The following is a 108,747-nucleotide window of genomic DNA, read 5'->3' on the forward strand; positions in this document are numbered from 1 at the left end:
CCATTTGTAGCAACTTTGGTTGACGTAACCGGACTAATCATTTATTTTACCATCGCAGCGATGTTCTTAACCGGAAAACTTTTGTAATTTTAGGCAAAGTCTAAAATTTTATGCGAGTTGTATCATTAGTACCTTCTATTACGGAAGTTTTATTTGATTTAGGTTTAACGGAAAATGAAATTGTAGGAAGAACAAAATTCTGCATCCATCCTTCAGAAAAAGTAAAAAAAATTGAGATTATCGGTGGGACAAAAAATCTTAACCTTGAAAAAATTAAGAGTTTAAAACCTGACTTAATTCTCGCTAATAAAGAAGAAAATGTAAAAGAGCAGGTCGAGGATTTAATGAATGATTTTAAAGTTGTTGTAAGCAACACTGAAACCATTGAAGACAATTATTATCTGCTTAAAAACTTAGGATTACTTTTTAATAAAGAAGAAAAAGCTCAGGCTTTCAATCTGAAAATCTACGAAATTTTCAATCAAACCCAAATAAATTCTACCGTAAAAGTCGCTTACCTGATCTGGAACAAACCTTATATGACCGTTGGCTCAGATACTTTTATTCATCATGTTTTAAGCGAAATTGGTTTTGAAAATATATTTAAAAATCAAACCCGTTATCCTGAAATTACAGCTGAAGATTTAGCCGAAGCTGATGCCATCATGCTTTCTTCGGAACCTTTTCCGTTTAAAGAAAAACATATTGCAGAACTTAAAGCAATTTATCCTGATAAAAAAATAATAATCGTTGACGGAGAAGCATTTTCCTGGTACGGAACGCATATCGCGAAGTGTGAAAATTATTTTAAAGAATTGATTTCAGAGTTCAGTAATTAAGTTTTGGCTAAAGCCAGATGATTTTTTAAATTATTAAACGGGCTAAAGCCCGTTCCTATTGATAGTTTAAACAAAAAAACTCCGACTAAAAAATCGGAGTTTATATTTTATTTTAATTTAAATAAGACTACAAAATCTTTGAAACTTCATTACAAAGCCACTCCAGCAACTCTCTGTCTTCATCCGTAAAAGGATTGATGGTATGAGAATCAATATCGATCTGACCAATGTTTTGTCCGTCTTTGAAAATAGGAACCACTATTTCTGCTTTCGTATCGATTGAACAGCTTAAATAATTGCTTTCTTCTTTTACATCCGGAACAACAAATGTTTCATTGGAAACTGCAACTTGTCCACAAATCCCTTTTCCGTAAGGAATAATGGTATGATCGGTTTCTGCACCTACGTAAGGCCCCAGTTTCAGCTCATCTTTATCTCCGTTTTTAAAGTAAAAACCCGTCCAGTTGAAATACGAGATCTCCTGATCAAGCAGAGCGCAGACTTTTTGAAGTTTCTCTTCGGTATTATGTTTGGGACTTTCGAGAATAGATGAAAGTCTTTTTTTTAATTCAGACATTGTAATAATTTTTATGAAAACTGTTTTAGAGAAAGTTCGTTTTTGAAGCCGAACATTGCTCTTTCTTTTATCATTTCGCCAACACCATCAGGAAGCTGGCTTTCCCAACCGCTCATGTTGCATGCAATTTTTCTTAGAATTTCTCTTGAATAAATTTCCAAAAATTCAGGATTGTAGTTGGTAATATCTACAATACGGTTGTTCAGCTTGAAATATTTATACAATTCTTTCAGGTTTTCTTCTACTTTTAAGTTTGATGAATCTAAAAGCTCGTGAGTTTCAGGATCTTTGTAAGGATAAAGATAAACCCTCATTCCGTTTCTGAAAAATTTACCGAATGCTTCCAGAATTCCGCCTGAAAGATCCTGATAATATTTCTCATCGAATACCATCAACATATTGTTTACCCCCATCGCAACACCGATATCGCCGTTTGTATAATGAGAGAAATAATCGATCAGTCTGTAATATTCTGAGAAATTTGAAATAATAACGGTGTAGCCCAATTTACCAAGAACGTCTACTCTATCCAGGAAATCTCTTTCATCAATATCACCGTCTGCACGAAGATTTGAAATGGTAATTTCGATCAAAACTTCGGTTTCTTCCTGAGTACAGATCGCATCTTTCAGGAACAAATCCATCCCGTTTTTAAGCATATCGATATTGACCTTGGTTACCGGTCTGAAACTTCCTCTTACCGCAAAAATATTCTTTTTGTAAAGAACATCAGCGGGAAGCATATTATTACCTTCAGAGTTAAAGATTACCGCTTCAGTCATTCCGTTTTTCACCAACTGTAAAGACATCAGTCTGTTATCAACATAAGCAAAAGCGGGCCCATTGAAATCAATCATGTCGATCTCAAGATTATCTTTTGCAATATCATCATACAGAGATTCAATCAGTCTTCTCGGGTTGTCATAATAATGATAAGCTCCGAAAATTAGGTTTACCCCTAGATTCCCAAGAGTTTCCTGCTGTAGGGTCGCATCATTTTCCTTAAATTTAACGTGGATAACGATTTCGTTGTAATCTTCATTTTCATTCACCTGAAAACGAATTCCTACCCAGCCGTGCCCCTTTATCGTTTTATCAAAATTGATTGTTGTAACCGTATTGGCATAAGAGAAATATTTTCTGCCCGGACTGTTGTCTCTGGAAATTCTTTCTTCAATCAAGGCAACTTCATAGCGAAGCATTTTTCGAAGTCGGTTTTGGGTAACATACCTGTTTTTTACTTCTTTTCCGTAGATGGCATCACTAAAATCTTTGTCGTAAGCCGACATTGCCTTAGCAATTGTACCGGAAGCTCCTCCTGCTCTAAAAAAGTGTCGAACAGTTTCCTGCCCTGCTCCAATTTCTGCGAAAGTACCATAAATAGTAGGATCTAGATTAATTGTTAATGCTTTTTGTTTAGGAGTTAATTTCTGATACATTAGGACATTAAATTTTTCGTAAATTTACCAAAATTAAAACAACCTCAAAAGAAAATGAAGTTGAAATTTTTAGGAACCGGAACTTCACAGGGTGTTCCCGTGATTGGTTGCACTTGTGAGGTCTGCACTTCACCCAATCCCAAAGATCAGCGTTTCAGATCTTCGGTGATGGTTACTACCGACGAACACAAAAAAATTCTGATCGACTGCGGACCGGATTTCAGACAGCAAATGCTGATCAATAAAGAAAATCGCGTTGACATTACTCTTCTTACGCATGAGCATAATGATCATGTCATTGGTTTAGATGACATGCGACCTTTAATTTTCAAAAGCGGAAAAAATATTCCTTTATACAGTCTTCCCAGAGTTGCCGACGAAGTAAAAAAACGTTTTCCTTATGCATTTGCAGATGAAAAATATCCGGGAGCTCCAGCCTTTGATCTCCATGAAATCGGAAATGAAAAATTTGAAGTATTAAATACCGAAATTTCACCTATCGAGGTTATTCATTATAAAATAACGGCTTTAGGATACAGGTTTAAAAATCTTGCCTACATCACCGATGCCGGCTTTATTTCTGAAACAGAGAAAGAAAAACTTCAAAATTTAGATGTATTAATCCTTAACTGCATCCGTAAATTCGATCCTCATCCTGCCCATTTTATTTTGGCAGATGTGATAAAGCTACACCAAGAGCTAAAACCTAAAAAATTATTTCTGACTCACATCAGTCATCATTTCGGACTGCATGATATTGAAGATAAACAACTTCCAGCCGGAATTCACCTTGCCTACGATGGTTTGGAAATAAATTTTTAAAGAAAAGTTGATAAAAAGTTTTTGAAGATTAAAAAAAGTTTCTATATTTGCACACCGATTCAAACATGGTAACACACTTGCCCAGGTGGCGGAATTGGTAGACGCGCTGGTCTCAAACACCAGTTCTTAGGAGTACCGGTTCGATCCCGGTCCTGGGTACAACTGCCAAAAAGCGCCAACTAAAGACAGTTGGCGCCTTTTATTTATAATTGAAAGCCATTCAGGAACTTGAGCGATACCAAAGTTCACATATTTGCAACCATTGATGCTTTTATAAAACCTTCTAAACTTAAAAATATTGCTGCACTTTAGTTCTGTTTCCTAATACAACCAGAACATCATATAACACAAAATCCACTGCAATTGCAGTGGATTTTTCATTTATCTGCCACACGATAAAATCGTGCGGGAGCGGGGGGTATTAAAATTGAGTAATGGCATTATATATAATTATATCCTTCACTATATAATGCAGGAAAGCTAATAAAATACATTTGGTTAATTTAACTTGTTCTGTAAGCTTCTGGTATTATATATACATTTTTAAGTTGTATATTTTTACATTTGTTTTCTTCATACCATTTAAACCAATTCTTTAAATCTTCTTTAAATACTCCATTTGGATATGTTCTTGCATAATTCATAATTTTCCCTACAGATACTGGGGCATAATTTGAAATAAAAATGACTGATTTTCTAAATCTTGCATCTTGTGAAAGATTAATATTATTTTCGACATATTTGACATGACAAAAAAATATTTCCTTAAATTTTAAATTTTCCTGACAATCACTTTGTTGACCGAAACTTCTAAAAAAAATAAAAACTGATATAATTAATAATTTATTCATTTATAGGGGATCTTTGTTTTGTTAATAATAACGCCGCCCGTCGAGTTTGGAGTTACGGTTTGAAAAGTAAGAGTAAAATCTCTTCCAACAAATATATCTGTACCCGCTGCCGGATTTTCGACTCTCAAATTGCCATTTACTTTATTCTCAGCTGCTACTCCACCGTTATGCATTGTCAAAGCATTAGTTGGATAAACGCCTTTTACGCCTCCAGATTCCGCTTTTAGTTGCTGCTCTTTAGTCTCATGAGCTAAAGCTCCTGCGCTAGATGCTCCTCCAGAGCCAGCTTTGTCGAATTCAGCTATGTCTGCTATATCAATTTTATCATTTACAATATCTCCAACAGTGGTATTAGTATCGTTACTAACTATTTCTGTTTGGATCACGGCTGAGCTGTTAATTGCTTCAGAATATACATCAATAAATGCTTGCTGCTCGGGTGTTACGGAGTCAGTACTAATTTTTGTAAATTCAACATCTCCACTAGTAGCATTTAATGTAGCCTTATATGTATTTCCCGTAGCTTTTGAAACAGAATCTAAATAAGCTTCTTTTGTAGCATTATCTTGGAAAGTAGGTCGAACTGTGTCTAAGTTTTCCATCCCATCAGGATCAATAAATCTAATTGGATTATTATAAGCATATGTATACGTTGCCCATCTTCTTGAAGTTTCAGCTAAAGGATCCACAACACCCCACCTTCCTAAATCCGGCATATAAAATCTTGCTCCGTAATCATACATCCCGGTCTCAGTCTGAAGCTCTTTCCCATTGTACTTGTACTGGTAACCCGGGTTTCCTGACAATTGGTTATATCCTTCATGCTTCAACCCGAAAGGATAATAATTGTTCTCCTCAAGAACTTCTACCCCGCTGCCATTGTGGAAATAACTCAATCTTGTATTTCCCAAATGGTCTGCATAGTTGTAAATATACTTATTTTTCATAAAATCAAAGTACCCTTCCGCTGTAGGTACAAATTGTAATTCGGGACCTATAGCAGGAGCCGGACAATCTATACATATGATAAAATCATTGTTAAAAAAATATTGAAATCCGTCGAGATAATCTGTCGTTGAATTCGAAAGAAAAGCTCCACCACCAGTAGTTTTCATCAGCTTAGTTCCATCAGCTCTATACACATAGTTTACCTGAGATTTTTTAATTCCAGAGCCAACAGTTAAAGTATTAGGAAGACTCAGGTGGTTATACCCTATTGATCCGAGTCCTTTATCTCCATGGGATTTCATATTCCCATTGGAGTCATATGCAAAAGCGCCACCTAAAGCATTATAACCCGAATAGTTGTTCGAAACCCCCGGTGGAAGTGTGATCTGATCCAATCTGTTGCCTGTATAGTTATAAACCAAATCGTCAATCTGCTCTGCTGTAATCCCTGTTGTAGGCTTGGAATACCTTTGAAGCGTCTTAATGTTTCCATTAAGGTCGTACGTCAGGTACTCGTTATAGTTGTTATTGTTGAGTATCGAAGAGCCCGGCTCTGTATAAATGCCCTGCGACAATCGGTTCAACCCGTCATAAACGTATGAATATCTTCTTTTGCTGTCATTAACCACCGTTGATGTCTTCCAGTCAATCTCTGCAATATTGCCGTTAAATCTTCCTGTGGTAAGACCCGTATTCTCAGGATTGTTGTATTTGATCTCATACCCAAACAAATCACCTCCGCTTAAATCATTCGGATTGTTGATTCCTGTCATCCATCCCCTGATGTTGTATTTGTAATCCATCTGCTGTAACGGAGAGTTTGCACTGACCCCTCCCACTTTCTTGCTTTCAAGCTGAGACAGCTCATTGTATTTGTTCTGAGCCAAATATTCCACAGCATTGCCGTCAACCTGATGCGTATGGGTCAATAACCTGTTCTGGTGGTCATACGTAAAGTTCTCCGTAATTACTCTTTCCGTATCGGTATTCAACCTCTTATGCCGGGTGACTACCGTTTGTGGAGTACCCGAAAAATCAAGCTCAGATTCTGTCTTCGTATAACCTCCCAAATGGTTGACCGAATGCGTGGCTAAAGCCCTCCCCCTGGAATCGTACCACGTGTAGTTCTTCGTCCAGTTGTCATCCTCAATGTTTTTGATCAGCGTCATGACAGGCAGGCTTTTGGTGCTTACACTATTGCCCGTACTGTTGTCACTGATCACAGCCACACCGAAAACCGTGGAAGGGAAAGCCGGATTGAAGCTGTAGGATGCATACGTATCATAATAGTTGATGCTCAAAATCTTCACGTACTTGGAATCCGATGGGTAAGCCCTGCCCGAGTAAAAAACCTCCATCCCCTCATGCATAAAACCTGAGCTTTCAATACGGTTCATATTGTTGCTACCCTTCAAATCAGCATCAGCCTGTTCCGTCAAACGGTCTCCACCCGTGCTGATCCCCGTGAAGGCAACACGCCCGAAACGGTCGTACTTCGTGAAGAGCCACTGTCCTTTTTCTGCCAGATTGGAATCCTGCGATCCAACCAAACGGTCCTGCTTATCGTAAACCATAAACTCCCAGCCCTTGCCCGGAAGCTTCTTCTCAACCAAGCGGTTACGGCTGTCGTATTTGTACTGGTAGCACAGGTTGTTCAAAGTCGTTGTATCGACAGCGTTCGCTGCCACTGCCAATGGCGGGATAACATATGCCAATTGATTGTAATCGTTATAAACATAATACGTATCTGCTTCCGTTGTCGCATCAAGCATTTTCCTTACCAGTACAACCTGTCCCTGGCCGTTCTTGAACTCTATCGTCTTATTGCCGTCTTCGTCAGTTACCGTATTCTTATACAGCTGACCCGCTCCATAAGGAGTCGGAGACAATGTTATTACAGAACTGAAACTGGCGTAATCAAATGTTGCCACATATTTTTTGACTTCCCCGTTTTCATTGGCTTCATAACCGAACTTTACAGGTTTGCTGCTCCAGGCCGTACCAACCTGTCTTTGCTCCAAGACCCTGTCCAAAGGAGAAGCTTCAAATTCTTTCTTGGAAAATATTATTTCTGATCCGTAAATATCTGCCTGGGTGGCATTGGTCAAAGGGCTCGTTACTATCGCTCCATTAGCTGTCCCGCTTTGAGGTACAGGAAGGTAATCCATAGCCTGCCTCCCATACTGGTCATATACAAAGTGCATAACTACATCCCTCCCTAACGGGGAAGCCTTGATGTTCACTGCCTGCTTGGGTCTGCCCAAGCCGTCAAGGTACTGTACGCTTTCCACGCTTTTTGGCGTAGGCCCTGTAGGGTCGGTCAAATATGTTTTCGTATAAACGTAGTTTTCATTCGTGCTTAAGTTCAAGGTCTGTGCATGGGAAAACCCCGCTACAAACAAAGCACTGATTGGTATGATTATTTTTTTCATGGTTTGGTTTTATTGCTTGTAGTTGTACTTGAACTCTTTTAAGATCTTACCCGATGCACTATTCTCCCTGATCTCCTTTAAGCGGTTCGCCGCATCATAAAGGTAAACCTCTCGGATACCGGAGGGCGGAGTGATACTTGTTACCCCGATCAAAGGATCATACGTATATGTCGTGATCTGAGCTTCAGATAAATCCGAAAGCTGTCTGAAAGCGTTAAGCTGAGCAATCAGGTTTGCTTCATTTGAAGGGTTAACAGCATCCTGATCCGAAGCACTCACTATCGATGATGCCAAAGCAATCACCGCAGAATAAGGATAATTAGCCACCTTCGCAATGGGCTGGGTACCGTTATAGCCCCAGATAATCGATGTCACTATCCCATCCTTCGTCGTATACTGCAATAGATTGCCCTTACTGTCATACTGGTTGTAAGTCACCTCGGTCGCAGAAATACCTGCGAAATCAGTGGAAACCAATGATGTCGGAAGAAAATGGTTAACATCATTGAACATTGTTTCAACCTTGCTAATGGTCTTATTATTCTTTTTATTTTCGGTCTCTAAAGCAACACCAATCATATTGGCATTAATTAATCTTGTATTGCCTTTTTCATGTGCATATTTATAAGATGTTAGATTGGAATTTCCATCTGAAAAATTCTGTGTAACGGATGTCGGATAATCAAGACTATTGTACAGTGTATTTGTTGTAGCTGTTACAGAACTTTGCACGCCATTTTTATAAAAATAGGATGTTTCTACTTTCTGTGAAGGCAGGCTAATACCAAATCTCTCAATGTTTTTATAAGGAGTGGTCAATGCTAAATTCCCATACCAATTAAAAAAGTCTGAATATCCTGCATATTGATAATATTTTGTGATCATATTATTATAGAAATTATCCTTAATTTTAATCCCGTCATTAACCTCATATTCGGTGATATTATAGTCAAAATCAGTCTGTGAAACAATACGATCGTTGGAGTCATATTTTTTTTCCCATATAGTTTGTCCTCTTAAATAATCCTGATTTGGAATAGGTACAATTGGCATTTGAGTGTAAATTATTAACTGATTAGGAAAATCTAAGGGTGATCTGAATTTATAAACCGTTTTTCCTTTGCTTATGTTGTTATTATCAACCTGTTTTACAGTGACATATTTATACCCAACATCTCCGCCCTGTGTTTTCTGTACCGGAATAATATTATAATCGGTTTCAGTATTAAACATTGCGTTATAAATTATAACACCATTCATAGTATCACTGTTGTATGAATAATATTCATCGTAATTAAATACTGGCACAGGGAATACTAATGCGCCACTACTTCTTCCTGCTTCATCCAGATTATCATAATTATAAATATATCTTTTTGTAGGATCGGCTGATAAGGGGTTTTCATAATATGAAATATCACCGATCCTAAATCCACCACCTTTATATTTTTTCATGTCAACATACATCGGCTCAGAGGTATGTGCAACAAAAGTATCCAGTGTATTTGACGGATTTGAAAAAGCAAAATTTCCACTTAATGAAGCATAGTATGTACCGGGCTCAAGGTATACTGCAGGATGAAACTCTGATTTAATTTCTCCATTTTGATTTATATTTGAGTTGGGGCATGCTGGAGGCTGTGGTTTATTGCATGTTTGGTTCCCATATTGAAATGTAAATACTGCAGGAGAGAAAGTATTGTCTGCATTCTTTTTAAATATTTGAAATTTCCAATCGTAATAAATCAAATTACCAAGCCATAAATCCAGCTGAACATATTGTGCAGATTGAATTGAGAAAAAATTTTGTTTATATAAATCGTTAAATTGACCAAAATGAACACTGAATTCGTAAGGTGTTGAAGTATTATAACCTGTAACAGCAGCCATTACATTATCATTTGCGACAGGATTGTAACTGTATTCATTTTCTTCGAAATTAAAGATAACTTTGCCTTTTGTAGGATATGTAATTGATTTAATCACATCTGTAGTAATCCCTGAGCCTGCATAGAAACCCCATTTGTCTTTTTGAAGACCAAAAAAATTACCTTCGTTATATTCTATACTGTTTTCTTGATTCTGATTATTGGCAGAAACTTTAGTCACTTTCTTAAGCAGTAGTTTTTGCAAATTTTGAGGCCCATTGTACGCTTGGTATTGTACATTGGAATAACCATAATCCATAATAAATTTCTCGGTGTATTGTGTAGCTGGTTGCCCTACAAAGTTAGTCTGTACCGATTTCAGCTTATATAAATTTTGAGGCTCAGCATAATTGCTGTCACTTCTGCCTTGTTCATAATTAAAATAAATTGTTCCCCTACCAACAATATCAATATCAGTAAGCAGATAGGTCTGAGACGTATTGTAGACAAGCTGTCTTTCAAAAGCTCCAGGCAAACCACTAGGAGGCTCCTGATTAAAGGTTGTATTAGTATAACCTATATTACTCGCCATTCTGGATATTGTTGTAGGTGTATCCTGATACTTTACTTCAGAATGACGCAGATATTTGAATGTGACAAGATTGACATTTCTTTGATCATTGATTCTGACTAAATGATATGATGTATAATAGTCTCCAATCTCGACACTTGGGTAAAGATCTCCACTCCCCGTAATAATATGAGTTTTTACCGTGGTAATTGATTTTCCGGATTTTTCCATTCCTTCAAAATCATATCTTATCCCCTTATCATCGATGATTGTAAAAGATTTCAGAGCATGCTCAACTCCATCGTATGAACACGTTATTTTAAGATTATTCTTATCCAATTTGACAGCTACATAAGAATTATTGGAATCCTTCATTACATAAAATCTTCCCGTAAACCCTAAAAAGTTATATTGATACAAATCGTATTCTGTATCGTATTTTCCCATTGCTGCATAAAATGAATACTCATTAATATTTACTGAAGGGTCATTATTGATAAGTTTTGACGTAAGATTAGTTGTTGTGTCGTAAATACCAAATTTCGACTTAGGTGGAGACGATAATAGGACAGATCTATTTTTTTCATCCGGATTTCCTCCTCTAACTGTTCTTACGATGCTTCCTCCGGCTATTAAGCTCCATCCCAATCCTGTTTCTCCTGACCTATCATCAGGCTTTGCATTCATCGGATGGTATTTAAGCTGGACGTTAACCGCAACATTTTTGTTATTGGTTGGAATATTAAACAGTGGAATATTAATATCTGGAACACCTGTATAATAACTTACAGGAACTTCTTCGAATTTCATTAGATTATTAGCGGTTGGAGCTGCAGCGAACATTTGGTTAATGTCTTCAATGTAGCTTTTTCCTTCGCCATTTAAAGTGTGCTGTGCATTTATTACATTTACTATTAATGCAAGTAAAAGTAGCAAAATGTTTTTCTTCATGTGTCTTATTTTTTAATCAGTTTAGCATTAGCAGTTTTCTCATTATCCGTTTTTACAACAATCAGATACGCTCCCTGTATCAGGTTCTGAGTATTGATCTTCGTTACCTTGTTCTTTGTCTTCAAACTCTGGAGCTGTCTTCCACCCATGTCATATAAAGTAATATCAGCTTCCTTAAACTCAAACCCTATCTCCACATAACAATAATCGCTCACAGGATTCGGATAGATTTTCATATCCTGCTTTTCGATCAACTGATCGATCTGACTGTCGCCTAATTTCACAATCTTCCAGTTTTCTTTTCCCAATTCTTCGGCACTTGTTCCTGCCAGAACTATAGAACCGTCTTTATTCATCTTCAGGTCAGATAATCTTTCTTCCTTCTTTCTCGATTCTCCTTTTACATGCTTTCTCCACTGCTCATTGCCATCATTGTCAATATAGAGCATCCAGAAAGTTTCGTCATCAGCCTCAATTCTTCCTTCAGCCTGAGTGTATCCGCCCAGTAAAATGCCTTTGGTTGATGGTTGTCGGTTGTCTGTCGATGGTTTTCCTGTGATCACATTCATGCCCATCAGAATATCGCGGTTTTTAAAATTGTAGGATTTCTGCCATTGTTCATCACCTTTTGTGTTTAAAGAAATTAACCACAGATCTGTTCCTTCTTCTATTCCTACTGTTTTATTTCCTGATCTTTCAGATCTTGATTCTCCACCAATAATATATCCCGATGAAGTAAATGCCATTGTTCTTACATGATCATCTCCTTTACCTCCAAAGTTCTTTTCCCATTCTACTTTTCCGTCTTTGTTGAGTTTTACAATCCAGTAGTCGCCTTCACCGAAGTTTTCCGTGGTTTTTCCTACAAACTGCGTTTTAGCCGTATTGGTTTTATCATCACCGGAGATAATTTTATGTCCGGCCGTTGAACCGCTTCTTGAATAAACTCCCAACAAAGCTCCGCCATCGGGAGTTGGGATCATCTTTTCTACTTCATCAAGGCCTTTCCCGCCCAATACAAGTTCTGAAACAACCTCCCCGTTTTTATCCAAACGTATTACCGTAATATCCTTTGAACCAAAGCCAAGGGAAGGGTTCTGAATGTTTCCTGCCACAAAAAAACCGAAATCCGAAGATTGAATGACAGCCCTTGCCTCTTCATCCTGTGCTGTGCCTATTGTCTTCTGCCAAAGCTCGTCCCCGAATTCGTTGATCCTGATCAGCCAGATATCGGATCCGCCTTTGGAGCCTTCCTTTTTATCCAGCCCTTTTCCCGAATACGAAGTCCCTGCCATAAGGAAACCACCATCCTGGGTAGACATGGTTGCTGAAAGAAAATCGTGGTTCTCTCCTGAGAAATACTTTTCCCAGACTTCTTCGCCCTGTTGATTGAGTTTGACCAAATGGAAATCGTAGCCGTTGTTTTGTTTGTTTCCGGTAGTAATCTTCGATTGAATCGAGCTTCCCGTAATAAGGTATTGCTGATCTACAGTAGTGGTTACCTGAGAAAGAAAATCCTGCGTAGAAGATTTGATATCTTTCTGCCATACCACTTCCTGTGCAGTAAAGCCTGCGGCAGTATAAAGGAATACTGCACTCATGTAGAGTTGTTTCATGACTTGGTTAATAATTTATTGTTGCTAATTTAACTTTTTTTAACGAATATCCTAATCTCTTTGTTGAGATTTAATATGAATATAATCATATCATCGTGACAAATGTAAATCAGTAAAGCGCCAAATCTTGACGTGTTAATTTATATTCTAAATAAAAATCTGGTAAGCAATAATTTCTGCAATTGATTGTAAAATAAGCATTTTCTTTTTTTAAGCTCACCTTTTTTGTGAAACTATCTCATTAAGTAAACTTCCTAAACATCTAAAAATTATAAAGCTCCTAAGGAGATATTTTCTCGCAACAGATTTAAAAATAATGTTTTATCTTTAATTCTAAATTGCAAATTTTTCTTATCATTTTCATATAAAAAGTATAAGAATTGTTCTAAGAATTTAGCAACTCCAGTCCAAGAGAATGCACAGTATGAGACAGTCTTTTTTGTTATTAAACTTTAATAATTAGGTTTTGGTTCTGGCACGTATGTATTTCCATATTGGAATAATTTATTCTCTTCTTCTTCATTTAATACTTTCCTTAAATCTCCATTTTTATTCAATTCAAAAATTATATATCTTGGATGAAAGATTGATATTGTTCCTTCTTTATACATATAATCGTTATATTTATCCTTAATATATTTTTTTTCTTGTTTTATTTTAAAGAAATTGGAGTAATACACAATTAAATATTTATTATTAGATATATAACATTTAGCAGAATCTTTGTCGAAAAATTCTGCCGTAGAGATTTTAATGTAATCTTTGTTCCATTTGGTTTGATGTTGGACTATAAAAATTTTAGGTGAATATTTTTTATCTGCGGAAAGAGAATCTACAATTTTTGATACTTGTTTTTCTATAGAGCTTTCTTTCTTGCTACAGCCAAGAATTGAAATCAGTCCGATAGAAGCGCAAAAAAACAATTTATTTAACTTTATCATAATAAATTTATTAATACTATTTAAAGGCGCCGGTGTTAATTGCATATTTGTTTTAGTATGTCCATTTCTATTGAGCTCAATTAAGGTATTTCATAATCCTTCATGAACTGTCATAAATCTAGGAAGCATATTGCTATTTTTCAAAGTTCCGTGTAAACATTTCTCCTTGAGTTTTGATCTGATCCCCATTGATTTCCCACTATATCAGGATGATTTACGTTATAACCACCGTGATTATTAACAAAGCCACTTAGTGAGTGGCTTTATTAATTAATCCTCTTCTTAATAATTGCGTAATAAAAAATGTAGCTACAGCTACTATATACAAAGCTCTTTGTTCAGGATATTTTATTGCCCAATAAATAAAAGGAGAACTTATAATAATCCATTCTAAAAATAGTTTAATCTTTAAATACTTCTGATTGAAAACGATTAAAAATAAATCCAAAATAATCAATGCAGTGATAAAACAAATCCAAAATAACATCCCGTAAAGAAGAATTCCTATTAAAGAAGCAATGATTGTTTGAAAAAAATCTCTTGAAACATTTGGGTCTAAAGAGTCAAATATTGTGGTAAACAAAAATGACACTATAAAGACTCCAACAATATTTATCCAGTTTGTATTTAATATTTTCATATCTAATTAATATTTAACGAGGAACCGGAGCTCCAGATGCATCAGGTAAATATTGCTGTTCTGGTATTTTAACAGTATTTGATGACTCATACATTTTATTCCAATCTCCAACAGAATATGTTTTATCTCCTTGTTGTACTCCTGTAAACACACCATTTTCATCCATTGTAACCGTAAAGTTATTTGACATCATTGGACGGTTATTATCTCCAAATAAATTTACGATAGGATTTCCTACTGCAGGACTAACACCGACCATTAATTGGTTTCCCGCAGTATCTCCAATCATAGTTTCAGCAGAAGGAAAAGCATCGCCAGTCTGCTTTACACTTATTCCTAATATCCCTGCGGCTTTATTTTCGGTTAAACTAAAATTTGTAGTAACATCAATATCTGGAGTTAATCCACCTGGAGTTAAAGGATTAGACCCAGCCATTTTCGCTGTCCACGAAGTTGTGGTACTTCCATCTTTATTAGTGGTGTATACAGCATTACTTATAGTTCCCACGTCATTGTTTGCAGTAGCAGCTCCTAGATATGGATGAGAGGAAGGACTTGAACTTGCACCATAATTAGTGTAAGTATGATTGTCTGTATTCATTACATAACTATGAGAAAGTCTTGATGTTACATTTTGAGAAGTAGAATACCCTCGCCTGTCTCCCGAAAATCCTCCACCAAATGTTGGAAATGGAGCAAAAGAACGTGTAATTACCGGATATGGCCACATCCCATCCGGATCAATAAACCTTATCGGATTGTCCCAAGCGTAATTATAAGGACTAAATTTTCTCATTTTTTCAGTAAGAGGATCTACCACGCCCCATCTTCCAATATCCGGCATATAAAATCTTGCTCCGTAGTCATACATGCCTGTTTCATTCTGAAGCTCCTTTCCATTGTACTTGTACTGGTAACCCGGGTTTCCTGACAATTGGTTATATCCTTCATGCTTCAACCCGAAAGGATAATAATTGTTCTCCTCAAGAACTTCTACCCCGCTGCCATTGTGGAAATAACTCAATCTTGTATTTCCCAAATGGTCTGCATAGTTGTAAATATACTTATTTTTCATAAAATCAAAGTACCCTTCCGCTGTAGGTACAAATTGTAATTCGGGACCTATAGCAGGAGCCGGACAATCTATACATATGATAAAATCATTGTTAAAAAAATATTGAAATCCGTCGAGATAATCTGTCGTTGAATTCGAAAGAAAAGCTCCACCACCAGTAGTTTTCATCAGCTTAGTTCCATCAGCTCTATACACATAGTTTACCTGAGATTTTTTAATTCCAGAGCCAACAGTTAAAGTATTAGGAAGACTCAGGTGGTTATACCCTATTGATCCGAGTCCTTTATCTCCATGGGATTTCATATTCCCATTGGAGTCATATGCAAAAGCGCCACCTAAAGCATTATAACCCGAATAGTTGTTCGAAACCCCCGGTGGAAGTGTGATCTGATCCAATCTGTTGCCTGTATAGTTATAAACCAAATCGTCAATCTGCTCTGCTGTAATCCCTGTTGTAGGCTTGGAATACCTTTGAAGCGTCTTAATGTTTCCATTAAGGTCGTACGTCAGGTACTCGTTATAGTTGTTATTGTTGAGTATCGAAGAGCCCGGCTCTGTATAAATGCCCTGCGACAATCGGTTCAACCCGTCATAAACGTATGAATATCTTCTTTTGCTGTCATTAACCACCGTTGATGTCTTCCAGTCAATCTCTGCAATATTGCCGTTAAATCTTCCTGTGGTAAGACCCGTATTCTCAGGATTGTTGTATTTGATCTCATACCCAAACAAATCACCTCCGCTTAAATCATTCGGATTGTTGATTCCTGTCATCCATCCCCTGATGTTGTATTTGTAATCCATCTGCTGTAACGGAGAGTTTGCACTGACCCCTCCCACTTTCTTGCTTTCAAGCTGAGACAGCTCATTGTATTTGTTCTGAGCCAAATATTCCACAGCATTGCCGTCAACCTGATGCGTATGGGTCAATAACCTGTTCTGGTGGTCATACGTAAAGTTCTCCGTAATTACTCTTTCCGTATCGGTATTCAACCTCTTATGCCGGGTGACTACCGTTTGTGGAGTACCCGAAAAATCAAGCTCAGATTCTGTCTTCGTATAACCTCCCAAATGGTTGACCGAATGCGTGGCTAAAGCCCTCCCCCTGGAATCGTACCACGTGTAGTTCTTCGTCCAGTTGTCATCCTCAATGTTTTTGATCAGCGTCATGACAGGCAGGCTTTTGGTGCTTACACTATTGCCCGTACTGTTGTCACTGATCACAGCCACACCGAAAACCGTGGAAGGGAAAGCCGGATTGAAGCTGTAGGATGCATACGTATCATAATAGTTGATGCTCAAAATCTTCACGTACTTGGAATCCGATGGGTAAGCCCTGCCCGAGTAAAAAACCTCCATCCCCTCATGCATAAAACCTGAGCTTTCAATACGGTTCATATTGTTGCTACCCTTCAAATCAGCATCAGCCTGTTCCGTCAAACGGTCTCCACCCGTGCTGATCCCCGTGAAGGCAACACGCCCGAAACGGTCGTACTTCGTGAAGAGCCACTGTCCTTTTTCTGCCAGATTGGAATCCTGCGATCCAACCAAACGGTCCTGCTTATCGTAAACCATAAACTCCCAGCCCTTGCCCGGAAGCTTCTTCTCAACCAAGCGGTTACGGCTGTCGTATTTGTACTGGTAGCACAGGTTGTTCAAAGTCGTTGTATCGACAGCGTTCGCTGCCACTGCCAATGGCGGGATAACATATGCCAATTGATTGTAATCGTTATAAACATAATACGTATCTGCTTCCGTTGTCGCATCAAGCATTTTCCTTACCAGTACAACCTGTCCCTGGCCGTTCTTGAACTCTATCGTCTTATTGCCGTCTTCGTCAGTTACCGTATTCTTATACAGCTGACCCGCTCCATAAGGAGTCGGAGACAATGTTATTACAGAACTGAAACTGGCGTAATCAAATGTTGCCACATATTTTTTGACTTCCCCGTTTTCATTGGCTTCATAACCGAACTTTACAGGTTTGCTGCTCCAGGCCGTACCAACCTGTCTTTGCTCCAAGACCCTGTCCAAAGGAGAAGCTTCAAATTCTTTCTTGGAAAATATTATTTCTGATCCGTAAATATCTGCCTGGGTGGCATTGGTCAAAGGGCTCGTTACTATCGCTCCATTAGCTGTCCCGCTTTGAGGTACAGGAAGGTAATCCATAGCCTGCCTCCCATACTGGTCATATACAAAGTGCAGAACAACATCCCGCCCCAGCGGGGAAGCCTTGATGTTTACTGCCTGCTTGGGTCTGCCCAGGCCGTCAAGGTACTGTACGCTTTCCACGCTTTTGGGCGTAGGCCCCGTAGGGTCGGTCAAATATGTTTTCGTATAAACGTAGTTTTCATTCGTGCTTAAGTTCAAGGTCTGTGCATGGGAAAACCCCGCTACAAACAAAGCACTGATAGGTATGATTATTTTTTTCATGGTTTGGTTTTATTGCTTGTAGTTGTACTTAAACTCTTTTAAGATCTTACCCGATGCACTATTCTCCCTGATCTCCTTTAAGCGGTTCGCCGCATCATAAAGGTAAACCTCTCGGATACCGGAGGGCGGAGTGATGCTTGTTACCCCGATCAAAGGATCATACGTATATGTCGTGATCTGATAGCCTGAAAGACTGTTGTTCTTACGAAAGTTCTCTAATGCAGTGATCAATGCTAATTCGGCAGAAGGATTTGCAGCATCCTGATCTGAAGGAGTAACGATTGACGAAATTAGTGCATTATCAATAGAATCAAGATCGGAACCTACAACTTTTGCTATAGGCTGGGTTTTATTGTACCCCCATATAATGGTCGTCGGAATACCGTCTTTTGTCGTATACTGCTGTACATTCCCCTTGCTGTCATACAAGTCGTAAGTGACTTCGGTTGAGACAGTATTTTTAAAATCTGTAGCATCAACTTTATAAGGTAATGGAAAGCCTGAAGTCTTGCCATCTGCATCAGATTGGGATACAGGGTAAAATGTTTCTGTTTTAGAAATGGTTTTACCATTTTTTTTAGTCTCTATCTCTAAAGGTATACTGACTATATTTTTATCATTAAGAAACGGATTTATATCTGATCCGTATCGGTAAAGTGTTTCGTTCAAAATGTTATCTGACGAAAGGATACTGCTCTTTTTAAGATAGTCCAGCGTGTTATACTCATAACTTTCATTAGTAACCAATGTTTTACCATTTGGAAAATATTCAGTTTTTACAGAGGAGATTAAATTAGTTTTTCCTACAATCTCTTTTGAAAAATAATAATAAATGAATGATAACGGGTTAACATTAATTCCCATTGCGGAAGTGTACCTACATAAATGATAAAGACTATTCACGTTACAGTTATCCATTGTAGTTTTAAAAGCCGCATAAGTATCAACATCACTGGTATTAAATCTATTAAAGATAAAATTGTTTCTTGCAAGAAAATTTATACCGGATATTTCTGTAGTAAAATTGTCATCATAAACATTATTTTCCTGATAAACCATATTGTTACCCGCATCAAAAACTTTTTTGTTAAGAAGATTACCTCTTCTATAATCAAAATTATAGGCATATGCTCCCGGCGGTGACATGGATAAATAAGAGAACAGAGAATTAGGTTTGTCAATAGGACTGGAAAATTCATGCAAAGTTCTGCCCTTGGAAACTACTGCGTTAGTGTTTGTATAATCAATGTCTTTGACAGTAATATATTTATATCCTACATCCGCACCTTTTGTCTTTTCTGGAGAAAGTAGATTTTTTGTTGAAATAGTGTTATAAGTCATTTCCAGATTATTCGCTAGCACAGCTCCAAATGTCGAGATACACATATAATAATTATTATAGTATTCTTCATATTGTAAAACCGGCACAGGAAATACAAGTGCACCGCTGCTTTTGGAATTATTGGCTATGTCATTATATTCGTATAATTTCTTCTTCTGTACACTGCTTGCGTTATTAAGAAATGCAACCTCTTTGATCCTGATTCCTCCTCCATATAAAAAATTTTCAGTTGGATTCTGTTTTGCATAATATGCCATAAATCCAGCAGTAAAATTCGTTGGTATAGGATTATTTGGCATATTGCCTGAAACAGTTGATAATACAGCATAATATTTCCCGGCTGGAAAATTCCTTTTTTGCCATGTAATATAATTCGGGTCAACATCTACGATGGGGCCTAACGGATGGATATTAGCGTATTCCATCTGACCTGTAGATTCATTAAGTTTATAAAAATTGAGTGCCCAGGGTTCGCTGGTATATGCACCTCCACCGGAATTAAACGTAACTTCCTGGGGTTCGGTAATTGTAAAAAAATGCATTGCACTTTGACCGAAGTTATTGATGATAATGGATGATGAAAATATTTCCCAATTTTTTAAATTAGATGAATAGTCAGTAACTTCTTCGATAGGGTTAGCTGTAGGTTCTTGACTGACTGTTGTTAAATGTGGTTTATAATTGTAGGTATTTAATTCATAATTATAACGAATTTCCCCGCTGGTTGGCAATGTCATTTTAGTTAAAACATCTTTCTCCACACAATTAGGAGATGGCTCATACATCAATTTTGGTGAGAGCATATCTAAAACCCTAGTGTTCTGAACACATCGGTAATGTCCCCATAAATCAGCTCTCACGTCATCAGACCCAAAAATTAATTTTTTACCATTGCCTCCATAGGATAGCCCATAAGAATATTCATTTTGAAGATTTTTATCCAAGACGTTAACGGCACTTAAAACCATTTTACTCTCAATATTCATACTATAACTATAAACAAGATTAAACTGTTTCAGTATGATATTTCCATAATAGTCTTTTGTGGTGATTTTAGTTAGCTTCTGATGATTGTTTGGCAATGCTAAATTAGAGTCTAGTCTATTGCCGGCATACTCAAAATATATTTTTGCACGATCAGTTACCTGTATACTATCAATAAATCTGGTACCTGTAGTATTAAGAAAAATGGATGTTTCGTCATTAGCCGGAAAAGTTGCTACGATATCATCGTAACAAGGAGAGCCTACTAAATTTGTATCGTAAGGGTATTGTTGTCCCCTTTTTTTAGAAATAGCAGTTGATTGTGCGGTCTCAATGGATCCATAACTAAATTTCAACAATTGTTTAGTGTCCTCATATACTTCTCCAAGGTAAAATCCTGTGTTTAGATTATGGTAGTCCAAACTCTCATTCGTATTGACATTACCTGAATTGATTGAGTTAATAAGATATGAGCGTGAAGACTTTTCAATCACATCAAAGACAAATCTGAGTCCTTTATCATCAATGATTTCAAATTTTACAGGGCTTTTTTCTGAATTGAAGAAAAAATTAATTTTTAAGTTGTTCTTGTCGAGTTTTACAAGTTGCAACTGTCCGGTTGTTTCATCTTTTTTAATGAAAAATCTTCCGGTGTATCCCATGAAATTGTATTGATACATGTCATAACTATTATCAAATCTATTGAATAATACTGACTCGAATATTTGTCTTTTTGCCTTTTCGCTATTAAGTCCTGAACCTGTGCCATTCAATAAATAATTCTTTACTATATTAAAATTATTTTCTTTATCAGCAATTGTATTATAGTACATCCCATATTTTTGGTCACTATGAGTAGATTCGTCAGGCAAATCCCGAATTGTACGCGAAATCATGCCACCGGCAAAAAGGCTCCAACCCAAACCGTATTCAGAGGCAACATCATCTACCTTCGCACTTAAAGGATGATAATTGAGGGATACTTTAAGATTAAGTTTTGAACTATTGGTATTAAAATCTCCTATTGGAATATTTACATCGGGTATGCCGGTATAGAGACTTACCGGAACTTCTTCAAACTTCATCAAAGAACTGACTCCCGGACTTTGAGGCATATTCCTGTTTAATTCTTCTATGTAATTCTTTCCCTGACCTTTAATGGATAGTAGAAAACTACACGTCAATAGAAGGAAATTGAATTTTATTATTAAATTTTTCATTTATGTTTATCTCTTAATCAATTTAGCATTCGCAGTTTTCTCAGTATCCGTTTTCACAACAATCAGATACGCACCCTGAATCAAATTCTGCGTATTGATCTTAGTTACCTTATTCTTAGTTTTCAAACTCTGAAGCTGTCTTCCTCCCATGTCATACAAAGTAATATCAGCTTCCTTAAACTCAAAACCGATCTCCACATAACAATAATCACTCACCGGGTTCGGGTAAATCTTCATATCCTGCTTCTCTATTAACTGGTCAATCTGACTGTCTCCCAATTTCACAATCTTCCAGTTTTCTTTTCCTAATTCCTCAGCACTCGTTCCTGCCAATACAATCGAGCCGTCTTTATTCATCTTCAGATCAGATAATCTTTCCTCCTTCTTCCTCGATTCTCCTTTTATATGTTTTCTCCACTGCTCATTGCCGTCATTGTCAATATAAAGCATCCAGAAAGTTTCGTCATCCGCCTCAATCCTTCCTTCAGCCTGAGTGTATCCGCCCAGTAAAATGCCTTTCGTTGATGGTTGTCGGTTATCTGTTGATGGTTTTCCTGTGATCACATTCATGCCCATCAGAATATCACGGTTTTTGAAATTATAGGATTTCTGCCATTGCTCATCACCTTTTGTGTTTAAAGAAATTAACCAAAGATCTGTTCCTTCTTCGATCCCTACTGTTTTATTTCCTGATCTTTCAGATCTCGATTCTCCGCCAATAATATATCCTGATGATGTAAATGCCATTGTTCTTACATGATCATCTCCTTTACCGCCAAAATTCTTTTCCCATTCCACCTTTCCGTCTTTGTTCAACTTAACAATCCAGTAATCACCTTCGCCATAATTCTCGGTAGCTTTGGGGTAACGGGATACGGGATTCGGTGTATTGTTGTTTGCGCTACTTCCTGTTGAACCCGGATCACTGCGCAACCCGGATCTCGAATCACGGATCTCGGAACTCCTTGAATAAATTCCTAACAATGCTCCGCCATCAGGTGTAGGAATCATCTTTTCAACTTCATCAAGACCTTTTCCTCCCAAAATTGATTCCGATAACAATTTTCCGTTTTTGTCTAATCTTGAAACGATCACATCTTTCGAACCGAAACCATTTGAAGCATTCTGAATATTTCCAGCGACCATAAATCCTAAATCTGCCGTCTGAATCACCGATCTTGCTTCCTCATCCTGCAAAGTACCTATCGTTTTCTGCCAGAGTTCGTCTCCAAACTCATTAATTCTGATCAGCCAGATATCAGATCCGCCTTTCGAATCGTCTTTTTTGTCTAAACCTTTTGAGGAATAAGAAGTTCCGGCCAGCAAAAATCCGCCTTCCTGTGTGGAGATTGTTGCCGACAGAAAATCATGGTTTTGTCCCGAGAAGTATTTTTCCCAGACTTCCTCACCTTGCTGATTAAGCTTAACCAAATGGAAATCGTAGCCGCTGTTTTGTTTGTTTTCGGTAGTGATCTTTTTCGACTGAATCGAACTTCCCGTAATTAAGTATTGCTGATCGATGGTTGTGGTGACCTGCGAAAGAAAATCCTGCGTGGAGGACTTAATGTCTTTCTGCCATACCACTTCCTGTGCAGTAAAGCCTGCAGCAGTATAAAGGAATACTGCACTCATGTAGAGTTGTTTCATGACTTGGTTAATAATTTTGTTGTTGCTAATTTAACTTTTTTTAACGAATATCCTAATCTCTTTACTGAGATTTAACATGCATATAATCATATCATCGTGACAAATGTAAATCAGTAAAGCGCCAAATCTTGACGCTTTACATTTAAATTATAGCAAATTAAATTTGATGAGATTTTAAAGTAAACTCATCATAAACCATAATGATATTTAAATTCTTTTAACAGCTTACCGCTGGCATCCTTGATATTTTCCAATTTGTTTGCAGAGTCATATTTGTAAATTTCTCTCAGCCCCGATGGTGGAATGATGCTTGTTACTCCGATCAACGGATCATACGTGTAAGTGGTGATCTGAGAAACACTCAGTGCCGAGTGTTTTCTGAAAATATCTAATTTGTCGATTAAGGTCTGCTCTGTCGTGGCATTAATATCCGCATCAGATGCCAAAATAATATCAGATGCAAATGATGAAACCTGTGCATATGTTGCTCCAACAATCTTCGCTATAGGCTGAGTCATATTGTAACCCCAGATGATAGCCGTCGGAATACCATCCTTTGTCGTATATTGTTGTAAATTGCCTTTGGAATCGTACTGATCGTAAGTGACTTCCGTCGAGGCCGTGTTTTGAAGATCATAAGACAAAACAGAAGTAGGTAATAAATTCGCAGCATTGTCATACTTCGTTTCTGTCTTGGACATTGTCTTCCCCGGATCAGATGCATTCTGCTTTTTAACAACTGATGTTTCCAATGGAATCCCAATCATATTGGCATTGATGAGCTTCTGATTACCTTTCTCGTGGGCATATTGGTAGCTGGTTTCCTGAATGGTTCCGTCAGAAAATTCTGTTTTCTTTTTGATAGGAACAAAGATATTATTTCCATAGGAAAAATTCTCTTCAGTGTTTATATTATCTGTATTAAAAATGTCTTTTTCTTTCTTGGTAAGTAGTCTTACATTATTCGTATAATTATAATAAAATCCGGAAATAACACCATTGGCTGAAGATCCTGTAATCGGAAATTGAAGTGAATAAAAACCTGCAGGAAACGACTCTCTTGTTTGGTTTACATGAGAATAGTCATAAATATAATTAGTTTTTTTAATCTCTTCATCGAGCCCAGTAAAATTTGATTTATAAATTATTTCAGCATTTTTTTTCTTTCTCTCCCAACTGTTGTCTGCGTTATCCATATTATGAATCCACATACAATTAGAACATCCATAGTTAACCGAAGGCGATACGCCGGTATTTCCGTTTACCTCATATGAATGCAATGTTTTTAGTACGGAATGGTCAATAATATTTTCAGAATATTCTGTAATCTTTGAATATGTAGTACTGCCTACAGGTAAAAATGAATATACATTATCGGAGTATATTACATCTCCGATAGCTGCCGTGATATGATTATACATTCCATAGGTAGGCAAAAATGTATAACCGGAGCTTAATTCTTTACCGTCAGAATCAAAATAGTTGTAGTCAAAATACTTTTTATATTTTAATTCATTATTATTTGAATATGATTTGATTTCTTTAATCCTTAATCCTCCAACTCTTTTTATTAAGGGTTGCGGATCTTCTTTAATGGTTAAACTTAAATTAAAATCAGATTGGCTCTCATAGTTTGGCTCTGGAAGACCCATATATTGAATTTTAATCTTGTACGTTCCAACAGGCAGAGTAAGCCACTTACCATTTGAGAGGTCAACTAGCTGATTGGCTGCATCCAGCAATGAATAAATGTAGTTGCATTCTCCTATATAGTTTCCTCCGGGATCTACTGTATTTATAGGGCATCCAGTGATTTGAAAATTTTCAAGCTGTAAATCGCTATGTAGTTTGCTGTCTATAGTAAAAGTATATTCCCAACGTTTGATTCCATTACTGTAAAATGTAGAATTCGATTTGTTGACGTTGTACGTTCTTTTTTTATAGCTGGATCTGATATTGATAATGCTTAACTGGGCAGTATCATTCTGTGGCAAATAATTAAATGATGAAGCTGTGTTTGGTTCGAATGTGTACTCTGTAGATCCTCCTGTAGGATAAATTATTTTTTTTAATATTCCTGCGGTAGCAAATTCAGCATTTACACTTCTTTCTGCATGTCCGTCTTCTAACAGATTAATACCATACTGGAAAAATATTCTGGGAAACAAACTACTGTTTGGCTCGCCATTATAAAATCCCCAATAGTCCATAGAATTAGAGCTCTTGTTTGGAAGTATAGCATCATCATATTCAAATCTGTATTCTTTTTTCTGTTGACCAGGGTCGCTGTAAGATTCTTCCACACTATCAAGCTTTAATCGATGGGTATTATTACTTGCAGGTAATGAGATGTAAGCAAAAGAATCTCCGGAGCTGCCTGCATCTCCAATGAAATAAGAATGGTTAAATTTTACTTTCTTAATCAGGTTTCCTAAGCTTGAAAAAACTTCCATATCAGCTATTCTTTTAGAATTGTGAAGATCAAGACGAATGCTGGTATCCGGATTAAAAGTTACATATCCTGTTTGAAAGCTTATTTTTTTTAAATATTTCTCATTGTAGTTTCTCGAAGTGTATAGAGTAGGTGATATTTTTTGCCTACTTTTGGTAACCATTCCTTTAGAGACCTGCTTTACCTGTGAAACGATGTCATATTCAAAATTCACAATATTACCTTTAGTATCTATAATTTGGGATAAATGCCAGTTTGTATAATGATTGGGGATAGAGCTATTCGGAAGCAATGTTAAAGGACCCGATCCTCCGGATATGGTAATTCCATTATTGACAGAGAGTTCTCTGGAACTTTCATTAGTCCCGAAAATATATTTCATTCCATTGGTGTCAAGTATTTCCCAGCCAATAATAAGCTTAGTCACCGCATCGTAGAAAGGGGTAATTTTATTATTAGACAAGGGCATTTCCACAAACTTTTGGGTAATCTGGTTATAAGATATTTTGCCGGAAGAGCCGGGCAGACTATAATAAAAGATGTCCGCTTGCGCATCATAACGGTTTTCACTAATATTCTGTTGTATCAAAAGCTCATCAGAAGAACTTGCTGTTGCAATATAGCTTACAGGCGTCTGGGTGTATATAAAACCTCCCATGAATTGGTTGGGATTGTAATAATCATCAGGCAGTCCCAACATTGATCGGGAAACAGAACCTCCAGATGCAAGGCTCCAGCCCAATCCTACATTGGAAGCATTTTCTGAAATTTTTATCCCGGCACTATTATATTTTAAACTTACAGGAACATTTATGTCACCAGTACTAATGTGGTATAACGGCACTGAAATATCTGGGACTCCTGTAGAATAGTCAACATTGTGACTTACAAATTTTTCAATGGAGGCAGCATTAGGTGTTGGAGGCAGCGATTGTATCCCAAATGACTGCGATTGATATACGTTAATAGAAATCATAAATGTGATTCCAAAAAATATTTTCTTCATTTGTTTTTTATTTATTAATCAATTTAGCATTATAAGTTTTCTCAGTATCATCAGTTTTTACAATAAACAAATATACTCCCTGATTCAGCTATTTCGTATTGATCTTCTTCAACCTACTGAGTAAGTTTAACCAAATGGAAATCGTAGCTGCTGTTCTGTTTGTTTTCAGTGGTAAGTTTCTTAGATTGAATAGAACTTCCCATAATAAGGTATTGGTGGTTCACTGTCGTTGTTACCTGAGAAAGAAAATCCTGCGTCGAGGACATGATATTTTTCTGCCATACCACTTCCTGTGCAGTAAAGCCTGCGGCAGTAAAGGAATACTGCGCTCATGTAGAGTTGTTTCATGACTTGGTTAATAATTTATTGTTGCTAATTTAACTTTTTTTAACGAATTTCCTAATCTCTTTTATGAGATTTAATGTGAATATAATCATATCATCGTGATAAATGTAAATCAGTAAAGCGCCAAATCTTGACGCTTTACATTTATATTTAATAAAAGTCCGCTATGAAATATATTTTTTAATTAATACTAGAAATAAGTTGTTATAAAAATTAGCTAATAAATCAAATATGGTGTTGGTAGTGGTTACACTTCATTTCTATAGCTGTGAAATCCTTTCTAAATCTTCCACCAAATGTTTCGAAAAGAAAGTTGGTGCCATTTTATTTGATACACTCTCATAATCAGAAACTTATAATTAATCATGTTATTATTGGGATTTTGGCTTTCCAAGTAACAAATATTTTAAAAATCGAAACCTTGCACAATAATTAATAAATGGTTCGATTTTAATAGTTTTGTTGTATGACCAGAATCGAAACACTCACTGATGTCAGTTCTATGGAGCGAAAATGTTACTGCATTGTTTCTCTTGTTCGCTAAAAAAGAATTTAAGAATTTTAAAAACTGAAGAAATTTGCCTGTTATTGTGGTATTGTTCCTTTTGAATAGTCATCAGGGCTTCTATCAGAGAATAAGTTTAGTAAATTATTTTGCAGATAAAAAATGAAATCCATCCTTCACGCTTCCATAAGGCACAATGCCGAAATCAGAGCTTATTATAAAAGGGAAAAACAGGAAGAAAAATACTCCTTATTGGTAATTAATAGTGGGAAAAGTAAAATTATAAGCCACACATTTTCATTATACAAATTTGCGACTTAATTTTTATCATTTTATTTGCTTTTTATCATAGAATGCAACTCCATTACGACTGTTATTAAAACTGTCAAATCAATCGTTAGTTCGTATTTAATTCACAAAATATATTAGTAATATAGTCGTTTCCATTTTGAAATAGTATTTCTGCTGATTTTGAAATGATGTGCCAGTTGATTATTGTTAAGATTATTCTTTCTCATGTAATCTAAAATTTCAAATATTGCTTGTTTATTATAAAAACGATGTTTCTGATTAAAGCTCAAATTTTCTTTATTACTATCTCCAAAAATAATATTATTGAGTTTTAATATATCTAAAACCGTTAACTCTTTTTTATCCAAAAGTGGCCTACATATTTCTTCCTTTTCTGGATATTTTTTCAATACAATATCGCAGTAGATTTTTTTATAGTAAGGTTGCATATCTAATTTCTGTATTTTTTTATCCATATGTACAATGTAGTTTTTGGAATATTATATTCATTGATAATCTGCTGAGTTGTTTTTTCTTTGGATTCTATCAGCTCTAGAATAAAGTTTATAATATCTTTAGTATAAATGTTTTTACGAAATTTTGGAAGTTTTGAGCTGGTACTCTTATTTATATTATCCGACTTTGACAATGGAGAATATAAAATCAAATGCTGGCTATAAATCCTAAAAAAATCATATTCTAACAATTTACTCCACCTTAGAAGGATTTCGCAATCTAAACTTTTTGCTTCATACATCTGTGTGATTTCTTGTTCAGTAGATTTTATAAAATTACAGATTCGGGATATTTCTATCCCGCTTTCTGTAACTTTTTGACTGATTAGCGAGCCAATATGAATGTCTTTGAAATTCATTTTTCTACTTCCAATAATTCCATACGTTACCGTCAAACATAGCTAAGGTTTTACTTATTGTATCGTAACACATCATTCCCGGATAAGGGCTTTTTACATTTATATGAGGTTCGGATATTCTTGGCAAAATCATTGCTTTATCTGATGATTCTAAAATCAAAACACCTTTTGCTGAGGAAGCTTCGGCTCCGATAATTGCACCGCCTGTTTTTTCTACTGATGAATTGATTAACAACGAAGTGGAATTTCCATTATCTGATAAATCCACCCACATATTGTTCTCATACATTTGAATTTTCTGATTGGCTTTATTAAATAAAAATGTACCATTATTAGCAGTGGTTGTTGCTGATAATGCATTTGTAAGATTATCAACAGCTGGAAGGATAATACCTTTTGTATTACCTGTTTGGCTGTTAAAATCTAAAATGGTGGCGGCTCCTTCTACTGTTTGTTTTCCGCCTATGGAAACTTGTCCGCTGGCAAAATTTGCCAGCAAAACAAGTATTAGACTATTGATTATTACTTTATATTTCATTTTTGATATTTTTTTTAATTTGTGTCATTACAAGATCTACGGATACAATTCCAAGTAAGTCCATTAAATAATTTCACACAACTGTCTTGGATGTCATAAACCAGCATTCCTTCTTTCGGATCCTTTATAGAATCTGTTGTTAAATTTGGAGTTGTGCTTACGTGAGCTACTCTGGTAATTACCAATCCTTTTTCTCTTGATTCTAAAGCGATATGTCCGTTTGGTATTGCTTCTGGCCATGTAGAAGCTTTATCCTGAACTGTGATTCCTACTTTTGTTGGAGCACCGCTGGATGTGAAATCTCCGGGTTTTGTACAAGTCGTAGGACATGAATTAACACTAGCATTTTGAGAACTTCCAACACCTTGTCCCTGATCACTTCCAATATCTGCAGCGCCGCCAGCGTTTACAATGGTTGGCACTCCGTTAAGATCTACAGTGTTTCCTAAATTTTTGTTTGCTGCAGTAGAGCCAATTCCTACAGTTAAGGTTCCTACGGCTGTGACTAATTGTGAAGTAGTTACATTCTCATTACCTTCAATAGCATCTAAACATCCATCATTATCTGAATCCAGATCAAGATAATCAAGGATTCCATCACCGTCGGTATCGAAGTAAAGAGGAATTGTACAAGGACTATTAAATCCTATGCTGTTTGCTCCTCCAAAGTTTCCGGTAGATGCAGTATAACCAAAGTATGCTTTGTTCGTTCCTCCTAAAATAGTTTCCAGTGAATTGGCTCCTGATGCAGGAAAAGTATAGCTGGTAACCTCTACTCCGTCAAAAGTATAAGAAAGATTTCTTGTCATAGCATTCCAATTGACCACTACATTATGCCATAGTCCGTCATTTACTGTCCCATCACCAAGTTGTCCGTCTCCAGCAAGTTTACCCGCTCCTATCCAGCCAGCTGTGGTTCTTATGCTTCCATGGTCATAGCCAGGGTCACAATTCTGTCCGTTATTAGCATCATTAGTACAATCGTTTTGAAATGTATCCAGTTCTAAGGCAATACCATTGGCAATACCTCTTGCTCCTAGTCCCTGACCATTTGTTCCCGAAGCAGATGTACCCAAAGGGCTGTTCTGAAACACCATTGCAATTCCATCAGCATCTGATAACATTGCCTGCATAGAAATTGTAAAACTTTTAGAAAAGTCTGCTTTACCATAAGACCAAGCCTGTCCCTGTTGTCCGGTTACATTGGTTAATCGGAATTGGTACAGAGGACCGGTTGAAGGATTGGTAACTACTGTCGTATTTCCATTGGATTTGAAAACTGTATTTGGATCTCCATTGAATCCGTTTTCTGTACAATCCAAAATACCATCATTATCATTATCCAGATCTTCCAGATCAGGAACTCCATCTCCATCGGTATCAATACAAGCATTAAGTGTAGAATCCTGTGATGTCCCGACGCTTTGTCCCTGTGCACTATTGATATCTGCGGCTCCTCCTACATTAACCAGTACCGGAACTCCCTGAGAATCAATAACGCCATTGATTGAACCATTAGCCTTAAGTTGTGCAAGCTTCACGCTGTCGCTTCCTTCAATAGCATCAAAGCAGCCATCACCGTCTGAGTCAAGATCCAGATAATTCGGGATGCCATCACCATCGGTATCGCAATTCGGAATTGTTAGAGAGATATTATCTAATCCTATATCGTCTCCATTACCGCTTCCTGTTCTGTAAGCATCAAATTTTAATACTTTAGTAAAATCTGAAGTGGTATTAGGGAAAGTCATCTGGATATTCTGCCAGCCGGTACTCCAGGAAGAACTTTCCGGGAATGAAGCAATGTTCACAGTAGCTCCGTTTTCCGTTGTTACTGTCACGTTTCCGTTTCCGGCAGCGCTTACGAACGATGCATAACGTGTACTTCCAAGATAGACATCCAGTCTTTCCTGATTTCCTCCATTGAAGAAAAGAGCAGAGAAATTAAGATTAACAGTTCCTTGAGAAAGTCCGTTAACGATTTGTGTAATAGTGTTGGTATTCGCAACATTTCCGTCATTTGTTATAGAAGCATATCCACTTCCGATTCCCCAATTTGCTAAGTTCCAATTATTAGAATTTGCAAAAGTCCCATTCACAACCTTATTAGAACCAGAACATTCGTCAGTGTCTAAAATTCCATCGTTGTCATCGTCTAAATCACACATGTCAGCTACGCCATCTGAATCTGAATCTGTTCCTGTACATGCAGGTATACAAACGGATAAACTGAGCTGAGCTGGAGCTGAATAATTTCCATTAACATCTGCAACAACATAATTGATAGATGTTCCACTATATCCAGCTGCTGGAGTAAACTCAATTGCCCCAGTTGTTGAGTTTATGGCAAACGTCCCCTGTCCGACTATATTTACCGAACTAACTTGAGCTAAAGTTGTAGGATCTATCAGTTTTGTTGATAAAGGATCTATTGGATAAGTACCAACATTATCATTTGAAGATACATTGAAGCTCGAAACCCCAGTTGCTGTAGCACAGCCAGAATCTGCAACTGCTACAGGAGTGATAATAGACGGGCAACGGGCTCCATCACCTGGAGTTACACTTAGATTTGTTAGAATTGTTGCTGTAACTGCACCAGTTGCCAAATGAGGAGTATTAATTTTATAGGTGATGCCTGATGTATTATTCGCAAAATATAAATTTCCTTCATTGTCCATTAATGCTGTACCATAAGTAACACCATCGGTGCTAGATAAACCAGATATGGCACCAATGTTAGTAAAAGCATTTGTTGTTGGATTAAAACGGAATAATCTTTGGGTTGATCTGGTTATACCGTAGATCATTCCATCAATAGGGCTAAAAGCGAAATCATCAAAGAACAATGTTCCTGTTGCTCTTTCTACAGGTGTTAAATAATCTGACGCAGAAGCATTTAAATTGATTGAATACATTTTAGCTACATCTGAACTGTAAACGTAAAGTTTACCGTCTGGAGAAACATCTCCAGATTCATACCGTTTTGTAGGATCTAATACCGATCCAATTGTTGGTAAAATTTGTACATTACCATCAGAACCAATTCTTACCACATCGCTTGTAAATTGACGTATCCCATAAATGTAATTATCCAAGACGTTATAACCTATGCCATTTATAAATCTATTTGATGCGGCATTAATCAATTGATCATCTATTAGTGTTGTAACCGCTGTAGATAAATTAAATGACTGAAGACCTGAAATATAATTAGCTTGGGGTCCACCAGTATTGGTATTTGAAATTATGTATGCTAAGCCATTACATTGGAAAGGAGGAAGTTCATCTTCTAAAACAGATACACTTATTTCCGTATAATCACCAGAAGTAATATCATCAGGAGAACCAGCCCATTCTACGATTCCATCATCGGGAATGTCAAAGCCTCGAATAAAACTTTTGAATTTCAAAGTGGTAATGCCACTGCCATTAAACCGTACGGATCCCAATCCTAGTGGATAAGGATCACTAGCGTCTTCTCTGTTATTGATCTCATATCCCGAGACTTCTAAAGAAGAGGTGCCTGACAATTTGGACAATGAGATGGCTGGCATGCTTCCATTCACCCCTATCAGCTCAAATTCATTCGTATAGTAAGCAAAATCACCAGCGCCCATACCTGAAAAATGAAGAATCGGGTTATCTACTGGTCTATTGAATGTTATGGTAATATCTGCCATGTGATATCTCCCAAATGGTTGCCCATATAAAACACTCACCGCAGTGAAAAATGAAATACCAGTGTTACCTCCCGATTCGGTATTGAACCCTTCACCTGCTACGATTCCCGACGTAAAATAGCTGTTGGGGTATGGAATAAGAGAAGTATTTATTAGTCCTGGCAAGCCTGGTACTATATTTGCGCCATCCCAACCAAAAACAATATTACTTCTTGGAGTTGTTGGGAAAGTAGCGGTAGGAGATGCACTCGAATACTGAATATTGGAGATCTCAACTCTAGCCGTTAAAGCAGGAGTATATGCTGAGTAAGCCGTTCCTGTAGGATTATTGGTGTTTTGCAAAAACGTAAATAATCCTGTATCTAATGCAAAGCCGTTGCCCGAAGCCGAAGCTGCCGTAAACTCCAGCGTTTTATTTTGCGCATTTACTACTAACCCAAGAAAAAGGGCAAGCAGAAATAAATACTTTGTAAGTTGTTTCATCATTTGTTATTTGTTATTTGATATCATCAATTTTTATTTTGTTTTAATATTCTGTACCCGCAATCTTGTATTGGGGTAAAGAAATATTTTCTCAATTATTAGTTAGATTGAAATGTTATGGTCAATGAACTGTTATTATTCACATTATTGATTTCACCACCAGAATTATTTAGAATATTACCGTTAAAAATTGCAATATCACCAATTCTACCAGAAGATGCCGTATAAGTAATCTTTATGGTATCATTATCCCCTGGGTTCATAATTTTATTGGTTGTAAAAACAAAAGTAGTTCCCGATTGAGACTGAAGAGCCCAACCTGCAGGTAATGCATAGTTGAAAGTACCCAAACCTGCATTTACAACTACCGTTAAAGTAATTGTACTGCCATCTGTAGCTAAATTACCCATATTGGTAATTTTATGGAAAGTATTTAAAGGTATAAAACGTCTATAAGAATCTGTGCTTGCAGAACTTTCCAGGCTGAGATCCGGCACTCCTGATTGTATAGTAATGGTAACAGTATTAGTAACCGCACTACAGCCTCCTGCGCTTGTCACTACCGCTCGGTAATACGTCGTTGCTGTTAATGCTCCCGGTGCATACACTGTTGCTGTAGCACCAGAGATATTGGCAAATGCAATATTATCGGTAGAAATCTGCCACTGCACTGCTCCTGTAGATCCGATAAAAACCAATGCCACAGGTGCACTTCCTGAGAGAATTGTTTGGCTGGCAGATATTGTACCAGCAACTGCAGGATTTACAGTTACCGAAGTACCTGCTGATGCCAAACTTGTACAGCCTCCTGTTGTTACAACCACTGTGTAAGTTCCGGAAGCATTGGCAGAATAAGTCTGTCCTGTGGCTCCGGAAATAATGGCTCCGTCTTTGTACCACTGGTTTCCTGTTGCCGACGAAGATGTCAAATTTACACTTCCGCCGGTACAGAAAGTTGTAGCACCTCCTGCTGAAACAGTTGGAGCGGTTGAGTTTGAATTAACCGTTACCGCCACTCCAGCCGATGCCGGACTTGTACAACCGTTCAATTCTCTTGTAACCTTATAGGTTCCAGGCGTAGTTGCCGTATATTCATAATAGATGGCGCCGGAAATTGCAGTCCCGTTACGATACCATTGGTAAGCACCCGTAGTGTTGTAAGTTGACGTTAAAAGAACGTTTCCTCCTGTACAGAAAGTCGTAGGGCCTCCTGCCGAAACAACCAAAGCTGGTGGTGCAGAATTTACCGTTACCGAAGTACCTGCTGATGCCAAACTTGTACAGCCCCCTGTTGTTACAACCACTGTGTAAGTTCCGGAAGCATTGGCAGAATAAGTCTGTCCTGTGGCTCCGGAAATAATGGCTCCGTCTTTGTACCACTGGTTCCCCGTTGCCGACGAAGATGTCAAATTTACATTTCCACCGGCACAGAAAGTTGTAGGACCTCCTGCTGAAACAGTTGGAGCGGTTGAGTTTGAATTAACCGTTACCGCCATTCCAGCTGATGCCGGACTTGTACAACCGTTCAATACTCTTGTAACAGTATAGGTTCCAGGCGTAGTTGCCGTATATTGATAATAGATGGCGCCGGAAATTGCAGTCCCGTTACGATACCATTGGTAGGCACCCGTAGTGTTGTAAGTTGACGTTAAAAGAACGTTTCCTCCTGTACAGAAAGTCGTAGGACCTCCTGCCGAAACAACCAAAGCTGGTGGTGCAGAATTTACCGTTACAACTGTTCCTGTCGACAAATTACTTTGACAAGTTCCATTTGTTACCCTTACCGTGTAAGTTCCGGAAGCATTGGCAGAATAAGTCTGTCCTGTGGCTCCGGAAATAATGGCTCCGTCTTTGTACCACTGGTTACCCGTTGCCGACGAAGATGTCAAATTTACATTTCCGCCGGTACAGAAAGTTGTAGGACCTCCTGCTGAAACAGTTGGAGCAGTTGAGTTTGAATTAACCGTTACCGCCACTCCAGCCGATGCCGGACTTGTACAACCGTTCAATTCTCTTGTAACCGTATAGGTTCCAGGTGTAGTTGCCGTATATTCATAATAGATGGCGCCGGAAATTGCAGTCCCGTTACGATACCATTGGTAGGCACCCGTAGTGTTGTAAGTTGACGTTAAAAGAACGTTTCCTCCTGTACAGAAAGTCGTAGGACCTCCTGCCGAAACAACCAAAGCTGGTGGTGCAGAATTTACCGTTACAACTGTTCCTGTCGACAAATTACTTTGACAAGTTCCATTTGTTACCCTTACCGTGTAAGTTCCGGAAGCATTGGCAGAATAAGTCTGTCCTGTGGCTCCGGAAATAATGGCTCCGTCTTTGTACCACTGGTTACCCGTTGCCGACGAAGATGTCAAATTTACATTTCCGCCGGTACAGAAAGTTGTAGGACCTCCTGCTGAAATTGTAGGCGTAGATGGAGCAACACAAACTCTTGTATCCGTATCTGTTGCTAAATTATTTGAAGTATTATTATCAACAGAATTAGTCGGTGACGTAATCGTAACAGTATTTACCAAATCACCTGTAAAAGTTGTTGGAATATTAACCGTAACCGTATAAGTGACCGTCCCGCCAACCGGTAAAGAAACATAATCACTAATTGCACCAGTCTGCGTCCCTACAACTTGGGTAGAGCTTCCTGGGGAAGCGACTGCCGTGTAGGTAACATTTGCAGAAGGAATACCCGCCGGAACAAGGTCTGACAATAGTGCATTCTGTACTCCAAACAGTCCATTATTTCCTGCAACAATAGTATAAGTCGTAGTACTTCCCGAAGTATAGGTTGTCTTGCCGTCTGTTTTAGTTACATATAAATCTGCATTGAAGCTTATGGGCTCAGTTACACAATGGGCTCCATCATTTTGGCCTGATGCTGGCGACGCAGAAATTAATGTCCGTGCTCCAGTAGCGGTATTAAATTGATAAAAACCACCACTATTTATTACACCATAAATCTCTCCATTACTTGCCCCAAACATTGCCCCAAAAGCATCCAGCATACTATATGCTGCACCAATTGGCGTTGCAGTTCCTGTGCTTGGGTTTACTTTATATAATCTTCCGTCCGATAGATTTACACCATACAATTGTCCATCTGTGATATTAAATGCCCAATCAGAAAGTTCTAAGCTTGCACTTAAAGTTACTGTAGTTACTGCATTTGTATTCAAGTTAATTTTATAGAACTTGTTATTAAGTCCCGTGGCTTTTAGATAGTAATTACCTGCCGGGTCTATTTCTCCTGTATTATAATTTAAAGCTGGTAAACCTGGAAAAGTTCCTATATCTGTAAAATTACCATTGATATCAATTCTTACAAAATTAGCAGTATTATAACGAATTCCATACATATTTCCGTTAACTGGATTTATGGCAATTGCATTAATCATTACACCAGGATGTTGTTTTATTAATGGATATGTGAAAGGATTCGGAGAATTATTAATACGGTATATACCAATTTTAGGACTAGGCAGAAGGTAGCCCTGAGCGAGGTACATTGTATTGGTACATCCAACTGCTTGTGCATTAATATTTTTAGACAATAGTAAACAAAGCAATAATACAAAGAGAGATATCTTATTTTTTGTTTGTTTATAAAAATTTGTTTTTATCATTTGTTTGTTATTATAATGTAATGTTTTTAAGGAGTCATTCCTCACGGGCGGATGAATGATCTCCTCTCGTCCGTATGAGGTGGTTCCTCTTGTCCGTAAGGAGAGTCTCCTCACGGGCGGTCGTATCACTTGCGGCTGTTATGCTACAGTAAGCGGTTTATCAAAAAGAGCTGTGCGGGGATCTTTCAGCAGTACGTCACTACTTGCATATTGCGTTACCACTTCCAACAGATAAGCTTTTATTTTATGTAGTATTTGCATTTTTGTTGTTTTTATTTTTTTAAAGAATATGAGGTCTTCATTCTCAAAGGTTTATCTTTGAAATGCTGCTATCCCTATAATATCCGGCTACATTTTGATTAACATCTTGGCGGTGCCCGAGAGGGCAGGTCTTTTTTTCCAATGATAATATTTAAAAATGCAGCCTTGAATCTCCTAAACTTTTTTTCATCATTTTAAAGAAGGAAAAGAAGGCATGCATTAAGTGTTTATAAGTATTTTTCTATATCAAATTTTTATTCTAGCTTTAATATAGACACTTGGGTTGATAATGCTTTTAAACTAGTACCTGCAGTACTACAGTTTCCGGACACACCTCTACCTAATTGTATCTGCCAGTTAGTATTCCCTGTAATTCTTGAGGTGTAAGTAATTGCACCTCCGTGGTTTTGTGAACCGCCCGTATTATGCGCTGCTGTTGAGTGGATTCTGTTTGTACCACTACTACCATTTGGGAAATCCACAAAATATGAAGACAGCGAGCAAGTACCATCATTCGTCCCTGTAGACTCGTACACAAAAGTAATCTGATAAAGACCCGGTCTTAATAAAACAGTATTAGTACCTGAAGTGAAGGTAACTCCAGTAGCTCCAGTTTTATTTGTGACTTCTGACATTGGAATTGACTGCAAGCCTCCGGCTCCAACTCCCGACAGATATGTTCCGCTAGTTGTCAACTGAAAAACTGCGGGTCTTGGGATTCCCAAATTATCAAATTGGGAAGAGATGTCAACTGTTTTCACCCTGTTCGAAGCATCAAGCGCCAATAGTTTATCTGTCGCAGCTACAGTTCCTAATCCCGAAATAGCCAAAGCATTGGTGTTATTGTTGGTTGCAATAGTTGTAGTTGTATCAGATAATGTACCTCCTAGTTTTATATTATTACCGGCAGAAGCTGTTAATCCATTGGATGCTGTAATTGCCCCTGGAGCCCAGGAAGTGCCATTCCAAATCATTGTCTGCCCAATAGTTCCTCCATCTGTTAAACCTAATGTATATGGACTGCCCGAGGTTCCTGCTCCGACACGTACTAATCCTTTATTGGTTGTTGCATTTAATACCTCGTTACCAATAACCCCATCTACTTCAGATGTAAGAGGGACACCTGTAATAGACCCTAATACACCATTAGCATCTGCAACCACAGTTCTGGTAGCGGTAAAGGTTTGGTTTTGAGCAGAAGAAGCCAAACCATTGCTTTGTGTATAGATGGCGTTTAAAGCTCCGTTAGCAGGAAGGCTATTAATCCTTACTGCTCCTGCAACTTCCAGTTTCTCGGTAGGTGCAGTTTTCCCGATGCCGATATTACCTGCAGGAGAACCTGTAGAACCGGACATTCCTGTTCCAAAGATGGCATTACCAATGTTGAGCTGATTGCTGGCAGTTGCTGAAGGAACATAGGTAGAATTCCCGATTATTATATTATTACTTCCGGATAATGCTTCATCTACACCTGAGTATCCCGAACGATATCCCAAAAAAGTATTATTACTTCCTGTTAAAAACCTCCCTGAGTAACCTCCCAAAACTGTGTTATTGCTCCCCAATCCATAATCTGTAGCACCTCCGTCACCTTCATAAGCATATGCACCAAGAGCTACATTGTTGCTGCCGGGCTCTCCAGAACTCGTCCTCATTGTTCTGAAACCAATAGCAGTATTAAAATTAGCTGTAATATTAGCAGATAATGCATTTATACCTAATGCAGTGTTAAAACTACCGCTGGTATTTGCGTGCAGTGCACTGAAACCAACACCAATGTTCGAATCTCCGTTTGTGTTATTTAGGAGTGAATAGGTACCTACAGCAGTATTACTTTCACCTGTCGTATTTGATGAAAGCGCAGAAGATCCAAAACCAGAATTGAGCACTCCAGTGGTATTTAAACGTAAAGCATTAAATCCAAATCCACTATTCTCATATCCTGAAGAATTGGCCAAGAGCGAGCCAGCACCAAAAGATGAGTTATTAACTCCTGTTGTGTTCGCAGCAAGCGAATAATTTCCAAAGGCAGCATTGCTATAGCCTGTTGTATTAGCAGAAAGGGCAGAAATTCCAAATGCAGAATTGTTAAGTCCTGTCGAAGTAGTTGGAAGCGCAGAAACACCAAAGGCAGTAGCCCCTAGGTTCTCATTAATCCAACCCGAATGTATATTTTTTCTTTTAAAGATAAGATCTACATCATCCGTAGTTCCGAGGAAATTAGTTCCGGCTGCTGTTCCGGTATTCCCTGTGATATGCCAATCATCTGTTTGTGCACCTACACTTCCTCCGCTGATCGCCACCCATTTTGCACCGTCAAAATAAAAGTAACCTACTGTAGTTACATTTACTGTTTTAGTGGTTGTATTTGCTGGTAGCAATGCTTCTGTAATGTACACTATCGCACCTGTCTGGTTTGATGCATACAATGCATCCTTGAGCTTTAGCTCGGATCCTTTTAAACGTGGGGCAATAAAGCCATCTGTTTTTGTAATATCCGCTGCTGAAGCTACGACATCCAGTGTAGCATTAGGAGCATCTGTATTAATACCAACCTGTGAGTAGGCTGTTGCATAAGATGCCAAAGCTACAACTAAAATAAATTTTATTTTCATAACTAAATTTTTATTTAAAATTATCTATTAGGGAAAAGGGATCAAAAAGATGCACGTGTAATTAAGCATAGGGTTAAAATTCATTCGGAATAATGACATACACTTACCACTAATACTCTAACATATTATAGATAGCTTTCACCATAAAAATCAAAACTATCATCATCTTTGAATCACCAGAGGAAATTATACGATAAAGCTTTAAACCTACTATTATTTAAAAACAGTAACTATCAGAAATATTTTTTACAGCTTCCTACTAAGGATATAAAAATCTTATCAGCAGTAAGATATTAATGAAATTAACTTTAAACATTTTAAGAGCCACACATTTCATGAAAATTCTCTACAGCATTTATTAATCAAAAACTGAAAGAAAATAAAACGTAAATTTTATTAGCACAATGGCGGAGAACGAGAAGATTTATAATAGTTGTTTAGGTTATTATAAAAAGGGTTATTTTCATTGATTTTTACATTTTCATACAAAATGTTTAGAATCCTATACTTTGCTTCATCTATAATCCCTAATATTTTCCATTGAGAATTTGATTTAAAAGCAACAAATTGATTTTTATCAGTTAAAGAAAAAGAAGAAGAAGAAGAAGAAGAAGAATCATTGTTAGATCGATATACTAATTCAAGTTTTTTAGATAAAAGCTCCTCTTTCTTAGGTTTAGGCTTTTTGTCTAACTGAGAATCAATTGCCAATTTTTCACGATTATTATCAGCCAAATCTTTCGGATTTTTTTCTTCATTTAAAACTATTTCTTCAGAACTGGGCTGTGATCTTGTACTATCAATATAAATCACTGTTCCTTCTGTAATAGTAATTTTTTCTACATCTGAAATGATTATTTGAGCACTACCAAAATTGAAAAGAAAAATAATTACTACAAATTGCAATATCAAAAACTTTCTTAATAAAAAATTAAGAAAAGGATACGGGTAAAATGTAGAATTTATAGACATAATTTAATTGAACAATTAGATAAGACTTTGGTGTTTTTAAAAAAATTCATCATTTATATATAAACTAAATTTCGATAGCAAAGGAATTGCACAGAATATTGAAATCAAAAAAAACACCTACCATTTTCATACCACATAATTTTAATTAATTGAATATCAATATTTTACAATTCATTTATCCAAATATTGATATCTACATCAGACGGAATATTCAGCTTTTTTCTAATTCTATTTTTACGATTCTGTATAGCTTTTGATGTTACAAACGTAAACGAAGCAATTTCCTTTGTAGAAAACTGTAATTTTAAATAAGCACAAAAAATCAGTTCCGAATTTTTCAGTCTTGGATTTAATACTAATAGTTTATCACAAAATACAGGATAAGCTTCTTTAAAATAAAATAAGAATTCAGCAGAGTTAGATTTTGCTAAGGAAATAATTTCTTCGTATGATGCACTCTGTAATTTTATATCTACCGTGGTCGGTTGTTGATTTTCTTTTGTTATTATGGCTTTTTTATATTTCTTATAAAAAATTATGGAAATAATAATTGCCAGAAATAAAACAATAAATAAAATAAAAAATAAAACCAATCTATTATATGATTTGTCATCTTTAACCATATCTGCAAAAATTATATCTGCAGAAGCCTGTACTCCATTCTGCCTTGCATTGAAAATACTATCTTTCATTTTAGAATATTTATCAAGAAATTTAGACTGAAGTTCATAATCTCCCAACTCTTTATAATTATTTGAAAGAAGCTTATATGAAGCTAATATCTGTTCGCTTCTATTTCTGTCTTTAGAAAGTTTTAGCGCCCAAAAAGTATATTTTATTGATTCTTTGTAATTTCTCTGATGAAAAAGAATGTCAGCTCTTTGAATAATTCCAACATATTGGAACTTAGATTTTGTTGAAATACCAAGCCTTAGTGCCTCATTATTATAAAATGTAGCCGAATCATCAAGGTATATATTCTTTTCAATAAAATAATCAGATAAATTAATATACGTGAAATAGAAATCTTCCTGACTACTTACTTTATTTCTTAGTAATAATATCTTCTTTAAATAAATATACGAGCTATCAAGATCACAGCTTGCAGACAGCTGAGTATACGCATGAATCTTACCACGGTAAATCTCTTCTGATTTTTTATAATTATTAGATAGAAAAAACTCCTTTCTGAACTCATCTTTTGCTTGATTTTTAAATCCTTGAGCTAAAAAATTCCTACCTTTAAGATCTGACAATCGAATATGAAATTGAAAATTTCCCTGAATATATGCTGGGAAATCTCTCTCAATGATTTTAATATAATCAAAACTTTTATCATAATTCCCCAAATTGCAAAAGTCATAAGCGATCTGATAATTACTTTTGATAATTCCAATTTTATAAGAATTTAGTAAAGACAAACGCAATGCTTTCTTGCTGTACAGTATACCCGTATTAAAGTTGAAATTATTTGATTCCCTACATGCACTTTTTAATAAAGTATCTATCTCTTCTTCTTTGCTTATTTGTAGATCATTGGATGAGAAATTTAGTAGTATGACTATTATTAAAAGGCATAAAGCATTTTTAGCTACTACTCTTTGGTTAAACGAAAAAAACATTAGTATTCATTTGTATTAAACAAAGAAATGAAATCAGGAATATTTTCAGAAAAACAATAGTGCCACTTTGATACCACGTTTTTACAAAAGTCTGAAAATCAAAAGTATAAAATTCAAACATCGAATTTTCATCACTGACACGTAATCTTTAAGACAATCTTCCCCTACGCATGTATAACTAAATCATTATAATGTTTTTAATCTTACTCATTTGTACATAATCCGTCTTAAAACGAATATTAACAAATATCAAAATTTTCAATTCAAAAAATATAAATAACTGAAAAACAACACATTAAATAACACGTGGTACATTTGATGTATCTGTTTTTTTTGAAAATATTTTTTTATTTAATAATATTTGCTCGGAAGAATTTAATCAATTTCATTATTAAAATATTCAATTCTTCATTTTGACTCAAATTTTTGCTAGAGTTAAGTAGATAAAATTCCCATAAACAATAAAAATTGCAATGCTTCTTAAAAAACACAAATCTTACTTTAATAAAAATAGTATAAAAAAAATACTGATATTTAGTTATGCAATATCTGTCTTATTCTTTATGTTTTCATGCAGTGGTTCAGAAAGTGATGAAGGCAATAATGTGCATACCTATCTCATCATAACATCAGATGGAGGAAACGAAAAATTGTTGGGAAAAGCATTTACATTCAGAGTAAAGGATAATCTCAGTAATGATGTTACACCAAACTGCAAACTATATGTAAACGGTAATTTAATTTCCGGAAATGCATATACCCCAACAGAAAAAGGTATATACACTGTAAAAGCAGAATTCAAAGACTTACCTATAAACCCTATTTCCATAAACGTAGTGGTAAATGAGGGAGTAAGCTTTAAACACAGAATTTTGTACGAAGATTTTACAGGAACATGGTGCGGATACTGTACCATTGCATTGGCAAGACGCGATAATCTGGAAGCTCAGACACAAGATTTTGTTTTTATAGGGATTCATGGGCCCAGTGGAACTACAGATCCCTGGTCTAATACAACAAGTACGGAAATGGAAATTTTCAAAAACGTTTCTGAATGGCCCGCCATGTTTATAAACCGAACTACAGTCTGGGCCTATAATTCAAATTATTCGGATCTCAATGTTCCTTTAAATCAATTGAGTGCATTGAGTAAAATAGGAATTAAAATAAGCTCTTCCGTATCCGGTAATATCCTTAACGCAGAAACTAAAATTTTCTTTTCTCAAAATTTCAGTGATCTCAAAATAGTCGCTTTTATAGTTGAAGATGATCTTGTTCATGATCAAAAAAACTATATAAGTACATTGTACGGAGGAGGAAGCTATATCTACAATTATGTGCATCATAATGTTTTACGAAGCAGATTGACATCTTCCGTAGTGGGCGATATAATTCCCGGATCACAAACAGTCATCTCGAACGAATATTCAAAGAATTTTCAATATACAATTCCTTCAGGCTATCATACTAATAATCTTAAGGTGATTGTAATGATTTTAAATGCTAATGGAAATGTACTCAACGTAAGAGAAGAAAAAGCCGGAATAAATAGCAATTATGAGTTTTTATAACATAGAAACACAACAAAATTTAATAACTAAACTTATGAAAAAAACACTATTATTTCTTTGTATTCTCTTTTTTGGAATACATCATTCGCAGACTTATTATTTCCAAAATTTTAATACCGGAGGTTTGAATGGATGGACAAGTACTGATCTTGACGGTGATTCCTATAGCTGGTATATTATAAACGGAAGCTACCCTACAGACCCGAATTTTGGAAGTGGATTTCTGGCTTCTTCTTCATTTTTCGATGTTCCTAATAATCTTATCACGTCACCACTCATTAATCTGACCGGAATTATAGCTTCAAATCTTAGACTTACGTACGATTTAAAAACTTCAACGTCTTATCCCAATGAAAAATACTCAGTATATATTACAACTTCCAGTAATCCCTCAGTTATAATTGCTTCTACACCAGTTTATACAGAAATAGTTGCTACAGGAGGATTTCAATCACGAATTATTGATCTCACCTCTTATATAGGACAACAGGTTTATATTTCTTTTAGACACTATGACTGTAACATGAATTCTATTGATTTAGATAATATTGTGGTAGAGAGCTTACTTAATTATAACGGAATGCTTTCAGGTAATTTTACCCTTGACCGTTACAGCCTAATAAATACAGATAACTTTATTGTGACAAAAGTAAAGAATCTGGGAACACAGCCCGTAAATAATATTACAGTCAATTGGAGTGACGGAATAACAAATCATCCTGCAACAATATCAATTCCTACAATTACAACCGGGCAAGAAGTTTCATTTACTCATCCTATTCTTGTAAATTATTCTTCAGGATTAGAAAAAAATATAACAGTAAGTCTTACTCATATGAACGGGGTTGTTGAAACTGATCTTACAAACAACAGTAAAAATACCAAAACTAATTTTATAAGTCAGAATTCTCCTAAAAAGGTATTAATAGAAGAAGGAACAGGAACCTGGTGCGGATGGTGTCCCGAGGGTGCTGTTGCAATGGCTTATATGGATAATAATTATGCTAATAATTACATTGGAATTGCCGTACATAATAACGATCCTATGACAGTGACTGAATATAATGCTGGTGCACAGATTTCAGCATTTCCAGGTATGAATATTGACCGTGTGGTTTTAGATTATTATGTAAATCAAACATTTATGGAATCTGCTGTAAATGCCAGAAAGAATATGTTGGTTCCTGTAATGCTCAATGCATCTTCTGCTTTATCAGGAAATTCTCTTTCATTCAATGCTTCTGCAACATTCAGAACTAATTTCAGTAATGCTAATTTCAGATTTGCAGCAATTTTAGTGGAAGACGGGGTTCAGGGTACCACATCCGGTTATAATCAGAAAAATTATTATGCAGGAGGTTACAACGGACCAATGGGTGGTTATGAGAATCTACCAGGCTCAGTTCCCGCATCACAAATGGTGTATAATCATGTGGGAAGAATGTTGATAGGAGGTTATTATGGTCAAGCCGGATCAATTCCTTCTGTGATTACAGATGGACAGGTTGTAAATTATCTTTTTAATGTTACGATTCCTTCAACCTACAATACTAATAATCTGAAAGTTGTTTTGCTTTTGTTGGATGCTTCCACCGGAGAAGTAGTCAATTCCCGCTCTTTCCTACTGAATACGTTAGGAACAAGCTCTGTTGAAACCAATAAAAATTATCTTACTGTATATCCAAACCCAGCTTCGGAGTATATTAAAATTCAGGCAGAAAAAAATGTTGATCTTAAATTTTATGACGCTTCAGGGAAATTAGTTTTAGAAAAAACGAATGTTTCACCAGATACCACTGTTTCTGTTTCGGGATTGACGAAAGGAATTTACATTGTTTCTATTAAAGAAAAAGATTCTGCACCAAAAACTAAAAAATTAATTATTAAATAACTAATCAAAAATCAATCAGTAAAATCTAATTTTTTTAGGTTTCCTATGATTTCTTTAAACACTTTCAACTATGAAAAAATTAACATTTATATTACTTTGTTTATTATCATCTACTTTGAGCAATGCACAGCTTTCTTTAACAAAAGATGATAATACCCCTATTACAAATGGACAGATTTTTACATTTAACACAACTGATGAATCTGTTGCTACTTTAAAATATAAGATAAAAAATATTTCAACGAGTGCTATTAATGTACGTATAAAAATTATGAGTATTCAGAACGGCACAGGAAGCGGATTTCAGTTCTGCTATTTAACAACTTGTATTCCTTCTGTGTCGGTGAATGCCGTTTATCCTTCTAATTCAAACGCAGCTATTCCTATTGCAGCAAATTCAGAAACTCCCGCTTTGGGATATAATATGTGGAATACAAATATAGGAAACGGAACAACACCTATTAGTTATGTAATAAAATTTTATCAGGTTGATGGCAGTAATCAAGAAACGGGAATTCCTATTACGATTACTTACAAATATGATCCAACTGCTTTAGCTGTAAAGGAAACTAGTGATAAATTTTCCTTTGCAAATGTTACTTCAACGTTAATCATTGATAATATCAACATTGTTACTTCAGAAAATATAGCTTACAAATTATATTCTATGGATGGAAGTGTTTTATTGAATGGTACGATGAACAAAGGAAAAAAATCTATTGATATTTCTTCACAGAATTCTGGAGTATACATTTTAACTATGAAAAATTCTCAGGGGGAAATGAAGTCTGAAAAATTGATTAAGAAATAATTGATATTAAAAATGAAATTGATCTTAAAAATATCACTATTGACTTTTTGGGTTTTTACCTTAAATTTTTTTTCATGCCAGCAAGTTCCAAACATTTCTATCAATGATTTAAGCGGAAATAAGTTAAATATTTCTAAAATAGATTCTTCTCAACCTGTTGTTTTGAGCTTTTGGGCAACTTGGTGTTTACCATGTTTGGAAGAGCTCAATGCAATCAGTGAAAAATATGATGATTGGAAAAAAGAAGCAAACTTTTCTATGTATGCTATTTCAACTGATGACGCAAGAACTAGCTCAAAAGTAAAAACTATAGTAAAAAGTAAGGGTTGGGCTTATGAAATTTTATTTGATCCAAATCAAAATTTGAAAAGAGCGTTGAATATTAATACGATTCCTCATACAGTTTTGATTCATAAAGGAAAAATTGTGTATTCTCATGTAGGATATTCTCCCGGTGATGAAGATGAACTGATTGCCAAAATTAAAGAATGTTATAGGTATTAATTTTTTTAGAATGCAAAATAAATTAATAACCTTATTGTTACTTGTTTTCAGTGTCAATTATTTTTGCCAGCTAACCGCAAATTTAGAATCTAATGCACAGTATTATATTGATGATAAGAAAATCAAGCTTTCTGAAGTAGAATCTTCCCAACGTTTTAGGTCTAACAATTATTTGAATTTAAACTATAAATTAAATGATTTTACTTTTGGAGCACAGCTAGAGTCATATGCGCCCAAAGCTTTACTCAATTACTCCCCTGCTTTCAAGGAGACAAACGTTGGAACATACTTTATTAATTACAATAATGAAAAAGCTGGAATTGACGTTACATTAGGGCATTTCTATGAAGAGTTTGGAAGTGGTCTTGCGTTGCGTTTGTGGGAAGATAAACAGTTGGGAATAGCAAATTCCCTGCTTGGAGGAAGAATAAAATATACAGACCCGGATCAGATAATTACTATTAAAGCTCTTATGGGAAAACAAAGAACAGGTTTTGAGTTAACCAAAGGACTCATTAGTGGTCTGGATGCGGAAATAAAACTTGATTCTTTAGCAAGAGCAAACAAAGTACATACAACCATAGGTTTTAGCTATGTTAATAAATATGAAGATAATAAAGACAATACTTTTTATCCTAAAAGTGTTGAAGTTTATTCCTCCAGAGTAAAAATGGAATATTCAAAATTTAATCTGGAATTTGAATATCTCTACAAAACGAAGGATAATATAAAACAAATATCTGTTTTAGATTCTAACAATTTGTTTTCAGGAAATGCTTTTTATATTAATCTTTCTTATGCCACAGAAAGATTTGGAATAATTGCTAACATAAGAAGGCTGGAAAATTTCAATTTCTACTCTCAACGGGATCAGATTGGGAATATCTATAACAATGCTGTTCTCAACTATGTTCCTGCCCTTACGAAGCAATTTGATTATAGCCTGGCAAATATCTACGTATATCAGGCACAACCACAGCTTACCTTTTCTCCTCAAAAAAAAGCCGGAGAAATAGGATCACAGTTTGACATTTTTTATAAAATAAAAAAAGGAACCGTGCTTGGAGGAAAGTACGGTACAGACATAGCTTTTAATATATCTAATTGGTATAGCTTAAGAGGTACATATCGCTCATATATAAATGATTATAATGATTACAAAACAGATTTTTTTACATTAGGTGAAAAATACTATTCAGATCAAAGTTTTGATATCAGAACGAGACTAAAAGAAAACTGGAAGATTGCTTTGGTGTTGATCAATCAATATTACAATACCTATCGTACAGAAGAAACATTAGGTAATGTAAAAGCGCAAACAATAGTTGTCGACAATATCTACAGATTTTCAAAAAGTTCTTTAAAAGTTGAGTTACAGCATCAATGGGCAAATAGTTATCATGGTAATTGGGTTGCAGGTCTTGCTGAATATAATTTTAGAAAGAATTGGTCTTTTTTTATAAATGATCTTTACAATTATGGTAATTCTGATGGAAAAAATAAGTTGCACTATTATACGTCTGGAATAGTCTTCAGAAAAAATAGTTCAAGAGTGCAGGCGTCATATGGAAGACAGCGTGGGGGGTTGTTATGTGTAGGCGGAGTTTGTAGGTTTGTTCCCGAAAGTGCAGGTTTATCTTTAGGAATCAGCACTAATTTTTAAGAAAATATTTTAGGAAGCAATAACATTTCTTTGCTGTTTTATATTTAATTTTTTATAAGGCATTTATACTTTACAGGTTGAATAAGGTTCCGTAAAAATTACTAAATCTAATGTTGGGCATAATATTCACCCAATCTTATTTAACCAAATATTAATATCTTCATCAGAAGGAATATTCAATTTCTTTCTTATTCTGTTCTTGCGATTTTGTACGGCTTTGGAACCTACATGAGTATAGGTTGCGATTTCTTTTGTGGAAAAATTAAGTTTGAGATATGCACAAAAAATGAGCTCAGAATTAATTATCTTAGGATTTATTTTTAAAACACTATCACAGAAGTCGGGATATACCATCTTAAACCTCACTAAAAGAGACGGATCATTTTTTTTTGCCAATTCAATTACCTCATCAAGTGTTGTATTCAGTCTATTTTTAAGCATATCTGCTTCCTCTTCCTTCTGACTGAATAATAAATCTTTGTGTCTTTGTTTTCGTTTATACTTATAAAGAATAAATATAACTATTCCCAAACTGGCCAGAATAATAATGATAATACTATAATAAAGAGTTCCTTTTTCCTCTTTTTCTTTCTCCATTTCATCATTAAGAAATTTTTCTACCGGAATATTTATTGTTCTTTCTTCTTCTAAAGCGATATTGTCTCTTAGTAGAGAATATTTTGCGAGATATTCATTTTCCTTCTGAATATTATTCATTTTTTTATATACCTTAGCAATGAGTTTACAGGCTTCTAAGCACCTCTCTTTGGAACCCATTTTTTGTGAAAGTTCTAATGATTCAAAAAGATACTTTAATGCTTTTTCATACTCCTTCTTCTCACAATATAATGCTCCATATGCTCTAAGTACATTAATCTTTCCTTCTAAAGGTATTTTTTTAGCTAGTACTAATTCATTTGCTTTATTAATATAATATTCTGCTGAATCTGTATTCATAGCCTTTAAATGCCTGTCTGATATTGAAATATATAGCATAGGCTTTGGAGCCGACATACATTTGCGCTCATTACTATATACAGAGTCCATCATACCTAAATAGCTGAAGCTCGATCTTTTCCAGTCATAAACAAATTGCTTTCTTCTTTCTCTTTCTTGTCTGTCCGGAATCTTATAGGCAAATTTCAGAGATGTATCAAAATATTTTATTGCCAGCTTATGTAAACTCAATGAATAGTAATGTACTCCATACAAATAGTACATCCTTGACTTTAATAGGTCATCATTAAAATTCTTAAGTTTCTTTTCTGCAATTTCAAGAAAGTGTAAACTTTCCTTATTTCTATTTAAAATAAAGAAAGCATTAGCCAGATTGATGTGTCCTCTTATTTCACCTTTGGTATAATGTATTGCTTCAGCATTTTTAATCAACTTTAATTCCTGTAACACAGCTTTATTAATATCCCCGTTCTTGATTAATCTGTCATATTCTATTTGCTGCTGGCTATCGATCTGCTCAACTGTTAATGTTTGCGCGGTGAATATGTTCATTAGAAAAAACAAAAAAAAGATTCCTAATTTCTTTAAATAACACCCTATATTTTTAATTTTTTTTATCATTCCTACATTTCCTGAATTTTAGGAAGAGCTAGTTTCTATTTTTCTTCGATCATTTTAAAAAAGGACTATAATTCCGTTTGTTCTCATTACTATCATTGAGTTTAATTGCCCAATAAAGTTCATTTTAACCCGAAATTCATAATATTAAACCAAGTAATAAGCAGTGAATAATCCTCAACATATATGCAAATTTTTACAAAAATAAATAAACTTTTTAACGACACATTGAATTTATATTAAATTTATAACATTATTTTATTTCTTACGGTTTCTACAAAAAATAATAATATAGTTGTTATCTTTGTCCAGGATACGATTCTTATGAAGGTTCTGCACTAGTATTGCTTCTTTGAAAATGGCACGACTTCACCGTCATTTACAGAAATTTTCACATAATTACATTACTCGCATAAACATTTTTCACCGTTTTAAGCCATACTTACTAAATTATAGAATGGGTTTGATTAGTGACTTTTTATGTTTATAAGACAGAAATGGTTATAGTTCAAATTTTCCAAAATTCTTTCTAAAATCTTCAATCAAATGTTTCGACATCTCTTCGATCCTGGGTACTTTAGGAGACAACTATTTAATAGTTGTCTCTTTTTATTAATACCCATAAAAAACTCTTGAAATCGAGGTTGTTTGGAACAGTCATTTTTCATCAATAGAGAAAGAAAATGAAGGCTGGATTTTACACTTTAAAAATAGAAAAGACTTTATCGCTGCAGACGGAGCAAACTCGAAAACAATGCCTTATTTGACGGATATAAAACCATTTTATTCAGGGATTATGCTTTAGAATTAAGTGAAAGTCTTACAAATAATAAATACTCCTCTACTTTGGGAGCTATTTCAGAATATGAGAGCAAGAGCTTCAATAATTGCACAAGAATCTCTTGATAATTGGGAAAAGATGCATTAAAAATGTTCTTTTCACAATGCTTGAATTTTTTAATCATCAATGAAAATAATAAAAAAGTAGTCTACAAAGAATCTTCATCAGAAAACAAAGGTTTTGTTTATCGCATTTTAAAAGATTCCACGATTTCTCAAGATGTCAAAACTCAAAACAATAGAATATTTACTGATTATAAAGCCTAAGAATCTCCACCAATTCTGGTAAGGATCGTACTTTCAGCTTCTCAAACAATCTAATTTTGTAAGTACTGATTGTCGATGGATGAAGATTAAGCTGATTAGAAATTTCTTTGAGGGGAAGACCTTCTGCAAGCTTATTGGCAATTTGTAACTCGCGGTCTGAGAGTGCTTCAAAGGGTGAATTTTTTGTCGTTCCATTTAATGATTCTAAAAACATCGCTTCTTTTACCTCATCACTTACGTATCGGCCAGTACTAAGCATCGCCGTCAATGCAGTTTCAATTACTGCATTAGAGCTTTGTTTGCTTAGATAACCACCTGCTCCCATTTTTAGATAGCGCATAGCATACAACTCTTCATCCTGAGAAGAAAATATGAGAATTCTCAAACTGGGTTGATGTATTTTTATGTAATCAATCGCTTCCTGAACAGAACCATTAGGCATATTAACGTCCATAATAGCCAGATCTAATTCTTCTTTCTGAATTACTTTGAACAGCGATTTATAATCCTCTACTTCTGAAATTATGGCACTGGGTCTTAGTCGTTTAATCGTTTGTATCAAACCCATCCGGACAATACCATGATCATCTGCTACAACAATACGAACATTTGATTTTAAATCCTTCATTCATTAAAGTTTAGGTAAAAAAATGGAAACAGTAGTTCCTTTATTTTCAGACGAAATGATGTCGATGTTTCCGCGCATCAAGGATACAAAATTTTTTACAATTTTCAAACTTAATCCAACTCCTTTTTCTCCAGCAGTTCCTTGGAATATTGGATTACCATAAGTATAGATCATTGATAAAGATTTTTCGCTCATTCCCATTCCGAAATCTATCACAGAAAGTATGACCTGGTCATCCTCTGTAACCTGCTGGAAATAAATATCTTGTCCGGCTGATGAATATTTTATTGCATTGTTAAAAATTTTGTCTAAAACATTTTCGAGCAGAAAGCGATCAGTTAGAAGAAATGCATCGGGATCTCCTTTAAAATGGAATTTAATATTTTTTTCTTTTAATTTTACCGCATATTTTTCTTCAAAATGGTGAAAAAGATCAGTCACCATGATTTTCACAGGTTTAATCTGAAAGTTCCCGTATTGAGTTTTCAACCAAGTCGTGCTGTCCTGAATGGTTTGCAGATTCTTCTGTGCATCGCTTTTTACCTGCGGCAACAACTTAAAAAAATCTGCCTCAACTATGATCTTATCTTCCAGCGCTTCTATAAGCCACAGAAAATTTCCAAACATTTCTTTTGAATCGTGAGACAATATCGAGATCAGTCCATTCTTAAAACTGATTTCGTTTTCCAGTCTTTCGATTTTTAATTGCAGTTCGTTAATTTGGTCTTTCATAGATTTAGTATTAATGCTTAAAAAAACTATTTCTTTATTTTTTTAAACATAGTTTACTCATCAGACAGTATTTGTTAAAGTAACGGTCAATTAAAATGTCTTTTCTTAAAGCTTACAGCCCCTTTTCTTTCTCGCAAAGAAGAGACCTTGCCGTCAATGCAATAATACGTATTTCAATAGTTTTTCGCAAGGCTATTGTGCATGGATTTCTTCAATATCATTGAGATGGAGCGCTTTTCTATTCCCAATCCTGTCAATTATTGTGATCGACGAAATGTATAAAACTACAACGACGCCACATAAGTAGCGTCGTGAATAATATCTTTTTAATGTTTTCAAGACCATCCATCATAGGTAATCTATAACGATCGCATTGATTCAGACTTTTTTTTCCGTGATTTGAAAAAGTATTTTACTTAAATTGCCGTAAAACTATAATAAACATTAATAGAATAAGTGGTATTTTCCTTCCCTACCAAACCTTGGGCACCCGCAGCTGGTATGGTGTATCTTACGTTCAGCTGTCTGTCTAAAACTGGTGTTCCGTTAAACAATATTTTTTGCGGAGTTTTGGATAATGGAGCATTTACAGAACTTCCATCCACGCCAATTTGCAATATGTTGGAATTGATGTCGGTCTGCAGACCTCCTTTCTTAAAATAATTTTCGTCCGATTTTACATACAGTTCAAAACTTTCATTGTTGGACAATATAATTTGGTTTGGAATCACTTGCGACTGACCATCGGTGTACTGAGCGGCGGTATTAAAATTAAAGTTTACATTTCTCCCGGAACTGGGTATGGTGATCTCAGATCTAGGCAGTACTTTTAATTGAACCGCTGTATTCTGCAGGCTGTTAATTGAATTATCTGTACTTGTGGCATTGAAGTTCAATTCAAAAGTATAAGTTCCGGCTTCAAAAAAATTATTTTTAAAATCTTCCGCAGACACATAAAGCTCCGGGGTGAAGCTGTTTCTGTTTCCTGCTACAACACTGAAATTAGCAGCCGAAAAATTCTGAAAATTGGCAGATAAAGCTTTGGTGGTAAGTACAGATCCGTTACTACCCAATTTGATGCTTGCTATATTTCGGGTTCCTGGAACACCTTTAGAGGATGTGAATTGAACATTATTGGCAGCAGCTTTCGCCCAAAAATTAAAATCGACCGTATGCGCAATTTCCGTATTACCCAGATCCCATACCCGTGTACTTGTACTGCGGTAGTCATTCAAAGAAGATATTTCTATGTATTTTGTTAAAGATGATGTGAGCCATCTTATAGATGAAGGAATGACTAAAATCGTTTTAAAATTACGTGGTGTGAAATCATTATAATTTTGACTGATATCCATTGAATAATTCCCGGCTCGGTATGCATTAGCTGCAAACTGAGCAGCTGGTATTTTAAAGGTAAAATTGATATTTCCCTTATTGAATCCTCCTCCGAAAATAATAGACCCGGGCGGATCAAACCATCTCAGAGCACTTGTACTGAAAGACTGAAAACCTGGTAAAGAACCTGAAAATCCGGTAGATGGCAACTGCCCGCCCATACTTTCTAATTGCCACAGAAGAGTAGAGCTGGGTAAAGTAAATGAAGAAGAAGACTGAGTAAAAACTGGTCCGGAAACAGAGGTAAATGTAGGAGCTATCGGCGCTAATCCAAAAAAGGTATAATCCCAGTTTGTTCTGTTGGGATTCACCATTACTCTTGTAGGAACTGAGGTAAATTCAACCCTGTTTAAAATATTATTTTCAGGAACAGACAGGTAAATATCCTGAGCTTTCGCGACTGTTGATCCGCAGAACACGGTAAAAATTCCTATTAAAAAACCTTTCATCGTTTTCATATCCTCTAAATTTAAAACTTTTTCACCTTTATGGTTGTGTCTTTCTTCTTATATTCAAAAACCACGGTTCCTGAGAAACCTTCTTTTGTCACCTGAATAGTTTGGTTGGGCTGAGTATAATTGTATTTGTCATTTTCAATATAGAGGTCGTATTTTCCATCTTTCAGGAAAAACTCAAACTCATTTTTTTGGTTAACCACAGCGGTGTGGATCACGCCATCTTCACCTTTTGCATACACTACTATTCCGGTTACATCTGTCTCCAAAACATCGTAAGCTTGTTTAATCTCCGTTAATTTTCCGCTTACCTTGATATTTTTTACCAAGCCTACTTTACGGTTGATATTTTTATCTACCATAATTACTGGATCCATCATCAATCTTGCCCCTGCATTTTCATTAACTTTAAGTGTATAAATACCTTCAGGTACATTCTGAAAAACTACTTTTCCGTTTTTATCGGTCATTGCAACAAAATTATCAAGTTTCACGATTTCATTTGCAAGAACCAATTCACCTGATTCCAAAAGTCCATTGAAATTTTTATCTTCAAATAACTGGAACGTTACTTTATGATTTCCAAGAGCCGTAGCTGCGGCAAAATATTTTCTAATCCCGATTCTGAACTGGTAATAACTCCCACTGCTTGCATATTCCGCCGTAGATTTATAACCAGAAATATTAAAATAACCTGTGCTCGACCAGGAAGGTGAAATTTTATATTCCAGATTACCACTTACATTGGTATTTAAGTTTTTGTAAAGTTCCGAATAGAAAGTTCCTGCTGAAAAAGATCCAATCAGATTATTCCCAAGCATCTGGAAATTATACGAAGCAAATACATTGTAGTTGGCGAAATTACGGTCTACATTGTAATAAGAATTCAGATCAAAGACAGTGATCGCATTCCATTGAGCTGTTCCGTTGAGGGAGAAAGATTTATACCTGTAAGACAGTGTTGTTTTCAGACTGTTGAACCAATCGGCTTTGTTTTCGTCTTTTGAATAAGAATATTCCGCCGACCAATTCAATCCGTGAGCACCCAAAGTAGTGCTTATGTTAGCTTCCATGCGGTAAGAAAAAAGTTCCTGCGATGTGTAAAAATTGGCTGTTTTTTGCCTTTCAACCTTTGGAGACAATAAGAAATTCCACTTCTTTGAAGAAAACTGGTAACCAGCTCCTAAAGATTCTGTACTATTGAAATAATAATGCAAATTAGCATTTCCCGTTTGGATAGGCGCATTCTGGAAACTCAGGAACTCAGGATCTACCTGCGAATTTTGATACTGTATAAAAGCACGCTGAGAAGCAGAAAATTGACGACCGATACGTTGATTTGAGAAAAAAGACCCCCTTTTGATCCCTGCATAACTACTGGTGGCAAAGGTATTAAGAGATTGAATATCCCATGTCCCTATTTTTCCGTCGTAGTTGGCTCCCATTGTAGCGCCTACGTTTTCATCTTTATTCGAAAGACCTTTTTCGTGGCTCAGACCTGCTTCTGTGCGGATTGTATGTTTATCATTAATTGAAAATGATGATACTGCATTCGTTACCTGTGTATCTACATTCAAACGCGGATCATGATCGAATAAGTATGACACTTTTCCATTAAAAGATTTAGAATTTCCGAAACCATATTTTGCACCTACCATGGTAGATCCTTCTGTTTGTTGGAAATAAGTACTTGCCAGGTTGTAATTATTTTCTAGCGCAAGAATTTCAACCTGATTATTATTGCCAAATTTCGTAGAAACTTTCCCACCTCTCCCGAAAACCGGGTAATCGTAATCGTTACTATTAACATTTCCTAACCTTAATACTGTGTTTTTTCTCTCAAGTTCCAACCAGGTATCATATAAATTATAAAGACCATCCTCATGATAATAATCTGCACCTAAATTGATACGCGATTTCAAATTTTCAGTCACTCGAAATGCTGCGTTTCCTCTTAATTGTAGAAAATTGAAGCCCGAACTGTTTTCGTTATAGCTAAGTTCCGCATAATTACTTCCGTTTACTGCTTCATTTCCGCGGGCAATTTGTCTGTTGTTCGACAAAATGACTAGGTGGAGCGTGTTGCTTCCCACGATTTCGTTATTAAGCAGGTCTGTGGCAGTTGCATTAATATTAAATTCCGGAAAAAGCGTATTCTGTTTTCTGACCACAATTTTGATCTCAACCGTTTGTTTTTCTAAACCTTCAAGAGATACGGTTTGTTGTTTTGGCATCATTTCCAACCCATCAGGAATAGATTGCAAATCAATCTTAACAGTTCTTTTACTATAGCCTTGGTTTTCTACAGTCAGCAGAATTGAGGAGTCTGGAGCGGAAGGATTAATGAAATTTTCGTAAGCTGTCGTATAAATTGCAATGTTTTTGTTCTCTTCTTTATCAACAAAGAACGAGGCATTATCAGTTTTATTAACCGATGATGTAGTATATGAAACCTGAAACTTGATTTCATTGGATATCAATTTCATAAAATCTACATTGGCGATCAGCTTTATAGGAAGATTTTTAGACTGACCCGCACCTAAGATAAAGTCATTTTTAGGATAAAAAAGTAAACCCGGATAATTTTCCGAAGGCATAATATTCTGAATCGTAATTTCTTCAGAACTTTTATTTTCAATGACCAGAAAATTAGTAAAAGTAGAACCCTTTTCAACGGCTACTCTTTCATTTTGAAAACGGATTTCGATATCCTTTTTTTCCTGCGCAAAGGCAAACGAAAAATTAAGAAGAACAAATGCAAAAAACAAGATTGCTTTTCTTAATGATATCGATATACTTTTTTGTGGTTTCAAGACTTAATTATTAAAATTTAAAGTTTTTTTCTCCTACGCGTAAATCATTGGATCCTGCCATTTTGATAATAGCCACGCCAAGATAGTTCCCTGAAATATTCTCCGGTAAAGAAAATTGAACAACCTGATTCGTATTGGGAAACATAGAGATCGAAATTGCGGGTAATTTTATTTCCTTACCACTGTCTGTATTGGTCAGTTCAAATTCAACCGTAGCATCATTGATGGTATTTCCATCGTTGTGGATTCTTACTGCTACTTTTCGGTTCGCTGCATTCTCATTATTCAACTCTGATATATTGGTAATATCCAAACTTTTTGTATGGTTCCCAGGTGGTGTATAAAAGATGTGAAGACCAACCTCAAATAAGGTAATAATACCAATTCCATTTTGAATGCGTGCCTGATCTGCCTGCTGAGGAAGTTGCGTGAAAAACAACATACTGTTTGTAACGTCGGATTTTGAAGCGTTTGCAGGAATCTGCATGGTTACTACAATCTCCTTTGTACTTTTCGCAGGAACTGTAATCGCATTTTCTAAGGTAGATACCCAAGCAGCATTCGAAGTTTTTGAACTGCCTGCCTCAAGATACACTTTATTTCCATCTTCTTCTCTAGCCCAATCTTTATAGTTGAGATTAAAAACATAATCCTTATCCGAGCTGTTTTGAAGCGTTACTGTTTGTGCCACTTTTTCTCCCGGATTACCTGTAAAGAACAGCCGCGTAGGCGACATAGAAATACTTTGTGCCAGAATTGAAGAAGAACCAGTAAGGATAATGAAAATAAAAAGGTGAATAAACTTGCGCATGGTGTAAATTGTTTATAATAAAAGATTCCCAAAACTACTGAAAACGTAACAAAAGAAAGCTCTACAAACTAAAAAAATTATTATAAAGCTGTTGCAGTATAAGTTACTGTCTGCGTATAAGTTCCGGCTGGTTTACCTAAAATATCCGAAGATGATGATTTCGAAGCTGGAATCGTATAATCCAAGTTCAATGTTAATGCACTTCCAAGTGGAGCATTTGATACTAAAGTTTGATCTGCTGCAGATAAAACGACAGCCGTTTTTGTTCCCCCCATCGTTCCGGAAGCTGCTGCTGCTTTGATCGTCAAAACATTTACTGGGATTAAGTTCGTTCCATTCATAAAATTAGCACCTCCTGCTTTTACTTTTACGTTGAAATTCTTCGTTGAAGTCACTTTTAAAGAGTTGGCTTTAGTAATGGTTTGATCAGAGTTGTAGTCTGCTGCAGTAGCATAGTTGAAGTCAACCGTATTACCGATTGCAGTACTTCCGGCGTCGATGGAGATCACATCATTCAGGGTAATGTTTACTGTTGTTGTTGCAGTTGTATTTTGAGCCTTAACATTGTTAGTTCCTAATATTGTTGCTACGATAGTTAAGGCTGCGATTGCGATTAGTTTTGTCATGATAGTTATATTTATTTTTATTCTTTGTTTAATTGTTCTCTTTTGAACACTACAAATCTACGGCGGCGGTAAAAGTTTCTTTGTAGTGGAAAACGGAAGTTCATGTAGTAAAATAACTACACGGTTTATTCATTTGGTTTAAATACAAAAGCCCTCCACATTTTGAAAGTGTCAAGGACTTATATAATTGCTGTGTTTTTTTATAAAGCTGTTTGAATTTTCTCTATATCTGTATCAATACAAACAAAATCAAAGGCCTCCTGTAGGAAGCCTTCGAAACACCAAATCACAAAATATTAATATGAAAAAAAATTATTATAAAGCAGTTGCAGTATAAGTTACTGTTTGTGTATAAGTTCCCGCCGGTTTACCTAAAATATCCGAAGATGATGATTTTGCTGCAGGAATCGTATAATCCAAGTTCAGTGTCAATGCGCTTCCCAGTGGTGCATTTGTTACTAAATTTTGATCAGTTGCTGATAAAACAACAGAATTTTTTGTTCCCCCCATCGTTCCGGAAGCTGCTGCTGCTTTGATCGTCAAAACATTTACAGGGATTAAGTTCGTTCCATTCATAAAATTAGCACCTCCTGCTTTTACTTTTACGTTGAAATTCTTCGTTGAAGTAACTTTCAAAGAGTTGGCTTTAGTAATGGTTTGATCAGAGTTGTAGTCTGCTGCAGTAGCATAGTTGAAGTCAACTGTATTGCCGATTGCAGTACTTCCGGCGTCGATAGAGATCACATCATTCAGGGTAATGTTTACTGTTGTTGTTGCAGTTGTATTTTGAGCTTGAACATTGTTAGTTCCTAATATGGTTGCTCCGATAGTTAAGGCTGCGATTGCAATTAGTTTTGTCATGATAGTTGTATTTAATTTTTATTTTTATTTAATTGTTATCTTTTCAACACTACAAATCTACAGCAGCGGTAAATGTTTCTTTGTAGTTGAATATGGAAGTTCATGTAGTAAAATAACTACACGGATTATCCATTTGGTTTAAATAAAAAAAGCCCTCAACACTTGAAAATGCTGAGAGCTTATTTAAAATTGATTTTACTTACAATGCAATGGCGGTTTTTAAATAATTTGTAAAACAAAAATTTTTTCCAATTCTATAAAAGCATTAATTAAATGCTATAAAAAAGTATTTTTGAGAATAGATGTTTCTTTATATTTTATATTACTCTCTTATTTTTAACCTTACACTTGTTACAATTTCGTCTTTAAAGTATAGTGATAATGATGTAAGGGTGTTTCCAAATTTATCTGATTCAATAGGATAAGACCATTTCATGGAAGTATAAATATGTGGCTCATGTCCAAAAAGTTCACGTATTTCTTTTTTGCTTTTCCCAATAGGAATTTTAAATTTGAAAATATCATTAACAAGAGTTTTTCTTTTTTCTGGACGGGTTTTCCAAAGGATGCTATCAAATTGATGATTACCAATTTCAAGTAAAAACAATAGCTTTTTTATTAGATTCGGCATATTATCTTTAATTATTTGATTATTACATGAGTTTTACTTATTATACTAAATAGGCCATTTTAACATTAATTTCATAAGATATTCAGAATTATATCACTTTTAAATTCATTAAAATTAATTCTTTAATAATATAAATAATGTTTTATTACAAAGCGGTTGCAGTATAAGTTACTGTTTGCGTGTAAGTTCCGGCCGGTTTACCTAAAATGTCAGCAGATGATGATTTCGCTGCAGGAATCGTGTAATCCAAGTTCAATGTTAATGCGCTTCCAAGCGGAGCATTTGTTACTAAAGTCTGATCCGTTGCAGATAAAACGACAGCCGTTTTTGTTCCGCCCATTGTTCCGGCAGCTGCTGCTGCTTTGATCGTCAAAACATTTACTGGAATTGTGTTTGTTCCGTTCAAGAAATTAGCTCCTCCTGCTTTTACTTTTACGTTAAAGTTCTTGGTTGAAGTCACTTTCAAAGAGTTGGCTTTGGTAACGGTTTGATCAGAGTTATAGTCTGCTGCAGTAGCATAATTGAAGTCAACCGTATTACCAATTGCAGTACTTCCGGCGTCGATGGAAATTACATCATTCAGGGTAATTTTCACTGTTGTTGTTGCAGTTGTATTTTGAGCTTGAACATTGTTAGCTCCTAATACGATTGCTCCGATAGTGAAGGCTGCGATTGCGAATTGTTTTGTCATGGCAGTTATATTTATTTTTTTTGTTTAATTATTATCTTTTGAACACTACAAATCTACAGCGACGATGAAGCTTTCTTTGTAGTTGAAAATGGAAGTTCATGTAGTAAAATAACTACACAGATTATTCATTTGGTTTAAATAAAAAAAGCCCTCGACACTTGAAAGTATGAGGGCGTATTGTAGAAATTGTTGCTCGTCTTATTATAAAGCAGTTGCAGTATATGTAACCGTTTGCGTGTAAGTTCCGGCTGGTTTACCTAAGATGTCAGCAGATGATGATTTCGAAGCTGGAATCATGTAATCCAAATTCAATGTCAATGCACTTCCTAGTGGAGCATTAGACACTAAAGTCTGATCAGTTGCAGATAAAATGACAGCGTTTTTTGTTCCGCCCATTGTTCCGGCAGCGGCGGCTGCTTTGATCGTCAAAACATTTACTGGAATTGTGTTTGTTCCGTTCAAGAAATTAGCTCCTCCTGCTTTTACTTTTACGTTGAAATTCTTCGTTGAAGTCACTTTTAAAGAGTTGGCTTTAGTAATGGTTTGATCAGAGTTGTAGTCTGCTGCAGTAGCATAGTTGAAGTCAACCGTATTACCGATTGCAGTACTTCCGGCGTCGATAGAGATCACATCATTCAGGGTAATATTTACGGTTGTTGTTGCAGTTGTGTTTTGAGCGTGAACATTGTTAGTTCCTAATATGGTTGCTCCGATAGTTAAGGCTGCGATTGCGATTAGTTTTGTCATGATAGCTGTATTTAATTTTTATTTTTGTTTAATTGTTCTCTTTGTATACTGCAAATCTACAGCGGCGGTAAATGTTTCTTTGTAGTTGAATATGGAAGTTCATGTAGTAAAATAACTACACTGATTATCCATTTGGTTTAAATAAGAAAAGCCCTCAACACTTGAAAGTGTTGAGGGCTTTTCTATTAAAAAAATTATTGTTTACTTACAATGCAGTGGCAGTATAAGTTATTTTTTGGGTATAAGTACCCTGTGGTTTCCCCAGAAGTACCTTCGATGCTTTTTCTGCCGAAATAGAATAGTCAATATTTAAAGATTGTTTGGCACCTAAACTTGCATTACTTACCAGCACCTGATCAGTTGTAGATAAGGTGACCTCGTTCAGGGTTCCCGCTAAACTTCCGCCCGGTAGTGCTTTTACCTGTAAGATATCTACAGGAATTGCGTTTGCGCCACTTACAAAGTGTGTGCCTTCAGATTTTACTTTTACATCAAAATTTTTGGAAGAAATGATGACTAAACTATTGGGAACAGTCACATTTTTCGATGAATTATAATCTGCTGTACTCCCGTAATTAAAATCTACAGTCCCTTGTGAAGCAACAGAGCTTATGTCCATTGCAATAACGTCTGATAAAATAATATTTACTGATTTACTAACCTGCTCAGAATTTTGAGCCAGAATCTGGTTGGTTCCTAAGGCGATTGCTCCCATAGACAGCGCAGCAATGTAGATTTGCTTTTTCATGATTTGGATAAATTTATTCAAAAATAATAACATTATCTGACATCACCAAAGCTTTTATTTTATTTAACTAATTGTCAGTATAACGATTACGGATATTTTCTTCTGTAGTATGATAAAATTGCTTTCAAGTAAATTGAAATGGCAGAATTTGAAAGAAGCAAAACATTTCCAAAGGACTTGGGAAACCTTTCGCTTCTTGCTGAATCATCTGTTTTTAAGAATACTCTTAGCTTATTTGATTAAATCCTGCTTTCACTGAATTCTTAACCTCTTCGAATTTCCCCATTCCGATTTTTTTGACGATTGATGTTGCGAATCCCTTCATTTGTTCCAAAGTAATGTGAGGTGGCATTGCTAAAGTATCAGGATCTGTATAAATATTAACTAATACAGGCCCATTATATTCAAGAGCTTCTTTAATTACACTTTCAGCCATTTCAGGATCTTTAAGTTCCAGACCTTTGATGTTCATTAGTTCTGCAATTTTTTCAAACGGTGGATTTACCATGTCCGTCTGCCAATCGACATATCCGGCAACTTCCATCTCAAGTTTTACCATCCCTAAAGAATGATTATTGAACACGAATATTTTTACCGGGTATTGGTATTGCATAATAACAGCTAAATCTCCTAACAACATCGAAAGACCACCATCGCCACTCATGGCAATAACCTGCCTTTTTGGTTGGGAGGCTGATGCACCAATCGCCATTGGAAGTGCGTTTGCCATCGATCCGTGATTAAAAGATCCTGTGAGATAACGGTTGCCTTTTGCTCTGATAAATCTGGCTGCCCAAACAGCGGTCATTCCTGTATCAACTGTATATATTGCATTATCAGAGGAATAGTGATCAATAAGTGTTGCTATATATTCGGGGTTTATTTTAGATGCCGTTCCTTTTTTAGCAGAATAATCAGAAAACTTTTTCTCATCATCTCTATAGATTTCCTTCATCTTGATCAAAAAAGAATCATCTTCATGCTCATTGATATATGGCAATAGTGCCGAAATCGTATTTTTAATATCGCCTGCAAAACCGTAATCAACATGTGCTCTCCTTCCAATCCTTTCCGGTTTCTTATCAATTTGAATGATCGTTGTTTTTTCTGGCAGAAATTCCGAATAAGGAAAATCAGTTCCTAACAGCACCAATAATTCTGTTTCATTACAGGCATCGTATCCTGCTTTGTTTCCCAAAAGACCATTCATTCCCACTGCATATGGGCTATCTTCCCTATCGAAGAATATTTTTCCTCTGAATGAATATGCGATAGGAGACTTGATTTTTTCGGCAAGCTCTTCGACTTCTTTCACTGCTCCTTTACAACCATGGCCGCAAAAAAGAGTGATTTTTTTGTTTGAATTCAGTAGTTCTATTAATGTTGACATTTCAGATTCTGAAGGTCTGAAAATCGGATTTGTATTAAAATTTTTAAAACCGGTTGTCACTTCTTCATAGTCTGCTGATGCAATGTCACCTGGCAAACCTAATACAGCTACCCCCTTTTCATTAAACGCAGTTTGTATAGCTCTTTGAATCATTGTTGAAAACTGCTGTGGAGTATTTGCCATAAAAACTTTTTTACTGCAGTCTTTAAATAGAAATTCAGGATTGGTTTCCTGAAAGTATTCGGTTCCAAATCTGTCTGTAGTGCAAGTGCTTGCAATAGCAATAACCGGATTACCTGCTCTGTTTGCGTCATAAAGACCGTTTACCAGATGTACATGGCCTGGCCCGGAACTACCCATACAACAGCCTATACCATTAAGTTCAGCGTCCATAGATGCGGCATATGCTGCTGTTTCTTCATGCCTTACATGAATCCATTCAATGGTGCCATCTCTCCTGATTGCGTCATTTACAGGGTTTAGGCTGTCACCTGTAATCGCATATACCCTTTTTATTCCTGCATTTTTTAACATTTCGACCAAGTGGTCTGATACATTTTTAGCCATTCGTTTTAGTATTTAAATTTATTTTTACAGTTGGCTGTAAAGATTTTTATAATAAGCTTTCAAAATAAATACCAAGATTGTTCAACCTAAAAAGTAATATGCATATAAATATTTTTGAAAATGTAAGGTTTATATTGTCTACGTCAAAACCAATATTTTGAGCTGATTATCTGGTATTAAGTATAAAAATTGGTTAGAACTATAATTATAGAGCACAACAGGATTATTAATTTCTAAAATTCTTTCCAAATCTTCCATCAAATGTTTCGATATTTCTTTAGTTACGAGGCTATATCCAAAGAGAGGGCCTTTTTACATAAAAAAGAGGTTGTCTCAAAAATGAAACAACCTCCGCACGTTAAATGTGATTTATATCAAAACTTATATGAACAATTCGTTTTTTACATGGATTTTTTCCACGAAATGATTTTTGCCCGATATTCTAGTGATACAAATAGAGCACTTTCAAATTATGCCAATTTTACATTGACAGCATTTAAGCCTCTATCACCTTTTTGAACATCAAATGAAACTTTGTCATTTTCACGAATTTCTCGTGTAACTAATCCTGAAGAGTGTACGAATATATCTTTACTCCCATCAATTGGAGAAATAAAACCGAAGCCTTTTGCTTCATTGAAAAATTTTACGGTGCCTTCTTGCATTGTAATTGTTATTAAAATTGTATAATGTAATCTGTAATCTTTACAGCTTATTTTTAAATATTGTAACAGGTATTGTAAACCCTAATAAATTCTGAATATTATGAAGACTCGAATGTTCATCTGCAGTGCAAAATGAAACTGAAGTCCCCTTGTTACCAGTTTTTCCTGCTCTTTCAATCCTCCGGATATATGTTTCAGGAATTTCAGGAAGATCATACTGCACCACATCAAAAAGTTCTTCAATATCGAAATCTTTCGATGCAATGTCTGTTGTAACAAGTATTTTTATACTATTGTTTATGAAACCTTCCAGGTTATCAGACCTTTCTGTCTGAGATAGTTTTGCATGGATTGCAGCTGTACGTATGCCGGCAATTTCCAAATGTTCTACCAAATGGTTTGCAATATGCTTTGTATCTGTAAAGACCAGTAAGCGTTTGATAGAATTATTGTTGAAAAGATCAATCAAGAGCTCTGGTTTGTCCCTTGTTTCAACAAAATATATAGACTGTTCTATGGTATTGAGTAATTCAGATCCTGCATTTAATATAATTTCGCAAGGATTATTCTGAAATTTTGCCGATATTTTTTTCAGATAATCCGGAATCTCTGTACCTAAAAAAAGAGTCTGAACATTTTTCGGAAAAAGCTTAAAAATGTTTTTTATGTCCTGTAACAAGTTCTTTACATATAATTTATCTGCTTCATACAAAGCCAATATTTCTAATTTTGAAAGATCTGTAAGCTTCCTGTTTAGCCTTTCAAGCAGTTTTTCCGGCGTCGTAATTAAAACATCAACCCTTGTCTGCAAAGTATTAAATCCGTTATCAATTGAAACATTATCCGAAATATTAACTACCACAACAGAAGAATATTTACAACAAAGTCTGAAATTCTCTTCAATATTTGCAGCTGTTTCAATAGTAGGAGCTACAATTAAAGCCCGGATCTTTTTGTGTTCCGGAGAGCTTTTTTTAAGTATCTGCAATGTTGGCAATACGAATGCTGCTTTTTTACCACTTCCGGTTGGTGCGGATGCAATGATGTCTTTCCCGGCCAGTATCATTGGGATGACCCTACTCTGTATTTCAGTCGGTTTTGAATATCCTGCTTCCGTTACGGCGCGAATTATGGGATTGATTAATTTTAATTTTCGGAAACTTATCATATTTTTTGTATTTGACAATATTGCGACAAATACATTATAAAGAAATTATTTCGAAACGGGGAGCTGAAAAGCAAAACTGAAAGAAAAATTGTGATCTTAAACTGTTACAGAATAGCAAAGGCAGAAACCTGTTTTATAAATGCTTTTGCAAACATACAACAAAACAAATGAACATTAATTTATTTAATTGATTGATTATCAAAAATTTATTCGTAAATTTCGCACATAAACAGAATTGTTTGCAAAGGCGGATAATTTTTTAATCCTCAATTTTATGCAACCTTACCTGACAGCCGAGCGCACGCAATCTCAAACCTTATCTTCTAATTCTTCTAAACAGGTACGAATCGCATACTTTATTATGGCGCATCATAAACCTGATGTTTTCAGGGAAATGTTTCAGAAAATTTATACAAGAGATCAGTTTTACCTCATTCATTTAGACCGCAAAGCTAAGCCAGAGGTAATAGAAGAGATACAAATGTATATCATTCAGTTTCCCAACGTATACCTTTTAGAAAGCATGAATATTGTTTCCGGAGGATTTAGCATGATTCAGGCTGAGCTTAATGCGATGGAATACCTTTTAAATGTGAATCACGACTGGGATTACTTCATTAATTTAAGCGGAGAAGACTTTCCGCTGAAATCTCAGGAGATCATTCGCCGGTTTCTTACAGCCCAGAATGGCAGAAACTATCTTTTTTATTACGACCAAAAATTTTTTCGACCTGATACACTCAAAAGAATACAAAACCACTTTACAGAACTGACCCACAAAATATCATCTTACATCTATAAAAGAGAATTTATGGAAGGCGTAATTCCTTACATTGGTGGAAAATGGTTTATTCTCACTAGGGAAACCTGTAGTTTTTTAACAAACAATAAGGACGTTATGAATTTTGAGGATTATTATCTTCATACATTTTTACCTGCTGAATCTTTCTTCCAGACAGTTTTGATGAACACTACTTTTAGTGATATTATCGTCAACGATGATAAAAGAGCGGTTATTGAAAAAAACTTTTTTAACAAAGATCAGAACATAAATACCCTAATAACAGCTCTGAAATCCGGCAACCATCTTTTTATCAGGAAAGTAAGTCAGAAAACCACTCAAAGTCTGCTTGATTATATCGATGAAAGCTATCATCTTCCGCTTCAGGAAATTGATGAGGTTGAAAGAGAACTTAAAAGAAATAACAGGCAGGATAACTGAGCATACGATAACCACCTGAATAGTATTTTATCCGCATATACTGCAATTAATTAAATTATTTTGAATTATTTCATCTGTTGTTATTATCATAATTAATTATTTTTATGAATAACTTACAATTTCAGGAAATAATGTCTTTTATACTTACAAAAGTTCAATATATTTGTTTTAATATCATTCAGCTAATTTCGATGAGAAAACATTTTGGATTTTTGTTATTCCTATTACTTCCATTTCAGGCATACAGCCAGGATCTTTCGGCAGACGAATTATTCGTAAAAGCTAGAACAACAGCATTTGAAGAAAAAGACTATCCTAAATCTATTGAGATTACAAAACAGGCATTGCAAAAAGCGCCGAACTATACAGACATATCGGTTTTTTTAGGAAGATTGTACACATGGAGTAAAGATATACCTGCAGCAAGAGCGGTTTTTGAAGAGCTTGCGAACAAAAATGTTCAGGATGAAGACTTTTTTATTGCATACGGATCATTGGAATACTGGAATGACGATAATACCAAAGCAATAGAAATTATCGACAAAGGGCTCACTTACCATTCGCAATCTGAAGCACTTTGGCTTTTGAAAGCGAAAGCTTATTACTCAAATAAAGAATATATAGAATCTGAAAAAGCGATTACCAGCCTTTTAGCCATCAATCCGAAAAATACGGAAGCAAACAGTCTTGCAGTGAGAATTAATGATTTAGTTTCTAAAAATGCAATCAACATCACCTACAATTACTCGCATTTTGATAAGCAATTTACTGATGATTGGCATATTGTGGGAGTAGGATATAAAAGAGTAACCCCGATCGGATCTTTTATATTGAGAGGGAATTATGCCAATAAATTTGCCGAAGACGGCACACAGATAGAATTGGAAGCATATCCGAGATTATCTAAAACTTTTTATCTGTATATAGGAGGAGCTTATTCTAATGATGTCGGTATTTTCCCTAAATATCGTACCGGTGTCTCTTTGAACGCCAATCTTCCACATAGCTTTGAAGCAGAGATCGGCTACAGGCAACTTTATTTCAGCAGTAATATCTGGATGTACACGGCTTCTGTCGGTAAATATTACAAAAATTTCTGGTTCAATATCCGTACTTATATTACGCCGGACAACAAAAATATTTCCCACTCTTACACGGGAACAGTTCGTTATTATACAAAAAGCGCACAGGATTATTTTGCATTTCAGATCGGAACCGGAATCAGCCCTGAAGAATCCCGTAACAACTTACTTGAAAACGAAACTTTTAAGCTAAAAACCTTTAAAATAGGCGTAGAATACAATTTTTCCGTTAAAAGAAATCTGTTTTCTGTAGGGACAATGTATTACAATCAGGAATACCGTCCGAATGAAAAGGGAAATCAGTTTGATGTTACATTAGGTTATACCCGAAAATTCTAATTATTTTATTTAGCTGCTTTTTTCATAAAATTGACGAATACAGAATCTGGCATCAGCTTTTTAGTCTGATAAAACTTAGCATTCATTCTTTTAAACTGCTCAAAACGACCGTTGACCTTTTTGAAAATCTCAGGATTGTTAAGCTCATCCTCTTCAGAATTGCTCAATATGAAAAGGTTGCCATCATGTAAATAATACTTTTCGGAAACAAAATCTGTTAAAAGACTCTTGCTCTGCATGATCGGAATATCACTTTTGCTGATCTCAGAATCCGGTGAAAGACCTTTGCCAACCCATGTTACAGCAGATGGCGTAATCAGATTATAATTTTCTCTGTAATAGGCTAAAACGGACGGCGCTATATCAAAATGACTTACTGTTTTCTGGAATTTTTTCGGCGCTTTTAATAGAGGTGAATAAACCATCATCGGTACATGGAAACGGTCTATTTTAGACTGAAGAAGGATTTCCGGCATACTGTGATCTCCGGTGATGAAGAAAATAGTTTTAGCAAAGTCGGGTCTTTTGCTATAATTTTCAAAGAAATGTTTCAAAGCGTCATCTGCATTTAAGACAGCCGCCAACTGCTTTTTATATCCCGCCGCCCATTTTTTCTGTTCTGATGTCAATGCATTTGATTTTAGTCTTTCACTATACATCTTTTCGTAATACTCTTTACTGTTAATTAAAAAAGGATGATGTGTAGAAAGCGTGAGAACCATATTAAAATACGGTTGAGTCTGAACCTTCTGTTTTTCAAGCACTTTTTTGAAGACTGCCTGATCTTCATAACCCCAGCTTTCGTTATCGCTGTTGGCCGGAAGTTTTTGATAAGAAGCTCCATAAGAGCCAATATCGACAATATTTTTCACTTTATTGTATTCCAGATATTCTCTGTAGCCGTCGAAAATAAGATTTCCCCCATAATAAAATCCCGTTTCGAAACCGTTTGATTTCAATATATTGAACAGATTAAAATGATCGGGAGTTTCTTTAATTTCTAAGAAACCATTCTTCCCAAATGGCAGAGATCCCGTGAGTGAAGGTAATGCAGCAAAAGTTCTACCCGCAGAACTCAGCCCGTTTTCCCAAAAAAGACTTTTCTGCGAAAGAGAATCAAGGAAAGGTGTAAAATTCCCAATATAACCTTTGGGAGATGTATAAGCGTGACCAAAACCTTCCAAAACAACGAATACCATATTGGGAACTTCCTCCGATTTGTTGAGATACTGACCTAAGAAATCCGGGGTATGTTCTTTTCTCCAGAAAGGGTAATCTTTATTCAGCATATTTGTATTTGATGCTAAATCTTTTTCATCGCTCAGTAATTCTGTAATTTCAGGGTGATCGCTGATAAAATTCTCTTCATTGGCTTTGAAAAAATATGCCCACTTACTTTTCGCAGCACTTTGATTAAACTCGTTTAAATTATTTAACCCTAAAATATTTACCGGAACAAAAAAAGCAATTAATCCTAATGATAAAAAGCCAATTCCGGGATAAATAGATTTGAAACCCGAACGACCAGACATGAATAAAGGAGTAAAAGATATCGCCAACAAAATTGCCAGTAAAGCATAATTTTTGAAGTTCAGCATTCCGCCTGCCTCTAAAATCTGCTTCATTTCTTCCTTGCTGTAATAAATAAGATCTGCACCGAGCAAATTTCCTGTTTCCGAAAAATAGATAAACAGGATATATTGTAAAGCGACCACGAATCCGCAGGTAATGATAGCCAGAGTTCTTGCCCAACCTTCTTTAATGAAATTCAATACAAGATATATGAGCCCAAAGCCAAACATCAGCTGGAATACAAATAAAATATTATCCAGGAAAAGTGACCCGACAATAGCCGCTGAATCTACTTTTGTAAAGACAAAACGATACCAAAGCCATTCTGCAGCCACTCCGATAAGGAAAAGAATACTGAAGGTAGCAGCAAAAGCTCCCCATTTTCTAAGACCGTTTTTCAGGATTGCTAAGATTCTTTCTTTTAAAGGTAAATTTTTTGTATTCTGACTGAAGCCCTGTCTCGTCATTTCGCCCCAACCATGCGATTTTTTAAAATAATCAATAAAACCATTTACCCCAGCTTTCACTGTAATCGGATGGAAATAAAACGGCTCCGAAAAAGCAGTTACAATAAGCGAGAGAAAATCTTTTCTCTTACTGTACACCTGATTACTCACCATATCGACCAATATTCCGTAAACAGAATAAAGGAATCCCATCGAAAGAACAAGTGCGAATAAAATGAAGAAGAATGACCAATTGATAATGCCGAGAATAAGAAAAATAATAAACACGATATACCCGGAAAACTCTACCAAAGGCCCTAAAAATTCGAAAAAGAACCAATACGGAATGCTTACCATCCCCAGTTTCTTGTATCTAGGATTAAACATCAGCTTACGATGTTTCCAAAGTGTTTCTATCGTACCGCGCATCCAGCGGTTTCTTTGTTTTTTCAGAATGTCTTTTGTTTCCGGAACTTCGGTCCAGCAAAGCGGATCAGGGATGGTAGTTACTTCATAAGGTTCTTTACGCTCCTCCATATACCTCCTCATTCTTACAACAAGCTCCATGTCTTCTCCTACCGTATTTCTGTCATATCCACCACATTCCAGAACAATTTTCCGGTTGAAAACACCGAAAGCTCCAGAAATCAGGATCAAACCTGACGCGCGTGACCAAGCCATTCTTCCCAGTACAAAAGCTCTGATGTATTCCAATGCCTGCGTTCTCCCTAACAAAGTTTTAGGCATATTTACACTTACCACTTTTCCGTCTTCGATTACACAATTGTTGGCAAGACGAATTACTCCGCCACAAGCAATAATTTTCTTGTCGGTTTGCTCTAAAAATGGTTTTGCCAACTTTAAAATAGCATCCTGTTCAAGAATACAATCAACATCAATACAGACCAGATAATCTCCGGAAGATACATTGATTCCGACATTTAAGGCATCGGCTTTTCCACCATTTTCTTTATCTATGCAAATGAGCTTTTTGAATGCAGGATTCTTACTTTTATAAATTCCTCTGATTTTGTTGGTTTCGATTTTACCCTGTACAAAATAAGATACACATTCCAGATCATAGGCTTCGATCAGCTTCTGCATCGAATCATCCTTACTTCCGTCATTGATGATGATGATTTCAAGATTGTGATAATAAAGAGACAGCAGGGATCGTACGTTTTCCACAATTGTCATTCCTTCATTATAAGCCGGAGCGAGAAGGCTGAAACCCGGAGCATTGGGATTGGCAGCAATCATACTGTAATCCGTAAAAACATTTTCTTTTTTGTATCGTAGAACAGCTCCAAATGCGTAAATGCCAATCCAACCATAAATAATTGCAACTGCAGTACCATACAATAAATACAGCCAGATAACGATATCGTAGACAATGTGTGAAAATTCTAACATACTTTTTCCTGCAATGCGTATTTTATAATTTGAATTGATTCTTCAGACAAATCTTCCCGATGGGTAAGGCTTGATAAGTATTCGTTGTAGCCTAATGAATAAAGTGCCTGTGCAGCATTAACTTTTATACCTGAAGTATTACCTTCGAAAAACTCCTGTTTAAGCAAATCTGTACAGCAATGATCTTTTGACACCTTTATTACACGCAGAATCTCAACTCGTACATCGTCTGGCTGATCATTATATATTGCAGAAAGATAGGCTACTGTTTCAGGATTCTCCAGCGACATTAAAGTTTGTATGGCTTTTACTTTTATCTCAGAAGAAGATGCATCAAATAATTCTGTAATTTTAGAATAAAAAGAAAGAAGCTGAAACTTTTTTATTAATTTAAGTGTAAAAATCACCACGGAATCATTACTGCTTCCCAGCCATCTTTCGATCGTAATATCTGCATCTTCAGGCAAAAAAGAAATTGAAAGGAGTAACCTCAACTGCTGCCATTCTGAAATCTTTGACGCAAAAGTGTCTAAAAAGTTTAAACCTTCAAAACCTTTAAGTCTTACCATCGCATACTGAGCTTCCAGATAAACCTGTTGTGATGGGTGAGACAAAAACAAAGAAATCTTTGGCGCTGCCTCTTCCTGATCCATTACTGTAAGTTCAAGAATTCCCTGTGCAATCAGGTAAGGTTTTTTCTGATCAAGCTTATTTATGGCTACATCCCGGAGATTGTACTCCTTGAATAAATCTTTGATTTTATTTTTTGCAGCTCCGGAAAATTTTTTCTCAGATTCTACCAATCTTTGAAGAAAAATATTCTTGAAAGGCTTTCTTAAAACCAGAATATTAAACTGAGGATTGACGGGCAATTCATCATCAGCATAAACAATAACCTCAGATATTTTTTTATCAATAATACCGGACCACGCTGTTGTTCTGGCAGATTCTTTATACTCAATAAAATTGTAGATGAGCACAATGAGGACCAATATCATTACCAGTGACAACATCACAATAAAAATGATAAAAAGAAAATGTACAGATGCAATTAGCATATTCTATTTTGGGATATATCTTTTAATTCTCAACATCAATTCACTGGGGCTGAACGGTTTTACGATAAAATCCGAAGCTCCGAGATCAAAAGCATTCAGCACCACTTCTTCCTGCCCCATACTGGAAAGCATGATTACCGGAATCTGTTTTCCCATCGATTGTATTGCTGAAAGTATTTCTATTCCTGAAGCAAATGGCATCATAATATCGGTGATTGCCAGATCTACATTATTTTCCTTTAAGGTTTCGATGGCTTCTTTACCGTTTCGGGTTAAAATAACTTCGTGTCCTTCTTTTAATAATTTATGCTCAATTGTTTTGAGAATCAGTTCGTCGTCTTCGGCGATCAAAATTAACATAGCTTTTGATTTTATTTTATTAAACTTTTTATGATATCTAATCCTATTGTTATCTCTTCAATGATCTCTTTTTTCATGGCAGAAAAATCCATGTTGTCGTCTGCTTTCTTCTCCCATTTCAAAGCACATTCTGAAAGACTGAAAAGACCTGCAGTTCCCGCAGTTCCTTTAAGCTTATGAAGAATCATTTTAGCATCTCCCGTATTTTTCACGGCTGCAGCAGTATCAATATTATTCTCTGTCTGGGTAAGCTCGTTGATTACAAGATTTAAAAATATTTCTTTAAAATCATCATCGCCACCGATCTGCTCATTCAGCATATCCATATTGATGTATTTTTCAGTCAATATTTCAACATCTGTATGATTATCCACATCATTATCATCATCATTTTTAATGGCAATATATTTTTTGAGCATTTCAAGAAGATCTGCTTGTCTTAAAGGTTTTGGCAGGAAATCGTTCATCCCGGATTCCAGACATTTTTCTTTTTCTCCCAAAACGTTTCCGGCTGTTACACCGATGATAGGTACATTTTCATATCCTTGTAAAAGACGGATTTGTTGTGTAGCTTCAATACCATTCATTACCGGCATTTGTACATCCATGAGAATAAGTGAAAAGTTCTTTTTCTTACATTCTTCTAAAGCCTCAAGACCGTTCACCGCTTCTGTTAATTTTGCATCGGGTGTAAGTGATTTCATCATCTTATTGTTCAGAACCATATTCACCGGATTATCGTCTACTAAAAGAACTTCAAGCTCTTTCATGAAGGAAAACTGATCTTTTTGTGAATTTTCCTGACCTGAGATTTCAATCACATTATTTTGAGCCACACGTCTGAGCGTTTTGTAAAGATCATCGGATTTAATAGGTTTCAGAAGGAAATAAGAATTATCTTCTTTACGGAAATTGTTGATAACATCGTGTTCTTCTGAAGAAGTATGAAGAACAACCAATGGTGAAATCTCTTTTCGCTGATTAAACAGTTCCCTGATTTTATCAATTGTTTCCAAACCTGAAATTACGGGCATGTGATAATCCATCAATATCACATCAAAACGTTCACCTTTCAGTAATATTTGCAGGGCTTCCATTCCGTTGGCTGCCAATGTGGATTCTATGTTTTTATAAGCAAGCATATGCTGCAGAATGATTCTGTTGGCTTCATTATCGTCTACAACAAGCACTTTCTGTATAGTCAAATCTTCATCTTCTTTCAAATCAGTCATTTCATAAGGAATTGCAATATCGAAGAAAAACACAGAACCTTTCTCAGGTGTACTGATTAATGATAAATGGCTTCCCATATACCCCAAAATATTGTTTGAAATGGTAAGCCCAAGACCGGTTCCGCCATAACGCTTGCTGATGGAACTGTTTTCCTGGGTAAATGCATCAAAAATATGCTTCTGCTTTCCGATAGGAATACCGATCCCGGTATCTCGTACAGAAAAGCGTAAAACAATATTTGTATTGTCCATGCGTAATTTTTCTACCTTCAGCTCGATTTCTCCCTGCTCTGTAAACTTTACGGCATTTCCTAAAAGATTAATCAAAATTTGCTTTAACCTCGATTCATCAAGTAAGAGTGTTTTTGGAAGTCCCGGTTCAATATTCAGAAGAAGCTCAATATTTTTCTTTTGAGACTGATACAGAATGACATTAATCACCTGGCTTACCATATCATACACATCACTTTTCTCTATCAGAAGTTCCATTTTTCCGGATTCTATTTTAGAAAAATCAAGAATATCATTAATAATGTTCAGGAGATTTTCCCCGGATTCATTAATATAATTAAGGTATTGTGTCTGAATCTCATTGAGTGGGGTTCTTAAAAGCAAATCGGAAAATCCGATCACCCCGTTCAAAGGAGTACGGATCTCATGACTCATATTTGCCAGAAATTCTGATTTTGCCTTGCTTGCAATTTCAGCCATTTTTTTTGCATTTTTCAGCTCTTCGTTGATCTGAACAGCATTTGTAATATTCTGTACAGATACAATAACACCTCCTATTTCATTATCTGAAAGATACCAAGGTCCTACTTTGAGATCATAATGCTGCGTTTCTTCTTTACCATCAACATTGACTGCAAAATCTTCGTTGATGTAGGTTTTCCCCCGCAATGCAGCACGGTAGATTTCTTTTCTTTCTTCAGGAACATTTGGCGAAACAGAAAAAAGATTCTTACCTATAATTTCGGCATCATGCATATTAAACTCATCTCTCCATACGCTGCTCACAGAAATAAAATTAAGATCTTTATCAAACATAGCTACTGCAACGGGAGCATAGGTAACAAACGACTGCATCATGGCCTCTTTTCTGGTAATTTCAAGGAACATTTTTTTGAAGACATCAATATCCTGAATAATTCCGAATACCCTGTTGCAAACCCCATTTTCAAACTCGGGAATTCCTTTTACCCTCACCCAGATTGTAACACCATCGTTACGGACAAGCTGAAATTCTTCATCATAAGGAATTCCTTCTGTCACTGCTCTGTTGAATAAGAATTTTACTCTTTCCCTGCTGTCTTCTTTATAAAAACCTATGGCGTTTTCGAAGTCAGGCTGAAAATTATTTTTTATTTTATGAATTTCTTTGGTACTCTGAGACCAAAATACGGTATTGGTCACAAGATTTACTTCCCATCCACCTACCTGAGCTACCGAGCTGGTCTGTTCCAGCATTTTTTTTGTATAAATGAGATCTTTCTCCAAACTCATTCTTTCAGTGACGTTCAGAGCTGTACTTACTACATAAGGTTTTCCTTCTTCATTAATTTCAACAAGATTATGATACATCCAGATCAATTCTTCACCTTCCTTAGTTTTCAGAATCATCGTTCCGAAATCTTCTTCATTTTGATTAATGCGCTCAAGATATTGTTTCAGAGCCATCCAATTCTGTTCAGGAACAAGATCTCTCAGATTAAGATCTTTCACTTCATCCACAGAATAATGCAAGGTTTCTCTTCCTTTTTCATTCACAGCAAGAATGTTTCCTTCCATATCGTGCATACTCATCAAACCGATTGCATTTTCAAAAAAGCTTCTGAAACGTCTTTCTGAGCTTTCAAGCTGACGTTTTTCCTCGGTTTGTGCGGTAATATTGATTCCGAAACAGAAAATCTCAGAGAGATCCTGATTGGGTTTCAACAGCCACTCAATGATGACAGAACTGCCATCGTTAGTAATTGTAGACGTAGTAAAAGATACCTCATCTACGTTCTCCGGAAAATTATTAAGCTTCGAAAGCGAATGATTATTTTTCCCTAAAACTTGGATAAAATTAAGGCCGACAGCTTCTTCTTTTTTTAAAGAGAATATTTTTTCAAAGACAGGGTTGAAATCTTTAAACTCTAATTTTTCATCCAATACACAGATCAGATTATTGGAAATATTAAAAATCTGCTGAAAATATTCTGCATAAACTGTTTTCCTCTTTGAGGTAAGCAGCTTAGAGATAACATCTGCAAGTTTTTTGAGAGCAGCAATCTGACTTTCTGTAATCGTTCGGGGTTTGTAATCGATCAAACAGATCGTTCCCAGTGCGAAACCTTCATCATCTACAAAGGGTATACCAACATAAAAACGAATACCTCCTGCCAGAATTAACGGGTTGTGACGCGATCTGTCGTCTAAAAGCGTATCATTAATAATTACAACCTCTCCGCTCGCAATTGAATACTGGCAAACCGTATTTCCACGGTCTACAGAATCGATCTCAAGGCCGATACAGCTTTGGATGGTCTGCGTTTCGCTCTCCATGATTGCTATTAAAGAGGAAGGGCAATCTGCAATTAAGCAAGCCGTTTCTGCAAAAACATCAAACTGAGGGTCTTTGCCTATATTTAAAAGATCAAAAAATTCTAATTTTTTTAATCTTCCGATTTCATTATCAGGGACGATATACTTTAACATAATAGCGACTAAATTATTTAAAAATAAACAAATATTATTATTAAATTTTTAAAAATAATATTTTATAAATAATCCTAAGAATAATCAACAATTCTACCACACAACAAAAGATAAAATGGGATTGAATCAAACTGCCTCCTGCAGAAAGAATCATTTCCTAATTTTCCATTTTTTTTAAGCTTCGATGAAAGGTGAAAATAACTTTCAAATTATTTTTAAATTAAATAAACGATTTTAACCTAGGTTAAGATGAATTGAAATTACCCACCTTACATTTGCTAAAGAATCAAGACAAAAACATTCAAACATAAATTAACATTAAAAAACAAGTATTATGAGCACACTTAAATTAAAAGACGGAACAGAGATTTTTTACAAAGACCAAGGAGAAGGACCGGTATTGATGTTTCACCACGGATGGCCTTTATCTTCTGATGATTGGGATGCACAGGTAATTTTCTTTTTACAAAGAGGTTACAGAGTAATTTCGCACGACAGAAGAGGTCACGGAAGATCAAGCCAGAATATTTATAATCACACGATTGAACAATATGCTTCTGATGCAGCAGAATTGGTTGAATTTTTAGATTTGAAAGACGTAGTTCACATTGGTCACTCTACAGGTGGTGGTGAAGTGATCCGTTACGTTAATAAATATGCTAACGGAAGAGCAAAAAAAGCCGTTTTAATCAGTGCAGTTCCGCCGGTAATGGTGAAAAGTGAAAGCAATCCTGACGGTGTACCCATGGAAGTTTTTGATGGAATCAGAGAACAAACTCTGAATAACAGAAATCAGTTTTACATTGATCTGACTTTCCCTTTCTACGGATACAACAGAGAAGGTGCTAAAGTAAAAGAAGGTGTACAAAGAAATTGGTGGAGACAAGGAATGATGGGTGGAATTGTTGCTCATTATGACGGAATAAAAGCGTTTTCCGAAACTGATTTTACAGAAGATCTGAAGGCAGTTGAAATTCCTATTTTAGTTCTTCACGGTGAGGATGATCAGATTGTTCCAATCGAAAATTCTGCAATAAAATCTGCAAAATTACTGAAAAACGGAAAATTGATCACGTATCCAGGTTTCCCTCACGGAATGCCGACTACGGAGCATGAAACGATTAATAAAGATCTTTTGGAGTTTATACAGTCGTAACAGACGAATATATATGATGAGGAGGTGAATCTATTTGGGTTCACCCCTTTTTTATTTTTAAATCACTACAAATTTAAATTCTGATCGTTTAGTTGTCGCATCGACTCAATCGATGATATGGGGTGAAAATAAATCTGTTAAATTATTCATCATAATGAAACCTAATATTCTTCTTCTCACAAATAGATCTCTCAAATCTTATATATTTTTTGAATACATATCATAATATGGGGGTCAGCTATACTAAATTTTATTGAACTAAATATAATTAGTAATAAATTGTAAATCAACAATAGATTCTTGAGGCGATTTTGGATTGTAATATAAAGTAGTTTTTTTTTGCATTTTCAATATAGACTCTGTACTTTGTTTCGAAAATGGGAAGAATATTTTTTTTAAAAATACTTTTTTTCCTATTTTATATTTTAGTTCTACTAAAGTAAACACTTCATCTATTTGATTATCTGACAAAATATTTAATAAAAAAAACTGTCTTAGGTAATCGAAGTCTTCGTTACGTGTTATAATTTTTTCTTCAATATTATTCACTGCACTTTCAAAATTAATGATTAGAGGAACACCCGTTTTTAAAAGTTTTTGAATAAAAATTTCGTCATAATGACTATTGTGCTTTTGTTTGACTTTATCTCTAAAATATCCGTAAATAACAATAAAAATATAAGGAAGTAACAATATGACTATCACATATAGAATTTTAATATTTTCTTCTATGAAAATTAACAAACATATTCCCAAAAAGAATAGTAATAAAAAAAAGAATTTCATATAATTATTGTTATAAGAGATTTTTTAACTTACATATTTCTATTTATCATAATAAAAAGTATTTTTTTTCTCACAGATGGCTTTTACTTCTTTATGGTTTTTTTATTTCCAATTTTGGAGCATTTAAAAGCCTTATGTTCAATATAAGTATAAATAAGAGTCAAATTTAAATATCATTACACAATTTTTTAAAAAATTTACTAATGATTACCTAAATTATCAACGGCTTCATCAACTTCCTTTATATCGCCAGTGTTGGAATTTATTTTTAATTCTAAAAAAAGAAAGATTTATTTTGTTTGTCTTTTGCTGCATCTGTTTTATATCCAAAATAATAATAGTCTTCAAAATAGTAATAAAAGACAGGTTCAAGACTATTAAATTTATTTTTTTCGTGATATGTTAAGAACTTTTTTTCGGCATCTGAAAATGAAATTCTAACTGAATCTTGAAGTTCATTAAATTCTTTTGTTTTTTGATAAATTTTCATGTTATTACTTAAATTTGATTTACTGCATGAGATAATGATTAAGCTAATTATTATTACTCTTGACATTATGATTACGGTTTAATATTTTTTTATTTCAAAACAATTTCCTATTTATCAAAAATATTGGGAAAATTACACAGAAGTCTGCAAAGCTCTTACAAAAGCCCCACCAGAAATCGCAAAAGGCAATGCTGCCAAACCAATATATCTTTTTACCCTTTCCAAAGCTTCTTTTTCTTCATGAGCAATCGCATATACATAATTCATATCGCAACTGTTGAAGATTGAAACCTTTATAAAAAATTAGTTATTTCTCTATTTCAGTGCCTGAGAATGGATTGAAAGCATCAAATCCTAAAGATTTTATTGTATCATTAACATTGTAGGTTAAATATATTTCCAGCATATCTTGTTTAGAATTGATATAAAAAAAAGCAGGTTCTTTTGTATTTTTTTATAAAGTAAAAAAGCGGCATGTTTTTGATCTTTTTTGTTTAAATATTCATATTTAATCTTATTTTTTTCTAAATATTGATCAATTTGTTGGTTAGTTATTAATTTTTGGTCACCTTTATATATCTTTAAAAAATATCTATATAATAGCTTATCTTGATTATAAATATAAGCTGTGTAATTACCATCTAAATTATTTTTAACATATTTATAAAAATTCTCCAATTGTATAAATCACGCCCTTTTTATTAAGCCTAATGGCATATTTTCTCTCTTTTTACTTTTTGCTATTGGAGTAAATAAGGAATCTTCTGGATAAAGTGGATTAAATGTCCAATATTTATTATATTGCTTTTTTATTATGGCTTTGTTTGGATTTAAATTAATAAAATCTTCATCAATGAGATTTTTTTTCTCTTTGCACGAGATAAATACCACACTTAATAAAATCAATATTCCAATATTATATATTTTCATTTTTGAATTTTAAATGGTTTGTAAATTTTTGAATTTTTCAAGAGCATCGCTTTTTGAGGCTAAATTGTTTGGTCATACAAAGGGTTTAATTTTGATGTGCTCCATTTTTTTATCCCAGCTATTATCCGTGGTTGTGAAATTTATTCAGTTTTTCCAATAAATGTAGAATTTTTAGTATCTAAATCTATCATAAGTAACTTTGTTCCAATCTGGTATTGTATCAGCTTCATAATAAGTTTTCATTTGAAAATCAAATTTAGAAAGAGTTACTTTATTAATTGATGAGTCTTTATGAGAAATTATTTTTAACATTAAATATTGTCGACCAGATTCCTTTATATATATGTCTTTTAATATTTTATATTGAATCTTATTAGATTTAAGAAAATCAAGTAACTGCTCCTTATTTGACATATGCAAATTATTCCCCTCTTTAAAATCTTTTATGTAATCTTTAAAAATTATTTTCTTATTATTGATTACATAGGCCACAAATTCACTGTTTTTATAATTTCTTATATAGTTGTAAAAACCTTTATTACTAAGTGGATTGAAAGAAACTTCATATGGTAAGTTATTTCCATCAGCTTCTATATTTGAATAGATCTTAGGTATGACATAATACATCTTCATTATTGATTCTTTATTTATTCCTTGCTTTTTGTCAAAATAAGTGAATTTTACAAAAATAGAATCATTACTAATTTTATGCTGAGATTTAATTGTATCACCTTTATAAAATTGGTATTCTGAATTTTTATCGAAGTCTATATTGGGGGGGGGGGGGGGTATAAATAATTGATTATATGATATTTTATTTTGTTGACAAGATATAATGAGGAGCAGTAAGAAAAGAAATCCCAGTATGTTTTTCATATTTATTTTTTTAAAATTATTTCTAAATTTTTAAAATCTTCTATTGCATCATGCTTGTTACTAATATTATTTTGATCATACGAAGTATTTTTATATGGTTTCCCCCAATAATGTACACCTTCACGATATGAATAATCACTTTTCCAAATGTTGAGAATAACATCAGAAAGTACAACTGGACCTTTATATTCAAATAATTTATCCGAAAGATGAAAGGTAGAATCTATATCACACAGATAAGAGACTAAACCAATAGAAGTTTGTAAAGCCTTTACAAAAGCACCTCCAGATATTGCAAAAGGCAAGGCTGCCAAACCAATATATCTCTTAACCTTCTCAAGAGTTTCTTTTTCTTCGTGAGCAATCGCATATACATAATTCATATCGCAACATCTGTTGAAGATTGAGACTTCTTTTATTAAATTAAAAAATGGATTCTAATTTTCTATTACATCTCCTAAAAATGGTCTAATTGCTGTAGTTGGTAATGACCTTATTGTGTCTTTTACATTATAGGTAAGATATATTTTTAATAAGTCTACTTCGGAATTAATTACACAAAAGGCACTATCCTTTGTATTTTTCATTTCTAGTAAATAGTTAGACAGATTATCTGGTTTATTCTTCAAAAATTTATAACCAATTTTATTCTGCTTAAAATAATTTTCTATTTCTTTATTAGTAGATAATTCTCTCTTATCATTTTCTTTGTATATTTTTAAATAAATCCTATATAAAGGAGTATTATTCTCATATATATAAGCATTATATTCCCCCCCCATATTTTTATTTATATAAGCATTAAAGTTTCGTAAATCATAAAAATTCAATTGATTTACTAATGTTTTGGCTCTGTCAGGAAAATTTTTACTTGATTCAATAGGAGAATATAAAGAATCGTTAGGAAAAAAAGGATCAAATGTGGAATATCTATAATATTGTTTTTTAATTATTTTTTTATCAGGATAAAGATTTATATAATCTTCATTCAATACTTTTTTATTCTTGTTACAAGAGTTTGATATAAAAAAAGTTAAGACTAATAATATAACTACTTTATTTATCATATTTTATGTGTTTGATAATTTTTTGAACTTTTCTATAGCATCATGTTTTGACCCATTAGAGGTATTGTTTCTCATAGGATCTTTAGTAGGTTTCCACCAATCTAAATCTCCCTGCTCATTCCTATAACTCTTATTAGTCCAAAATTTTAAAAATACATCAGAAACGATCACAGGACCTTTGTACTCGAATAATTTATCAGAAAGATGGAATGTAGAATCTATATCACATAAATAAGAAACCAAACCTATGGAAGTCTGCAAAGCTTTTACAAAAGCTCCACCAGAAATTGCAAAAGGCAATGCTGCGAAACCAATATATTTCTTTACCTTTTCCAGGGTTTCTTTTTCTTCGTGAGCAATTGCATATATATAATTCATATCGCAACATCTGTTGAAGATCGAGACTTCTTTTATTATATTGAAAAAAATGGATCTTGGATTGATACTAAAATCTTCAAATCCTTCAATTTTAATTACTTTATCAACAAATATTTCCTTATGGAGCTCCATGCCTTTAGACTTGAATAGCCTTGTTATATTATATTCATCTCTAATTTTTGTTTCTAATCTGGCATCACTCGGCATATTTTCAGAAGGTCTAACAATTTTTCCATTATATTGTAATGTTCTATAAAAACCATCTACAATAAACCCACCTCGGTCTAAATAAAGTGTGCATACTTTCACTATTTTGTCAAATCTAGGTTGATCATCAGTTTCTCCATCATAATAGCCGTAGTTATCTTCTATCCAGCTTATTGCGGTAAGATTAGCATTAAGCTGATCTTTGTATTGCAAACCTAATTCCATTTCTATCTGTTTATTAGCAGAAAAGCCTACTGCAAAAGAAGTTAAACTAATTTCTTTATAACTGTATTCCTCTTTTGGAAATACTCCCGTAAAATCTTGCGGTAAATACAATTTTTCCATCATTTTTTGTTTTTCTTTTTCAATTGTTCATAGATAGCACCAGTATCAATAGTAATATTTCCCAATTGATCTTCAGACATTGTTTTGGTTTTCCCATTATCTTTGCTACGGATGCAAACTATTTTATCCAATTGTACAGGCCCCCGAATATATTCAGACTCCTGAAAATCTTCAGCTACACCAATCAAGTTTTGAAGATAGCTAAAAAAGCCAAAATATTTTTTAAATAATGATAAACCACCCCATTTCTCAATTGCATTTTCCAACAAAGGGAAATTAATAGCCAAATTCGTATAATTCTGCAGTTTTTTTAAATAATCATCCGGCTGATTTTTAATTGCAAAGACATAAGAAAAATCTAAAATGCGATTAAACTTGCTGGCTTCGACAAGGAAAGCGACAAATTTGTTATAAAAGAAACCATCTCCTTTTTCTCCCTCATAATCCATATGTATAACCTTATTGCCTTTAAGAGTAATTTTTTTATCTAAAAATATCTCATCATGCAATTCTTTTCCCGTTTTAGCTAAAGGAACATTAATTTTTCTAAGATTATGCGGAATACGCCTTCCCGGAGTTTGATAGTCTTCTGTTATTGTATACTCACAATCATAGGTAAAGATATCCATAGTTCCTCTTATAATCTCTCCTCTGTTATTCATAAAAATGCTAAAGGATTGAAGCCAATTGTGCAAATAATATTTCTCTTTCCTTCTTTCATAAGAATCTTTTTTTTTATCATCATCATTATACGCCTCATGTTTAATATTTAAAGTAATACAGGTTACACACGTTTTAAGATCAATGCCCATATCCAATTCTGTCAGTTTCACACGTTCATTGATAGTATGTCCTATAAATCCGTAATATGCAGAATAATTCTGATAATTTTTCCAGGGTTCATAAGAGTTTGCATCTCCATGCAATATCCCATCCTTTCTTCCTTCTTCATATATATTTTTTTCAGAATAGGTAGAAATATTGTCATCGGAAAACATATAATGTGTTCCTTTTGTGAGTTTGGTGTATTTACCTCGTACAATTCTTGTTCTGCTCATAATTAATGAAAATTTGATCTTTCTCCTGAATTATTTTGTATCTGCTTTAGAGCATGTTTTTTTATCATATCTTCAGAACCTATTACCATTTCTCCGCTGCTGTATTCTTTTCTTTCTTTTTTACTTTCGCTCACTACGTCGCCATCAATAATTTCCATCAATTTTCCTGTAACCATCATACTTACATCTCCAACAACCGAAGTCATTTTCATCGCACCAATACTTTGAGTTTCATTTAATGCGATTGTTTCTGTTTTGTTCATTCCAACATTTGTTACCATATTCTGACCTACGTTAAGATTAAGGTTTTCCCCTGCCGTCAACGTAATATTTTTAGGCGCAGTCACGGAGATATTACCATTTCCGTCCATAAAGTAAGTATTCCCACTCGGATCTAGAATAGTGACGCTTTTTTCATCGTCATTCATCAAAACTTTTATTCCGCTTTTTGTCTGAATGGATCGCATGTGATTGTTAATTCCACCTCCAAGTGCGACCTGACCATGAAACATTCCGCCCATGGCAAACGGAAAATCGGGATGATGATATTCAAAACCAACCATAACCTGATCTCCAACTTCCGGAACGGCGACAAAACCTCTGTTTTGTGTAACCGCATCAGTTCCTCCCGCATCCGGACTCATTATCCGAATAAAATGAGTGGTATCATTCAATTGCCAGTCAAATCTCACCTGTACACGTCCTTGATTCAGAGGATCGGTATTAGAAACAACAGTTGCAATCTGTGGCTCTGCAGACGGAATTGTAAATTCAGGTTTAGGTAAAAAACCGGTTCCTTCTGCAATAGCTTCAAACGATCCTGTATAAAAACCTTTGGCATCTACTTCGTGGGAAACTTCAGTAATCATCAGCTTTGTAAAGTAAGAAGTCTGATTGCTGTCCGGTTTTCTCATTTCAATGTCTGCAACGCAACCCGGATATAAAAACGGAACTGATGTTGCCCCCGAAACGGAAAACACTTCCACAGCAGCACTTCCTGCTGCACCTTTTTGAGCATCATCCAAATCTAAAGGCATATTGGCATTGACGGGTGATGAGACCAATGAAGCGGTTTTGTAAATATCCTGATTGATTTGATATGCTTTTTCCGCCAATTGTCCTAAATGTTTTATTTCGGCAGTAGAACTTTGCATTTTTGCATGGTCGCTGCTGTTGTAACTAAAAAACCGAGGTTTGGTATGAACAGCTTTTAATTCTACACCAATGTCATTGACATTACTTCCATAAATCAGACGGATTGCTTTTTCATAGGGAGGCAGTTTACCGAAATATAAAATTTCTCCGTCATAATAAAACTGTTCGCCATACGCTTCTGCAAGTCTAGAAAGATAGTTGTAATGCGTTTCTTTATATTGAGCACTGTAATTGATATAGCTCTGGTTCTGGGCATCAATTTTATAATCAAATTTTCCTGAATCTATGGTTTCATTGAAAATTCTCTCTGCAATGATTGAAGTATTTACGGACTGATCGCCACCGAAACTTTGGGTGTGAGGAGCAGAATCCATCAAAATAGTCGGGCTGAAACCTTTCAGAATAACATTACCAAGGCTCATTTTTTCCTGGCTGTAGGCTACTTTTGTAATAATTCCGACAAATGTTCTTTCCGGGCTTTCATCAATTGCATCTTTATATTTGAATACAACAGTTAATCGTTTACCTAGAAAATGATGAGCATCCTGCAGCTCATGATTTTGTCTTTCTGCTAAAGAATCGTGTGCTAAAGTAAGTTCAAAATTGTGATGTTTTCTGACGCTTTGATGAAGCCGGAAATGTTTGAAGTGACTGATGATTTTACCATCGATGATGATCTCAAGATGTACTACACGCTGTACGCCTGCAATATGATTCTGCGAAATTTTTTCCGCATTTGTGGAAATGCTTTTCATCTTATTTGTGTTTTGAATGCTTTGTAAAATTAAATAACTTTTACGATATGTAAAATTAAATTCCACATTAAATAAAAAATTGTCGTAAAACTACGATTCTGAATAAAGATTCTATATTCTAAAATATCATTTAAAATCGATCGATTATCTGTAAAACAAAAAAGTCTGTCTCGTGATTGAGACAGACTTACATTAGAAGTTATTATTTTTATTTTGCTTTAAAATACACTCTTCTATTGGCTTTGTTTTTCCATTCAGGACATTTTGATGCAGGATCACATTCCGGATATTTCAAATCTTTTTTACCATTTCCTTGTGCATCAAGCTTGGTAGATTCTACTCCATTTTTGATCAAATATTCCTTCACATTATTCGCTCTTTTTTCAGAGAGTTTTTGGTTGTAGGCTTCACTTCCTCTTGTGTCGGCAGCTCCTACAACGGTATATGAACCGTTGGAAGAATTAATATAGCCTACCGCATTATTTAATATCGGTGTATTATTAGGCAAAATTCTGTCCGAATTAAGTTCAAATTCAATTCCGTCCAATTTTGTTTCTGTTTCGGCAACAGTTCCAGAGTTTTGATTCTCTACCGGACAACCGTTGTTTTCTACAGGTCCCGGAACTGTAACACATTTATCGTAAAGATCGATTACCCCATCCATATCTACATCCAAAGCTACACCTGCTCCGTCAACTCTTGCTCCTGCAGGAGTATCAAGCTGTCTGTCCCAGTCATCACAAACGCCGTCGTTATCAACATCACCGGCTTTACATACTTCAATATCATTTACTTTAGATTCCAAAACTTCTGTTCTGTAATAAATCTCCTGCATCGGATCGTGCCACATTAAGTGTGACTCGTGCTTTCCTAAATTAACGGTAAGACCTAAAGTTGTGTTAAAGAAATTATCCGAAGTCTGCTCAGATATATTGTTGATGGCACTTGTATGTGCTCCACCTCCGTCAAATTCATCATCGGTTGTTACGACATACATTACTCTACCTTCCAGGTCTAATCTGTTTGATAATTTATACTTCAGACCAGCTCCTGCCTGTCCAAAGAATGAATTAAAACCGAAAGGTTTTACTTCTGTCATTAATCTTTGCCCAAACTCATCTTTCTGGTACGCTCTGTACGCCAGAGTTCCTACACCGGCATAACCGTGAAGAGCCCATCTGTAAGGAGATTTGTTGTCTACCCTTCTCATCAGATTAGAGAAATTAATGTCTCCTAAAATTGAGATCGCATCATATTGTGTTCTTGCTCCTACTTGCATATTAGCAGCAGCATTTGCAGGTGCGGCATCTTTTGTATTAAACCAACCCTGTCTTGTTTCACCACGGTCATACTGCAATTTTAAACCGAAAGCATGTGTTATTGCTTTATCAACACTGAAGTAAGCCGAATATCCGATAAGATTTTTGCCTCCTCCGTTCTTAATGGATGTAAGATCTGCTGACTGCATTAGCGGAACCCCGCCCCCGAAAGAGATCGACCAGTCATTAAATCTTTTTGAAGATTGTGTAAATGGCTGTACATTAGCTGATCCCGAAGAAAAAGTATTCGGATATTCTCCATTGTTCATTACCTGAAGTGAATCTTGTGCAAATACACACGTGGGCATCGCCATGGCAAGCGATAAGACTGCTAGTTTTGATTTCATATAAAATATATTAATTGATTTCTAAAAGATATTAAGCAATAATATGTACTACTTATATAAGACATCAGAATCATTAAAACATTGATCACTGCTTTATTTTTCCGATGTGGCATAATTTATTCAATTACTGTACCAAAAAAGGATTTTCTATTTTTCCGACCTCTATTTTAATTCTAAAACACTGAAAATTAAATTATTAAAATTTGAAATAATATTTTCACTAATTTTTTATTTTTAATTAATAAAATAACATGATTTCATTAAAAACAATTTCAACAAAGTATTTTTTTCACCATAAAACGAAATATTATTAATCATATCACATTTAAGCTTCAACATCCGATGATTTCCCTCCGGATAAAACCTGATGACCAAGATAAAAAAGCAGATGCAGAGAATCTTTCGGAATGTATAACTGAAGATTGTTCGAACTTATCATTTCAAATCTCCACTTATGCTTTACGCAGTGCAGCATCATTTCTTGTAGGTCTTTATCCAACAGAGCAAGCATTACAGTTACCTCGTCATTTTTCATCCAATTATTGTTTAAACTGAGATTCATTTTCATTTTCTGATTGATACACTTTCCCTTTATCAATCGCTATGCCACGCAATCAAATTTCATTATTCATTGAGGTAAAAAGTGAATAATTTTAACAAAAAAACTCAGATTACAACAATCTGAGTTTAGAAGAGAATGAGTATTATCAGGGTTTTAAACCATATCTTTAAAAACCTTTACGGTTCCGTCAAAGTAATTCAAGGTAATCTCTACAGCTCTTCCAAAAAAAACAATATGTTCGGCTTCATCTTCATCCTGATCTTGATCAAAAATTCTAATCTCGAAAGGATCTTCTCTTACCATTTGAAGTTCGCCACTGAATTTTTGCTTCTTTTTGTAGAGCACTTCTACCTTTTCGATAGCTTTGGAATTTGTAAGAAATTCGTTTTTCAGATCAGCTGTAATTTCCATATATATTTTGTTCAGTTTTAATATTAAAAAACAATCCTAAAAAAATTGCTTTCTTAGGATTGAAAATTGTAACACTATGATGGATTAAATATTCCAAAATAAAAGACTAATCCCGGTAAACGATTTAATTTTTCATTTCGTTTAAGTTACTGAATTTATTGTATGATGATTTAAGGTGATGTAGCTGATCACTCACCACTCTGGAACTTTCAGGACAAAGATCTCCGCTGTCCAGCGCATCCTGATAAGCATTAATTGCCGCTTCCTCTCCATATACTACATTTTCTAATGTAGATTCTGCTTTATCTCCCGAAAAAGAATTTTTCACATCAATCCATGTTCTGTGAATTGCTCCTGCTGTACTTCCTGTATTATCAGGCTCTCCTCCTCTTTCAAGAATAAGATTATTCAATTCTGATTTCATTGTCTGCGATTGACTTACCATCTGATCGTAATCAGCCTTTAAAGGAGTGTAGGTATCCCAAACTTTGTCTTCAACTTTAGAAAATCCCTGAATTCTGTCGTTTGTGATGTTTAACAAATCGTTTAATACTGATACTGTTCTTTCGTTGTTCATAATAATATTTTTAGTGTGCTATATTTCTTACAACTGCCATACCAGCAAAGGCATTGCGTTTGCGAAATTGCCCATATGTGGTACTTTTTAGCTGTGAGTTACCATAAACACGTCGAAAAAATCTTAGTAAATCAGTTTTTTATATTGCATAGAAAACGAAAAAGGGCTTGACTTATTTTTTCAGAAGAAAGTGATTTTATGACCGAAAACATAACCCCACTAATTATTTTTTGGCTATAAGCGATAAGATTAGGAACATATTTTGAATCTAAGAAGCTAAACCATTTATATTTTATGGATAATCAATCACCAAATGTCATTGCTATTGTTGGCGGAGGTCCCGCTGCGCTGATGACTTTAAAGCATATTTTAAAAAAATCGGTTTGTCCCAAAACCATCTATATTTTCGAAAAAAACGAGCGTTTTGGAGCCGGAATGCCTTATGGAAATTTGGGTTCATTAAAAGAACACGTTGCCAATGTCTCGGCAAACGAATTGCCTGAGCTTGCTGATACTTTTCAACAATATCTTCAACAAAATCCGTCAAAAAATTTTCCTGATTTCAGCGATGCTGAAAAATTTAATCCTTATCAGGTTATTCCCAGATTGCTGTTGGGAGATTATCTGGAAGATCAGTTTAAACAATATATTAAACTGGCTAAAAAAGAAAGTATCAAGGTTTTTGCAAAAAATAAAACAGCCGTTACTGATATTATAAAATTTACCGATAAGGAAGATCAGTTTAAAATAAAAACAGATCGGGATGAAGAAATACTTGTCAACAAAGTTATTATCTGCACCGGACATACCTGGCCTAAAATTCACGAAGAAAAAACAAATGGCTGGTTCGATTCACCTTACCCGCCTTCAAAATTCAAAAACGGCAGTGATTTTCCTGTTGCTGTTCGCGGAACGTCCCTTACCGCAATTGATGCAGTGAAAACCATTGCAAGGCTCAACGGTAAATTTGTGGAAACAGAAAGCGGAAAAATAGAATATCAGCTCAACAAAAATTCAGAAAACTTTAGAATTCATATGTTTTCGACGGGAGGTTTTTTACCTGCACTAAGATTTCATTCGGAAGATGACTCCTATTCATCGGAGTGGACGATGTCGCTTCAGGAAATTTATGATTACAAAAAGAAAAATGGTGGTTTTGTAGATCTGGATTATGTTTTTAAGATTAATTTTAAACTTCCCATCAAACAGAAAGATCCTGAATTTTATGATGTTATAAAAGATTTAAGTTTAGAAGAGTTTGCTGAAAAAATGCTTAGCTTAAGAGAAAAATCTGACAGTTTTGATCTTTTTAAATCAGAATACAGGGAAGCTGAAAAATCGATAGAAAAAAGACAATCAATCACCTGGAAAGAGAAACTTGCGGCATTCAGCTATTCGATGAATTATCCTGCCAAACATTTTTCTGCTGAAGATATGCTTCGACTGAAATCTGTTTTAATGCCTTTGATCTCCGTAATAATTGCTTCACTTCCTCAATCTTCCTATCGGGAAATGATGGCGCTTCATGATGCAGGTTTGATTGATCTGATTCAAGTAGATAAAGAAAGTACTGTAGAACCTCATCCGGAATCAGGCGGAATTTACTGCTATAAAACCGAAGACGGAAAAGAAATAAAGGATCATTACAAAATGTATATTGATGCTATCGGTCAGCAACAGATGAATCTGCAGGATCTTCCTTTCGAAGGGTTGAAAGATGAGGATATCACAAGTTCGGCATATCTTGGCTTTAAAGAATACGAAAATGGAAAAGAAATGTTCGAAAAGAATACTGAAAATGTAGTTGAGGGTCACAACAACAATTACTATCTGAAAGTTCCCGGACTCGGGATCAACGATTATTTTCAGGCTCTGAATGTTTATGGTGAAGCTACAGATAGTCTTTTCATTATGGCCGTTCCTTTCATTGGCGGGCTGAATCCTGATTATTCCGGATTAGATTTTTGCGACACTGCTGCAGAAAAGATCGCTGAAGCATTAAGTAATTCCAACACACCCATTATTGATCTTAATATGGAAGAAAATAATAATGATCTTAGAATAAATATTATTTAATTAAGAATTGTATAACTAAAAACCGTAATCAAATTTAATGATTACGGTTTTTTTAAGTCTGAACTTATTGCTGAAGTAAAAATGTATGTGGAACATCATTGAACAGAATTAATGAAAATTGTAACACAAACTGTAAACATCTCTGAAATAAATATCTGTTTCTGCTTCTGCCTTTTGCTGAACCGGCACTGCAACATTTGAACCTGAAAACTGATAAACCGGTGTTTTGGTTGCTGTTTTTACTTTTTTGCTGCATTTACAATACATATAATCGTATTCTCGGTGATGATTCAAAGATACTGTTCTTACCTCCGTAGCTTCAAGCATTGCAGCTTTTTTGAAAGTTTCCTGATTTAATGTAAACCAAGGCTCACCGTGATAAAAAAAGTGATCTACTATTTCCGGATGATCGATCTGATTGGGATCAGCAGGAGCTGCTGAATGATAACCGCCACATTCTTGGCAAAAAGCTACCATAATGTTGATTTTTTCCATAGACTTTATTTTGCTTGTTTCTGTATTACAGAATTTGTGCCACGAAAGTGTTTCCGAAAGAAAAACCAGCTTTATTTTAATCTAAAATTCATAACCTGATATTTTAACAAAAATTCATAAAAAAACAGCCCCTTTTCTTATTCATGGCATAGCGTTTGAATATACATGAGTACCATCACTACAAAATATAATATGAATAAAATCCACAGCAAGTTTTGCTGTGGATTTTAAATTTTTACTTTAGAACAAATAAGTTGTTGATAAGAATTTTGTTTCTAAAAAAGAATCAGGCTTCGTCTTTTGTATTTTTTACAAGACCTATTCCCGAAAAGAAGAAAATAAGCCCGATCACTCCAACTACAATAAGTGTGGTGTAGCCTTCACTTTTATTGATTAGCTGACTTCCGGTATAAATAAGACCGATAATACCCAAAATTGTAAGCACTGCCCCAAAGATTCGTTTAATATTCATGATGGTGATTTTTATGTAGGCTAATCAATATCTGTGCCTTTGCTACGACTCGAATATTCAATATTTGTGATATATTTGATAACCAAACGATCACAAAATGAAACCGACTCAATATCTTGCATTTCTACTGCTTCCCACTGTTTATTTTTCACAAACAGATCACAGCAAATTTATCTATGATGATTTGGATATTACCGTAGAAAAACCGGACAAAAACAAATCTTACGATGCCAACTACAACGAAGACAATAAGATTTATAAGCTCGGCAAAAAGCTTACTTATTCTTACTCTATTGTCAAAAACAATCAAAAGTATCTGATAAAAAAAGGAAATCTGGAAATGCAGCCCGAAGGATTCAGTGTTGCAGGATGGGAATTTGTGGAATTTGAAAAACAGAATGATGAAACCGTAAACTACATTACTATCGAGCCACATCCGGGAAATGCTTTTGCAGGTGTTGATCCCGGCTACAATCAAACTGCCATAGAATATCAATATGTAATGAAAAACAATGATTTCTTTTCCATGGAAACCACAGGTGCTATTGAAAATGAAATGAATGTATGGATTCATCCGCCAAGAAATATCTATTTTGAAATATTAGAATTAAATCCTTTTCCTTATATAAAAGCTCCCTACAAAATCGGAACAAAATGGAAATGGAGTCTTGAAATTGGTGATCACTGGTCGGATGAAAGATGGCTGAAATGGGAAGGCGGTATTGAAAATAAATACGAATATGAAATTAAGGAAAAGAAAAACCTCAACACCAAACTTGGAAATTTAGAATGCTACATAGTATATGGAAAAGCAAAAAGCAGAATTGGTGAAACGGAGCTTACCTCATACTTTAATGAACAGTTTGGCTTTGTAAAACTTGAATATACCAATATTGACGGCAGCAAAACATTTTTTGAGCTTGAAAAAGCTGAATAAATAAGAAAATATTATAGAACCTCTTTCTCAAGACCTGCTTTTGCGCAGTTGAAGACTTCTTCTGCCTCGTTATGAAATACATTCATGGAAATCTCGAAACCGTTTGCCATAAAGAAAGTGACATTTCCATCCATATTATGACTCAAAAATCCGATATGATTAACATTGATGATGACCGGTTTTCCCAATACTTTAGCTCCTTCCAGAGCATTGGGTCGTTTAAGATTGAGGATAATAGACTGTCTTATGTAAATGAGACCTTCTTTTGTAGAACGCAGTTTGAAGTTCATTAATTTTTTTGTAAAGCTACAATAAATTATCCAAGTTGCACAAGTTGGTCATACAGGTATAAAATTTGAAGTTAAAAATTTAATATAAACAAAATCTGAAGCTTACAGACAACATAAAAGCTTTGGTTTAAAAAATATAATTTGAATACTAAAAAAGTTTTAATCGGATTTTTAGCGGGAACAACAGCAGTCGCTGCAACGATCTGCATTTGCGGATATGGCTATATTTTTAAAGCATTACGCATTAATCTCAAAAAAGGATCTCTTACCCCCTCTACTGATGATGAAGAAAAATTTCCTTCTAATCCGGTTTCAAACTTTAAACAAAAATCTTGGCACAAACATAGTGATTATAATAAAAAGCAACTTTCTTCAACACTGCTTGAGGAGCTTGAAAAAACCAACGCTTCTTCACTTGTCGTTATAAAAAACAATAAAATTATCCACGAAAAATATTGGAAAGATCACGATCCATCATCACTAATGAACTCTTTCTCGATGGCAAAAGGTATCCTTTCCATTCTTACAGGCTTTGCCATTGATGACGGTTATCTGGATTCTGAAGATCAATTGGTTTCATCCGTATTTCCACAATATTCAGAGAGCAAGTATGGTAAATATCTTACTTTTAAACATCTCATGACGATGCAGGCAGGATTTGACTGGGAAGAAGAATACAATCATCCTTTTGCCGAAAATTCAAAACAATATTTTGTGGATGATCTTGCAGAACAAGCTTTTAAAACAGAAATAAAAGAAATGCCCGGTGAAAAATACCAATATCAAAGTGTAGCTCCACAACTTTTAGGCTTAGCTTTGAGAAAAGTCACAGGAAAAAGTCTTGCCGATTATCTTTCAGAAAAAATTTGGCAGCCTTTAGGAATGGAATCAGTTGCCAAATGGAGCACTGATGAAAAAGGTATGGAAAAAGCTTTCTGCTGCATTCATGCCATCCCAAAAGATTTTGCTAAAATCGGACAGCTGATTCTACAAAACGGAAACTGGGAAGGAAAACAACTTATTGATCAAAAATATTGTGAAAAACTCCTCCATCCCACTCCCGAAAATGACGCTTTCTGTTATAACGTCTGGGCAGATAACGAAAGTAAAATAAAATTGCGCTTCTTCTACGGGTTTTTAGGACAGTTTATCATCATGATTCCATCAGAAAATATTATCATCGTAAAAACCGGAATATACAACAGGCTGGATGTAGATCAAAAGAAAAGACCTTTACAGGTAAAGATTTTGGCGGAAGAAATTTGCAGTATTTTCAGTGATTGATTATTTATTTAAAAATAAGAAAAGCCGCCAGAAAATTCAGCAGCTTTCAAAATTTTATTTATAAACAAATCTTAGTGGCTAGGAACCTGAGCTTTTTCGTAAATGATTTTTTCATCTTTAAGTCTTGTCCAAAACTCAACAGGAATATTGTTTTTCCAGCCTTTTACGTTATCAATAACCTGAGATGATGTGCTTGCTCCGGGAATGATGGATATAAATTCATCTGCTGCCAATACAAATTGTAATGCTGCATGTACGATATCTACCTCAAATTCTTTTGCAATTTCGATCAATTTCGATCTTTTTTCAGCCATTTCTTTCGGGATAACATCTTTATAATTATAGCGATCTCTTCCAGCAATAAATCCTGAATTGTATCCTGCTCCCGAAACCAGTTTTACATTTGCCTTTTTTACTGCAGGAAGCAAACGATCAACTGCATCTTCATGCTCCAGAATAGAATATTGGGTTGCAGACAGACAAATATCCGGATCTGCATATTCGATACAGTCGAGAATAGGTTCTATCTTGTTGACGCCCATTCCCCATGCTTTGATAATTCCCTCGTCTCTTAACCTGGAAAGTGTTTTAAAAGCTCCTTTTTTAGCCTGTTCAAGAAAATACGGGTAACGGTCACCCACCTGATCCTCCGAAAGATCATGAACATAAACAATGTCTAAGTATCCTAATGAAGTTCTTTTTAGACTTTCTTCAATCGATCGCTTTACCGCATCTTCAGAATAATCATGACGGAAATCGTAGTTCAGAGGAGCCTTCCACATGGTGGGTGGAACTTCATTTTCAGGAACTTCGGTGAAAAGCCTTCCGACTTTTGTAGAAAAAACGAAATCTGTCCTGTTTTTGTGTTGAAGAAAATCACCGAAACGCCTTTCACTTTTTGTAAGACCATACCATGGTGACGTGTCATAATATCGTATTCCTTCACTCCAGGCGGTTTCAAGAATGTTTTGTGCTTGTTCGTCTGAGATTTTTTCAAAAGCTGTACCGATCGCAACACCGCCTAATCCGACAGCATGCTGATCCGTTAAAATTGGATGATTCATATAATACTATTTTTTGGTTATCGTAAAAAAGCAAACATCGTGCATTTAGTTATAATTAAATTTTTATTTTCTGAATTAAAAGTTGGCTCCGTTTTTGCCAATCGATGGGTATGAAAACAATATTTATCGTAGAAGATGAGACAGGCATCAGAGATGCATTACAGCTACTCCTGTCATTCGAGAATTATGATGTACGGTCATTTGCCACCGTTAAAGCATTCAACAACCGTGACCAGTCTTCAGTTCCTGATCTTTTTATCATGGATGTGAGATTGCCTGACGGTTTAGGCACAGATTTATGCAATCAGATAAAGGAAGACGAAAAAACGGCCAATATTCCGGTGATGATTATCAGCGCACATGCAAAAGCCGATGAAGTAATCAACTCCTGCAAAGCGGATGAATTTATTTCTAAGCCTTTTGACATCGATGATGTCATTACAAAAATTGAAAGACTTACCAATTAATATATATCAATTTCAATCATATATAAAAACTCCAAAGTGTTTCTCTTTGGAGTTTTTTATTGCTAAAAATTGTTTTAAAATTTATTTAAATCCAAGGATCAAGAACAACTTTCACACAGCCATCTTCTTTTTTATCAAAAAGCTCATAACCTTTGGATACATCATTCAGTGATAATCGATGGGTAATAATATCGTCTAATTTTACCTCTCCGTTTTCTACATGTTTCATCAGCTTATCGATGATTGCATGAACGGGAGCTTGTCCTGCCCTCAGAAGAATCCCTTTATCAAAAATCTGTCCTAATCTGAAATTGTCGTAATTCACTGCATAAACTCCTAAAACAGAAACTGTTCCGCCTCTTCTTACGGCACTCATGCAGGCTTCAAGAACTTTCATAGAACCTTTTTCAAAATTAATGACTGCTTTTGCTCTGTCGAGGAAAGAACGTTCAGGCTCAAAACCTACCGCATCAATACAAAGATCGGCACCTCTACCATTGGTTAAATCACGAATTTTTTGAACCGTAGAATCTGCATCTTCCCAAAGAATGGTTTCGCAGCCTGTAAGATTTTTAATCTGATCCAATCTGTATTGCAAAGTATCGATTACAATTACTTTTCCGGCATTATGAAGAATGGCACTTTTAACCGCCATTGAACCTACAGGCCCGGCTCCGAAAATCGCAACCGATTCACCTCCCTTCAGTTCACCCCACATAACACCGGTATATCCCGTAGGAAAAATATCGGTAAGAAATAGAGCCTGTTCATCGGTAAGCGCATCAGAAACTTTTCTTGGGCCGAAATTCGCATAAGGCACTCTTACATATTGTGCCTGACCGCCGTTATAACCTCCGTAAAGATCAGTATAGCCGAACATTCCGCCACCTTTCTCCGTCATGATTCCGCCTTCCGGACCATAATTTTCAGGATTTGAATTCTCGCATCCGCTTGGCAGATCATTCTGGCAGAAATAACAGCATCCACAGGCAATAGGAAAAGGAACTACCACCCGGTCGCCCTGATGCAGATGGGTAATATTTCTTCCCTTTTCAACTACTTCTCCCATAAATTCGTGTCCCATTACCATTGGTCTCGGCTGTGGAATTCCTCCGGAATACATATGCAGATCACTGCCGCAAATGGCTGTAGAGGTTACTTTTAGTATAATATCATTTTCATCCTGAATAATAGGATCATCTACTGTATCGCAGGTAATCTTACCCGGTGAGTGAAAAACTGCTGCTTTCATAAAAAATATTTTTGTGGTTTGTTTTAAATTATTTTAAGCCGTTTCTCTGTTTTTCGAATTCCCAGGCTCTGTGAGAGGCAACTGCACGGATGAAGTTTTCATCTCCGTTATTATTTTCTTCAAGAATAACAGCATAATCTGTATGATCTTTCTTATAAATGTCGGTTTGCTCATAGATCAATTCAGTATTTTTATCAAAGAAAAGTGCCTTGCAATGTCTGTAAGCTTCGTTTACAAAATCAATCACACTGTTTTTATAGTCGGGCTGAAGCCAGTTTTGCGAAGAAGCTTCTCCCGGTGCTACATACACTGCATCAAAACAAACACTCATCGTACTTGAAATAGAATGTTGCGGGCCGATAAGAGAGCCGTCATCTGCTTTTACAGGTGCCATTTCCGGGGCAACAAACTGAATGACTCCGCCTTCTTTCTCTATTTTATCAAGAAATTCCGACACTCTTTTTCCGTCGCATCCATCTGCTACAAGAACAGCAATTATTCTTGATTCTATGGAATCTTTAACCGTATTTTTCATGCTTAAAGCATCTGAAATTTTAATTTTCGGCTCTCTTTCTTCACTTTGTAATGTAGAAGGATCTGCGTCTGCCGGAATACTTCCATTCGGCTGTGAAAGTGGCTTCACTTCAACCCCTAATTTCTGAGCCACAATCTGCGCCAATTCTTTATCGATAAAATTCAGCTGACCCACCATTCTTTCTCTGATGGCATGAATCGTCACTTTAGACAATTCAAATATCAAAGCTTTCTGAAGATGAGTTTTTTCCGGCTCAGACTGGCTGTTGTAAAATAATTTTGCCTGAGAATAATGATCAACGAATGATTGACTTCTCGCTCTGATTTTTGTTCCGCTTATTTTTTCACCGTAAGAGGCAAAACCACCATCCTTCATCATCGCCTGAAACGGACAACCGCCACCAATTGAATTGGGCTCATAGCTTACTTTTCCTTTCGCAATCTGCTGTCTCATGTGTCCGTCACGCTGATTATTATGCACCGTCGGAACTGATCTGTTAATCGGAATTTCATGGAAATTTGGTGACCCCAATCTTGATAACTGGGTATCGGTATATGAAAATAATCTGCCTTGTAACAAAGGATCGTTTGTAAAATCAATCCCCGGAACAATATGCCCCGGATGAAAGGCAATCTGCTCTGTTTCAGCGAAAAAATTATCGGGATTTCTGTTTAAAGTTAAAGTTCCGAAAATCTCTACAGGAACCAATTCTTCAGGAATAATTTTTGTCGGGTCTAAAAGATCAAAATCAAAATCGTGCTCATTTTCTTCGGGAACGATCTGTACGCCCAAATCCCATTCAGGAAAGGCTCCGTTTTCAATTGCTTCCCAAAGATCTCTTCTGTGGAAATCTGGATCTGCTCCTGAAATTTTCTGAGCTTCAGGCCATGCTACTGAGTGAACTCCTAATTTTGGCTTTAAATGAAATTTCACAAAAAAAGCATCGCCCTCACTGTTTATAAATCTAAACGAATGCACTCCGAAACCTTCCATCATTCGGTAACTTCTCGGTATGGCTCTGTCGCTCATCAGCCACATGATCATGTGCATACTTTCAGGCATCAGAGAAATAAAATCCCAGAATGTATCGTGTGCAGAAGCAGCTTGCGGAATTTCATTGTCCGGTTCCGGTTTTACAGCGTGAACCAAATCAGGAAATTTCATGGCATCCTGAATGAAGAATACCGGAATATTATTTCCGACAAGATCATAATTGCCTTCTTCGGTATAAAATTTAATGGCAAAACCTCTAACATCTCTTGCCAGATCGGTACTTCCTCTGCTTCCTGCAACTGTAGAAAATCTTACAAAAACGGGAGTTTCCTTGCCGGCTTCAGATAAAAATTTTGCCCGGGTGAACTTTTCCATGCTTTTATGAAGTTTAAAAACACCATGTGCTCCCGAACCTCTTGCGTGTACAATTCTTTCCGGAATTCTTTCGTGATCAAAATGGGTGATTTTTTCTCTTAAAATAAAATCTTCCAAAAGTGTTGCTCCGCGCTCTCCTGCTTTCAGAGAATCCTGATTATTATTAATCTTAAGCCCTTGATTGGTAGTAAGTTTCTGATCGGAATTATCGGTTTTGTAATAATTCAGCTGATCCTGCTTTTCGTTTTGTGGTTTGTTATCCATATTAATTATTTGTGGTTATATTGTTGAAAAAGTCAAGAATAAAAATGATTGGCTGATTAATCTCAGTCAATCTTTAAGTTTTAAATCTATAATTCTATGTAGAACTTGATCAATGAGAACTCTGTCAGAATAAATGGAATATGGAAAAAGCACCCCAGTTGATTAATAATATGGGCATTAAACTAAGAAAAACTTGGGGTGCAGATAATTAGAGTTAGAATTATAAATAAATTTTAATTATTTTCTGGTAGAGGCAGCTGTACTGTCCCGCATTGTATTGGCAGAATCTGTTCTACCCGCAGAAGGAGCATTCATAGCCGCAGTATCTGTAGGTGGTAAAGCCATGGATGTATCGGTTGACATATCAACTGTTGACATGCTGTCGTTGCTGGTATTTTCTTCCGTTTTTTGTTTTGAACAGCTGGTCGCTGTTACCCCCAGAATAAGGGCAGTAAGCAAATAGGTTTTCATATAATAAAATTTTTTGATGTTTGGTTGAATCAAATTTAATCTAATATTTTCCGGAAACTTATGATCCCAGTCATATAAAACATTTTTGCTTGTTTAAAAAGAGGTACTACAAGTTTTTTCAATATCTGGAAATCGAATCTTTTGGTCTTATTATTGAATGACTGCCATTACACCATTCACATAAATATCCTGTTATGAAAAAACATATTGTCATCATAGGAGGAGGTTTTGCAGGTATTAATCTTGTAAAAAGTATTGCACGCAATAAAAATTTCAGGATTACACTTGTAGACAGAAATAATTATCATTTTTTTCCTCCTCTTATTTATCAGGTCGCTACTGCGTTTATTGAGCCTTCTCACATCAGCTATCCTTTCAGAAAGCTTTTCGCCAGATATGATAATGTGAATTATCACATGGGAAGTCTAATCAATGTAAATACAGAAACACAACACATTGAAACCGATACAGGAGAAATTTTTTATGATTATTTAGTAGTTGCGTTAGGTACAGAAACCAATTTTTTCGGACTCGAAAATGTCGAAAAATGTGCACTTCCGATGAAAACCATTCATGAAGCATTGTATTTGAAAAATCATCTGCTTATGAGCCTTGAAAAAGCTGCCAGAAATAAAAATCTGAACCGTGCTGAGCGTCTTCAGAATATCGTAATTGCAGGTGGCGGGCCAACCGGTGTAGAACTTGCCGGAATGATCGCAGAAATGGGAGCTTACATTGCCGAAAAAGAATACCCGGAAATAGAGCTAAATCTTTCTCATCTGTATTTGGTAGACGCTCTTCCTACTCTGCTTTCTCCAATGAGTGATGCAGCCAAAAAAACAGCTTATGAAAATTTAAAAAAATTAGGCGTTAATATTTTGCTTAATGTTTCTGTGAAAGATTATTCCGATGGAAATGTAATTTTATCAGATGGTAAAAAAATAAAAACCGAAAGCCTGATCTGGACTTCCGGAGTGATCGGGCGTAAAGTTCCGGGAATCCCTGAAACATGCATCGGAAAAGGAAGAAGATTGTTGGTAGATGAATATAACCGTGTGTTAGGCTTCGAAAATATTTTTGCGTTGGGAGACATTTGTCTTCACTTAAGTGACAAAAATTTCCTGAAAGGACATCCGCAGGTTGCTCAGGTTGCCATTCAACAGGCAAAATTAGCCGCTAAAAATATTATTAGACAGGAAAAGAAAGAAACGCTGCAGCCATTTATTTACAATGATAAAGGAAGCATGGCAATTATTTCAAAATACAAAGCAGTGGTTGATCTGCCGAAATTTTCGTACACCGGATTTTTTGCGTGGTTGACCTGGCTTTTCATTCATATTATTCCTCTGACAGGATTCAGAAACAAAATAAGGCTCGCTTTCGAGTGGTTCAGGTTATTTATTACCAATAATCCTTCGATCAGAATGATTTTGCAGCCAAAGAAAAATACTTCTGAAGGCTAAATATGTCGATTCATTATTTCATTTCACTTAAAATAAAAAATATGGACACTAAAAACATTTCAAGAATAGCTTTGGGCGGAATGCTTATTGCGGCAGGAATTTCACATTTAACGTTTGCCAGAAAAGAATTTCAGGCTCAGGTTCCCGATTGGGTTCCGTTGAAAAAAGATGATACAGTCGTTTATTCCGGTATTGCAGAAATTCTTTTGGGAACTACCGTTGCATTGGCTCCGAAAAAACAGAGATCCCTTATCGGTGCAGTTACCGCAGGATTCTTTGCTGCAGTATTTCCCGGAAATCTTTCACAATACCAAAACCGGAAAGACGGATTCGGTCTCGATACCGACAATAGACGTTTTGCAAGATTATTTATGCAGCCGCTTTTAATGGCCTGGGCGATTGCATCCACTAAAAAAGAAGAAAAAATTTAATTTAAAATAAAATCATTATGGTAAAAAAAATGCTCGCAGGTTTAGGCGGAGCTATTGCGCTCAACCTTCTGCACGAAATCATCAGGAAAAACTTCAACAACGTACCGCACATTAATGAACTTGGCGAAGAAGCTTTACAAAAAGTAACCGATTCTACTCCATTAGAAATTTCTGATCCGGATAAACTGTATGCTGCAACTCTTGCCGGAGATATTGTAAGCAACGCTGTTTATTACGGAACTACAGCAACGAGTCATCATTTCACAAGCGGACTTGCCGCAGGAATCGGAGCTATCGTTTTACCACAAAAGATGGGTCTAAATGATCAACCGGTTGCAGAAAACAATCAAAAAAAGATCATGACCGTAGGCTATTATCTCTTCGGAGCTCTAGTCACGAAATTGATTTACGATAAAATAAAATAAATAAACCCCCTTGAAAAAGGGGTTTGTCTAATTAAAGCACAGAAGTAACTATATGGATTTCGATTCTATGCTATCTCAAAGCTAATTATAATTACGGGATCAGGAATATGAGCCAGATCATAACCAGATTAAAAACAGATTTTTCCATTAGAAATCATCAGCCTTTTTTCCTTTTCGAGTTTTTTTACAGTTCTGATGACCGTTTCTACCCGAAGACCAGTAAGACTTGCCAGCTGTTGTCTTGAAAACGGAACAACATATTTAAAAGGCTCAGTAACATTGTTGTGCGATTTCAAAAATTCAAGCACTTTAAAAATTCTGTACGATGGGTTGTTAACAGACAACGTACTTAACATTTTGTATCGGTAAAACATTCTTTCTGCTGTATAAGACATCAGATTTTTCATAATATCTGCCCTCGAATTGAGCATATTCATAAAGTTGGTTTTGGCAACCCTTATAATTTCCGTATCTGTAATTGCTACAGCATTAATACAGTACGGAATATCTCCCCATAAAAAAGTTTCGGCAAAGCAATGTCCATCTGAAGGCAGACTGAAAATAAATTCATTGCCATCATCACGATATGTATTTAGTTTTACAATTCCCGACCGAATCTGGTAATAAAATTTAGGAACTGTATTTTCGAGTAAAATTGTTTCTCCGGCTGCGTATTTTTGGGTGTCTGCACCATGCTCAATAAGTATCTCTTCGTCAATAATCATAGAAATTTAATCATTATAAAAGTATCCAGCAAAATTTCAGGAAAGTGAATACCATATTTCCACTTGAGTAATATTACCGCCGCAAAATTAGAGAACGAAAGCTTTGAAGTTTATGACCTCTGACATAAACGATCAATCTTACATCAAATTTCTACTTAAAAGTACCTATTCATGGTATATAAACTCTGTTTACAGTCATCTTAGATTAATTATAAAAGCAATGCAGTAATTTTATAATTAGGATGTTTTGAATGTTTTTAGAATTCTTTTATTTATACTTAAAAATTTTCATCATAATCCACTAAAAACACATCCCACAAGGCATGATTCTTGTAATATTTGTTAAAAATATTATTATGGAAAATTCAAAAACAATCTCAGTTCTCAATGATCTTCTGCACATTACCAATGACCGGATAAAAGGCTTTGAAAGAGTCGAAGGGAAAGTATGGGAAAGCTATTCTGACCTTAAAGGTGAATATGACAAAATGATTTCACAATCGAAAATCATGAAGAACGAAATTATCGATCTGATTACTCATAAAGGCGGAAATGCGGATGAAGACACAACTTCAATCGCAGGAAATCTTCACCGTACCTGGATCGACATTAAAAATTCTTTACCAGTAACCAATAACGATCAGGAAACACTGGAAAATGTCGTGTTTGGTGAGAAACACGCCATTCAGGCTTATGAAGATGCATTAAAAAGTGGAAATCTATGCAGCGAAAGTTCGGAAGTGATTGCAGATCAGCTAAAAAAACTGAGGGTTTCTTACAACCAGTTCACCAATATTGGACGATATAAAAATAAGGAAAATTAGATCTAATAATTAAAAAAATAAAGCAATGAACTATAAAGAAGCTTTGGAACACAAAAATGAATCTCTTAAAAACGCAGATGAATCGGTTCTGAAACAATATCATCTTGTAATTGCACCAGCAAATACGGATGACAGCAAAAAATACATCGACGATTTTCTGAAAAATCCTGAAAAATTTGATGATGAAAGCTGTAAAAAATATTCTTCCGACGGTCATTTTGAAGTAATGAGTTTCAAGAAAGAAGAGGAAGAATAATAATCTGATGATATTAAAATGAGATTTGCAAACTTATGGTAAACGGTGAAAACAGTATTATTGTTTTCACCGTTTTATCATTTAACCATTTACAATGATTCCTCCGTTCGGGTGCAAAACCTGGCCAGTAATCTGAGCAGAAGCTTCGGTGGCAAGGAAAAGATAACTTGGCGCAATCTCTTCTGTGGATGCATTTCTCTGTAAAGGAGGTTTGCTTTCGTCCTCTTCTTCTTCGCCAAAAGTTTCTTTCGTCAAAGGTGTTGCTACAGGTCCCGGAGCGACAGCATTTACCCGGATTCCTTTGGGTTTTGACTGTAAAGCCAATGATCTTGTGAAAGAGACGATCGCACCTTTTGTTGCAGAATAATCTAACAGTTCTTCGTGCCCCTGATAAGCAACTGCCGAAGTAGTATTGATGACGCTGCTTCCTTCTTTTAAATGAGGAAATACTGCTTTTGTAAGCAATATCATCCCGATAATATTCGAATTAAAAGTGGTGCGGATATCTTCTTCTTTCAATTTTAAAATATCATCCTGTGGAATCTGAGTTCCGGCATTATTGATCAGGATATCGATTCCGCCAAACTTTTCAATGGTTTCTTTTACTGCTCTTTCACAGAAATCGCTTTCATTTACATCACCCTTCAGAATGATACATTCATTTCCGAGAGTAACGATTTCTTTTTTTGCCTTTTCTGCATCTTCATCATCGCTGTGATAAATAATGGCTATGTTTGCGCCTTCTTTTGCAAAAAGAAGCGCAGTTGCCTTACCTATTCCACTATCGGCACCCGTTATAAGAGCGGTTTTGTTTTTCAGCTGTACATTGTTCATCGTATTATTTTTTTAATTATTTTTCTTCAGGTTAGTGTTTCTGCAATTGGGTTCTAAAGCATCCTAAAATAAATTCAGAATAATAAACCTGCTTATTTTGAGTTTCAGTCCTGAGATGCAGATCGAGATCTTCAGTATAAATCACCGAATTTTTATAGCTAAAACTAAACCATGCAGATATTTTGTAACCATATTCTTCTACAAGAATTGTGTATTCCGTAATAATAATTCCCAATCGGTTTCAAAAAGTTCTGTACTATTTGCAGCAATTATTTTGTAATATCCTAATTTAGTGATTAAAAATCCTGTGTGATATGTTTGCAATCACATCTTGAATAAAAAATCATTTAGATACCACATCTTTACCATTTTAAATTTGATGGTCTGATAATTGTAATTTTTAAATCCACTAATCAATTAAACAAAATTTTTTATGGAAACTAAAAATGCATCAGCAAAAAAGACAACGGCAAGAAAAATCACAAAAACAGATGCAAAATCAACATCGAAAAACGCTTCTAAGACTCCTGCCAAAAAGGATGCCGCAAAAGATTTAAACGATCTTTTTGAAGATGCACTGAAAGATATATATTGGGCAGAAAAAGCTCTTGCAAAAGCATTACCGAAAATGCAGAAAAATGCTACTGATCCAAAATTGAAAAAAGCAATCGGAGATCATTTAGAAGAGACCAAAGAACATGCAAAGAGACTTGAAGGCTGCTTCAAAGCGTTAAAGAAAAAAGCACAGGCAAAAAAATGTGATGCAATGCAGGGACTTCTGGATGAAGGAAAAAGCATTATGGAAGAAATAAAACCCGGAGCTGTGCGCGATGCAGGAATTATTGCTGCCGCACAAAAAGTAGAACATTATGAGATTGCAACGTATGGTACGTTAGCAGCTTATGCTAAAGTTTTAAAAGAAAAAGATTGTCTGAAATATCTTCTTTCGACATTGGATGAAGAAAAAAACTGCAACAATCTGCTCACCAAAATTGCAGATGCCAATCTCAATTCAAAAGCAATTAATGAGTAATCATTAAGACAAAAAATAAAAAAAGATCCTTTAGGATCTTTTTTTTATAAGTCAACCATAAGTTTCAAATTAAAGAAATAAATTATCTAAAATCTACCAGTCCTTTTACGAGACATTTCCATTGGATCTTTGAAAATCCCAACATTCCTCCAATTGCGATAAATACATTTCGGAGGCTGTTGAAAAAACCTGATTTCAGATTCGGGTATTCGTTTCTTCCGTAAATTCCGGCTTTTAAAATATTATTCTGTTTTGAAACAATAAATGTTGATGTCGCCGCATGAGAATAGAAATGAGCAATTTTCCGGCTGTTCTTTTTTGCAGGATCAGTTGATGGTCTGCACTGGATCATTACGCGATCAGAAAAATCGGCATCGATCATAATGATCTGAACCCAGTCAAAAGATCTTCCTTCGCTTCCTCCGGGACCAGGAATATCAATTCTGATATAATCTCCTATTTTGGGCAGCCGTTCAACCATCATTCCTGAAGCATCATGAAGCTTAAAGTCGGTTTTGCTTTCCGGGCAATATCTTCTCCAGTTGTTGATCGAAAAAAGTCGTTGTTTCAGCACATTATATTTCGCTTCTATTTCATCATTTTTTTCTATTTCAACTGTACTTTCTGTATCGTGAAAGCTTCCTTTAAAATGCTGGGGAACACCGGGAATATTTTTAGGTTTCATTTCTATTAATTTTAAATAATTATGGATTTATTAAGCAGTTTTGATAATATCAGCTAAAAAGCTGCCAGAAATTTGCTGTGCCAGTTAAACAATAATCATGATTCTAAAAGATATTATGATGTTCGCCTTTTTTTCAAGTGTATCAATTTTATTTAAACATAAAAAAGCCACACAACAAAATCTGTCGCATGGCTGAATAAGAATTAATTTTCCTGCTCTGCTTCGAAATTGATGTATGTCTCTGCAATTTCAGTAAGATTGTAATCTGTATCTTCTTCTTCCTGGAGTGTTCTCTCTAATAGATCTGCGGCTTTATCGTGTCCCATGGTAATGGCTAACTGTACAAGACCGCCATACGTTGCGATCTCATAATGCTCTACTTTTTGGGCAGCAATAATTAAAGCAGCATCACGAGTCATTGTACCTTCCTCGGTAGATTTGATAACTTCCTGACCTTCTTTGATGATTCCTTCAATGGCATCACATTTTTTCTTTTCCGGCGTTTCACCAATCGACTTGAAAACTTTCTCGAGTCTGCTGATGTGTTTTTTGGTTTGTAGCTGATGATCTTCGAAAGCATCTTTCAGTTCTTCTGTGGTTGCAGCTTCCTGCATATTTTCTAGAGCTTTTACGATGGCATCTTCAGCGTAATAAATATCTTTTAAAGCATCCACAAAAAATTTGTGCAACGGCGCGTTTTTCATTTCGCTTTTTTCTACGGTTGCATT

At 35.3% G+C, this 108,747-nt stretch carries 85 protein-coding genes and 1 tRNA gene (1 of these 86 running past the window's edge); 22 read left to right on the forward strand and 64 right to left on the reverse strand.

Features of this window, described 5'->3' with window-relative positions; all coding sequences use genetic code 11:
• Both mgtE and BM371_RS15300 read left to right on the forward strand, forming a co-directional pair.
• On the forward strand, positions 1-87 hold the final stretch of the coding sequence (mgtE, locus tag BM371_RS15295) for a magnesium transporter (protein ID WP_034679328.1). The gene continues 1,236 nt to the left of window position 1, outside the view; only the last 87 of its 1,323 coding nucleotides appear in the window; its start codon lies beyond the left edge, outside the window; the stop codon is at positions 85-87.
• 23 nt (positions 88-110) lie between these two features.
• Entirely contained in the window at positions 111-839 is a 729-nt protein-coding gene (locus BM371_RS15300; protein ID WP_034679327.1) for an ABC transporter substrate-binding protein, read from the forward strand.
• Between the two features lie 127 nt (positions 840-966).
• Here the strand turns inward: BM371_RS15300 and BM371_RS15305 are convergent, their stop codons facing one another.
• Together BM371_RS15305 and BM371_RS15310 are read right to left on the reverse strand one after the other, a co-directional pair.
• Positions 967-1,416 carry a GAF domain-containing protein gene (locus BM371_RS15305; protein WP_034679326.1) on the reverse strand — a complete coding sequence of 150 codons (450 nt, stop codon included), beginning with the start codon at positions 1,414-1,416 and terminating at the stop codon, positions 967-969.
• Between the two features lie 11 nt (positions 1,417-1,427).
• A complete protein-coding gene (locus BM371_RS15310) occupies positions 1,428-2,855 on the reverse strand; it encodes a hypothetical protein (RefSeq protein WP_034679325.1) in 1,428 nt (475 codons plus the stop codon).
• Between the two features lie 54 nt (positions 2,856-2,909).
• Between BM371_RS15310 and BM371_RS15315 the strand changes: the two genes are divergently transcribed.
• Both BM371_RS15315 and BM371_RS15320 read left to right on the forward strand, forming a co-directional pair.
• Positions 2,910-3,677 carry an MBL fold metallo-hydrolase gene (locus tag BM371_RS15315; RefSeq protein WP_034679323.1) on the forward strand — a complete coding sequence of 256 codons (768 nt, stop codon included), beginning with the start codon at positions 2,910-2,912 and terminating at the stop codon, positions 3,675-3,677.
• 79 nt (positions 3,678-3,756) lie between these two features.
• Positions 3,757-3,836, forward strand: a tRNA-Leu gene (locus BM371_RS15320).
• Positions 3,837-4,180: 344 nt separating this feature from the next.
• Here the strand turns inward: BM371_RS15320 and BM371_RS15325 are convergent.
• The 18 genes from BM371_RS15325 to BM371_RS15410 all read right to left on the reverse strand — a co-directional run bounded on the left by BM371_RS15325 (position 4,181) and on the right by BM371_RS15410 (position 42,475).
• Positions 4,181-4,528, reverse strand: a complete 348-nt coding sequence (locus tag BM371_RS15325) for a hypothetical protein (RefSeq protein WP_034679322.1) — start codon at positions 4,526-4,528, stop codon at positions 4,181-4,183.
• Positions 4,525-7,908 (reverse strand): DUF6443 domain-containing protein, encoded by a 3,384-nt coding sequence (locus BM371_RS15330; protein WP_083415637.1) that lies wholly within the window; start codon positions 7,906-7,908, stop codon positions 4,525-4,527. Before BM371_RS15330 ends, BM371_RS15325 begins: the two co-directional genes overlap by 4 nt.
• A 9-nt stretch (positions 7,909-7,917) precedes the next feature.
• Complete coding sequence (locus BM371_RS15335) at positions 7,918-11,298, reverse strand: RHS repeat domain-containing protein (protein ID WP_074958779.1); 3,381 nt, start codon at positions 11,296-11,298, stop codon at positions 7,918-7,920.
• Positions 11,299-11,303: 5 nt separating this feature from the next.
• Positions 11,304-12,914, reverse strand: a complete 1,611-nt coding sequence (locus BM371_RS15340; protein WP_074958783.1) for a T9SS type A sorting domain-containing protein — start codon at positions 12,912-12,914, stop codon at positions 11,304-11,306.
• 452 nt (positions 12,915-13,366) lie between these two features.
• Positions 13,367-13,900, reverse strand: a complete 534-nt coding sequence (locus tag BM371_RS15345; protein ID WP_034679939.1) for a hypothetical protein — start codon at positions 13,898-13,900, stop codon at positions 13,367-13,369.
• A gap of 205 nt (positions 13,901-14,105) precedes the next feature.
• Positions 14,106-14,495: a hypothetical protein gene (locus BM371_RS15350; RefSeq protein WP_034679949.1), complete on the reverse strand. Its 390-nt coding sequence runs from the start codon at positions 14,493-14,495 to the stop codon at positions 14,106-14,108.
• Between the two features lie 13 nt (positions 14,496-14,508).
• Positions 14,509-18,003: a DUF6443 domain-containing protein gene (locus BM371_RS15355; protein WP_074958787.1), complete on the reverse strand. Its 3,495-nt coding sequence runs from the start codon at positions 18,001-18,003 to the stop codon at positions 14,509-14,511.
• A 9-nt stretch (positions 18,004-18,012) separates the two neighbouring features.
• A complete protein-coding gene (locus BM371_RS15360; RefSeq protein WP_131431016.1) occupies positions 18,013-21,549 on the reverse strand; it encodes a hypothetical protein in 3,537 nt (1,178 codons plus the stop codon).
• 6 nt (positions 21,550-21,555) lie between these two features.
• The gene (locus BM371_RS15365; RefSeq protein ID WP_074958789.1) at positions 21,556-23,196 is read right to left on the reverse strand and encodes a T9SS type A sorting domain-containing protein; all 1,641 of its coding nucleotides are present in this window, start codon (positions 23,194-23,196) and stop codon (positions 21,556-21,558) included.
• Positions 23,197-23,384: 188 nt separating this feature from the next.
• Entirely contained in the window at positions 23,385-26,654 is a 3,270-nt protein-coding gene (locus tag BM371_RS15370; protein ID WP_034679875.1) for a SpvB/TcaC N-terminal domain-containing protein, read from the reverse strand.
• Between the two features lie 113 nt (positions 26,655-26,767).
• Positions 26,768-26,920, reverse strand: a complete 153-nt coding sequence (locus BM371_RS20445) for a hypothetical protein (RefSeq protein WP_177225354.1) — start codon at positions 26,918-26,920, stop codon at positions 26,768-26,770.
• A 1,009-nt stretch (positions 26,921-27,929) separates the two neighbouring features.
• Positions 27,930-28,271: a transposase gene (locus tag BM371_RS15375; protein WP_034679878.1), complete on the reverse strand. Its 342-nt coding sequence runs from the start codon at positions 28,269-28,271 to the stop codon at positions 27,930-27,932.
• A 402-nt stretch (positions 28,272-28,673) separates the two neighbouring features.
• Positions 28,674-29,207 (reverse strand): hypothetical protein, encoded by a 534-nt coding sequence (locus BM371_RS15385; protein WP_034679880.1) that lies wholly within the window; start codon positions 29,205-29,207, stop codon positions 28,674-28,676.
• 14 nt (positions 29,208-29,221) lie between these two features.
• On the reverse strand, positions 29,222-33,373 hold the full coding sequence (locus BM371_RS15390) for a lectin-like domain-containing protein (protein WP_131431029.1): 4,152 nt from the start codon (positions 33,371-33,373) through the stop codon (positions 29,222-29,224).
• A gap of 98 nt (positions 33,374-33,471) precedes the next feature.
• Positions 33,472-36,933, reverse strand: coding sequence for a beta strand repeat-containing protein (locus BM371_RS15395; RefSeq protein WP_074958795.1), 3,462 nt, complete (start codon positions 36,931-36,933; stop codon positions 33,472-33,474).
• Positions 36,934-37,520: 587 nt separating this feature from the next.
• A complete protein-coding gene (locus BM371_RS15400) occupies positions 37,521-39,881 on the reverse strand; it encodes a beta strand repeat-containing protein (RefSeq protein ID WP_034679886.1) in 2,361 nt (786 codons plus the stop codon).
• A gap of 396 nt (positions 39,882-40,277) precedes the next feature.
• The gene (locus BM371_RS15405; RefSeq protein WP_034679887.1) at positions 40,278-40,853 is read right to left on the reverse strand and encodes a hypothetical protein; all 576 of its coding nucleotides are present in this window, start codon (positions 40,851-40,853) and stop codon (positions 40,278-40,280) included.
• 164 nt (positions 40,854-41,017) lie between these two features.
• Positions 41,018-42,475 (reverse strand): helix-turn-helix domain-containing protein, encoded by a 1,458-nt coding sequence (locus tag BM371_RS15410; RefSeq protein WP_131431030.1) that lies wholly within the window; start codon positions 42,473-42,475, stop codon positions 41,018-41,020.
• Between the two features lie 563 nt (positions 42,476-43,038).
• Between BM371_RS15410 and BM371_RS15415 the strand changes: the two genes are divergently transcribed.
• The 5 genes from BM371_RS15415 (at position 43,039) to BM371_RS15435 (ending at position 48,915) form a co-directional block, all read left to right on the forward strand.
• On the forward strand, positions 43,039-44,046 hold the full coding sequence (locus BM371_RS15415; RefSeq protein ID WP_034679889.1) for an Omp28-related outer membrane protein: 1,008 nt from the start codon (positions 43,039-43,041) through the stop codon (positions 44,044-44,046).
• 34 nt (positions 44,047-44,080) lie between these two features.
• The gene (locus tag BM371_RS15420; RefSeq protein ID WP_165571809.1) at positions 44,081-45,937 is read left to right on the forward strand and encodes an Omp28-related outer membrane protein; all 1,857 of its coding nucleotides are present in this window, start codon (positions 44,081-44,083) and stop codon (positions 45,935-45,937) included.
• Positions 45,938-46,007: 70 nt separating this feature from the next.
• A complete protein-coding gene (locus tag BM371_RS15425) occupies positions 46,008-46,748 on the forward strand; it encodes a T9SS type A sorting domain-containing protein (RefSeq protein WP_034679897.1) in 741 nt (246 codons plus the stop codon).
• Positions 46,749-46,760: 12 nt separating this feature from the next.
• The gene (locus BM371_RS15430) at positions 46,761-47,252 is read left to right on the forward strand and encodes a TlpA family protein disulfide reductase (protein ID WP_034679900.1); all 492 of its coding nucleotides are present in this window, start codon (positions 46,761-46,763) and stop codon (positions 47,250-47,252) included.
• A 10-nt stretch (positions 47,253-47,262) separates the two neighbouring features.
• On the forward strand, positions 47,263-48,915 hold the full coding sequence (locus BM371_RS15435; protein WP_034679904.1) for a DUF6029 family protein: 1,653 nt from the start codon (positions 47,263-47,265) through the stop codon (positions 48,913-48,915).
• Positions 48,916-49,041: 126 nt separating this feature from the next.
• On the opposite strand, the gene BM371_RS15440 is transcribed toward BM371_RS15435, so the two are convergent.
• The 15 genes from BM371_RS15440 to BM371_RS15515 form a co-directional block, all read right to left on the reverse strand.
• On the reverse strand, positions 49,042-50,493 hold the full coding sequence (locus tag BM371_RS15440; protein ID WP_034679906.1) for a helix-turn-helix transcriptional regulator: 1,452 nt from the start codon (positions 50,491-50,493) through the stop codon (positions 49,042-49,044).
• A gap of 1,084 nt (positions 50,494-51,577) precedes the next feature.
• The gene (locus BM371_RS15450; protein ID WP_034679910.1) at positions 51,578-52,225 is read right to left on the reverse strand and encodes a response regulator; all 648 of its coding nucleotides are present in this window, start codon (positions 52,223-52,225) and stop codon (positions 51,578-51,580) included.
• Between the two features lie 3 nt (positions 52,226-52,228).
• Complete coding sequence (locus BM371_RS15455; RefSeq protein ID WP_034679913.1) at positions 52,229-52,957, reverse strand: sensor histidine kinase; 729 nt, start codon at positions 52,955-52,957, stop codon at positions 52,229-52,231.
• Between the two features lie 416 nt (positions 52,958-53,373).
• Positions 53,374-54,810: a hypothetical protein gene (locus tag BM371_RS15460; RefSeq protein ID WP_034679917.1), complete on the reverse strand. Its 1,437-nt coding sequence runs from the start codon at positions 54,808-54,810 to the stop codon at positions 53,374-53,376.
• 11 nt (positions 54,811-54,821) lie between these two features.
• A complete protein-coding gene (locus BM371_RS15465; RefSeq protein ID WP_034679920.1) occupies positions 54,822-57,620 on the reverse strand; it encodes a hypothetical protein in 2,799 nt (932 codons plus the stop codon).
• 10 nt (positions 57,621-57,630) lie between these two features.
• A complete protein-coding gene (locus BM371_RS15470; RefSeq protein ID WP_228376822.1) occupies positions 57,631-58,431 on the reverse strand; it encodes a fimbrial biogenesis chaperone in 801 nt (266 codons plus the stop codon).
• 80 nt (positions 58,432-58,511) lie between these two features.
• Positions 58,512-59,057, reverse strand: coding sequence for a peptidoglycan-binding protein LysM (locus BM371_RS15475; RefSeq protein WP_074958798.1), 546 nt, complete (start codon positions 59,055-59,057; stop codon positions 58,512-58,514).
• 315 nt (positions 59,058-59,372) lie between these two features.
• Positions 59,373-59,918: a hypothetical protein gene (locus tag BM371_RS15480; protein WP_034679969.1), complete on the reverse strand. Its 546-nt coding sequence runs from the start codon at positions 59,916-59,918 to the stop codon at positions 59,373-59,375.
• 322 nt (positions 59,919-60,240) lie between these two features.
• Positions 60,241-60,549, reverse strand: a complete 309-nt coding sequence (locus BM371_RS15485; protein ID WP_034679967.1) for a hypothetical protein — start codon at positions 60,547-60,549, stop codon at positions 60,241-60,243.
• Positions 60,550-60,694: 145 nt separating this feature from the next.
• Positions 60,695-61,240, reverse strand: coding sequence for a hypothetical protein (locus tag BM371_RS15490; RefSeq protein ID WP_034679963.1), 546 nt, complete (start codon positions 61,238-61,240; stop codon positions 60,695-60,697).
• 201 nt (positions 61,241-61,441) lie between these two features.
• Positions 61,442-61,987 (reverse strand): peptidoglycan-binding protein LysM, encoded by a 546-nt coding sequence (locus tag BM371_RS15495; RefSeq protein WP_074958802.1) that lies wholly within the window; start codon positions 61,985-61,987, stop codon positions 61,442-61,444.
• Positions 61,988-62,192: 205 nt separating this feature from the next.
• Positions 62,193-62,735 carry a peptidoglycan-binding protein LysM gene (locus tag BM371_RS15500; RefSeq protein ID WP_074958805.1) on the reverse strand — a complete coding sequence of 181 codons (543 nt, stop codon included), beginning with the start codon at positions 62,733-62,735 and terminating at the stop codon, positions 62,193-62,195.
• A gap of 226 nt (positions 62,736-62,961) precedes the next feature.
• Positions 62,962-64,692 (reverse strand): thiamine pyrophosphate-dependent enzyme, encoded by a 1,731-nt coding sequence (locus BM371_RS15505; protein ID WP_074958808.1) that lies wholly within the window; start codon positions 64,690-64,692, stop codon positions 62,962-62,964.
• Positions 64,693-65,162: 470 nt separating this feature from the next.
• Complete coding sequence (locus BM371_RS15510; protein ID WP_034672393.1) at positions 65,163-65,357, reverse strand: cold-shock protein; 195 nt, start codon at positions 65,355-65,357, stop codon at positions 65,163-65,165.
• Positions 65,358-65,397: 40 nt separating this feature from the next.
• Positions 65,398-66,525, reverse strand: a complete 1,128-nt coding sequence (locus tag BM371_RS15515) for a DEAD/DEAH box helicase (RefSeq protein ID WP_051882482.1) — start codon at positions 66,523-66,525, stop codon at positions 65,398-65,400.
• Positions 66,526-66,799: 274 nt separating this feature from the next.
• Between BM371_RS15515 and BM371_RS15520 the strand changes: the two genes are divergently transcribed.
• Positions 66,800-67,747: a beta-1,6-N-acetylglucosaminyltransferase gene (locus tag BM371_RS15520; protein WP_034672391.1), complete on the forward strand. Its 948-nt coding sequence runs from the start codon at positions 66,800-66,802 to the stop codon at positions 67,745-67,747.
• 104 nt (positions 67,748-67,851) lie between these two features.
• Positions 67,852-69,168, forward strand: coding sequence for a YaiO family outer membrane beta-barrel protein (locus BM371_RS15525; RefSeq protein WP_228376685.1), 1,317 nt, complete (start codon positions 67,852-67,854; stop codon positions 69,166-69,168).
• Between the two features lie 5 nt (positions 69,169-69,173).
• Here BM371_RS15525 and BM371_RS15530 read toward each other — a convergent pair whose 3' ends face one another.
• The 4 genes from BM371_RS15530 to BM371_RS15545 are packed head-to-tail and all read right to left on the reverse strand — an operon-like array spanning position 69,174 to position 77,949.
• Positions 69,174-72,599 (reverse strand): sulfatase-like hydrolase/transferase, encoded by a 3,426-nt coding sequence (locus tag BM371_RS15530; RefSeq protein WP_034672389.1) that lies wholly within the window; start codon positions 72,597-72,599, stop codon positions 69,174-69,176.
• The gene (locus BM371_RS15535; protein ID WP_131430848.1) at positions 72,593-73,657 is read right to left on the reverse strand and encodes a hypothetical protein; all 1,065 of its coding nucleotides are present in this window, start codon (positions 73,655-73,657) and stop codon (positions 72,593-72,595) included. Before BM371_RS15535 ends, BM371_RS15530 begins: the two co-directional genes overlap by 7 nt.
• Before the next feature lie 3 nt (positions 73,658-73,660).
• Positions 73,661-74,017: a response regulator transcription factor gene (locus BM371_RS15540; protein WP_034672387.1), complete on the reverse strand. Its 357-nt coding sequence runs from the start codon at positions 74,015-74,017 to the stop codon at positions 73,661-73,663.
• 11 nt (positions 74,018-74,028) lie between these two features.
• Complete coding sequence (locus BM371_RS15545) at positions 74,029-77,949, reverse strand: response regulator (RefSeq protein WP_034672386.1); 3,921 nt, start codon at positions 77,947-77,949, stop codon at positions 74,029-74,031.
• A gap of 334 nt (positions 77,950-78,283) precedes the next feature.
• Here BM371_RS15545 and BM371_RS15550 point away from each other — a divergent pair, with 334 nt between their 5' ends.
• A complete protein-coding gene (locus BM371_RS15550) occupies positions 78,284-79,105 on the forward strand; it encodes an alpha/beta fold hydrolase (RefSeq protein WP_034672385.1) in 822 nt (273 codons plus the stop codon).
• Positions 79,106-79,363: 258 nt separating this feature from the next.
• Here BM371_RS15550 and BM371_RS15555 read toward each other — a convergent pair whose 3' ends face one another.
• The 14 genes from BM371_RS15555 to BM371_RS15620 form a co-directional block, all read right to left on the reverse strand.
• Positions 79,364-79,891 carry a hypothetical protein gene (locus BM371_RS15555; RefSeq protein WP_131430846.1) on the reverse strand — a complete coding sequence of 176 codons (528 nt, stop codon included), beginning with the start codon at positions 79,889-79,891 and terminating at the stop codon, positions 79,364-79,366.
• A gap of 274 nt (positions 79,892-80,165) precedes the next feature.
• Positions 80,166-80,381, reverse strand: coding sequence for a hypothetical protein (locus BM371_RS15560; protein WP_034672383.1), 216 nt, complete (start codon positions 80,379-80,381; stop codon positions 80,166-80,168).
• A 132-nt stretch (positions 80,382-80,513) separates the two neighbouring features.
• Positions 80,514-80,648 (reverse strand): hypothetical protein, encoded by a 135-nt coding sequence (locus tag BM371_RS20905; protein WP_262486403.1) that lies wholly within the window; start codon positions 80,646-80,648, stop codon positions 80,514-80,516.
• A 420-nt stretch (positions 80,649-81,068) separates the two neighbouring features.
• On the reverse strand, positions 81,069-81,311 hold the full coding sequence (locus tag BM371_RS15570) for a hypothetical protein (protein ID WP_034672380.1): 243 nt from the start codon (positions 81,309-81,311) through the stop codon (positions 81,069-81,071).
• Between the two features lie 171 nt (positions 81,312-81,482).
• Positions 81,483-82,187 carry a hypothetical protein gene (locus BM371_RS15575; protein ID WP_074958815.1) on the reverse strand — a complete coding sequence of 235 codons (705 nt, stop codon included), beginning with the start codon at positions 82,185-82,187 and terminating at the stop codon, positions 81,483-81,485.
• Positions 82,188-82,189: 2 nt separating this feature from the next.
• Entirely contained in the window at positions 82,190-82,570 is a 381-nt protein-coding gene (locus BM371_RS15580) for a hypothetical protein (RefSeq protein ID WP_034672376.1), read from the reverse strand.
• Between the two features lie 54 nt (positions 82,571-82,624).
• Positions 82,625-83,254 carry a hypothetical protein gene (locus tag BM371_RS15585; protein ID WP_034672374.1) on the reverse strand — a complete coding sequence of 210 codons (630 nt, stop codon included), beginning with the start codon at positions 83,252-83,254 and terminating at the stop codon, positions 82,625-82,627.
• Between the two features lie 3 nt (positions 83,255-83,257).
• Entirely contained in the window at positions 83,258-84,184 is a 927-nt protein-coding gene (locus tag BM371_RS15590) for a hypothetical protein (RefSeq protein ID WP_034672372.1), read from the reverse strand.
• Positions 84,184-85,182 (reverse strand): hypothetical protein, encoded by a 999-nt coding sequence (locus BM371_RS15595; RefSeq protein WP_131430843.1) that lies wholly within the window; start codon positions 85,180-85,182, stop codon positions 84,184-84,186. Before BM371_RS15595 ends, BM371_RS15590 begins: the two co-directional genes overlap by 1 nt.
• Positions 85,183-85,244: 62 nt before the next feature.
• The gene (locus tag BM371_RS15600) at positions 85,245-87,152 is read right to left on the reverse strand and encodes a type VI secretion system Vgr family protein (protein ID WP_034672368.1); all 1,908 of its coding nucleotides are present in this window, start codon (positions 87,150-87,152) and stop codon (positions 85,245-85,247) included.
• A gap of 208 nt (positions 87,153-87,360) precedes the next feature.
• On the reverse strand, positions 87,361-88,818 hold the full coding sequence (locus tag BM371_RS15605) for an OmpA family protein (RefSeq protein ID WP_034672365.1): 1,458 nt from the start codon (positions 88,816-88,818) through the stop codon (positions 87,361-87,363).
• Positions 88,819-89,143: 325 nt separating this feature from the next.
• Positions 89,144-89,353 (reverse strand): hypothetical protein, encoded by a 210-nt coding sequence (locus tag BM371_RS15610; protein ID WP_123947090.1) that lies wholly within the window; start codon positions 89,351-89,353, stop codon positions 89,144-89,146.
• A 180-nt stretch (positions 89,354-89,533) separates the two neighbouring features.
• Positions 89,534-89,791 (reverse strand): hypothetical protein, encoded by a 258-nt coding sequence (locus BM371_RS15615; protein WP_034672363.1) that lies wholly within the window; start codon positions 89,789-89,791, stop codon positions 89,534-89,536.
• Between the two features lie 124 nt (positions 89,792-89,915).
• Positions 89,916-90,368, reverse strand: coding sequence for a ferritin-like domain-containing protein (locus BM371_RS15620; RefSeq protein WP_051882481.1), 453 nt, complete (start codon positions 90,366-90,368; stop codon positions 89,916-89,918).
• Between the two features lie 294 nt (positions 90,369-90,662).
• On the opposite strand from BM371_RS15620, the gene BM371_RS15625 reads away from it, so the two are divergent.
• Positions 90,663-92,444, forward strand: a complete 1,782-nt coding sequence (locus tag BM371_RS15625; protein WP_051882480.1) for an FAD/NAD(P)-binding protein — start codon at positions 90,663-90,665, stop codon at positions 92,442-92,444.
• 108 nt (positions 92,445-92,552) lie between these two features.
• Here BM371_RS15625 and BM371_RS15630 read toward each other — a convergent pair whose 3' ends face one another.
• A complete protein-coding gene (locus tag BM371_RS15630; protein WP_034672362.1) occupies positions 92,553-92,939 on the reverse strand; it encodes a hypothetical protein in 387 nt (128 codons plus the stop codon).
• 286 nt (positions 92,940-93,225) lie between these two features.
• Entirely contained in the window at positions 93,226-93,411 is a 186-nt protein-coding gene (locus BM371_RS15635; RefSeq protein ID WP_034672360.1) for a hypothetical protein, read from the reverse strand.
• 97 nt (positions 93,412-93,508) lie between these two features.
• Here BM371_RS15635 and BM371_RS15640 point away from each other — a divergent pair, with 97 nt between their 5' ends.
• Complete coding sequence (locus BM371_RS15640) at positions 93,509-94,348, forward strand: hypothetical protein (RefSeq protein WP_051882478.1); 840 nt, start codon at positions 93,509-93,511, stop codon at positions 94,346-94,348.
• An 11-nt stretch (positions 94,349-94,359) separates the two neighbouring features.
• Here the strand turns inward: BM371_RS15640 and BM371_RS15645 are convergent, their stop codons facing one another.
• Positions 94,360-94,638 carry a hypothetical protein gene (locus BM371_RS15645; protein ID WP_034672358.1) on the reverse strand — a complete coding sequence of 93 codons (279 nt, stop codon included), beginning with the start codon at positions 94,636-94,638 and terminating at the stop codon, positions 94,360-94,362.
• 141 nt (positions 94,639-94,779) lie between these two features.
• Here BM371_RS15645 and BM371_RS15650 point away from each other — a divergent pair, with 141 nt between their 5' ends.
• Positions 94,780-95,922, forward strand: a complete 1,143-nt coding sequence (locus BM371_RS15650; protein ID WP_034672356.1) for a serine hydrolase domain-containing protein — start codon at positions 94,780-94,782, stop codon at positions 95,920-95,922.
• A 71-nt stretch (positions 95,923-95,993) separates the two neighbouring features.
• Here BM371_RS15650 and BM371_RS15655 read toward each other — a convergent pair whose 3' ends face one another.
• Positions 95,994-96,986, reverse strand: coding sequence for an aldo/keto reductase (locus tag BM371_RS15655; protein ID WP_034672354.1), 993 nt, complete (start codon positions 96,984-96,986; stop codon positions 95,994-95,996).
• Positions 96,987-97,096: 110 nt separating this feature from the next.
• Between BM371_RS15655 and BM371_RS15660 the strand changes: the two genes are divergently transcribed.
• A complete protein-coding gene (locus BM371_RS15660; protein WP_034676811.1) occupies positions 97,097-97,453 on the forward strand; it encodes a response regulator in 357 nt (118 codons plus the stop codon).
• An 85-nt stretch (positions 97,454-97,538) separates the two neighbouring features.
• Here the strand turns inward: BM371_RS15660 and BM371_RS15665 are convergent, their stop codons facing one another.
• From BM371_RS15665 to BM371_RS15675, 3 genes are all read right to left on the reverse strand, one after another.
• Positions 97,539-98,705: a zinc-dependent alcohol dehydrogenase gene (locus tag BM371_RS15665; RefSeq protein WP_034672352.1), complete on the reverse strand. Its 1,167-nt coding sequence runs from the start codon at positions 98,703-98,705 to the stop codon at positions 97,539-97,541.
• 28 nt (positions 98,706-98,733) lie between these two features.
• On the reverse strand, positions 98,734-100,872 hold the full coding sequence (locus tag BM371_RS15670; RefSeq protein WP_034672350.1) for a catalase: 2,139 nt from the start codon (positions 100,870-100,872) through the stop codon (positions 98,734-98,736).
• A gap of 237 nt (positions 100,873-101,109) precedes the next feature.
• Positions 101,110-101,343, reverse strand: a complete 234-nt coding sequence (locus BM371_RS15675) for a hypothetical protein (RefSeq protein WP_034672348.1) — start codon at positions 101,341-101,343, stop codon at positions 101,110-101,112.
• A 194-nt stretch (positions 101,344-101,537) separates the two neighbouring features.
• Between BM371_RS15675 and BM371_RS15680 the strand changes: the two genes are divergently transcribed.
• Genes BM371_RS15680 through BM371_RS15690 form a run of 3 tightly spaced genes read left to right on the forward strand, consistent with a single transcriptional unit; the run spans position 101,538 to position 103,662 of the window.
• Positions 101,538-102,806, forward strand: a complete 1,269-nt coding sequence (locus BM371_RS15680; RefSeq protein ID WP_034672346.1) for an NAD(P)/FAD-dependent oxidoreductase — start codon at positions 101,538-101,540, stop codon at positions 102,804-102,806.
• Positions 102,807-102,847: 41 nt separating this feature from the next.
• A complete protein-coding gene (locus tag BM371_RS15685) occupies positions 102,848-103,237 on the forward strand; it encodes a DoxX family protein (RefSeq protein WP_034676808.1) in 390 nt (129 codons plus the stop codon).
• A gap of 17 nt (positions 103,238-103,254) precedes the next feature.
• Complete coding sequence (locus BM371_RS15690; protein WP_051882475.1) at positions 103,255-103,662, forward strand: hypothetical protein; 408 nt, start codon at positions 103,255-103,257, stop codon at positions 103,660-103,662.
• 128 nt (positions 103,663-103,790) lie between these two features.
• Here the strand turns inward: BM371_RS15690 and BM371_RS15695 are convergent, their stop codons facing one another.
• Positions 103,791-104,387, reverse strand: a complete 597-nt coding sequence (locus BM371_RS15695) for a Crp/Fnr family transcriptional regulator (RefSeq protein ID WP_051882473.1) — start codon at positions 104,385-104,387, stop codon at positions 103,791-103,793.
• Positions 104,388-104,743: 356 nt separating this feature from the next.
• Here BM371_RS15695 and BM371_RS15700 point away from each other — a divergent pair, with 356 nt between their 5' ends.
• Positions 104,744-105,211, forward strand: a complete 468-nt coding sequence (locus tag BM371_RS15700) for a PA2169 family four-helix-bundle protein (protein WP_074958835.1) — start codon at positions 104,744-104,746, stop codon at positions 105,209-105,211.
• Between the two features lie 25 nt (positions 105,212-105,236).
• On the forward strand, positions 105,237-105,467 hold the full coding sequence (locus tag BM371_RS15705; RefSeq protein ID WP_034672340.1) for a hypothetical protein: 231 nt from the start codon (positions 105,237-105,239) through the stop codon (positions 105,465-105,467).
• A gap of 81 nt (positions 105,468-105,548) precedes the next feature.
• On the opposite strand, the gene BM371_RS15710 is transcribed toward BM371_RS15705, so the two are convergent.
• Positions 105,549-106,301 carry an SDR family oxidoreductase gene (locus BM371_RS15710; protein ID WP_034672339.1) on the reverse strand — a complete coding sequence of 251 codons (753 nt, stop codon included), beginning with the start codon at positions 106,299-106,301 and terminating at the stop codon, positions 105,549-105,551.
• Positions 106,302-106,734: 433 nt separating this feature from the next.
• On the opposite strand from BM371_RS15710, the gene BM371_RS15720 reads away from it, so the two are divergent.
• The gene (locus tag BM371_RS15720) at positions 106,735-107,334 is read left to right on the forward strand and encodes a YciE/YciF ferroxidase family protein (protein WP_034672337.1); all 600 of its coding nucleotides are present in this window, start codon (positions 106,735-106,737) and stop codon (positions 107,332-107,334) included.
• Positions 107,335-107,416: 82 nt separating this feature from the next.
• Here the strand turns inward: BM371_RS15720 and BM371_RS15725 are convergent, their stop codons facing one another.
• Both BM371_RS15725 and BM371_RS15730 read right to left on the reverse strand, forming a co-directional pair.
• Positions 107,417-108,019 carry a hypothetical protein gene (locus BM371_RS15725; RefSeq protein WP_051882470.1) on the reverse strand — a complete coding sequence of 201 codons (603 nt, stop codon included), beginning with the start codon at positions 108,017-108,019 and terminating at the stop codon, positions 107,417-107,419.
• Positions 108,020-108,222: 203 nt separating this feature from the next.
• Positions 108,223-108,747, reverse strand: a 525-nt coding sequence (locus BM371_RS15730; protein ID WP_143106493.1) for a YciE/YciF ferroxidase family protein, incomplete at its 5' end; no start/stop codon positions are given.

Origin of the sequence: Chryseobacterium formosense, assembly GCF_900116415.1 — a bacterium.
GTDB lineage: Bacteria > Bacteroidota > Bacteroidia > Flavobacteriales > Weeksellaceae > Chryseobacterium > Chryseobacterium formosense.

Excerpts from the sequence above, each read along its gene's own strand:
- BM371_RS15300 (WP_034679327.1), top strand. The coding sequence starts at position 111 with ATGCGAGTTGTATCATTAGTACCTTCTATTACGGAAGTTTTATTTGAT.
- BM371_RS15305 (WP_034679326.1), bottom strand. The coding sequence starts at position 1,416 with ATGTCTGAATTAAAAAAAAGACTTTCATCTATTCTCGAAAGTCCCAAA.
- BM371_RS15310 (WP_034679325.1), bottom strand. The coding sequence starts at position 2,855 with ATGTATCAGAAATTAACTCCTAAACAAAAAGCATTAACAATTAATCTA.
- BM371_RS15315 (WP_034679323.1), top strand. The coding sequence starts at position 2,910 with ATGAAGTTGAAATTTTTAGGAACCGGAACTTCACAGGGTGTTCCCGTG.
- BM371_RS15325 (WP_034679322.1), bottom strand. The coding sequence starts at position 4,528 with ATGAATAAATTATTAATTATATCAGTTTTTATTTTTTTTAGAAGTTTC.
- BM371_RS15330 (WP_083415637.1), bottom strand. The coding sequence starts at position 7,908 with ATGAAAAAAATAATCATACCAATCAGTGCTTTGTTTGTAGCGGGGTTT.
- BM371_RS15335 (WP_074958779.1), bottom strand. The coding sequence starts at position 11,298 with ATGAAGAAAAACATTTTGCTACTTTTACTTGCATTAATAGTAAATGTA.
- BM371_RS15340 (WP_074958783.1), bottom strand. The coding sequence starts at position 12,914 with ATGAAACAACTCTACATGAGTGCAGTATTCCTTTATACTGCCGCAGGC.
- BM371_RS15345 (WP_034679939.1), bottom strand. The coding sequence starts at position 13,900 with ATGCAATTAACACCGGCGCCTTTAAATAGTATTAATAAATTTATTATG.
- BM371_RS15350 (WP_034679949.1), bottom strand. The coding sequence starts at position 14,495 with ATGAAAATATTAAATACAAACTGGATAAATATTGTTGGAGTCTTTATA.
- BM371_RS15355 (WP_074958787.1), bottom strand. The coding sequence starts at position 18,003 with ATGAAAAAAATAATCATACCTATCAGTGCTTTGTTTGTAGCGGGGTTT.
- BM371_RS15360 (WP_131431016.1), bottom strand. The coding sequence starts at position 21,549 with ATGAAAAATTTAATAATAAAATTCAATTTCCTTCTATTGACGTGTAGT.
- BM371_RS15365 (WP_074958789.1), bottom strand. The coding sequence starts at position 23,196 with ATGAAACAACTCTACATGAGTGCAGTATTCCTTTATACTGCTGCAGGC.
- BM371_RS15370 (WP_034679875.1), bottom strand. The coding sequence starts at position 26,654 with ATGAAGAAAATATTTTTTGGAATCACATTTATGATTTCTATTAACGTA.
- BM371_RS20445 (WP_177225354.1), bottom strand. The coding sequence starts at position 26,920 with ATGTCCTCGACGCAGGATTTTCTTTCTCAGGTAACAACGACAGTGAAC.
- BM371_RS15375 (WP_034679878.1), bottom strand. The coding sequence starts at position 28,271 with ATGGATAAAAAAATACAGAAATTAGATATGCAACCTTACTATAAAAAA.
- BM371_RS15385 (WP_034679880.1), bottom strand. The coding sequence starts at position 29,207 with ATGAAATATAAAGTAATAATCAATAGTCTAATACTTGTTTTGCTGGCA.
- BM371_RS15390 (WP_131431029.1), bottom strand. The coding sequence starts at position 33,373 with ATGAAACAACTTACAAAGTATTTATTTCTGCTTGCCCTTTTTCTTGGG.
- BM371_RS15400 (WP_034679886.1), bottom strand. The coding sequence starts at position 39,881 with ATGAAAATAAAATTTATTTTAGTTGTAGCTTTGGCATCTTATGCAACA.
- BM371_RS15405 (WP_034679887.1), bottom strand. The coding sequence starts at position 40,853 with ATGTCTATAAATTCTACATTTTACCCGTATCCTTTTCTTAATTTTTTA.
- BM371_RS15410 (WP_131431030.1), bottom strand. The coding sequence starts at position 42,475 with ATGTTTTTTTCGTTTAACCAAAGAGTAGTAGCTAAAAATGCTTTATGC.
- BM371_RS15415 (WP_034679889.1), top strand. The coding sequence starts at position 43,039 with ATGTTTTCATGCAGTGGTTCAGAAAGTGATGAAGGCAATAATGTGCAT.
- BM371_RS15420 (WP_165571809.1), top strand. The coding sequence starts at position 44,081 with ATGAAAAAAACACTATTATTTCTTTGTATTCTCTTTTTTGGAATACAT.
- BM371_RS15425 (WP_034679897.1), top strand. The coding sequence starts at position 46,008 with ATGAAAAAATTAACATTTATATTACTTTGTTTATTATCATCTACTTTG.
- BM371_RS15430 (WP_034679900.1), top strand. The coding sequence starts at position 46,761 with ATGAAATTGATCTTAAAAATATCACTATTGACTTTTTGGGTTTTTACC.
- BM371_RS15435 (WP_034679904.1), top strand. The coding sequence starts at position 47,263 with ATGCAAAATAAATTAATAACCTTATTGTTACTTGTTTTCAGTGTCAAT.
- BM371_RS15440 (WP_034679906.1), bottom strand. The coding sequence starts at position 50,493 with ATGATAAAAAAAATTAAAAATATAGGGTGTTATTTAAAGAAATTAGGA.
- BM371_RS15450 (WP_034679910.1), bottom strand. The coding sequence starts at position 52,225 with ATGAAGGATTTAAAATCAAATGTTCGTATTGTTGTAGCAGATGATCAT.
- BM371_RS15455 (WP_034679913.1), bottom strand. The coding sequence starts at position 52,957 with ATGAAAGACCAAATTAACGAACTGCAATTAAAAATCGAAAGACTGGAA.
- BM371_RS15460 (WP_034679917.1), bottom strand. The coding sequence starts at position 54,810 with ATGAAAACGATGAAAGGTTTTTTAATAGGAATTTTTACCGTGTTCTGC.
- BM371_RS15470 (WP_228376822.1), bottom strand. The coding sequence starts at position 58,431 with ATGCGCAAGTTTATTCACCTTTTTATTTTCATTATCCTTACTGGTTCT.
- BM371_RS15475 (WP_074958798.1), bottom strand. The coding sequence starts at position 59,057 with ATGACAAAACTAATCGCAATCGCAGCCTTAACTATCGTAGCAACAATA.
- BM371_RS15480 (WP_034679969.1), bottom strand. The coding sequence starts at position 59,918 with ATGACAAAACTAATTGCAATCGCAGCCTTAACTATCGGAGCAACCATA.
- BM371_RS15485 (WP_034679967.1), bottom strand. The coding sequence starts at position 60,549 with ATGCCGAATCTAATAAAAAAGCTATTGTTTTTACTTGAAATTGGTAAT.
- BM371_RS15490 (WP_034679963.1), bottom strand. The coding sequence starts at position 61,240 with ATGACAAAACAATTCGCAATCGCAGCCTTCACTATCGGAGCAATCGTA.
- BM371_RS15495 (WP_074958802.1), bottom strand. The coding sequence starts at position 61,987 with ATGACAAAACTAATCGCAATCGCAGCCTTAACTATCGGAGCAACCATA.
- BM371_RS15500 (WP_074958805.1), bottom strand. The coding sequence starts at position 62,735 with ATGAAAAAGCAAATCTACATTGCTGCGCTGTCTATGGGAGCAATCGCC.
- BM371_RS15505 (WP_074958808.1), bottom strand. The coding sequence starts at position 64,692 with ATGGCTAAAAATGTATCAGACCACTTGGTCGAAATGTTAAAAAATGCA.
- BM371_RS15510 (WP_034672393.1), bottom strand. The coding sequence starts at position 65,357 with ATGCAAGAAGGCACCGTAAAATTTTTCAATGAAGCAAAAGGCTTCGGT.
- BM371_RS15515 (WP_051882482.1), bottom strand. The coding sequence starts at position 66,525 with ATGATAAGTTTCCGAAAATTAAAATTAATCAATCCCATAATTCGCGCC.
- BM371_RS15520 (WP_034672391.1), top strand. The coding sequence starts at position 66,800 with ATGCAACCTTACCTGACAGCCGAGCGCACGCAATCTCAAACCTTATCT.
- BM371_RS15525 (WP_228376685.1), top strand. The coding sequence starts at position 67,852 with ATGAATAACTTACAATTTCAGGAAATAATGTCTTTTATACTTACAAAA.
- BM371_RS15530 (WP_034672389.1), bottom strand. The coding sequence starts at position 72,599 with ATGTTAGAATTTTCACACATTGTCTACGATATCGTTATCTGGCTGTAT.
- BM371_RS15535 (WP_131430848.1), bottom strand. The coding sequence starts at position 73,657 with ATGCTAATTGCATCTGTACATTTTCTTTTTATCATTTTTATTGTGATG.
- BM371_RS15540 (WP_034672387.1), bottom strand. The coding sequence starts at position 74,017 with ATGTTAATTTTGATCGCCGAAGACGACGAACTGATTCTCAAAACAATT.
- BM371_RS15545 (WP_034672386.1), bottom strand. The coding sequence starts at position 77,949 with ATGTTAAAGTATATCGTCCCTGATAATGAAATCGGAAGATTAAAAAAA.
- BM371_RS15550 (WP_034672385.1), top strand. The coding sequence starts at position 78,284 with ATGAGCACACTTAAATTAAAAGACGGAACAGAGATTTTTTACAAAGAC.
- BM371_RS15555 (WP_131430846.1), bottom strand. The coding sequence starts at position 79,891 with ATGAAATTCTTTTTTTTATTACTATTCTTTTTGGGAATATGTTTGTTA.
- BM371_RS15560 (WP_034672383.1), bottom strand. The coding sequence starts at position 80,381 with ATGAAAATTTATCAAAAAACAAAAGAATTTAATGAACTTCAAGATTCA.
- BM371_RS20905 (WP_262486403.1), bottom strand. The coding sequence starts at position 80,648 with ATGAATTATGTATATGCGATTGCTCATGAAGAAAAAGAAGCTTTGGAA.
- BM371_RS15570 (WP_034672380.1), bottom strand. The coding sequence starts at position 81,311 with ATGAAAATATATAATATTGGAATATTGATTTTATTAAGTGTGGTATTT.
- BM371_RS15575 (WP_074958815.1), bottom strand. The coding sequence starts at position 82,187 with ATGAAAAACATACTGGGATTTCTTTTCTTACTGCTCCTCATTATATCT.
- BM371_RS15580 (WP_034672376.1), bottom strand. The coding sequence starts at position 82,570 with ATGAATTATGTATATGCGATTGCTCACGAAGAAAAAGAAACTCTTGAG.
- BM371_RS15585 (WP_034672374.1), bottom strand. The coding sequence starts at position 83,254 with ATGATAAATAAAGTAGTTATATTATTAGTCTTAACTTTTTTTATATCA.
- BM371_RS15590 (WP_034672372.1), bottom strand. The coding sequence starts at position 84,184 with ATGGAAAAATTGTATTTACCGCAAGATTTTACGGGAGTATTTCCAAAA.
- BM371_RS15595 (WP_131430843.1), bottom strand. The coding sequence starts at position 85,182 with ATGTTTTCCGATGACAATATTTCTACCTATTCTGAAAAAAATATATAT.
- BM371_RS15600 (WP_034672368.1), bottom strand. The coding sequence starts at position 87,152 with ATGAAAAGCATTTCCACAAATGCGGAAAAAATTTCGCAGAATCATATT.
- BM371_RS15605 (WP_034672365.1), bottom strand. The coding sequence starts at position 88,818 with ATGAAATCAAAACTAGCAGTCTTATCGCTTGCCATGGCGATGCCCACG.
- BM371_RS15610 (WP_123947090.1), bottom strand. The coding sequence starts at position 89,353 with ATGAAAAATGACGAGGTAACTGTAATGCTTGCTCTGTTGGATAAAGAC.
- BM371_RS15615 (WP_034672363.1), bottom strand. The coding sequence starts at position 89,791 with ATGGAAATTACAGCTGATCTGAAAAACGAATTTCTTACAAATTCCAAA.
- BM371_RS15620 (WP_051882481.1), bottom strand. The coding sequence starts at position 90,368 with ATGAACAACGAAAGAACAGTATCAGTATTAAACGATTTGTTAAACATC.
- BM371_RS15625 (WP_051882480.1), top strand. The coding sequence starts at position 90,663 with ATGGATAATCAATCACCAAATGTCATTGCTATTGTTGGCGGAGGTCCC.
- BM371_RS15630 (WP_034672362.1), bottom strand. The coding sequence starts at position 92,939 with ATGGAAAAAATCAACATTATGGTAGCTTTTTGCCAAGAATGTGGCGGT.
- BM371_RS15635 (WP_034672360.1), bottom strand. The coding sequence starts at position 93,411 with ATGAATATTAAACGAATCTTTGGGGCAGTGCTTACAATTTTGGGTATT.
- BM371_RS15640 (WP_051882478.1), top strand. The coding sequence starts at position 93,509 with ATGAAACCGACTCAATATCTTGCATTTCTACTGCTTCCCACTGTTTAT.
- BM371_RS15645 (WP_034672358.1), bottom strand. The coding sequence starts at position 94,638 with ATGAACTTCAAACTGCGTTCTACAAAAGAAGGTCTCATTTACATAAGA.
- BM371_RS15655 (WP_034672354.1), bottom strand. The coding sequence starts at position 96,986 with ATGAATCATCCAATTTTAACGGATCAGCATGCTGTCGGATTAGGCGGT.
- BM371_RS15660 (WP_034676811.1), top strand. The coding sequence starts at position 97,097 with ATGAAAACAATATTTATCGTAGAAGATGAGACAGGCATCAGAGATGCA.
- BM371_RS15665 (WP_034672352.1), bottom strand. The coding sequence starts at position 98,705 with ATGAAAGCAGCAGTTTTTCACTCACCGGGTAAGATTACCTGCGATACA.
- BM371_RS15670 (WP_034672350.1), bottom strand. The coding sequence starts at position 100,872 with ATGGATAACAAACCACAAAACGAAAAGCAGGATCAGCTGAATTATTAC.
- BM371_RS15675 (WP_034672348.1), bottom strand. The coding sequence starts at position 101,343 with ATGAAAACCTATTTGCTTACTGCCCTTATTCTGGGGGTAACAGCGACC.
- BM371_RS15680 (WP_034672346.1), top strand. The coding sequence starts at position 101,538 with ATGAAAAAACATATTGTCATCATAGGAGGAGGTTTTGCAGGTATTAAT.
- BM371_RS15685 (WP_034676808.1), top strand. The coding sequence starts at position 102,848 with ATGGACACTAAAAACATTTCAAGAATAGCTTTGGGCGGAATGCTTATT.
- BM371_RS15690 (WP_051882475.1), top strand. The coding sequence starts at position 103,255 with ATGGTAAAAAAAATGCTCGCAGGTTTAGGCGGAGCTATTGCGCTCAAC.
- BM371_RS15695 (WP_051882473.1), bottom strand. The coding sequence starts at position 104,387 with ATGATTATTGACGAAGAGATACTTATTGAGCATGGTGCAGACACCCAA.
- BM371_RS15700 (WP_074958835.1), top strand. The coding sequence starts at position 104,744 with ATGGAAAATTCAAAAACAATCTCAGTTCTCAATGATCTTCTGCACATT.
- BM371_RS15705 (WP_034672340.1), top strand. The coding sequence starts at position 105,237 with ATGAACTATAAAGAAGCTTTGGAACACAAAAATGAATCTCTTAAAAAC.
- BM371_RS15710 (WP_034672339.1), bottom strand. The coding sequence starts at position 106,301 with ATGAACAATGTACAGCTGAAAAACAAAACCGCTCTTATAACGGGTGCC.
- BM371_RS15720 (WP_034672337.1), top strand. The coding sequence starts at position 106,735 with ATGGAAACTAAAAATGCATCAGCAAAAAAGACAACGGCAAGAAAAATC.
- BM371_RS15725 (WP_051882470.1), bottom strand. The coding sequence starts at position 108,019 with ATGAAACCTAAAAATATTCCCGGTGTTCCCCAGCATTTTAAAGGAAGC.